Consider the following 115,343-nt stretch of genomic DNA (forward strand, 5'->3'; position numbering starts at 1 on the left):
GTACAGTTTAGCGGATGGCCACAAGTTGCCATAGGAACTTTTGAGGGTGAGGTACTATTTATTTCTCCCCAAAATAACGCTACGGGTCAGTTTAAAGTATTTATAAAGCAAAGCGGTAAAAGAGATTGGCCAACATCCGATGTTTTACGTCTAGGAACTAAAGTTCATGGTTGGGTGCTACTTAATGATGTAAGCTTAGGTTTCGAAATGTGGCGCAGATATAATGGCTTCCCTATCAACCTGAACAGCAGTCAACTACATATTGGTATGAACAAAAATAAATCTGTAGTGAAACCAAAAACGTCTGCTACACTTGGTGAACAAATACAAAGTCAACCATCTAATATAAAATAGTCTTATATAGCTTTTTTTATTATCTTTTCTACTTTATAATTTCCTTCGTATTTATTTCTAAAATATTTAGGTGTCAAATGGATAAAAAACTAGTAGAGCATATTGCTAAGCTTTCAAGCTTTGAGCTTACAGAAAGTCAATTAGAGCAATACACAAACGACCTTACAAATATCTGTGAAATTTTAGATACTGTAAAAGATTACGATGCAAATGGTGTTGAGCCGATGATATCTCCAATCACTACAGAATTTAAGTTCAGAGAAGATGTAGCAAGTAAGCAAGACAATCGTGCGGATTTTGATAAATTTGCCTGTGAAGTCACAGATGATTATTTTATGGTACCGCAAGTGGTTAAGTAGGAAAGTATGTCATATATAAAAAAATTAAGACAAAGGTTAGATAATAAAGAAATCACAGCTGTTGAGCTGATGAATGATTATCTTGCAAAAATTCAAAAATATGATGGTGAGATAAATTCAGTTATCACACTAGCAAAAGGTGAAGCTTTAAAAGAAGCACAAAATGCAGACAAAATCATTGCCGAAGGTAAGCAAACAACACTTACAGGTATACCTATTTTGCATAAAGATTTATTTTGCACTAAGGGTATAAAAACTACAGCAGCTTCAAAGATGCTAGATAATTTCATTGCACCCTATGACTCTACTGTTACAAAAAAGTGCAAAGAGCAAGGTATGATTACATTAGGTAAGCTCAATATGGATGAGTTTGCAATGGGCTCTACTAATGAATACAGCTATTATGGGGCTGTAAGCAATCCTTGGGATAATTCACGCGTACCAGGTGGCTCATCTGGTGGCTCGGCTGCTGCTGTTGCGGCAGGATTATCTCCAGTAAGTACTGGTTCAGATACAGGCGGTTCAGTAAGACAACCAGCTAGTTTTTGTGGTCTTACTGCAATGAAGCCAACTTATGGTAGTACTTCAAGATTTGGTATGGTAGCGTTTGCATCATCATTTGACCAAGCTGGTATCTTTGGGCACTATGCAGAAGATGTGGCTATTATGCTTGATACTATTTCAGGGGATTGTGAGTTTGATTCTACTTGTGTGGGTGTGGCAGATAAGCATTTCACAAAAGATTTAGATAAAGACATTGCAGGAAAGGTTGTAGGTGTTGATGAAAGTCTAATGAAAGATTTGCCTGAGCAAATGCAAGAGGCTATTCAAAACACTTTAGATAACCTAAAAAATCAAGGTGTGGTTATCAAACCTATCAAAGTGCCTGACTTAAAAGAAGCTTTATCAACTTACTATATAATCACTCCAGCAGAAGCTGCAGCTAACTTAGCAAGATATGACGGTGTGAGATATGGCTACCGTAATGAGCAAGCAAAAGATTTAGAAGAGCTTTATAGATTCTCTCGTACTGATGGTTTCGGTGAAGAGGTTAAGCGTAGAATTATGATTGGTAACTATGTTTTAGCATCTAGCCAATATGATTCATATTACAACAAAGCTCAACAACTACGCCAAGTTATGACAAGTCAAATAAATGAAATATTTGAAACAGTTGATGCTATATTTATGCCAGCAGCACCAAGTGAAGCTTTCAAAAAAGGTGAAAAACTAGATCCTGTGTCGGCGTATCTTTCAGATGTATACACTATCCCTGCAAATATCTCTGGACTACCAGCGATTTCATTCCCTATTGGTTTTGTGAATGATTTACCTGTAGGCGGTCAATTTATGGCAAAAGCGTTTAACGATAGTGTATTGACACAGTTAGTTACACAATATCAAAGAAAACACTCTGTAGAAGAGTTTATTTTAGAGCAAGCGAGGATTTAGTATGAACTGGGAAATGGTTATCGGACTTGAAGTCCACATTCAGCTTAGTACAAACTCTAAGCTTTTTTCAAATTCTGCAACAAAGTATGGTCAGCATCAAAATACACAAGCTGCATTTTTAGACTTAGGTTTACCAGGGACTTTACCTGTTGTGAACAAGGAAGTTATTCGTAAAGCTACGATGTTTGGTTTAGCTGTTGATGCGACAATTTCAAAAAATAGTTTTTTTGCTAGAAAAAATTATTTTTACCCAGATTTGCCAAAAGGATATCAGATCAGTCAATCTACAAACCCTATAGTACAAGATGGTAAGCTAGATATCACTACTTCAAAGGGTGATAAATCTATCCGTATAGAAAGAGCCCATCTTGAAGAGGATGCTGGTAAGTCTGTACACGGTTATGTAGCTGGAGAAACAGGTCTTGACTATAACCGTGCAGGTACTCCACTTTTAGAGATTGTTACTCATCCTGATTTTAGATCTGCTGAAGAAGTTATAGTTTATCTTAAAAAACTTCATCAACTAGTTAAGCAATTAGGTATTTGCGATGGTAATATGCAAGAAGGCTCATTTAGATGTGATGTAAACTTGTCTATTCGCCCATTTGGTCAAGAAGAGTTTGGTACAAGAGCAGAGCTTAAAAACATCAACTCATTTAAATTTATTGATAAAGCTATAGATTATGAATACAACCGCCAAATTTCGGTATTAGAAAATGGTGGTGAGGTTGTACAAGAGACGCGTCTTTATGATGCTGATGCAAATGAAACTCGCTCTATGCGTGCAAAAGAGGACGCTTTTGATTATAGATACTTCCCTGACCCTGATTTATTACCACTGATTATTACAGATGATTATATTGAGTCGGTTAAAGCAGATATGCCTTTAAGTCCAGAAGATCGAGAAGCATTGTACCGTAACCATTTGGCTGATCAAGAAGTAGAGTTTTTACTATCAAACTTAGAGATTGCTAACTACTATGATAAATTAATCACTAAGCTTGACTATAAAATTGCATATAACTGGGTTACTGTTGACCTAATTGCAACACTTAATAAACTAGGTAAAGAGTTTTCTGCTGAAATAGTGCCTAGCGAAATACTTTTAGATATTGTTATAAGTGTTCAAAAAGATGTTATATCACAAGCTAACGGTAAAAAAGTAATTGCAGGGTATATTGAAGCCCCTGACAGTGTTAACATTATTATTGAAAGATTAGGGCTTAAGCAAGTTTCTGATGAAGGCGCTATCCGCGAGCTAGTGCAAGGTATCATCACAGCAAACCCTGGACAAGCTGCAGATTTTAAAGCAGGTAAAACTAAACTAATGGGTTTCTTTGTTGGCCAAGCTATGAAAGCAAGTAAAGGCAAAGCAAACCCTAAACAAGTTAACCAAATAGTTATTGATGAATTAAATAAATAATCTTAAAAGAATAGAGGTCTCTATGAATAACAAATACTACTATGATTTAATGAAATTGAACGTATTAAGCAGTAACTATGTCGAAGAAGCTTATAAAATAGCATGGGAAGGAGATGTTTACCCTTTTTTCCACGATAGTGTTTACGAGTTCCATCTAGAAGTAGCAAAGCAATTTAATAGAGCTGATGAAAAAAACATGAATAAACTATGCGAACTTTTAGATAATTTCATTGATGAAACTTCAGACTTTACAAACTTCGAAGTAAATATTGAAAAAATCGCAGGTAAAGGCAATGTTTCTTATGTACTACACTATATATTTGCTTCAGGTCAATATAAGCAATTATTAGAAAACCTTAAGCCTAACCATATTCACTTCTCACAGCACTTTATTGATCGTTTTAAAGCAAAAGGATACTGGTAGATAAATACCTTTTCCACGCTGTAAACTTACTTCTATAGATTCAAAAGCACCAACAAACAACAGCATAACCTTTACTTATATATTTAATAAAACTTATATATTTAACTTTCCTAAGTTTTAATGAGATACTAGCCTCAGAAAATAAAACACAATAAAGGTTCTAAAATGAAAAAACTTATCTCTATCTCAATTATTCTTATAACAACTCTATCTGCTACTAGTGCTTTTAGCTACAATGTAAACCAAGTAAGTACATATAATTCAAATATTTCATATGCAGCACCTGTTATGGATTTTAGCTAACCCAGGAGGCTTAACATACCACCTACGAATAAATTTCTATTAGCGAAGTTAAGATTTTTTTCTGCACAAACCTCTAAAGATAACCCTAACACTAAACGATACAATCTCTTATTTTCACAAGAAGAATTTTATACCAGTCCCAATACAAAATGAGATATTTATTACAAATAACCTATTCAAAAAATGAGTGAAAATCAAAAACCCCACTCATAAGTTTTTCTTATATTCATTATAAATATAATGTATTTTTATTTATATAAAAAAGGTGAGATACTAACCTCAGAAAATAAGAAATAATAAAAGATATTAAAAAAGGAAATTTATTATGAAAAAATTAACTTCTATCTCAATACTACTAATCGCAACTCTATTCACTACTAGTGCTTTTAGCTATAATGTAAACCAAGTAAGCACTTACAATCAAAACATCTCTCTTGCTGCCCCCACTATGGACTTTAGCTAATCTATTTCACTAACTATACCATCTACGAATAACCTCAACCACCCCTGGTGACATAAACTCTTTATCATCAAGATCAAACCACTTAATTTCTGAAATTTCAGCACAAGGCTTTATTTCTTGAGTGATCTCTGATGCAAAACACTGAATTGAAACTGTATCTGTTCTATCGTGATTATCAGTAACTGTCTCACCGAGATAACTTATATCTGGAGCTTGTAAAGTAACGCCCAGCTCTTCTTTAACCTCTCGTAAGACTGCCTCACCAGCAGACTCTCCTGAGTCAATTTTACCACCGGCGAAATACCAAATAGTATTATCTCTAACTCGTACAAGAAGGATTTTGTTGTCTTTTACACACACTAATGCTGCTGTTTTTATCATAGTTGTATTTAAGTCTTTTGCTATAGGTATCTAATTATAGTAGATTTTACATTAATCAATACTAGTGAGCTACCCACAGAGTTTAAAGCGACTAAAATAAAATTTTTAACAAACACCTACGATAAGAGCTAACTCGATAATAATCTACTCTCTATCAAGGTTGATGTGTATAATTATAGTAATCCTAAATTTCACAAAAAAATAACATGAACCTTTCTAAATGCGTAAAAACTCGCTATACAACAAAAGCTTATAACTCATCAAAAAAATTAACAGCTGAGCAAATCCAACAAATAAAAGATATTCTTAGATTTACACCATCAAGTGTAAACTCTCAACCATGGCATTTTATATTAGCCACTTCTGAAGAGGCAAAAGCTAAGATTGCTAAGTCTGCCGAAAACATTCACCCTAAAAATGTAACAAATATAAAAGATTGTGCTTTAGCTATCGTACTTTGCTATAAGACAGATATTGATAATAACTACCTAGAAGAGCTTATTGCTCAAGAGAAAAAAGATGGTCGCTTCCCTACTGCTGAATTTGAAAATATGCAAAGAGGTGTGCGTGAGAAATTTGCATTAGCATACTCAGATAGACCACAGGAACTACAAAATTGGGCAGAAAAACAGGTTTATATAAGCCTTGGTAATCTTTTACTTGGTTTAGCAGGGTTAGAGTTAAATGCTACACCGATGGAAGGTATTGAACCACAAATAATAGATAAAGAGTTTAACCTAGAAGAAAAAGGCTTAAAAACTTCAGTCATTGTAACAGTTGGCTATAGCTCAGAAGAAGATTTTAATGCAAAGTTACCTAAATCAAGACTTCCTGAAGAAAAAGTTTTCACTGAAGTTTAACTACTAAAGTTACGCAATAGGAAATATCTATGCAAAACAATCTACAAAAAATCACATCTCTTGATGATATGCGTAAAGTTTATCACCGTAAAGTCCCTAAGATGTTTGTTGACTACTGCGAGTCAGGCTCATGGAAACAACAAACGCTGAAGTACAATCAGCAAGATTTTGACAAATACCTCTTTAAGCAAAAAGTTCTTACAGATATACAACATCGCTCTCTAGAAACTAAAATCCTAGGACAAAAGTATAAAATGCCTCTAGCATTTGCTCCGATAGGCTTACTAGGAATGCAACATGCTGATGCCGAGATTCATGCTGCCCGTGCTGCTGAAAAATTTGGTATTCCATTTACTCTATCAACAATGTCTATCTGCTCTACTGAAGAAGTTGCAAAACACACAACCAAGCCTTTTTGGTTCCAACTATATATGATGAAAGATAGAAAATTTATGGCAAATCTCATAGCAAGTGCAAAGCATGCTGGTTGTAGTGCATTGGTACTAACTGCTGATTTGCAAATGCTTGGTAATCGTTATGCTGATATAAAAAATGGCTTAACTGTACCACCAAAGCCAACCCTTAAAAACCTAATCAATCTAAGTACTAAAATGCCTTGGTGCTTAAATATGCTCAAAACTAAAAATAGAACTTTTGGTAACATTGCAAACCATGCTGAAAACAAAGATGGTTTTGCATCTTTAGGTAAATGGACAAGTGAGCAGTTTGATTTAAGTCTGAATTGGCATGATGTTGAATGGGTACAAAAGCAATGGGATGGTCCGATGATTATCAAAGGTATCATGTGTACTGAAGATGCTATTATGGCTCAAAATACAGGTGCTGATGCAATAGTTGTATCTAACCATGGTGGTCGCCAACTTGATGGGTCTCCATCTAGTATCTCGGTCCTAGAAGAAATCATTGGTGCTGTAGACACTAAACTTGAAGTTATGATTGATAGCGGGGTTCGTACAGGTCAAGACCTACTCAAAGCAAAAGCCCTAGGTGCAACGGCTGGGATGATTGGTAGACCTATGGTTTATGGTCTTGGTGCTTATGGTGAAAAAGGCGCTCAAAGAGTTTTAGAAATATTCTATGAAGAAATCGATAAAACTATGGCATTTTGTGGGCATACAGATATTAATGAGGTTGATAGGTCTATATTGATAGATGTCGATCAAAGTTTTTTAAGATAACTTATGCTTTACTAGATTCTTTTCGTTATAAGAGAATGCTTAAGCAACCCACCTTTTTGCAGCCATTGAACGCTAAACCTTGGGTTTTTCTTGCTTCTATATGCTTCATATATATCGTATAATCCTTTTGCTTCAAGAAGAGATATATTTATATCTGGATCCAGTTCAGCATGCTCAATAAAATCATCTGTAAAATCAGGTGCTATAACTAAAACCTGTGTCACATTTTTTCCATGTTGTTCACATAACTTCACATATGACTTTGTCTGTCTTGCTACCGATGAGTAACTACTATACCCTCTGCCTTTATATGTTTTCATTTCTCCAACTATCACATCATCATCACTTGTTGAAATTATTAAATCCGCTTTATCTTTAACTGTATTAATTTCTGACCTTAACTCTTCGTCAACGTTAAGTCCCAACTGCTCAAGCATGCTTCTAGTTGCTTCTTCAAATTTAATCCCTATTTCAGCCTCACTCAGATTCAATCCCTTAGCATTTAATGAATTAACATCTCTGCTTGCAAGCAAGCTATAATTTTCTATTAGTTTATCCGTAGCATCATTAAAACTATTAATAATGCTCTCTCTAACATTCCCTCTATTACTTAAATCGAAGGACTTAGCAATAGCTTTAATATCATCATTATCAACAATATAAAGAATATCATATGGTGTGATTGATAATTGTCTTAGTCTAGTTGAATCAATTTTTTCAACTGACTCTATTTCAAACTGTTCTCTTATCAAATCATAAAAAAAGTCTTTCGATTTTTCTTTATTGAAATATTCATTTAACTTTTCAAGACATTCATCATACCCTGCTGAGCTAAGAACATTTGACTCAATCTTTGAAATATTTTTCAAACTATCTATTATGATATCTATTCTAGATTCAACTGTAGAGCCTATTGTTTTAGTCTCAATATTTAAATCATCGATTAGTAGTTTCAATCGTTCTTTTCTTTCATTTTGGGTAGCACCATCGTTAAACATGTATGCAGAGAGGATTTTTCTAATATCTAAGCCTAAGTGGACTATATTATTAATTTTATTTACTCTCTCAACGCCTCTCATTTTTTGATTCTGACTTTTTAAAACATTTGATAGCTCAGCATCAGATAGCGTTCTTAAGATTCTAATTAAATATTTATCAGATATAGCTTTGCCTTTAATATCATTGAGTATTTCAACTATTTCATCCGCAATATAAACAGTTTGCTCTTTATTTTTTACAAAAAGGAGACCTAAGCACCTCAACTCATTTAAATAATCAGAAATAGTGTTTTGTTTGCAGCATGGTCTTACCATATATTCAATAACCACTTTATCATCATGATTTATATCAAGCTTATCAGACAGTACATTGAGAATACTTCTTTCATCATTGTTTATTTTAGGCTCTTGATTATTCCTAATATCATTATTATAAGCTTCTTTTAGACATGAAAAATATACATTCATTCTACCTTTGTAAGTTAAAAGGTCAGTTTCTGTATTTTGTATTGTAGATAATTCTTTTACTTTAACCTCAAGCCTTTCAATATCTTTATGATATAAGGCTTCTATCCATGAGACTCGAGCCACAGAGTTTCCATCTCTGCTTAATATATCAGTCAATATACTTATACTAGGGTTTATATAAGATAATTTCTCGAGGAGATATTCTTCAAAGTAAGGTTTTGCTTGTTTAAATAATGCAACAATTTCTTTATTTGTTGCTTGCTTAATCTGATCATATTTTTTTGAAATATTATTCTCTTGAATAAGATTATCAATAACGTTGATAAATTTATTTTTCTCAACTTGATTCAAATTTGACAATACACTTTCTAACTTCATAAAGAACTCCTTAAGAGTTTAAAACTACTAAACCAACTCCTCTTTCTTCTCAAGAGTCTTCGCATACAAATCTTTATACTTAGTAAGCTTGTCTTTCTCTGCAGCAACCACACTTTGCGGAGCTGATGATACAAATCTCTCATTAGAAAGCTTTTTCTCTACTCGCTCAACTTCTTTAGTTAGCTTATCAAGCTCTTTATCAAGTCTTGCTAGCTCTGCTTCTATATCGACTAATCCCTCTAATGGAATGTTTAGCTCAATCCCCTCAACAATTTGTGACAATGAAGTCGGAGGTGTAGAGTTTATAGTTATTGCATTAATTCTAGCTAACGCCTTTATAAACATTTGTGTAGAGTTTAAAAGCTCTTCACTCCTACTATCAAGCTCTTTGATAATTAACTCAACTCCTAATGATGGTTTAACACCTACTTCACTACGCATATTTCTAAGTGTTGAGATAATATTTTGTGACCAAACTACCGAACTAGTAGATTTATCATCTTTAAGAGACTCATCAAACTGTGGGTATGCAACATCCATAATTGAAGTTTGAGCATTATCAAGATGAGTTTTTAACTGCTGGTAAATACTCTCTGTAATAAACGGTATAAGCGGATGAGCTAAAGCTAAAATATTCTCTAATACTTTTGCAAGCGTGAACTTAACGCCATTTTTTTGAGCATCAGAAAGGCTGGCATCTTTTAGCGATACTTTTGCAAACTCTACATACCAGTCACAGTAGTTATTCCACACAAAATCATAAATAGTATTTGCCACTAAATCAAAACGATAGTTCGCAATATGCTTGTGTACTTCAGCTACAGCATTATTTAAAGCACTCCAAATCCATTTATCTGCAACATTTAGCTCATAGTTATCACAAACCTTATAACCATCAAGATTCATCATTACAAATCTTGAAGCATTCCAAAGCTTGTTACAGAAATTACGATAGCCCTCTACTCTAGGAGTATCAAAACTAATATCACGAGAAGTAGATGCTAATGCAGCAAATGTAAATCTTACAGCATCCGAACCATAAGCATTTATACCATTTGGAAACTCTTTACGCGTAGCTTTCTCAATCTTTGCTTTCATTTGTGGTTGCATAAGACCTGTAGTTCTTTTTGCAACTAAGTCTTCTAGTGAGATACCATCTATCAAATCAACAGGATCAAGTACATTACCCTTAGATTTAGACATTTTTTGACCTTCGCTATCACGAATAAGCCCTGTAATGTAGATATCTTTAAACGGTATATCATTCATAAAATACATACCAAACATCATCATTCTAGCAACCCAGAAAAATATAATATCAAACCCTGTCACAAGTACACTTGTAGGGTAGTATTTAGCTAGCTCAGGAGTTTGCTCAGGCCAACCTAGCGTACTAAATGGCCACAATGCAGATGAAAACCAAGTATCAAATACATCGTTATCTTGACTAAGCTCTACGCTATCTGCTAGATTGTGCTTTTTACGAATTTGTTCTTCAGATTCTCCAACAAATACATTACCATCATTATCAAACCAAGCAGGGATTCTATGACCCCACCAAAGTTGACGCGACACGCACCAATCTTGTAAGTCACGCATCCATGAGTAGTAAGTGTTTTTCCAATTATCCGGCACAAATCTAACTTTACCAGACTCTACCGCTTCTAATGCAGGTTTTGCAAGTACATCAGCTTTTACAAACCATTGCTTTGTAAGGTATGGTTCTAATACTTCGCCTGTTCTATCGCCTGTAGGCACTTTAAGATCATGTGGCTCTATCTTATCTAAAAGACCAAGAGCATCCATATCAGCAACAATCTTTTTACGCGCAACAAATCTGTCTAAGCCTTGGTATTGACTTGGTACTTTATCGTTTAAGTTTGCATCATCAGTTAAGATATTTAAAAGCTCAAGATCGTGGCGTTTACCCATCTCATAATCATTGAAATCATGAGCAGGCGTTATTTTCACACAACCTGTACCAAAATCTTTTTCAACATAATCATCAGCAATAATTGGAATTTGTCTATCTGTAAGTGGTAGATTTATCATCTTACCAACTAAATGTGTATATCGCTCATCTTCTGGGTGTACAGCTACTGCCATATCTCCAAGCATTGTCTCTGGGCGTGTTGTAGCTATTACCATTTTTTCATCACTATCAGCTATAGGGTATACAAAATGCCAAAGCGAACCTTTTTTGTCTATCTGAGCAACTTCTAAATCGGATACTGCTGTTTTAAGCTTAGGATCCCAGTTTACAAGTCTCTCACCACGATAAGCAAGTCCATCCTCATATAATTTCACAAATGACTTAGTTACAGCTTTTGATAAGCCCTCATCCATCGTAAATCTCTCACGCTCCCAATCTGGAGATGCTCCGATTCTACGCATTTGAGATGTAATAGTTCCACCTGAAAGCTCTTTCCATTCCCAAACTTTATCCAAGAAACTCTCACGACCTAAATCATGACGAGATATTCCATCAGCATTTAGCTGTCTTTCTACAACCATTTGAGTTGCAATACCTGCATGGTCTGTCCCTGGTTGCCACAAAGTGTCTTTTCCACACATACGGTTATAACGAGTCAGAATGTCCATCAACGACATCTGAAAACCATGCCCCATGTGTAGCGTACCTGTCACATTTGGAGGTGGTAACATTACTGAAAATTTTTCAGCGGAATTGGTATTTCCACATGCAAATTTACCGCTTTCTTCCCAGTTTTTATAGTTGGTCTGTTCGATTTCTTTTGGGTTATAATTTTTGTTTATTTCTTGAGTCATGTATACAACCGTAAATATGTAGATTATTAGAAAATTTATGATGGTAATTTTAGCAAGGTTCAGTTGAAAAATATAGACATATGGTTATACATAAAAATTAAAGTAAGTCTTTTTATAAGACTATTTTTTAAGAGTGTAGCAACACCCTTTCAGCTACTAGTGCTTATACCCTCTTTTATTACACAAGAGTAGTAATTTACAAAACTTCCATTATTAAGAAACCATAAACATACACAAATACTAAAAATATAGATCAAAGTTATTTAGTATATAGTCTTGATTTAATGTTTTAGGCTTCAATAACATCTAGTTTCTCAACAAGCTCCCAAAAAATATTTTTGACGGGAGAAATTAAAGCTTCCTTTCTCATTACGACACCTACAGATATTTCCGGTAGATCTACTGTTTTTATTATATTTACAGACTTAGATAGGTGGCTATGTTTCAGTATCACTTCTGGTAATATAGAACTGCCTATACCCGAAGATACTAATGACAAAATGGCCTCATTTCCATCAATATCACCATATATTTCTGGTTTTAGATTTTGTTTAGCAAACCATTCATCTAAATTACTACCTCCAATATAGTGGGATGGCCTTATAAAAGGTATATCTCTAATAACTTGTCTTAAATTTTTGATTTTCTTTATAGCAGGTGCAATCATAACCATTTTCGTAGTTAATACTTCTTTTACACAAAAACCTTTAGGGATATCTTTTGAAAGGATCCCTATTATTACATCGGTAGAATCTTCTTCTAATTGGCTAGTACAGTTTTTTATTGACCCTGTGGTTAACTGTATTTTAATGCCAGGATAGTTAAGATGTAACTTTTTAACAACCTCAGGTAAAACTGCATATGATGCTGTAACTGTACACGATAGTCTAATATCTCCTGCTATTTGTCCTTTTTTAGGGTGTAGAATACAATTAAGATCTTCATATTTTTGTAACATTTCTTTAGTGAACTGATAATACACTTTTCCTGCATCTGTTAACCTAATATTTCTACTATCTCTTTCAAAAAGAATTAGTCCAACCTCTTGTTCAGTTTTCTGTATAAGCCTAGTTAAAGCTGAAGGAGTTAGGAAACATTTCTCACTTGCTTTCCCAAAATGTAAAGTCTCTGCTAACACCTTAAATGCATTCAATTCTTTTTTATCAATCATTTTTATTTTTCATTGCGATTTATGCAATAAATGATTGCAAATTTTTCACTTTATTTCAAGTAACACTTTGTGTAGATTGTATAATTAGATTTACAACAATAGAGTTAAAATACTGGAGAATGGTTATGAAAATTCAAAGCAATATTTTTGAAGTTAAAGAGTACAGCTTAGGTGGAAATAATGAAACTATCGTTGCTGGTGGTCGTCACTTATTTGAGAAACTACCTCAAGCATTTGAAGGAATCAAGCAAATCGGTGTAATCGGCTGGGGATCTCAAGGTCCAGCACAGGCACAAAATTTGCGTGACTCTCTAGAAGGTACTAGCATTAAAGTTAAAGTTGGCTTGCGTGCAGGATCTAGCTCAGAAAAAGAAGCAAATGCTGCTGGATTTACTAAAGAAAATGGTACTCTAGGTGAAATGTTTGATGTTATAAAAGAATCAGACATGGCTATTATTTTAATATCTGACGCAGCTCAAGCGAAACTTTACGACAAAATCATATCAGCAGTTAAGCCTGGTGCTACTTTAGGCTTCTCTCATGGTTTCTTAATTGGTTTTATTGAAAGTATTAATCACAAAGTTAGAGACGATATAAATATTGTTGCTATGTGTCCGAAAGGCATGGGACCTTCAGTTCGTCGTTTATACGAGCAAGGCAAAACAGTAAATGGTGCTGGTATCAATAGTAGTATTGGTGTTTATCAAGATATTAACGGTAAAGCAACTGAACAAGCTCTAGGTTGGGCTATAGCTTGTGGCGCACCATTTGTATTCCCAACAACTATGGAAATGGAATATCGTTCTGATATCTTTGGTGAAAGAGGTGTTTTACTTGGTGGTGTACATGGAATTATTGAAGTACTTTATCGTTACTTCACTGATAATGGTATGGACAAAGAAGAAGCTTTCCGCCGTACTGCTGAAGCAATTACTGGACCTATATCTAAAATCATCTCAACACAAGGAATGAAAAAAGTATACGAAAGTCTAGAAACTGCTGAAGACAAGCAAAAATTTGAAAATGCTTACAATGCTGCTTACACTCCATTACTAGATATCTTAATTGAGTGCTACGAAGATGTTGAAAGCGGTAATGAAATTCGTTCAGTCGTAATGGCTGGTGCACGTCACGATCGTTTACCAATGGGTAAAATCGATAAGACTGAACTATGGAAAGTGGGTGAAAAAGTAAGAGCTGAGCGTGATCAGCACACAACTTTGATTGATCCAATTACAGCAGGTGTTTATATCGCTTGTATTATGGCTCAATCTGATGTTCTAGCTCAAAAAGGACATTCTTACTCTGAGATTGTTAATGAATCTATTATTGAAGCAGTTGATTCACTAAACCCATATATGCACTTTAAAGGTGTCTCTCACATGGTTGATAACTGCTCAACAACTGCTAGACTTGGTTCACGTAAATGGGCACCTAGGTTTGACTATAACTTAATGCAGCAAACTATCCCATACATCAATACTAAAGCAGGCGCAGATGCTCCTTTTGAAAAATTTGCCGATCATCCAGTTCATGAAGCTTTAGTTGTATGTTCGACTTTACGCCCTTCTGTGGACATAAGCGTTGTAGAATAAATAATACAAAAACTAACTCTTAAAAAGAATATATCTAAATCTTATTTTTTTATCTTACTCTTATATGAACCGTTATTACTACGATATGAAAAATTATCTAACGATAATATATTTAGCTGCCTCTTCTGGCGTGATTGTCCCAGCTTTAAGAAGATTCTCTATGCTTTGCTCCATAGTTATCATACCTTTAGCTGTGCCGGTTTGCAAAGCGGTATAAATTTGAGAAAGTTTATTTTCTTTAATCATATTTCTTATACCAGAATTTGAAATCAAAACCTCATATGATGCAACTCGACCACCACCTGCTCTTTTAAGTAGTCGCTGAGATATGACAATTTCCAAAGATTCTGCCAACATATTTCTCACAAGCTCTTGTTCAGCTGGTGGAAACACCGATATTACCCTATCAACTGTCTTGATAGCTGACATAGTATGAAGCGTTCCTAATACCAAGTGACCTGTCTCAGCTGCTTCAAGTGCCAATCTAATAGTTTCTAAATCACGCATCTCACCAACAAGGATACAATCTGGATCTTCCCTAAGTGCTGATTTTAATGCAGCGTTAAAGCTCTTAGTATCTCTTTTAACTTCTCTCTGATTCACCAAAGCTCTTTGACTTACATGAACAAACTCAACAGGATCTTCAATTGTAAGAATATGGGAATCTTCTTTTTGATTAAGTTCATTAACAAGTGCTGCTAGTGTACTACTTTTACCAGAACCTGTTGGCCCTGTTACAAGTATTAAGCCACCTTTTTTAGCTTGAACCGTCTTAAGAATCGCGGGAGCTCCAAACTGATCTAGCGTAGGTATTTTATTCTCAAGCCTACGGAAAACCGCTCCATAACCACGATTATGAAAAAATGCATTCACCCTAAATCTAGCATCATTTTCCGCATCATCTATAGAAAAGTCGCATTCATAAGTTTCAACAAGCTCTTCTTTTTGATCATCTGTCATAATATCAAGTAGCATTTGTGAAATCATCTTATCATTCAAAACAGGCGATGACTCAATATCTATTAAATCACCATCTACTCTATACTTTGCTTTACATCCTGAAGACAAGTGTAAGTCTGATGCTTTTTTCTGCACACAAATAGTTAAGAATTTTCTAATCATATTTATAATATAAAATACTTTAATAATACTGCTTAAACTTTATCATTACTAACATAATAAAGGCAATCTTTTTCTAAATCTTAAAGATAGTAGATTTGTATAAAATTTTAATTAATGAAAAAACCACAAAAAAATACAGCGTTAAAATAGCTATAAATTTAAAGCAAATATAGAAATTTCATTGAGATTATTACAACAAGGTAATTTTTAGATATTTTTATTGATCAATGCTTACTTAAAAACTTTCTTAAAAAAGCCAGCCATTTTAGAAAATGGGCAAGAGCCTCCAGAAGCATTTCCAGCCATCATGTCTTTAAGAACTGTTTGTAAGATACCACCATTTTTTAGGTAATCTACATCCACATCAGCATCTAAACGAGCTAAAGCTTCAAATGTAGTTGTGTGAGCTGTCTTTGGATGAACTGCTTCCACAACGACTGTTTGGCGAGGCTTAATATCTGCAACGTTTTTAATGTTAAACATCTCAGAGCCATCAAAGCCTAAAGTCTTCGCAGACTGCCCATCCATAAACTGTAACGGCAATACACCCATACCAACAAGATTAGAACGGTGAATCCTTTCATAACTTTCAGCAATTACAGCTTTTACACCTAAAAGGAATGTACCTTTAGCTGCCCAGTCACGCGATGAACCAGTACCGTACTCTTTACCTGCCAAGATAACAAGAGGAATACCTTTTTCTTTATACTTCATAGCAGCATCAAATACATACTGCTGTGAACCATCAAAATGATACTTAGTATACCCGCCTTCTACACCGTCAAGAAGTAAGTTACGGATACGAATATTTGCAAATGTACCACGCATCATCACTTCATGGTTACCACGACGAGAGCCATAAGAGTTAAAGTCTTTTTTCTCTACACCGTGAGATTTTAGGTATTGACCAGCTGGATAATCTTCTGGAATAGCTCCTGCTGGAGATATATGGTCTGTTGTTACAGAATCACCTAGCATAAGTAGTGTTCTAGCACCTTTAATATCTAAATCAGCATTACCTCCATCAGCAAACTTCTCAAAGAAGCTAGGACACTGAATATAAGTAGAGTTTTTATCAAACTCATAAAGCTGACCCGTAGGAACTTGAAGCTCCTGCCAATCTTTTGTGCCATCAAGTACAGTTGCATAAGCCTTTTTAAACATTGCAGCATTCACAACTTCAGCTTGAATTGTAGCAATTTCTTCATTACTTGGCCAAATATCTGCAAGCATTACATCATTGCCTTCAGCATCAACACCTATAGCATCTTCTACTGGATCAAAATCAACTGTCCCAGCTAATGCATAAGCAACCACATGAATAGGAGATGCAAGATAGTTAGCTTTTACATGAGGGTTAATACGACCTTCAAAGTTACGGTTACCCGAACTTACAGATGCAACAACTAAATCAGCTTCGTTTACAGCATCAAGTACAGGTTGATCTAATGGTCCTGAGTTACCAATACAAGTAGTACAACCATAACCAACAAGGTTAAAACCTAAGTTCTCTAATTCTGGAAGTAATTCAGCTTTTTCTAAATACTGAGTTACAACCTGTGAACCAGGCGCTAAAGAAGTTTTAACAAAAGGCTTAACTTTAAGACCCTTTTCATTAGCTTTTTTAGCTAATAATCCAGCACCCAATAAAAGCGATGGGTTTGAAGTATTTGTACATGAAGTAATTGCAGCAATAGCTAATGAACCATGAGTAATTTGCTCACCTGTACCTGCTACTTCTGCAGATTTTGCTAACTCTTCTTGAGTTAAACCAAAACCATGTAAACCTTGCTCATGAACTAGAGCTTCAGCAAACGCTGTCTTCATATTATGAAAAGCTACTCTATCTTGAGGTCTTTTAGGTCCAGCTAAGTTAGATTCAACATCAGACATATCAATTTCAACTATGCTTGAGTATTCTGGCTCTTCAGCAGGGTTTTCTCTAAATAGTAATTGCTCTTTGTACATTTCACGACAAGCATCTACTAACTCGCCACGGTTTGTATTGTTAAAGAAATCTAAAGTCACTTCATCAACAGGGAAGAAACCAATTGTAGCACCATACTCTGGAGCCATGTTTGCTATAGTTGCTCTATCTGGAAGAGTTAGGTTGTCCATGCCCTCACCATAGTACTCAACAAACTTACCTACCACACCATGCTTTCTAAGAGTTTCTGTTATCTTTAAAACTAAATCTGTAGCAGTTACACCTGTACGCAATTTACCAGTAAGTTTAACACCTACTACATCTGGAAGTACCATGTAGTATGGCTGACCAAGCATTACAGCTTCAGCTTCAATACCACCAACACCCCAACCTACTACACCAACACCATTGATCATAGTAGTATGTGAATCTGTACCAACAAGAGTATCAGGATAGATTACATCTTCACCATTTATATTTTTAACTAATGCACCTTTGGCTAAGTACTCTAAGTTAATTTGGTGAATAATACCCATACCTGGTGGTACAACTGTGAAATCATCAAATGATGTTTGAGCCCATTTTAATAAGCTATATCTTTCACCATTTCTCTCAAACTCCTTTGATACATTTTGTGCTAAAGCAGTTTTTGTACCATAATAATCAACTTGGACTGAGTGGTCAATAACCATAGCAGTATCTACTAGCGGATTGATTTTATCAGCATTTCCACCAGCATCTTTGATAGCTTTTCTCATAGCAGCTAAATCAACCACTGCTGGTACACCTGTGAAATCTTGCATCACAACACGCGCAGGCATATGTGGAATTTCAGGACGAGAAGTAGATTTTGCATCCCAGTCTAAGACCTTGTGCATATCTTCATCTTTTACTTTATAGCCATCTATATTTCTAAGTTGGTTTTCTAATAACACTCTTATAGAATATGGTAAGCGACTTACATCTTTGCCAAGTTGCTCCGATAACTTTTTTAAACTATAAAGTGAATACTTATTCCCTTTGTCTTCGATTTGAAGTTTCGTGATATTTTTAATATCAGACATGCTTTATGACCTCCACGGATATTAAAGTTTGAAAAATACCTATATATTTTAACTTTTTAGATTTGATTTGTATATAAAATAAAATTATTCAAAATCGCTATATTTTTAATAAGCTAAGATCCAATTTTCCTTTCTTAAACGGTGGACACCACAAATAACTTGTTTCAATAATTTTAGAAAACTTAAACACCCCATCAACTATACCGTCACTACCACCAAGCATATTATTCATTTGTAAATTGAATGATCTAAATGATGTCGCAAACCCTGAAAACATAAACCCACCATTAAGATTATCATCTGCCCATGGCATAGATTTACGCAAGATCTCAGCCTCTGGCGTGAAGTTTTCTTTTGCAGAACGACTTACATGAGCAAAATCCTTTAAGTTTTCAAGCTGATGTGAATCATCAAGAGAGCGACCTATACACTCTTCTTTTTCAACTTGAGATACATTGTTTAACCATTCAAAATTATGTTGCCATTGCTGAAGCACCCAAAAGCTTGAACCTTCCATATTCCCATCACTAATTATCGCAGCAGGCATTACAGCATCATCTTTAGGATTTTCAATACCATCTTCAAAACCAGATAAATCATATTTATCATGATAAGTAAAACTAGTTACACATTTTTTAAGCTCGAAAAAATCTTGTAGTGCTTTTCTAACATTTAATGCCTGGTGAAAAAGCTCGCCTTTATCATTCCCTCTAAGCCATAACACTAAATCATAGCTATCAGAATCTGACATTCTTTCAGAATTAAACTTCGTTCTTTCAAAGTTTTCTCCTTTAGGTATATTAAACATACTTAAAAGTTCACCACCAAACCCAGCAACCACATTTTTTCCATCTACAAATTTTTGTAGAATTTTTAGCCCAAACTGTAGCATTTCTTTATCTTTTATATCAAATGATAAAAATAATGCTGATCGAGTTACTTTCTCTGTGATTCCCAATTGATGCTTTGTTATTTCAGTAATTTCCATTAATTATCCTTATAAAACGTATCCTATTAGCTATAATATAAATAACTCAATAAAATCTCTACCATCAATGATTAAAAAACAGATCTTTTATTTTCTAATAATCGGAGTATTAGCATCAATTACAAACTTTATAATAGTCTTAGCTCTTGTAGAGTTTGCTTCACTTAAGCCATTAGTGGCTAATTTCTTTGCTTTCCTAATAGCTTTTAATGTTAGCTATTTCGGTCATAGGTTCCTAACATTTTCAACAACTCAAGAGTCACATAAAAAAGCCGCAACTCAGTTTTTTATAAATGTAATGATAGGTTTAGCACTTAATGAAGCAATATACTATATATTCTTACACCTACTACATATCCAATACTTAGTAGCTTTATTCCTAACGATGGGAATAGTTGCTGTATACACATTTGTTGTTAGTAAGTTTTTAATCTTTAAGGCTTAAAATGTTTGATGTTTCAAAAACTGTAGGAATCTACATCCACTTCCCATGGTGTGTCAAAAAATGCCCTTATTGTGACTTCAACTCTCATGCTATTAAAGATGAAGAGTATCTGTCTGAAAACTACTATAAAAAACTTATTGAAGATTTTGACTTTCATACAACTGACTTACAAGATCGAGAAGTTATAAGCATTTTTATTGGCGGCGGTACACCATCTTTATTTAAGCCTGAATATCTTGGTAAAGTTCTCGATCATATTAAAGCTAACAGTAACTTTAGTAAAGACTGCGAAATCACTTTAGAGATGAATCCTGGCACTGTTGAACGAGGCTCTATTGCTAGCTATAGTGATATTGGTATTAATCGCATCTCTCTTGGAGTACAAAGCTTCCAAGATGAAAAGTTGGAGATTTTAGGTCGCGTCCACAACTCTCAAAATGTCTATACAACTATAGAAGAAATTCATCAGTCAAAGATTGATAACTTCAATATTGATATTATGCATGGCTTACCAAATCAAACTGTAGAAGATGCTGTTTTTGATATTTCTCAAGCTATCGCAATGAAACCAACACATATATCATGGTATCAGCTAACTATTGAACCTAACACTTTGTTTGCAGTTAAAACACCAACTCTACCTGATGAAAATACATTAGAGAGTATTGAGACGCTTGGCAAAGATTTATTAGCTAAAGCAGACTTTGATCAATATGAAGTTTCTGCTTATGCAAAAAATAAAAAACGATCCATACATAACTCAAATTACTGGAGTTTTGGTGACTATATTGGTATTGGTGCTGGTGCTCACAGTAAAATAACAAACCTTAAAACAAAAAAAATTCATCGTTCGTGGAAGCAAAAGCATCCTAAAATATATCTAGCTGCTCAAAACCCTACGAAGGGTCAATCAACTCTATGCCAGAATGATCTAAAATATGAGTTTATGCTTAATACACTAAGGCTTAAAAAAGGTTTTAACTTAGAGCTTTTTAATCAACAAACTTTTGCTGAATATAACCTTATCGAATCTAGTGTTCAAAATGGTGTCCAAAAAGGTTTACTAGAAATAAACAAAGGCTCTATCAAACCAACTGAGAAAGGTTATTTGTTTTTAAACGATTCTGTGAATTTATTTTTATAAGCTAATGTTGAAATATTAATTTTTTTGGGTTTTAAAAAATTTATTTCGACAACTCAAAAAAGGTTTTTTACCACACATTATAAACAAAAAAGCCTCATAACTTTTCAGCTATGAGGCTTAAATTTGGCATCCCGTAGGGGATTTGAACCCCTGTTGCCGCCGTGAAAGGGCGGTGTCCTAGGCCTCTAGACGAACGGGACATAAGACTAATCGCTATCTCTAACGATATGTTGACTATTATACTGCCTTTTATTTTCTAGTCAAGCAATTTAAAAGTATTTTTATCATTTTATCTTACGACCAACTAACATAATGAGCAATTAGTATAAAAAACCAAGATACAAGGTACATAAAAATAATAAATGGGAGGATTGCTTTTAGCCATTTCACATATGAAACTTTAGCTAAAGCTAACATCGCCAGAGTTCCTCCTGCTGTTGGGGATATCATATATGTAAAACCGTCACCAACTTGAAACGCTAATATCATAAGTTGTCTTTTCATCTCTACCATATCTGCAACAGGAATTAAAATAGGCATAGTAGCTAATGCTTGACCTGACCCACCAGGTATAAAGAAGTTTATAACACTTTGGACTAGTGTCATTAAAATCGCAGAAACAGAAGCTGGAATATAGCTAAGTAAATCACCCAAATAATAAACAATTGAATCTATTATTTGACCCTCTTTAAGAATTACCTGAATTGCTGCAGCCAAACCTATAACTAAAGCCCCTGGAGTAACCTTTGCAGCTCCTTCCATCATAAGCTTCACATACTGATTAGGACTATACTTGCAAATAACAGCAACAAGCATAGATATAATCAAAAATACCGCAGCAATCTGATTAATATACCAAGGTATACCTAACATTGGTTGCCCGTCAGGTTTTGTTATTCCAGAAAGAATTGAACAAACAGCTATAACAAGTATTCCTAGGGTGAAAACTAAGATAATCAGTATATCTCTCAAGCTCATATGATAGTCTTCTATATCCTTAGATAAAAGTGCCTTTCCTTCTTGACACTCCTCTTTGTGAGCTATAAATTTCGCTATATAAAAACCTAAGATAGTCAATGCTACAATAACCATAATAGCCCTTAACCCTGCTCCTGAAAATAGCGGTAAACCAGCTATTTTCTGAGCAACCCCAACAGTATATGGGTTTATAGGAGACAAGGCAAATCCCATGCCTATACCACCAATAGCTATGCACACACCAACAACCCTTGAAAGACCAAGGGCTGACGATATTATCAAAGCAACAGGTACCAAAGCTATGTTATTCTCATAGCCAACAGTTATTCCAAAAATACCATAAATATAAGTAGCTGAAAATATTAATAGTGTCTTTCTCTTAAAACCTATATGCTTAACTGCAGTACCTATAGCATGTTCTAATGCCTTAGAACTATCAAGAAGATGAAATAAACCTCCAGCAATAAACACTATAAATAAATACTCTGATGCTGATTCCAACCCTTTTGGTATTGCCTCAAATACACCAAATAAGCTAATGCCGTGATTAGGCAAATGATGAAAAAATTTAGTACCAACTGCAGCTGCTCCATTAGTTACATCCTTTGAAAACTCACCTGCTGGAACAATATATGTCAAAACCGAAGCCAAAATTATAACAATAAATATTATAACCATCGGATCACTAATTTTGTGATACCACCTTGACTCAAGCCTAACCTTATCACTCATAACCTTGCTTCCTATGAGTAATCAAACTTTTGTAAAAAATTTTGCATAACTCTCGCAGCTACCATAGCATCATCATAGTCAATTTCTTCTTCAAAATGATGGCTTAAACCATCTTTACAGCGTAAAAATAGCATTGAAATTGGTGTAAGATTAATCATGGCTAAACCATCATGACCTGCTCCACTAAATAATGAGAAAGGAACTTCACCTTCTTCTTTTATAGCATCAAGGAGTTGATTTTGCATCTTCTTATCGCAGAATGGCCCTTCCATCTCATAGTTTTTACTATACGAAATTTTCACATTATACTCTTGTTCAACACTCTTAAAAAAGTTAGCAATTTTTTCCATTGCTTCCTTTCTCAGATGACTATGTGGAGAGCGTATTTCAATCGTCATATCGACATGATCAGGAATCACATTAACAGCATTAGGAGATACATTTAATTCACCAACAACACCAACTAAATCCTCAGTTGATTTAAATAACTTATCAGCAAAACGAATAATCTCTGCACCAACTACTAAAGCATCTTGTCTCATATTCATAGGTGTTGTCCCAGCATGGTTTGCCTTGCCCTGAATATTTACAGCGCATCTTTGTATCCCAGTAATAGCTGTTACCACGCCCACAGGAAGCCCTTTTTGTTCCAGAACTGGGCCTTGCTCAATATGAGCTTCAAAAAAACCAAGAACATCTTCTTTATCTCTCTTACACTTCTCAATCTCATCCGGATTAGCTCCGATTGATTTAAGAGCATCATAAATTGATATACCATCTTTATCAGTAGCCTTTGTTAGAGCATCTAATGACACATCTCCATTTAAAGCTTTACTACCCAATAGTGTCTCTGGGAAACGAATCCCTTCTTCATCACCAAAAGCTATAAGTTCAATACTATAATCAAGCTCAATACCTGCATCATGCATTTTCTTGAGCACATATAAAGGTAAAAGTACGCCTAATATTCCATCATATTTTCCACCCTCAATAACACTATCTTGATGTGAGCCTATGATTAAAGTTTTAGAAGTTTTTTTACCTTGTTTTCTGCCAACAACATTCCCTAAAGCATCTAGATGCGTTTCTAAACCTGCTTCTTGCATCCAACTATCGATAATAGGAATGATTTGCTTGTGCTCTTTGCTACAAAACAGGCGAGTAACCCCCCTTTCTGATGAGCTAAAAGTCGCAGCTGTATCAAAGTACTTTTTTAGATCCGTAGCATTATAATTTACTTTCATTTTTTCCTCTCTTTAAGTTTTTTATTTAAAAATGTTATTTATCCCGCTTTATACGGATTACTGATAGTTGGTATAGATCTTACAAATTCTTGATAACTATTTGCCATATAGTACGAATATAACTTTCGAATATCTGCTATAACGCTAACTTCAGAATAATCAACTCTTAGATCACAAGGAGGTAAATCTTCACTAACGACTCTTAGAGCAATTGAAACAGCTCCTTGCTTATCTCCACCAGCTAATAATCCAGCTTCTAGAGAGCCTATAATTTGCTCGACAAAATCACTGTTCTTAGAGTTTTCATATGCAGAAATCATACTTTCTAAGACTTGCTTATTAACAAGACGATTTCCTGCAACAGCTAAATTCTTTTTAAGAATATGTCCACAGAATGAATCATTAGATCTACCTGTCCACCCAGCTGTATTGCCTTGTTTATCCATCAGAATAAACTGACGATTGTCGGAATTGAGATCCTTTTCAATGATGTTGTTGAGAGTCTGTGTTGCATTTTGATCTTTTAATAAATCTTCTGCCCAGTAGCTATATAGGTGATTGGTATAGAAACCTTGTGTAGCTGAAACTATCCGATTTGGTAAAGCATGATGAACAAAACCTCCTACAGCAACAGATGCGGTAATAGTTCCCACCCCATATTGCCTACCTTTTTTAGCAATAATTGAATAAGTCAAAACCCAAGCTTAAATATTTTTAAAAATTAACATTAAATATAAAGGTTTTGTATATAAATATCTAGGTCTAAACTTCTGTTTATAAGATTTTTAGACCTGATCAAGAGTTTTTTAACATTTATTTTATAAACCACATAAATGCTTAATAGCTTTATGAATCCTAGCTATTGTTTTTTGTTTACCTAAAAGTCTAAGTGTAGCACCAATATCTGGAGACTGCCCTGAGCCTGTTACCGCGATTCTAAGAGGCATTCCAACCTTACCCATACCAACTTCACACTGCTCAGCTGTAGTACTAACAATATTATGCAAAACTTCATCATCATTCCAGTTTACCGTAGGCAACTCTTGAATATTTTCTAAAAGCTTAACAAATATTGCCCCTGTTGCTGCTTTGATGTGCTTCTTCACCGCTTTTTCATCATACTCAACATCTTCACTATAAAAATAATGTGACTTATCAACTAGCTCAACCACTGTTTCAGCTTTTTCTGCCATTATAGGCATCAAATCTTCAAGCTTTGGACCGTTTGCTATATCTAAACCTTTCTTAGCAAAATGATACTCTAACTCCCCTGCGATATCTTCAACTTTTGAATCAACTAAATAGTGTTTATTAATCCATTTAAGTTTCTCAAAATCAAAACGAGATGGTGAACCACTTATATGCTCAAGATCAAAATCTTTTATCATTTCTTCAAGTGAAAAAATTTCTTTATCTCCATGAGACCACCCCAACCTAACAAGATAATTAAGCATTGCTTGAGGTAAATAACCATCTTCACGGTATTGCATAATGTTTACCGCACCATGTCTTTTGGATAATTTAGCTCCATCAGGGCCTAGTATCATTGGTACATGAGCAAATACAGGAACTGTTGCCCCTAATGCTTCATAAATATTTATTTGCTTAGGAGTATTATTTACATGATCATCACCACGGATAACATGAGATATTTTCATATCCATATCATCAACAACTACACAAAAGTTATATGTTGGTGAACCGTCTGCTCTTTGAATAATCATATCATCAAGCTCTTGGTTTGCTATTGTAATTCTACCCTTTACGGCATCATCCCAGCTTACCATACCGTCGATAGGATTTTTGAATCTTACAACAAAACTCTCACCTTCTTTAGGTACAAAGTCAGAGTTTCTGCACTTGCCATCATAACCAGTTTTAAGGTTGCTCGCCTGTTGTTTTTCACGCAACTCATCAAGGCGTTCTTTTGAACAATCACAGTAGTAAGCTTTACCCTCTTCAAGAAGTTGGTCAATTACTTCCTTATATCTATCAAAGCGTTTAGTTTGATAATATATTTGATCATCATTTTTTAACCCAAGCCAAACCATACCGTCTAAAATCGCATCAACAGCTTCTTGAGTTGAGCGCTCTAAATCAGTATCTTCAATTCTTAAAATAAATTTGCCATTATTCTTCTTTGCATAAAGAAAGCTAAATAAAGCTGTACGTACACCACCAACATGTAAAAAACCTGTAGGACTAGGTGCAAATCTTGTTGTTATCATAACAATATACCTCTTGAGAAATTATTTATAAAATATAGGTTGGGTAACTAGATTTATTACCCAGTAAATAGAAATTATTCTTTATCTGCTTTTTTTATAGCTACGCCAAGCTCATTTAACTGCTCTAAAGAAACATTGGAAGGCGCTTCTGTCATTAAGCAGCTAGCTGTTTGAGTTTTAGGAAATGCTATCACATCACGGATGTTTGTTGTACCTGTAAGCAGCATAATAAGCCTATCTACACCAAATGCTATACCGCCATGAATTGGCGTACCATAAGATAAAGCATCTAGCATAAAGCCAAACTTCTCTTGTGCTTCTTCATCAGATATACCTAAAAGGTTAAATACTTTAGCTTGAACATCTTGTTGATGAATACGAATAGATCCACCACCAACTTCATAACCATTTATAACCATATCATAAGCTCTTGAGCCTAAGTTTTTAGGATCTTTATCAAGATCTGCAACTGTATCTATTTTAGGAGCTGTAAATGGATGATGCATTGCATATAATCTGCCATCAGCTTCTTCAAACATTGGGAAATCAACAACCCAAAGTGGAGCCCATTTTTTATCAAAAATCTCCAAGTCTTCGCCAATCTTAGCACGCAATGCACCCATAGAGTCATTAACAATCTTAGTTTTTGCTGCACCAAAGAATAATAAATCACCCTCTTTAGCACCAGTCTTCTCAATCACTTTGAAAAGTGTTTCTTCTGAAATGTTTTTCACGATTGGTGACTGTAAACCTTCTTTACCTTGCGATAGAGAATTAATCTTGATGTATGCTAAGCCTCTAGCACCATAAATACCAACAAATTTAGTATACTCATCTATTTTCTTACGGCTAAGCTTTTCATTGCCATTTGGTATTCTCATTGCAATTACACGAGAATCATCATCGTTTGCTGGTCCAGAGAACACCTTGAACTCTTCACTCTTCATATCTTCTTTGATATTTACAAATTCAAGCGGTATTCTAAGGTCTGGCTTATCTGAACCATATTTATCCATCACATCAGCAAAACTCATAACTTGGAATGGCGTGTTAAATTCTACACCTATAGTTTCTTTGAAAAGCCCTGCAACCATAGTCTCCATTGTAGACATGATGTATTTTTCATCAATAAATGAAGCTTCGATATCTATTTGTGTAAATTCTGGCTGTCTATCAGCTCTTAAATCTTCATCACGGAAACATTTTACAACTTGATAATATCTATCAAAGCCTGAAACCATTAGTAATTGTTTAAAAAGCTGTGGCGATTGTGGTAACGCATAAAACTTACCATTGAAGTTACGACTTGGTACTAAGTAATCTCTAGCACCTTCAGGCGTAGCTTTTGTAAGAAATGGAGTCTCGATATCTAAAAAACCATTATCATCTAGGAAATTACGCACATATCTGATTGCTTTTGAACGGGTAATAAGTTTTTTTTGCATATCTGGGCGACGCAAGTCTATATAACGATACTTAAGCTTCACATCTTCACCAGTAGCTTGGAAATCATCCAACTGGAACGGGATAGTTTTTGATTTATTGATAACTTGTATAGTGTCACCAATTATCTCAACTTTACCACTTGCAAGATTATTGTTTTCTTGACCTGCTGGGCGTAAATTCACTAAACCCTCTGCCTGAATTACAAACTCTGATCTTACGCCATCTGCGATTGCAAAGTTTGCATTATCTGGATTAAAAACTAACTGAACCAAGCCAGTTCTATCTCTTATATCTAAAAAGATAACTCCACCATGATCACGACGACGATGCACCCAACCACAAACCGTTACTTTTTGATTTTCTAATTTTTCATTAATATCTGAACTGTAATATGTTCTCATTCAAAATAACCCTTTAAATATTTTACAAAGTAAATAGACAAAATTTAATCACAATATTATAACAGGAAATAGGGTAAAGAGTAAGGTCTTGATTCCACTATCTACTTATCAAAATATAGACTCTAGTAATAAAAAACTCTCTCGTGCTATAATTTATACTAATGAAAATGTCTATTTAAAATAAAGTATGCAAAACATAGAAAATATTAGTTTAGATTACTTAAGCATGGATGATTATCAAGAATTAAAGGCCGCAATGATTGAGGTCTATAACATCGAAGACCCTTATTGGGAGAGAAGTGAGATAAGTTCATTAATTAAAAAATTTCCTGAAGGACAGGCTGTAATTAAGGTTAATGACCAAATTGCTGGTTGTGCTTTTTCAATCATAGTAGATTATAAAAAGTTTGGTGACAAACATACTTATAAAAAGATAACTGGTAACAACACTTTTAAAACTCACACAGAGGATGGTGATGTCCTATATGGCATCGACTTATTTATCAAACCAGAATTTAGAGGTATGCGTTTAGGACGTAGATTGTACGATTACAGAAAAGACCTCTGTGAGAGGCTTAATCTTAAAAGCATCATATTTGGTGGACGAATACCAAACTATCATAATCATGCAGATGAAATGAGCCCAAAAGAATACATAAGCAGACTAAAAAGGCAGGAAATACATGATCCTGTTTTGCGTTTTCAGCTAAGTAATGACTTTCAGCCAATTAAAATAATTAAATCTTATTTAGAGGATGATAGTGAATCTAATGATTACGCAGTACTTCTAAAGTGGACAAATATTTACTATGAAGAAGAGCATACTGAAATTCCAACTATCATCAAGAAAGACATCCGCTTAGGCTTAATTCAATGGCAAATGCGCCCCTATAAAAGTTTAGATGAATTAATGCATCATGCTGAATATTTTGTAAAAGCAGTATCAAACTACAGATCTGATTTTGCATTATTCCCAGAATTTTTCAATGCTCCCTTAATGGCAGAGAATAACCATCTATCTGAACCTGATGCGATAAGAGAACTAGCAAAACACACTCAAACAATTACAGATAAATTCTCTGAGCTTGCTATTACCTACAACATAAACATCATAACAGGAAGCATGCCAGAAATAAAAGATGAGCGCCTTTATAATGTTGGTTACTTATGTCGCAGAGACGGCACGACTGAAAAATATGAAAAACTACATGTAACTCCTGATGAAGCTATGGTCTGGGGTCTTCAAGGAGGCAGTAAACTAGAGGTCTTTGATACTGACTGTGGTAAGATTGGCATCCTAATTTGTTATGATTCAGAATTTCCTGAACTTAGTAGAATACTTGCTGAAGATGGTATGGATATTCTTTTTGTACCATTTTTAACAGATACTCAAAACGGCTTCTCAAGAGTTAGAAATTGCGCTCAAGCAAGAGCTATAGAGAATGAATGCTATGTAGCCATTGCAGGTAGTGTTGGCAACCTTCCGAATGTGCACAACATGGATATTCAATATGCTCAATCGATGGTATTTACACCATGTGACTTTGCCTTCCCCGCTACAGGAATAAAAGCTGAAACAACCCCAAATACTGAAATGATTCTAATTGCTGATGTAGATATTCATTTATTACGCGAACTTAACCAGTTTGGTAGTGTGAAGAACCTACGCGATAGGCGTAAAGATTTATACGATCTTAAAAGGAAAAATTAAACTACTAAAAGTTTCACATTTATATATCTTTCTATGTGTTATTCTCAAGCTTATCAGAATCATCTCTAAGATCATTAACCCTAATATCCATTTTTGTATACTGTATTTGTATACTATTATCTTTAAGAGCTTGTAATATCCTAATACGCAAGTCACTTAATATATAGAATCGATCAACTCTGCGACAATACCCACGAATTGAAATTGTCATTGCAGAATCACCCAACTCTAGCAGTATAAATTCAGGAGGTGGTGTGAAAAATATTCTTCGATCATTTATAATTACATTCCTACAAACATCTATAACATCTTGAGGATTATGCTTATATGAAACATTAATATCAAGAACAAGTCTTGAGGTTGCATCCAAAGTTTCATTTGACACAACATTTGTAATCATTACATTGTTAGGGATAATTAAAGAGTTATTATTAAAAGTTAAAACCTCTGTAGCTCGTATACTAATCCTCTTAACGACACCTATTTCATTTTCAACATTAACCCAATCACCAATCTTTACAGGTCTTTCAATAAGCATAACAAGTCCTGCAAAAAAGTTTTTCACCAAATCTTGCATTGCAAAACCAAGTCCAACAGATAAGCCAGAAGCGATAAACGCTATAGTAGTATTACTTATACCTAATGATTTAATAAATAAGAATATTCCTGTAATTACAAAAATATATTTAATAATAGATGTTGTTGCTTCTTTTGTTCCCAGATCCCAGTTTGTATATGGATACACTCTTTTTTGTGCAAATAACATAACTATTTTTGCAGAGACAAATGTAATTACTAAAACAGATAATGATTTTAAGAATGATTGTAATGGTAAAATATCGACACCAAGGAAAGTCTCGCCCTCATAGAAGAAAATCTCCCAAATATCATATAGTTTTTGAGGCAGTACATTAAAAGAAAGTAGAGTAAACACTATAAGTAAAATGGTTGTTATTATAATTGCAAAACTCTTAACCCAATATCTAAAGCCTGTTCTTTTAATATCTCCTATAATATTTTCAGCTGTTCTACGGAAAATAGCCATCTTTGTTTTTTTACAAAAAACAAGATCCAATAAAACTATCACAACTTTATAAAACACATAAATATGCGCAGCCCAGAAAAAAGTCTGATATAAATCAAATGATACAGACATTCCTAGATTAGGGTAACCTCCTAATATCATCGTAATAATACAAGAACCTAAAGATACTATAATAAAATACCTAACAACATAGGTAATTACCTTATTAGGCTTATAACCACTTATATATTGTTCTTTACCTAGACGATAAAAAAACATACCTGCTGGAATAAGCATAAATAGCATCATCACAAAACCAGGTACTAATGAATCACCTACAAACTGCGTTAACTCGACTGATGCTGGAGAGAAATCTACTAAGTTTGAAAGGAAAAAATGCATTGAAACACCAAAAAGTATACAGTAAGTTAGTAAGTAAACTTTTGTCTTAGAGCTGACAGTGACTCTAGCGTAAACTGAAAGTATATAAATGAAAAAGCAGTATAGAGCTATAATTTGTAAAGAAACCGACACACTATAAAAAGCATCTTGATTGATTAAATCGAAATACATAGAAATGCTTGCTAAAAGCATAATGGTTAAAGGATAAATAATAATCCCTAAAATCAAATCATATAATTTTCCACACTTAAAGGCTGTCCAATAAAGATTTTTTTTATCTCTTAACTTTTTATTTTTTAAAAGAATCCCGTCTATAGAGCAGATTTTTCTAAAAAACACAAAAAGTAAGGCTGTAACCATAATAATGATTATACCTAAAGCTAAACTTACAAAGTTATTAGAAATAGTTTTATAGGCATGAACCCAACTTTTCGACTCCCATAAAACTGTGCTTTGAGCAAACTTAAACTCATTTCTCAAATAAGATCTGAGTGTAGATATTTCATCTAATGCATACTCAATATTAATATCAGTATCTTTAGCCAAAATAAGATCATTTAATATAACGACTCTAAGCTTTGTGTAATCTTTTAATCTCGTATTAAACTTTTCATTTGTCTTAACACTATCATTAATAAATTCAGAATATTTGTTGTTTTGATAACGCTGATCTACAAACTCTAACAACCTATCCAGCTTATTAAGACTTAGCTCTAAACGGTATATTTCATCACTAATATAGCTCTTATAATCTAAGAGTCTATCTCGCTCATAATCTAAAGATTGTTCACTTTTAGCATCATCTAAGTGTACATAATCAATAAAACTATTAATCTGTTTCACTTTTTGTTGGAAAGGATCATTTAAACTATCTATAGCAAAACTATTAGCAATACTAATCAAAAAAATAAAAAAAACTATAAAAAAATTTTTCTGTAATAACATACTGCGATATATAAATTATATTACCATAAGAATAAGTATACTTAAAAGTACACTAAAAAGGATACTAAATTATACCTTCTATATTCATTTTAGCTCTAGAATGATATTAGATGTTTATTGCTTCAGAACCCATTTTTTTGTGATAGAACATCTAATATATCCAATTATCACGTAATCGTTATAAACATTTCAGGCTTTTAGCTCAATATATTATTAAATATTTACATAAAGATTGCAGAGTACTCTAACTCTCTCTTTCCAAGTAATATTTTTTATTTTTTTTAATTTTTTTCTCTTCTGCAATAGCTACAAAAAACATCAAAACAAAACAAATAATAGCTGCCACGTAAAGAGCTGTAAATGTACCACTCCACCCAGTAGCACCAAAGATACTAATCTTTTCATCTGCTAGCATACCAAGTCCAAGTTTAGCAAAACTATCTCCCAGCAAATAAGCAAATGTCCCTTTTATACCATCTGCTACTGCTACTCCTTGCTTTGGAACAAACCCAACAGCAGCGACACCTATTAGTAATTGTGGGCCAAACACACAAAACCCTAATAAAAATAAAACGACCATATATACTAATTCACTAGTAGCTGATTGGTACATATATAAAAGAATGATTGTTGCCACTAGTGATACAATAGCAGTGGCACCTCTTCTGCCATTAACTAAATCCGACAGCAAACCCCACATCAAAGTACCTGTTAATGCTCCTGCTTCAAATAAGGCATAACTCCATGCTGATGTTTCGGTAGAGAACCCTAGAACTTCATGAGCATATACAGGTGACCACTGATCTACACCTATTCTCACCACATATAAAAACACATTAGCAAAACATAAGATCCAAATCACCTTATTAAAGATAATGTATTTTTTAAAAATTTCCCATTTAGATATTTTTTCTCTTTTGACAAAAGCATCTTCTTCACTTTCAGGCTCTTCAAAAAGTTCTTCAGCGGTTCCTAAACCATAAGCTTCTGGTGAATCACTCCCTATAGTTAACCCTACAAAACCAATAATCAAACAAAGAACAGATGGAAAAATAAACATTCCAACTACATTACCATTAAAAACTATTTGAGCTCCAAAAATTGCCACACCTGCGGCTAAAGCCCCACCAATATTATGTGACATATTCCACAGACCCAAGAAAAAGCCTCTTTTCTTTCTCGGTGTCCATTTAGTGATAGTTGAGTAGCTACAAGAACCTCCTGAACTTTGAAAAAAACCACTAAGAGCATAAAAACTAATCATCAAAAATAAGCTATATGTCCCACTACCAAGACTTAGACCAAAACCAATCATACATATTGCAGATAATATAAGCATAAATGGTATAACTTGCTTAGTATTTTTACCATCAAAATAATATGTAGTTATTGTTTTACCCAAACCATAAGTAATTGAAAAACCTAAACCAATTAACCCCAAGTCTGTATAAGAAAGACCATAATCATGAATCATATCATTCTGAGCAATATTAAAATTCTTTCGAATCATATACATACTGAGATAGCCTATAAACACCACTAGATATGATTTAATAAATTTATTAAGCCAAATCTTTTTTCTTTCTTCTACAGATAGTTCCATAGTAGGAATTCTTTTCTGATCAAATATTTTCAATAGAGACAATTTACAAGACATATAAAATAAACATCAAAAGATTATAATAGAAAATTGCTGGATAATATATTTATTAATAAGCATTAATAAGCATTAATAACCAAGACAACCAATCCTCTAAGCGAACGATCTTAATAGGTATATTTTAAGACAAAAAAAAAGCCCCGATAGGATCACTACCGGGGCTTTTAATATGTGCTCATTGTTGTTGAGTCTTTTATTATAGAATAAAATGGCGACTACCTACTTTCACCTAGCGAATGCTAAACTATCATCGGCGTGTTATAGTTTCACTTCTGAGTTCGGAATGGGATCAGGTGGTACCTACAAGCTATCATCGCCAAAACTTTAATCTCTAATGTTTTGGTTTTGTATTTTACTGTTTAATTGCATATCAATAAAGATATTTAACAATTCAGCATAGAAATAGACTTAAGTCTCTCGGATCATTAGTACTGGTAAGCTTCATACATTGCTGTACTTCCACACCCAGCCTATCAACGTCGTAGTCTCCAACGTTCCTTACAGGTCTAAGACCTGGGATATCTAATCTTGAAGGAGGCTTCCCGCTTAGATGCTTTCAGCGGTTATCCCTTCCGAACGTAGCTACCCGGCAATGCTTCTGGCGAAACAACCGGAACACCAGTGGTTCGTTCACTCCGGTCCTCTCGTACTAGGAGCAACTCTTCTCAAATATCCAACGCCCACGGCAGATAGGGACCGAACTGTCTCACGACGTTCTGAACCCAGCTCGCGTACCACTTTAAATGGCGAACAGCCATACCCTTGGGACCTGCTTCAGCCCCAGGATGTGATGAGCCGACATCGAGGTGCCAAACTCCTCCGTCGATATGAACTCTTGGGAGGAATCAGCCTGTTATCCCCGGAGTACCTTTTATCCGTTGAGCGATGGCCTTTCCATACAGGACCACCGGATCACTAAGACCTACTTTCGTACCTGCTCGAGCCGTCACTCTCGCAGTCAAGCGCACTTTTGCCTTTATACTCTTGGCATGATTTCCGACCATGCCGAGTGCACCTTCGTACTCCTCCGTTACTCTTTGGGAGGAGACCGCCCCAGTCAAACTACCCACCATACACTGTCCTCGAATTTCTCCTGAGTTAGAACTTCAAATAGTCAAGGGTGGTATTTCAAGGTCGACTCCAACAAATCTAGCGACTTGTCTTCATAGTCTCCCACCTATCCTACACATAAATATTCAAAGTCCAGTGCAAAGCTGTAGTAAAGGTTCACGGGGTCTTTCCGTCTAACCGCGGGTACACAGCATCTTCACTGCGATTTCAATTTCACTGAGTCTCTGGTGGAGACAGTGTGGCCATCGTTACGCCATTCGTGCAGGTCGGAACTTACCCGACAAGGAATTTCGCTACCTTAGGACCGTTATAGTTACGGCCGCCGTTTACTGGGGCTTCGATCCACAGCTTCGCTTGCGCTAACCACTTCAATTAACCTTCCAGCACCGGGCAGGCGTCACACCCTATACTTCATCTTACGATTTCGCAGAGTGCTGTGTTTTTGATAAACAGTCGCAGCCACCTGATAATTGCAACCCATCTCTGCTCCAGGAGCAAGTCCCTTCACATAACATGGGCACACCTTCTTCCAAAGTTACGGTGTTATTTTGCCTAGTTCCTTCACCAGAGTTGTCTCATAGCCTTAGTATTCTCTACCTACCCACCAGTGTCGGTTTACAGTACGGTTACCTATACAATATACTTAGAAGATTTTCCTGGAAGCATGGCATCAATAGCTTCGTCAAACAAGTTTGACTTCGTCTCGTATCTCAGATCAACAATACACCGGATTTACCTAGCGTATCTACCTACTTACTTTCACCCGGACAACCATTCGCCGGGCCTACCTAGCCTTCTCCGTCCCTCCATCATTCATATAAGCAGCACAGGAATATTAACCTGTTTTCCATCGACTTCACTCTTCAGCTACGCCTTAGGTGCCGGCTTACCCTACGTTGATTAACATTGCGTAGGAATCCTTGGGTATTCGGCCAATAAGAATCTCACTTATTTTACGTTACTCATGTCAGCATTCGCACTTCTGATACCTCCAGCATGCTTCTCAACACACCTTCATCGGCTTACAGAACGCTCCCCTACCATATATTATCTATATCCGCAACTTCGGTGCATAGCTTAGCCCCGTTAAATCTTCCGTGCGGGCCGACTCGACCAGTGAGCTATTACGCTTTCTTTAAAGGATGGCTGCTTCTAAGCCAACCTCCTGGCTGTCTGGGCCTTCCCACTTCGTTTCCCACTTAGCTATGACTTGGGGACCTTAGTTGGCGGTCTGGGCTGTTTCCCTCTCCACTACGGACCTTAGCACCCGCAGTGTGTCTCCCGTGATTGAACTTGATCGTATTCTGAGTTTGCATCGAGTCGGTAAGGTCGTAAAACCCCCCTAGTCGAAACAGTGCTTTACCCCAATCAGTTATACACGAGGCACTACCTAAATAGTTTTCGGGGAGAACCAGCTATCTCCGTGCTTGATTAGCCTTTCACTCCGATCCACAACTCATCCCGTAATTTTGCAACATTAGTGGGTTCGGTCCTCCAGTTGGTATTACCCAACCTTCAACCTGGTCATGGATAGATCGCGCCGGTTTCGGGTCTACTCCTAGCAACTATACGCCCTATTAAGACTCGCTTTCGCTACGGATCCCTTATTCAGTTATCCTTGCTACTAAAAGTAACTCGCTGACCCATTATACAAAAGGTACGCAGTCACATAACTAAATTATGCTCCTACTGCTTGTATGCAAGTGGTTTCAGATTCTATTTCACTCCCTTTATAAGGGTTCTTTTCACCTTTCCCTCACGGTACTAGTTCACTATCGGTCATTCAGTAGTATTTAGCCTTGGAGGATGGTCCCCCCATATTCAGACAAGGTTTCTCGTGCCCCGTCCTACTTGCTCGTATGTCTAGTTCCACTAAGATTATTTCGTATACGGGACTATCACCCTCTATCGTCAAGCTTCCCAACTTGTTCTACTATAATTCTAGCTATATCATACCAGGCTCTTCCCACTTCGCTCGCCACTACTACGGGAATCTCAATTGATTTCTCTTCCTAAGGGTACTTAGATGTTTCAGTTCCCCTCGTTCGCTCCTAACTCTATATCGAGTAGGTAACCAGACTGCTCTGGTTGGGTTCCCCCATTCGGAAATCTCCGGATCATAGGTCATTTACCACCTAACCGAAGCTTATCGCAGATTAACACGTCCTTCATCGCCTCTGAATGCCAAGGCATCCGCCACTTGCACTTATTTTCTTAAGTCTATCTCTATACTAAATTGTTAAATATCTCTATCTTCATGCAAATAAATATTGGTGGAGCCTAGCGGGATCGAACCGCTGACCCCCTGCGTGCAAAGCAGGTGCTCTCCCAGCTGAGCTAAGGCCCCAATATGTTTTATACTCCCAGCATCTTACGATGTCTAGAAAATGGTGGGTCTGAGTAGACTTGAACTACCGACCTCACCCTTATCAGGGGTGCGCTCTAACCAGCTGAGCTACAGACCCGTATTTATTTACACTAAAATATATTATCTACAAACACTAAGTTAAATCACTTGAGAAACAACAGTTAAAGTTTATTTCTATTTTTCGTATTTCCTTTAAGGAGGTGATCCAGCCGCAGGTTCCCCTACGGCTACCTTGTTACGACTTCACCCCAGTCATGAATCACTCCGTGGTAAACGCCCATTCGTTAAGCTATCTACTTCTGGAGCAACCCACTCCCATGGTGTGACGGGCGGTGTGTACAAGACCCGGGAACGTATTCACCGCAGTATTCTGACCTGCGATTACTAGCGATTCCTGCTTCATGCAGTCGAGTTGCAGACTGCAATCCGGACTAAGAATACCTTTCTGAGTTTCGCTCCACCTCGCGGTATCGCAGCCCTCTGTAATATCCATTGTAGCACGTGTGTAGCCCTGGTCGTAAGGGCCATGATGACTTGACGTCGTCCCCACCTTCCTCCGCCTTGTCAGCGGCAGTCTCAATAGAGTACCCAACTTAATGATGGTAACTATCAATAGGGGTTGCGCTCGTTGCGGGACTTAACCCAACATTTCACAACACGAGCTGACGACAGCCGTGCAGCACCTGTCACTGAGTTCCCGAAGGCACCAATCTATCTCTAGAAAGTTCTCAGGATGTCAAGACCAGGTAAGGTTCTTCGCGTTGCATCGAATTAAACCACATGCTCCACCGCTTGTGCGGGTCCCCGTCAATTCCTTTGAGTTTTAGCCTTGCGGCCGTAGTCCCCAGGCGGAGTACTTAACGCGTTAGCTGCGCCACTAGATCCTTTACACCGAACCCAACAGCTAGTACTCATCGTTTACAGCGTGGACTACCAGGGTATCTAATCCTGTTTGATCCCCACGCTTTCGTCCCTCAGTGTCAGTATTAGTCCAGAATGTTGCCTTCGCCATTGGTGTTCCTTCTGATCTCTACGCATTTCACCGCTACACCAGAAATTCCCCATTCCTCTACTATACTCTAGTTTAGCAGTATCAAATGCAGTTCCAAGGTTGAGCCCTGGGCTTTCACATCTGACTTACTATACCACCTACAGACCCTTTACGCCCAGTAATTCCGATTAACGCTTGCACCCCCCGTATTACCGCGGCTGCTGGCACGGAGTTAGCCGGTGCTTATTCTTCAGGTAACGTCAATTCATTCAGCTATTAACCAAATAAACTTCCTCCCTGACTAAAGTGCTTTACAACCCTAGAGCCTTCTTCACACACATGGTATTGCTGGATCAGGCTTCCGCCCATTGTCCAATATTCCCCACTGCTGCCTCCCGTAGGAGTTTGGACCGTGTCTCAGTTCCAATGTGGCTGATCATCCTCTCAAATCAGCTATAGATCGCAGCCTTGGTAGGCCTTTACCCCACCAACAAGCTAATCTAACGCAGGCTCATCTATCCGCAGCAGCACAAGTGCCACTTTTAATCCGAAGATATTATGCGGTATTAACGTTCGTTTCCAAACGGTATCCCCCACAGATAGGTAGATTCCTACGCGTTACTCACCCGTCCGCCACTCGTCAGCAAGGAGCAAGCTCCTTCTGTTACCGTTCGACTTGCATGTGTTAAGCATACCACCAGCGTTCAATCTGAGCCAGGATCAAACTCTTCAGTTTAATCTATTTCTGACTCCAACTACTGTTCACTCAAATTCATTAACAAAGTGTTTGTATATAATATATCTATTAAATATCTCGATGACCGCAAACCTAATCGCTGCCTCGCTTCCCGTTGCATCACTCCCAACCGGTGAAGACATATAATACACATCACATTTACAAAACGCAACTACTTTTTACATCTTTTTCAAGGTTTTTTAAAGTTTAGGCTTTTTGCCCAAAATCTTAATCCTAACATAAGCTTTATTGACTTTATATTCGAAACAAATACCCCCCAAATCTTTTAGTATTAGACATATAAAATTAGAGTAAATTATCAATGTTTCTTAATTTTTATTATTTTTATTATTTTTAGTCTAAGAGAGTAAGTTAAAATAACACTATAACCTAGCAACCTCTTTTTATTATGCCATCGATAAACTTCAACTCTCTTGATAAAAAATTATATGAACGACCTCAGTTTAAGCAAGCTTCTGATAAAGATTTATTTTATTGGGGCAAAGATGTTCTTAGTAGGGATCAATACATTCACAAAAATGCTTTTAAGCCTCTTAAGCAAATGATAGCTGATGCACAGTCTGAAGGTGTAATATTAGAAGTGCTATCTATATATAGATCCTATGAATATCAAGAGGCTTTAATCAGCCGTCACCTTGATACAGGTAAAACCCTGGAGCAAATTGTGAAAAAAGTAGCGATTCCTGGTTATAGCGAGCATCATACAGGCTTAGCTATAGACTTTACCACTCCAGATGAGGATGGCTTAGTTACTGAGGCCTTTGAACAAACTTCAGCTTTTGTTTGGTTACATAAAAACGCTAATGACTATGGTTTTTATATGAGCTATCCAAGAGATAATCTTCAGGGAATGATATATGAGCCTTGGCACTGGTGTTTAAAATAATATATTTAATAATATAATTGATGAAACTCAAAAGCTTCATACATACAAATGTATTAACATATAACTATTGATTATTTGTTTATAGATGAGAATAATATACCTACAAATAAATATTTAGAGAAAATATGGGAAATACAAAAAAACCTAGTTTATTCACAGCTATAGCATTAAGTGTAGGTACTATGGTAGGTAGTGGTTGGCTATATGCATCATACTATGCCTCCCAAGCAGCTGGAGCTGCATCGATACTTTCATGGATTATAGGAGCATTTATAGTTCTTGTGATGGCGTTTTTACTGGCAGAGCTTGCTGTTAAATATCAAACAAATGGATTATTTACACAATTAATAACTCTATCACATAATCAACACTTTGGTTTTGTAACAGGATTATCAAATTGGATGTTAGGGCTTATTATCGTACCATCGGAAGCTATGGCCACGACACAATACATTTCTTCTATATACAAGCCAATGACTCCATACGTGTTTAGCGCAGGAGAACTTACTTTTTTAGGAGTGGTTGTCGTTGTTTTATTTATGTTGTTATATACATTAATAAACTACTGGGGAATAAAGTCATTATCAAAAATCAATAATTCATTAACTTCTTTAAAAATCATAATTCCTATAGTTACCTCTTTAATAATAATGTTTGCAGCATTTCATTCTAATAATTTTAGCGGTGATAATGTTAGTTTTATGCCTAAAGGTGTAAGTGGTGTTTTTAATGCTATTGTTACTTGTGGTATTTTTTATTCTTTCTTTGGGTTTCAGATGGCTGCTAGTTTTTCAGCCGAATTAGAAAATCCCAAAAAGAATATACCAATTGCTTTAGTTAGTAGCGTATTGATAGTTTTATTCATATATCTCTTACTGCAAATATCTTTTATAGGTGCTGTACCTGAGAAAATGCTAGGAAATGGCTGGGAAGGTTTGAATTTTAGTTCTCCCTTAGCTCAACTAGCAGGAATATTAGGCATAAACGCTCTTGCTATAGTTTTATATGCAGATGCTTTAATTAGTCCATCAGGTACAGGTATTGTATACCTAGGTGGTAGTGCTCGTATGCTTAATGAAATGTCTAAAGCAAAACAGATGCCTGAATATTTTGCCCGCGTTACACAAGGGGTTAATATTTCAAGAACTTCACTTATATTTACATTTATATGCTCTATAGTTCTAATATTCTTCTTTAGAAACTGGCAGATGATAGCATCTTTGACAACTACATTCATCTTAGTTTCCTGTATTGCTCTACCTATTTCTTATGCAAAAATAAAAGGCAATAAAGATGATCCATTGCCTGTAAACTATGTGCCTTTTCCTAGGGTTGTAGCTTTCATTGTATATATGATATTGACATATTTATTAATGATAGCAGGAGCGCTTAATTTAGCAGTAGCTTTGATACTTCATGTGTTGTTTTTCTTGATATATGCTTATATGGACAATAAAGGAAGTATTTCAAATATCTTAAAAGCCTTTGCATCATCATGGGCTATTTTTGCATATTTAGTCGCTGAGTTAATTTTTGGGTTTATATATGAAGATATTGTGTCTTATGATTTATTTATAATAACATTTATTGTTGTATCAGCGGTGTTATACCCATTATTAGTAAACCAAAAAGATTATCATTCCAAATAAGTGTTTACTATATACTTTTAACAAAAAACTCTTTCCTCTATAGAAAAAAACTTTTTAATAAAAGAATCTTTATTAAAAACTCGTTTTATAGCTTAATTAATAGTCAACCTACTAATCACTCGGAGAGACTTTTATGAAGTATGATTCATTTTCAAGAATGCTACATTGGATTACAGTTTTTTTAATCTTATCAATGCTAACTTTAGGATTTATTTGGTATCTAGGTAAAACAGGAAATCCTATAAACCAGTTTTATTATAATATAATATGGTATCACAAGTCACTGGGTATAACTCTTCTGATCGTGATGTCCGTTCGTGTAACATGGTTTTTTACAGGTATGAAAAAACCTCCATACAAATTTGATATTCTTATACATGAAAAGCTTTTAGCCAAATTAGTGCATTTTATGTTGTATGCTAGTATATTTACCATGATATTTTCTGGATGGCTACTAAGTTCTTTCTTGCATAAGCCTGTGCCTTTCTGGATATTTGATGTAGCTTTACCGCTACCTTTAATGGAAAGTATCGCTCCTATCTTTGATAACATTCATATATTTACAGTCTGGGTTTTAATAATTAGTATATGTTTACACATAACAGGTGTAATTAAACATATTGCAAAAAAAGAACCCATCCTAGAGAGAATGTTATAGAACTCTAGTAGTTAAACTTATTACAAAACTCTTTCAACTCATCAATAAAGGTTTTTATCGCATTAGATTTCTTCAACCTTTCTGAATATAAAGCATAAAGGAATTTGCTCTCAAGTTGAAAGTCAGGCAATACTTTTATTAAAAGCTGACTATCAAGCTCTTTTTTTACGATAAATTCTGGACCCAACATTACTCCCTGGCTATTGATTGCAGAACTTTTAAGAATTTCACCACTGTTACTAAGAAGATTTCCATCTACAGTCACATTTAGCTTTTTATCTGACTTCAAAAAAGTCCAAGAATTATAACTTTTATTATTTTTATATAATAGACAGTTTATCTTAGACAAATCCTCAAGGTTTGCTAGCTTATTTTCTTTACAAAAGCTTGGACTTGCTACCGCAACTCTTTTAATCTCAAAAATTTGTTTAGCTATAAGTCCAGTATCTGGTAAATCGTCACTAATTCTTAATATAATGTCATTTTGATTTCTAGAAAAATCAATAAAGCTATCGTTTAGATCTATTTGGAGATTGATTTCTGGATATTTATTATGAAAATATGGTACAAATGCACGTAAGTAGATCAATCCAAAAGCTAAAGGAGCACTAATAGTAATAATCCCTGTTAACGAATTATTTTGCATACTAAAAATATGCTCAAAATTATCTAGCTTATCTAATACTTCACAACAATGCTCAAAATACTCTGCACCATTTGCTGTAGGTGAAATACTTCTTGTAGTTCTATTAAATAATTCAACATTTAGCATACTCTCAAGATACTTAATCCTTTTACTCACTAAACCAATGGATATATCTTGGTTCTCAGCTGCTCTTGTAAAACTCTTAGACTTAAAAACACTAACAAATGTTCTCATGCATGTTAATTTATCCATACTCTTCCTAAGTGTAAGAATAACTTTAATAAACACTCTAACACAACTAGATATTTAGAACAGCACTTTTAAAATAAAGAATGTATTTTAATATATAGTTAGATAAAGACTCTAAAATATCCCATTATTATTTTTAGCCTCTTTAGGAACAGGTTCCATAAGCTCCCAATGTTCAATGATCTTTCCATCTTTTACTCTAAATGTATTAATTGCTGCTGTTCCTAAATCATTTTTTGATGAGTAAAAAATATTTTCTAAAATTACATAGTCATTACAAGCGAATATTTTTCCAGTCTCAACCCTTGTATACACTTTTTTATCACCAAGTCCTTTAAGATAAGTAATTAGACCCTCTGGTCCATCTTCTGCCGAAGGATAATGCTGTATGTATGTTTTTCCTAAATATTTAGAAACTTCATCCACATCACCTTTGTTAAATATTACATTTAATACTGCATTCTCAAAATCGACCACAGTATTAACATTTTTTTCGTTATACTCACACTTAACAACATTGGACTTAGATATTATTTCTGGTACAGCATTATCTTTATCATTTGCTAATAATATTACAGGTATAAAACTAGCTAAAATTCCCAACAGTTTATATTTTTTCATACAATTCTCCACATTTATTAAAGGATTAAATCTTTTATTTGCTGCTCAACTTGCTTTAAAGATTTTTCTCGTACTTCCTCATTTAAATCAACTCCTTCAGCGCAGATCACGGTTATGTCATTTACACCAATAAAGTTAAGAACTGTTCGTAAATAGTTTTCTTGAAAATCTAAAGGTTTTGCTGGACCTTCACTATAGATATTTCCTTTACTAAGAACTAGGATCGCTTTTTTATTTTTTACTAAACCTTCAGGTCCATTAGATGTATATAAGAAAGTTTTTCTTGCAATCATTATATTATCAATCCAAGATTTTAGTGTTGATGGAATACTAAAATTATACATTGGCGACTCAATAACAATAATATCATTATCAAAAAGTTCTTCTACTAGCATGTTAGAAGTAACCAGTTTATCTTGGTTATTAGTTGCCATGGCATTAATAAAGTCTGGATTTATATGTTTTACAGAATCATCTACAAGATCTCTCTCTGAAATTTTTACACTATCAGTGATTTTAAAATGGTTAATTAAATCATCCCCGACTTTTCTTGAAACTGAATTTTCTTGTTTTATACTTGATCTAATATGTAATATTTTTTTCATTCGTACTATTAGCCTCACTTCCCTATTCACTCTCTAGTAATAATTATATACCTATTTCATGATACCTACAAAAAAGTGTAATTTTTATACATGACTAAAACAGAACATCTTTCTGATTCTTATCTAAACGACTAAATAATTCATTTGTTGCGATTCCCCTTATTTGACAAATTTTATTTATAACTTTAAATAACAGTTCTGGCATATCATTATTAGATTCTTTTCCTAAAAGCCACGAATATGATGATGGATTATCAGTTTCCACCAAAATTCTATCAAGAGGTACTTTTTTTGCTATTCCCTGTATATGTTTACTGAACATAATCTCCACACCTATAGAAAAATATCCACCTAAAGCCAAGTACCTTTCCATAAGTTCTAAGCTTCCAGCATACCAATGCACAACAAACTTTCTATGATTGTATTTTTCTAAAACATCTAACACCTCTGATTCTGCCCCACTTGTATGTAGGTTTAAAAACTTACCTTTAACAGCCTTATGAGAAACAATATATTCAAATATTTTTTGTTGGTCTTTATAGGGAGCTGCATATTTCAAAAACCTTTTATCTAACCCTATTTCACCAATATAATTTGCCTCATTTAAATATTTATCTAAGCTACCTAACTCATTAACATATTTATCTGCTTTCCATGGGTGAATCCCAAAAGAAGGTATAACAAAACTATATTTTTCAGCAAGAGTTTGTATCTTTTTATACGAAGGAATACACATTGACACTGATAAAAGCATAATATCATTTGCTTGACATTGTTTTGCCAGACTAGCATATAAGCTCTCATCATACTTATCTGTATGTACATGAGCATCTAAGAGCATAGTTTTTGCTCCTCATAACATTTTCTCCAATGCTTATAACCATAAATAGCTATTATTAGATATACGAAAGTTGTTATTGCCGCAAAAGGTATATCTTTGTATATATATAAAAAAACATATACCGAATCAACTACAATCCAAATAAACCAATTCTCAATATACTTTTTAGCTGCCAATAAAACACAAACCAATGATGAAACACTTGTAAAACTATCAAGATACGGTGTAGTTGAATCTGTAAATGTAATTAAAGCTTGAGCCACCAAAAATGAAAAACAAATAATAGTGACGATAATCAAGGGCCAAAACAGTAATGATTTAAAAACTTTAGGTTTTAAACTCTTATTTGATCTCTCTAGAGACCAATCAAACCAACCATAAAAAAAGAAACATAAGAGTATTATTTGTAGGTACATATCAGCATATAATCCAGCTAAACCAAATAGCACAGAGCTCATTATTAAACCTAAAATACCTACTGGCCAACCTATTGTAAGAAAGCTAGCAAGTAAAAAAGTACAAAGTAAATTGATAATCATAGTACAAAAGTCTAAAAGGTGCATATTAATCCCTAGTTTTTATCTGTAAAAAGAAAAAGCACGAGAGAGCAGCAAGAACAGCAAAGATGTGAAATTGATCAAACTCCCTACGCTAACTCTAATTAGTTCAGGTTATAAGGGTTCGATTTTAATCATCTCAGCTTTTTAAAGCACCCCTGTTTCAGAAGGATAATAACACAAATGTACTATCACTATAAACTTTATATGATTATATAATATAACTTTATATTTAAAATGGATCCGGGTACTTGCTGTATATTTTTTCTATCTCTCTTAAAACTTCTTCAGATAACTCTAAATCAATGGCTGCTATATTACCTTTTAATTGACTTAAAGATGAGGCTCCTATTATTGAACAACTTAAATACTCTCTTCTAAGCGTGAAAGCTATTGCCATCTGATAAAAATCTAAGTTATATTTTTTTGCAACAGCATGATACTCTTCGATTGCTTGATTACAAGTTGGGGTTATTCTCCATGAAAGTTCATGCTCTATGCCATCTCTAATAGCTACAGCCAACCTTGATTTTGATGGGATCTTACCACCAAAATATTGTCCTGAAAGAACACCTTGACTAAGAGGAGACCAACCTAAATACGATAACTCTTCTAAAGCACATGACTCTAAAACATTTAACTCATCTCTTCTTCTTGTTAGGTTATATTCATTTTGGACGCTTTGAATTCGTGGTAGATTATATTTTTCAGCTAAATGACAAAACTGACTAATACCCCAAGAAGAATCATTTGATAATCCGATGTGCTTTATTTTTCCAGCTTTTACTAAACTATCAAAAGTTTCTAAAGTTTCATGTATATTCGCTAAAATATGCTCTTTCTTCTGATTACCAATAGCAGGGATAAAATCTCGACCATTAGCATGATGATGGTATGGTCTATTGGTCGGCCAATGTAATTGATATAAATCTATATAATCTGTGTTAAGGCGTTTTAAGCTATTATCTACGGCTGTTAAGATAGTTTGTTTATTTATCTTTGGTTGCTCTTCACCTCTGGCCCATGTTAATGGAGAGATTTTTGTTGCCAATACAATATCTTCTCTTTTAGCTCTTGAAGCGATCCAGCTACCGATTATTTCTTCTGTCTTGCCATATTTTTCAGCTATTTTTGGCACAGGATACATCTCTGCTGTATCCCAAAAGTTCACACCTTCCGCTAAAGCATAATCCATCTGCTCAAAAGCCTCATTTTGGGTGTTTTGTTGTCCCCAGGTCATTGTACCCAAACAAATACGGCTTATATCTATATTTGTTTTCCCTAGCTTTGTATATTTCATTATATATCCCAAGTATTATTTTTAATTCGGCGTATATTATTTTACCATTTTATACGGATCAACCACCCTTTCAAATTCATCTTTAGATAGATAATTTAAATCCCTATTAGCTTCAGCTAAAGATATATTATTTTTATCAGCATAATGGGCTAATTTGGAAGCCTTGTCATAACCTATTTCTGGACTTAAAGCTGTTACTAACATTAAAGAATTTCTCAAAAAAGAATCTATTTTTTCTTTGTTAGGCTCCATTCCTTTTAGTAGAAATTTTGTAAAACTGTTACAGCCATCTGACAAAATATTTATAGATTTAATAATATTATAGATGATCAGTGGCTTATAAACATTCATTTCCAGATAACCTGAAGCTCCTCCCATAGCAACAGCCACATCATAACCGATGACTTGTACTGCTACCATGGTTAAAGCTTCGCATTGTGTTGGGTTTACTTTGCCCGGCATAATAGATGAACCCGGCTCATTTTCTGGTAACAATAATTCATGGAAACCTGCACGCGGCCCACAGCTGAGTAATCTAATATCGTTTGCTATTTTGAATAATGAATTTGCTAAGATTTTTAGATTAGCCATAACAGCAACTAAAGCATCATGAGAGCCTTGTACTTCAAACTTATTGGCAGCTGAAACAAAAGAAAAGCCCGTAATTTCTGCTATATGGGACGCTACCTTATCACAAAAGTTTTTAGGTGCATTAATACCAGTACCAACAGCTGTTCCACCTAGTGCTAATTGGTAAACTTCTTCAAGCGAGTCCTTTAACCTAGTAATATTTTTATTTAATAGTGCTGCATAACCTGAAAACTCTTGTCCTAAAGTTAAAGGCACTGCATCTTGCATATGTGTTCTACCGATTTTTACGATATCATCCCATTGTTGTGCCTTTTTATCTAACTCCTCATGCATACTTTCAAGTGCAGGCTGAAGTTTTTGTGTGATACCATATGCTGTAGCGACATACATAGCGGTAGGAAAAGTATCGTTAGATGATTGCGACATATTAACATCATCATTTGGATGAATCGGGGTTTTACTACCCTTTTCTCCGCCTAAAATTTCTATTGCTCGGTTAGATATAACTTCATTAACATTCATATTACTTTGTGTGCCACTACCTGTCATCCAAACATGTAAAGGGAAATGTTCATCTAATTTACCTGAAGTTATTTCATCTGCTACTTTAACTATTACATCTTTTTTTGATTTAGACAAATACCCTAATTCATTGTTTGCTAAAGCTGATGCTTTTTTTACTATAGCTAAAGCTTTTATTACCTCTAAAGGCATTATGTCAGAACCAATATCAAAATATTTTAGCGATCTTTGTGTTTGAGCTCCCCAGTACTTATCATCAGGAACATTTATTTTGCCCATACTATCTGTTTCTATGCGCATATCATCTCCAGCTTTTAACCTTATAACTGATATTGTAACAAAGAACTAACTATAAAAGAGCCGTGATCTAATAAGAGATTTGCTATGTGGTATGATCGTAAATTATGAAATAAGGGTCAGATAAGCTATGAGGTTTTCGTATTCCTCTTGAAAAGCTAGCGTTTTTCAATAATATCTCTTCTTAATACATAATAATCAAATAGAGCAGCAAAAGCATGGATCGCAATAACCCATAGTCCAAAATACGCTAAAGTGTTATGTACATCTTTAATAGCAACTACATTTGCATGAGGCATTACATCTAAAATACTTGGTAACCCAAAAGGTATAATATAAGTTCCTTTTGCACTTATAATACACCAACCTAATATCGGCATAAAAATAAGCCAAGCATACAAAAATAGATGTATTAATTGAGAGATGAGCTTTTTTATCTTACTCTTTTTATGTCGGCTATAACTCATTCCTCCGTAAATTTGACGGAGAAAAAGCCTAACGATAGTTAAAAACAATACTATAAAACCTATATATAAATGTGATGATTTCATAACATCATGAAAAAGATTATGCTTGCCAAAAGAGCTTCTAAACTCAATAGAAATGAAAGCACAGACTATAAGTATAGCTGTAAGCCAGTGAATTAAGATCATTAGTCTTTTCATAAATATCTTTAGGATAAAAAAAGTTTATTATATCTTGATAAAACCAGAAGTGAACTTTTTTATAGCTATTTTCGTTAAAAAGCCCCAAATGCTGAATATAGAGCTATATAGATAACAGATGTAACAGCCATACACGCTGGTATTGTCAGAAACCATGCTGTTGCCATTTTACGCACTACTTTCCAATTCACACCTGAATCAGCAAAACCCGCCCCCATTATCGACCCAGATGCAACCTGTGTTGTACTTACAGGTAGGCCAATATGAGAAGCACCCATCACTAATATACCCGAACTTAGCTCAGCAGATACTGCATTTACTGGCTCTAACTTTGATAGTTTAGAGCTTAAAGTTTTAATTATTTTTTTACCACCTGACAATGTACCAAGGCCCATTGCTGTACCACACAATAGTATAACCCAATCCGGAACATCTGTAGTCTGTACTAATCCAGCACTTAAAAGAGCCAAAGTAATTATCGACATGGTTTTTTGAGCATCATTTGAGCCGTGCGAGAAAGATAGTAGGCTTGTTGAAAGTATTTGAAACTCTCTAATATATCTATTTGTTGGCCGGATATTGTTTACTCTAATAAATATATTTATAAGAATAATACAAATAACCAAAGCTAAGAAAAATGCCATAACAGGAGAACTCACCATTGGTATAAGCACTTTATCAACGACTGTTACATAGTTTACATCTTGATAACTAGACCCAATAATCACAGCTCCTACCAATGAGCCTATTAACGCATGAGATGAACTTGAGGGAATACCAAAACTCCAAGTAAAGAAGTTCCAACTAATAGCCCCAAGTAAAGCAGATATAAGTACAATATCCGTTACAACCTGAGTATCAACAAGACCTTTACTAATGGTTGCAGCAACTGCTGTGCCAAAAAAAGCTCCTAAAAAGTTAAAAAAAGCTGCTAAACCTATCGCTTGATAAGGTGTAAGAGCTTTTGTCGCTATTGGTGTTGCAACAACATTTGCTGCATCATGAAAACCATTTGTGAACTCGAAAAATAATGCTACACAGATTATTACAATTAAAACCGTTGTTACCATAATAAGTAAATACCCTTACTAAACTTCTTTTACATGTATTCTTATTATTGACTCAGCTACTGAAGTACAAGTTGAAATAGCACTTTCTATAGCCTTATAAATATCCTTAACTTTCATAATAAACATCACATCACCATCTTCAAAGTATGAAAACTTCTTCAAAGCATGCCCTAGATCTTCTAAAACATTCTCGTCAAGAGCTGTTAACTTCATATTTAATGTTTTAAGTTCCTTATATTTACCTGCACAAAATGCTTTCATCATATCATCTAGAACTTTAGTCATTTTTCTAAGAGTCTCAACACAGTTTGATAAATACTTATTTACATCACCACGCTCTTCTTCTAGCAAAATCTGTATATATCTGTGAATTTTCACTATTCTCTTATTAAGTTTTAATAGAAGAGTGATGATATTGTGTAGCTCTACTCTATCTATAGGAGTTACAAAATATCTAGCTAACTCATGATCCATTTTATTAGCTGCCTCTACAGTAACAGCTCTAGTTAGCCTTAGCTCTTCTATAAGCTCTGCTGAGGTTAATGTATCTGTTTCTTTTAATAACTGATCCAATATTCTTGCTGAATCTTCTACACTTTCTGTAGCTTCAATCATCAGTTCAAAAAATATTTTTTCATTACTAGGAATCAAAGACTTGACTAACTTTCGCAACATTTAGGATATCTCCAAATTAAGTTTTCTTTTTCACTAGAGTTTATAACAAGTAAAATAATTAAAAACAACCTAAATTTGACAAAAAAAATCATCTATAAAAAAGTATTGTTTTCATCAGAAAAAGGTATATCATTACTGCTCCAAAAAATCTATTGAGCTAAATAATTTTCGGTATTTATTATTTATTTCTATAGCTTCATTAAAATCAATGAGCTTAAATCTAAAACTCTCACCCATAGCAAGCTGGGCCAACTTATTCATATCAGTTTCTACTACATTTAAAACCCTTGGATAACCGCCAACAGTCTGGCGATGTCTCATAAGTACTATAGGTCCGTTTGGAGAAAGCTGTACCGTACCATCAGTTACTGGCTGAGATATCATTTCAATCTTTTTGACATCTAACTTACTTCCTTCCAGTACTAAACCCATTTGACTTGAGTTTTGAGATATTTTCCAACTTTGATCAAAAAGACTCTCATCATTGAAGACATAATACTCTGGACCTTTAACAACTCTAATTTTTCTCTCTGAATATAAGTCAGTTATAAAACTTGTGATCAATGAAGATCTTTTTTTAGCAATATATTTACTTGTTTTAGCATTACTTTCCACAGCAAATATAATTGTTCTAAAACCACTTTTCTGTCCACCAAATGATATAGTTTGTCCTTCATTTAAGCTATAAACTTTATCCTTTAATATAGGCTTATTCTCATCTATAAGTATTTGTTGATACCCTGCTCCACATATTATGAAAAGCATTGGTTTATTAGCGACTATTTTAGTTGGGTAAATCATTTCAATAGCTTGAAAACTCTCAGGGCTATCAAAAATATCAAAAGCAATATTAAAACTTAACTGATCTTGTGCTCCATTTGGAGATATTCCCTTATCTTGCTTTCCAAAATCTCGCTCAGCAACATCAAAATGTAACCCACCTGATACTGAAAACAATTTTTCTAACATAATTACCCTCTATAAGAATCTAAAGCTTGAGCTAACTCTAAAGCAATCGCACTATCTGAGTGTATGCAAACGGTTTCAGAGTCAAATTCTTTTTTTTGCCCACCTATATTTATATATCCATTTTTTAACTGATTGTATTGTTCAACAGCTTCTGACACAGTCTCAATTTCATCATTAGGCATGCCTCGGGGAATTAATACCGGATTAGAATTTTCATCAAGCATATAGCCTCTTTCAACAAAACTTTCCTTTACTATTTTTATTCCTTTTGACCTTGCATATTTAGCCACAATACCAAAGGGGCTAGCTAGGAGTTCTTCTACATTGTTTTTCACGCACCAAGTAACAAAGAGTTCTGATAATTTAGAATTTTTATTAAGTTCATTATTTAAGGCTCCATGTGGTTTAATCGCTTTTATATCTGTAAATAAAGCAAACTGATCATCAAATGATTTTAAAAGTTTATCATCATCTATGCTAATAACCTTTCTACCAAAATTTTCCTTATCAGGATATGATATATGTGCTGTAACTTTGACACTATTTAACTTACATAACTCCACATAATAATCTACACTTTGTTGATCACCAGCATGACCACCACAAGCTATATTAGCGATATCTATATATTTTATAAGCTGATCATCTATAGGATGTGCAACCCCTCTTTCACCAAGATCACAATTTACTAAAAGCATCACTTTCTCCTAAATCTAATTTTATCTCCAGCATTAAAGCTAGTAAAGTCATCAAAATCTGTATTACCTAAAATATTCCAACCGCTAGGGGTTTGTTCTGGGAAAATTGTAGTCTGTAAACCACCAATTCCTACAGAACCTTTTGCTATTCTGTTACGAGGTGTTGCTAAGCGTTGTACACCAATACTTTCATCCAGTCCAAGAAGGTACGGTAAATATGGTTTAAACCCAAGCATTGCTATGGTATATACTGGTTTTGTATGGCGTGTAATAACCTCATTTACACTCAGATTTAAAGTCTGTGCTACTGACTCCAAGTCTTCACCGTTATAATCCACCAAGATATCATGTGTTGTAGATACACTTCCAGCACTATAATCAACTTGTGAAATTTTATTAATTATAGCTTTTTCAAATATAGATAGGTCTAAGAAGTCTGTATGAAATGCAATACTATTATATGTTGGTACAATATCTAAGATATTATATTGACGACAAAAACTCTTATCAGCTAGAAATTGTCTGTATATTTTAATTATCTTGGAATTGTCCTCAAAATCAAGCTTATCACTAATAGTGTAAATAAAGCATCGTTCACTTAAAAAGTAAGTCTTCATTTTATAGCTCTCACTTATAAAAACTTAAAGAAATAATAACCTGTATATGCTAGATTATAAAGTTTTATTTTTTTGGGGGTCAAGGAAGTATAAGGCGAATAATCCAACTAAAGCACTTACAGATATTACACCTACTGCAAAATAGTCAGAAAACTCATTTGCCAGATAGAAACACACAAACGGCAATAATCCACCAAATATTCCGAAACCAATATTATAAGCTAAAGCAAATGCTGTATAGCGAATCTCTTTTGGTAAGCATTCTGTGAAAAGAACCATGATATTACCATAGAATATACCAAAAATAGCTCCCATAACTACGAAGAACAAAATTAGCAATTCACTATTCATTTTATATAATTGATACATTGGTAGAGATAGTACGAGCATTAATACTAAACCAAAAGCTGTTATACCTTTAATGCTGAAATACTTTGTTAATCTCGCAGCAACATTACAAGTTATAATGAAAACGATTATGCTTATAGTTGTTAGGATTGCGACATTTACATGTGTCTGCCCTAGAACTTGTTTAATGATGTTTGGCAAAATCGTAATTTGGAAATATGCAACAACTGCTCCAGGAAAACATAGCAGTAGCATATAAACAATACTTTTATAGTTTTTCAAAACCATAGATCTAAGCTTTATATCACTTGTCGCTGGCTTTTCTTCTTCATCTTTACCATGCTTGATAAAGAAAGACAATATTACAAGAATGATAGCTATTGCAAAAAGTATTCTCCATCCGCCATTAGCCATTGATTCATCAGGAATAAAATACCTTATAAGCTGAAAACTAACGATCGCAAGCAATATACCACCAAATGCACTGGTAACAACACTTACGCCAGCCCTAGCTTTACCAAACATTGTATTTTCACCTTCAACAAGTATCACAACTGAACCACTATACTGACCACCTATAGCGATACCTTGCAGTATTCTAAAGGCAACTAAAATCAGTGGTGCAAATATACCAATTGTTGCATAAGATGGTAAAAGTGCCATACCTACGGTAGGAACCCCCATAAAGAATGCGGCTAAAGCTAGAGCAGTTGTTCTACTTTTTTTATCACCTATATAGCCAAAGATTATCCCACCAATTGGACGTGCTAAAAATCCTGCTGCAAATGCACCAAACGCTGCTAAAAAGCTAGCAAAAGGGCTACTCAACTCGGGAAAAAATGTAGCTCCAATATATACCGCACAAAACGAGTAAACTGTGAACTCATACCACTCAGCTGAGCTTGCTAGTAAAACTAAAAATTTTTTCATAAGAACTCATTTATCAAATACTGTTTATACTATTTATAGTATAAAGTGATAAATAAATATAGTTATTTTTTAATTTTAGGGGGATTTTTTTTAGAAAATCTTGAACTTAATTGTTCAATTAATATGGTTAAGATTAGCTATTAAGCCTACATGAACGAAGAGATCATGCGACTTTATTTGCTTGCCAGGTTTCATTTTTCCGACTCGGCTTCTACTTGTCTCGCGTTTATGCCGCTTTTTTTAAGCTAGTTTTTACCGCATGAGCAGTTTTACTGTTTACAGTACCTGTCATTGGTATAGTGCTAGTGATATTAATATCAATAACTTCTATCACATTTGCTAGTTTTTTAACAATCTTATCAATTTTATCTTGTGTTCCATGCACAACAAGATTAAAGTGTGAAATACCCTTATTAGCAGTCTCAAAAACCGTTAATTGTTCTATATTAATACGATTACGAGATAAAACTGATGCAATTCTTTGTAGAACACATAGTGTATTCTCGGTATTAATAGTTATGAAATATATATTTTCTTGCATAGTTTTACTCCTCTATTCCAAGTTTAGTATTACTGATTGATTCACCCGCCGGCACCATCGGAAATACATTCTCTTGCTGCTCAACTTTTACCTCAAGTAAATATGAGTTTTTTGCAGCAAGAAGTTCATCAATTGCCTTGCCTAAATTTTCTCTTTTACTAACTTGCTGGGCATTAATATCATAAGCTTCGGCAAGTTTTATAAAATCAGGCGATGAAATTTCTGTGTGAGAATACCTACTTTCGAAGAAAAGTTGTTGCCATTGACGCACCATACCTAAGAAACTATTATTTAGTATAATAATCTTTAGATTCAAATTTTCTTGTCTTAAAACAGCTAACTCTTGTAAATTCATTTGAAAGCCACCATCACCAATTACAGCAATGACCTCTTTCTTATCTCCAACTCCAACTTTAGCTCCGATTGCTGCAGGCAAAGCAAAACCCATCGTACCAAGTCCACCTGAGCTAATATGTGCATTCTTTGACATAAACTTATAATAGCGTGCGGCTATCATTTGGTGTTGACCAACATCCGATACAATAGTAGCTTCGCCGTTAGTTTTTTCAGAAACTAAACTTATAACTTCAGCCATCTTAATATCACCAGATATAGGATTTGTTTCATCATCAATTACAGCTGCAACTTCCTTGCTATGTTCATCAGCAAACTCTTTGTGCCATGTTTCGTGATTTTGCTCAGCTATATATGGAATTAATGCATCTATTGCTTCTTTTGCATCAGAGTTTATACCCACATCAGCCTTAACATTTTTATCAATTTCAGAAGGATCTATTTCAATATGAATGATTTTAGCATTATTAAGGTACTCATCAAGCTTACCAGTAACTCTGTCATCAAATCTCATACCAACAGCTAAAACTACGTCTGCTTCATTACATAGTACATTAGCAGCATAATTTCCGTGCATTCCCAACATACCTTTATATAAGTCATGCTTATAAGGAAAAGAAGATAAGCCTAGTAAAGTACACACAACTGGAAGATTAGCTTTTTCAGCAAGTTTCAGTAATGAATCTTCAGCGCCAGAAAGCATAACTCCATGCCCGGCAAGAACAATTGGTCTTTTTGCGTTATTTATAAGCTCTGAAGCTCTAAGAATCTCATCCATATCAATCATAGGTTTGTGTAGCCACTTACCATTAATATTTCCTTGAGCTTGCTTATACTCCATAAGAGCTGTTTGAGCATCTTTAGTAATATCAATTAAAACTGGACCCGGTCTTCCACTTTTAGCTATTTCAAAAGCCTTTTTAAAAACCTCAGGTATTTCATTTGGATCTGTTATTTGATAATTCCATTTAGTCGCAGCAACTGACATACCAATTATATCAGCCTCTTGAAAAGCATCTGTCCCTAAAAGAGATGAAAATACTTGCCCTGTTATACATACAACTGGGATAGAATCAATTTGTGCATCCGCAATCCCTGTTAGAAGGTTTGTCGCCCCAGGGCCAGAAGTTGCTATTGCAACACCAACTTTTTGTGTAGCTCGTGCATAGCCAACAGCTCCATGGATGGCTGCTTGTTCATGTCTAACCAGAATATGATGAAGATTGTGACGCTCTTCATGTAAGGCGTCGTATGTGGGCATAATAGCACCACCTGGATAACCAAAAATGCAATCAACACCTTCAGTTTTAAGAGCTTTTACAATAGCTTGAGAGCCTGTTATTTTCATGCTTATAGTATGTCCCCCCTACTAAATCACTTTACTTCTCGAATCTTATATTAAATCATAATAAGTGAGTGTATCAAAGTAAAACTTGAACTTATATTTTTTAAAGCAGATTTATGAAACTTTTTTAAAGAACTAATTGAAGCGATTATTGAGAGTAATTTCGATAATAGTTATACCTATCTCTAGTACAAATTACCGCATCTATCTCAAAAGAGTTTAAGCTTTTATATGCGATCAAATACTATGTATACGTTAAAGCATCTTTATAAGCTTCACCTTGCTTTATTTTTTCGAACACTTCTCTTATCTCTTGCGTTATTCCAAGATTATTCTGTGCTTTAATACTGTTATCATCAATTGTAGCCACAGGAGTTACTTCTGCAGCAGTCCCACAAAAGAAAACTTCATCAGCATTGATTAACTCTTCAACCTTGAAAAGACTCTCATTTACTTTATAGCCCAAATCTTTAGCTATGGTTATTATAAGTTTTCTAGTTATACCATTTAGTATAGTGCCTAAAGGGGGTGTAGTAATTTCTTTATTTTTTACGAAAAAGACATTCATAGCAGCACCTTCAGCTACATTGCCATCTACATCAAGTAATAATGATTCATGATAGTGCGTATCTATAGTCTCTCGTGAAGCTAAAATACTATTCACATAATGACCGCCAATCTTAGCATCACAAACTGTTGATCTTGGGTGAATACGAATATACTTACTTACTTTAATATCTACAGAATCAGCGTCCATATATTTGCCCATAGGCAAACAATAAATAGCAATATCAACCGGATGATCTTCTTTTGGTAAAACAGATACCGGACCCTCAGCATAATAAGCTAGTGGTCTTATATAACAAGCTTGATTACCACTTATTTTCACTATATCTAAAACAGCTTGGCACAACTCTTCGAGAGAAAACTTTACCGGCATGCCTAAAGCATTCATTGAATACATAAATCTTTGCATATGTTCTTTTAATTTAAGTACTCCAACTCCGTTAGGAGTACTATAAGCTCTAATACCTTCAAACACAGAAGAGCCATAATGCAAAGAATGTGTATTGATACCTACTTTAGCATCTTCATATGAAACTATCTTTCCATTTTTCCAAATTTTATCTATCACTTTTTAGTACCTTTTCACTTTAATCTAAATCTGTAACGCAACCTGTTGATGCTGAAGAAACTGTTTTAATATATTTTTTTAGTGTGCCTCGAGTAGCTTTTTGCGCTGGAGCAACCCATTTAGATTTTCTTTTAAAGATTTCTTCTTCACTCAAATCAACACTTATAATGTTTTTAATAGCATCAATAGTTATGTCATCACCATTTTGCAGCAAAGCGATCATTCCACCAACTTGTGCTTCCGGAGCTATATGACCTACGATAAAACCATGTGAACCACCAGAGAATCTACCATCAGTAATTAAAGCTACATCTTGACCAAGCCCTGCTCCCATTATTAGAGAGGTCGGTTTAAGCATTTCTGGCATTCCAGGCCCACCTTTAGGACCTTCATAGCGAATAACAATAACATCACCCTTAGCTATTTTTCCAGCTTCAGTCGCAGCTATCATCTCTTCTTCAGAATCAAAAACATTTGCTTTGCCTTTAAATATTTCACCTTCTTTACCAGTGATCTTAGCTACAGAACCTTCCGGTGCTACATTGCCTTTAAGAATCTGTAAATGACCTGTTTTTTTAATTGGATTATCAAAGCTTTGTATAATTTCATTATTTTCCGGTAATCCTGGTAACTCAGCTAAATTTTCAGCAAGTGTTTTCCCTGTTACTGTTAGGCATTCACCATGCAGCATACCCTCTTCAAGAAGCATTTTCATAACCGCAGGAGTACCGCCTATAGCGTGTAAATCTGCCATAACAAACTTACCACTTGGTTTGAAGTCAGCTAGAACTGGAGTTTTATTAGCAATCTCTTGGAAGTCATCTATCTTTAAGTCAACATCTAGAGAACTTGCTATAGCTAAAAGGTGTAGTACAGCATTAGTTGATCCGCCCATTACAGTTATCAAAACCATAGCATTTTCAAACGCTTTGCGTGTCATGATATCTTTAGGCTTAAGATCTAATTCAAGCAGGTTCTTAATAACCTCGCCAGCCTTATCACATTCTTGAACTTTTTCTTTTGATGTAGCTGGAGTAGAAGAGCTATATGGCAAACTCATTCCTAACGCTTCAATAGCACACGCCATAGTGTTTGCAGTATACATACCACCACAAGCTCCTGCTCCTGGACATGCTTTTTTAATAGTTTCTTGACGCTCTTCTTCTGTGATACTACCAGATAAGCATGCTCCATAGCTTTGGAAAGCAGTAACGATATCTATTGGTTTACCACGCATTATTCCAGCTTGAATTGTACCGCCATATATAACAAATCCAGGTCTATTTAATCGCCCTAAAGCCATCATACAACCAGGCATATTTTTATCACAACCAGGTATTGAAACTAAACCATCATACCAATGGGCAGACATCACTGTTTCAATTGAATCTGCTATTAGATCTCTAGATTGAAGCGAATAACTCATGCCTGAAGTACCCATTGAAATACCATCACTAACACCGATAGTATTAAATCTCATGCCTTTTAAATCCGCTTTCTCAACGCTATTTTTCACAAATTGAGCAATTTGATTTAAGTGCATGTTACATGTGTTTCCTTCATACCAAACACTTGCGATACCTACTTGAGGTTTATCCATATCTCGTTCAGTCATCCCTGTACCATAAAGCATTGCCTGAGAAGCACCTTGAGATTTTTCTTTAGTAAGTCTTTTACTGTATTTATTTAAACTTTTATCTTCCATATTTCCTCTTATAATTTAGCTTTATACATAAGCGATATTGTATGCATCTATAAAGGCCTCTACCGATGCTTGTATAATATCTGGGGATACTGATTTACCAATACTTTTCACGCCACCTTTCTCAAGGCTCATTTCAACATAAACTACAGCATCAGCACCCTGACCTCGTATTTTCACTTTATAGTCGGTTAAGCTATAGACTATATCACTAGGGCAAGCTTTACATAATGCTTTTAAAACAGCATCTACAGGACCTACACCAGTACTTGACGCAAAATACAACTGATCTCTCACATTAACGGTAACTTCCGCCTTCGATTTCTGGTTATGCTCAACATTAACCTTGAAAGACTGGACATCTAATATATCTTGGCTAACAGCATCAGTCATTTCTGTAGCATCTTGGATAATATCTTGAATATCTGCTACATAAATAGATTTACCTTTAGCTAAAAACTTCTCAATAAGACTCTTCACTTTAGTAGTAAAGGTTTCATCGTAGTTTGCCCCAAACATAGTTTCTAAAGCTTTTCTAACCTCTTCTATAGTAGGATAGGTTTCAAAAACAAGTTGGTTTTGATCAATGAATAACATCATTTTATTATCAAAGAAACGACTGTCATATAATTTATCAAAATCATTCTCTGTAGGATAAATAATAGGTGGCTGAATCGCGGACTTTAGAACTACACTAGGATCCTTTAGACCTTCTCCTGAAAGCACACATACAACTTTTGATCCTTTCTGAAGCTTACCTTCGCTATGTTTTTTTAGTAAGTGAGCCACTGTAGATGCTGAAGCTAACTCAACAAAAAGTCCTTCTTTTGTAGATAGCATATATTGTGCTTCAAGCATTTTAATATCACTGATTGCACTCGCTTCACCACCAGTATTATAGATCGCTTCAATAGCCTTATCTCCATCTATAGGATAAGGTACAGCAATTGCTGTAGCTATAGTATTTGCAGATTTTAGCCCTTCTATTCTATTTTGATTTTTCTGATATGCTCTTGCTAAAGTATCAGCTCCTGTTGATTGTACTCCAGTCAATTTAGGTATAGTATCAATAAAACCTAAATCTTTATACTCACTAAAACCTTTATAGTAAGCTGTCATATTTGTACCACATCCTATCGGAACTATAACTTCATCAGGTGTTTGGAACAATAGTTGATCAATTACTTCAAAAGCTGCTGTTTTTTGACCCTCAACTCTAAAAGCATAGTCACCTGCAAGGAAGAAATTTTTAGATTTAGCTATATCAAAAGCTAATTGAGCAGCATCATTATAAGTGCCTTTTACTTGAACTATCTTACCTCCATATGACATAACTTGAGCTAGTTTTGACATCGAGACACCTTCAGGGACGATTATAAAACAAGGCATTTTAGCTGCAGCTGCATAACAAGCACAAGAAGCTGCCATATTACCTGTTGAGGCTAAGACGATACCTTTAGCCCCTAACTCTCTAGCTATAGTTATATCAATCGCAGAACCTCTATCTTTAAACGATCCTGTTGGATTTTTGCCTTCAACCTTGAAATAAAGATCAATACCGAGTTCTTTGCTTAAAGTCTTACTTTTAATAAGAGGAGTCGCCGTTTCTCTCAAAGACACGAAATCTGAAGGGTTTTTGATTGGCATAAAAGGAAGGTATTTAGACAAACAAGGTGATGCTTGAGTAAAGTAATCCTTATTGATTTTGTTTCGAACCATTTCCATATTCATTTGAATTTCCCAAGGACGATCTTCCCCAGCAAAAACAAAACTATCCGTAAAGACTTCTTCTTTAGTGTAAAAATCTATTATTTTATACATTATACCCCTATTCATGAAAGTAAAATTAATATAGCTTTTTTAAATATAATGTAGATATTAATCACATAGTCGTACTATATATTATCCACTCAAATGCTATGTGTAAACTACATGCAAAGACATTTGCACACCCTTTTAAGTAAATAACTTTTAACTAATCGCAAAAATCTGCGCACTTAGGTAAACATTATTAGCTCATATACACTTTTATTTTAAAGCTTTACGCATCTTTTAACAAGTACTTATGTGCTAGATATAGTAGTGTAAATAATAGTTTTTTTGAATATTTAAGGAGTATTTTTAGATATTATTAGTAGGTGGTGTAACTTATTTTAGTCTAACGACTAAAACATCCATGCTTGCTTCATGAAGTAAACTATTTGCTGTTGAGCCTAAGAAAAACCTTCCTAAAGCACTTCTTCTATGACTACCAACAACAACTAAATCGTTTTTATTTTCCTCAGCTTTTTCTAAAACACTTGTTGCTATACTACCAATAAGTACGGACTTATCACCATTAATACCATTCGCATCTGCAAACTTTTTAAGTGATTCTTCTACCTTATCAGTCTCGTATGTCATAAGAGAAATACTGTCATTAGGAATTACAAATGCTGTATCAAGTGTTGCATCATAAAGCTTTGCAATATCCACAGCTTTTGAAACAACATAACAAGAGTCATTTTCAAGATCTGTTGGTGCTAAAAGTTTCTGATAATTATGAGCTCGACTACCAGCACTTTCATCATCACTAACTCGCACAGTAAGTACATCGCATTTTGCCCTATGAAGTACAGCATTTGCTACTGAACCTAGAAGTAAATTTATACCATGAGTTGCATGAGAACCTAGCACAATTACATCACATGCGCTTTCTTCTGCATACGCTACAACCTCTGCAGCAGGATTACCAACAAGGACCTCATGTTCTACTTTAATGCCTTTAATCTTATCAACAACTTTATCAAGTGCATCTTTGGCTTCTTTCTCAATTGAATGCTGAAAGTCTACAATTGATGGTGCAAATGGGGCAACACAATCAATTACTGTTACTACCTTTAAAACCTTTGCATTATTTTTTAGTGCGAAAGCAACAGCTGAATTTACTACTACATTAGTTTTTTCATATACATTTATAGCTAATAGTACTTTTTTATACGCCATCTCTAGACTCCTTTTTAGTTTTCCTACACTTTTCATTATATATAAACACTAAGAAAAAAACAGTTATTTAAAGAACTTTTAGTTAACTTTTATTTTGACTAACCATATCAAAATATTTAGATACTTCTATTGGTAATGACTTATTAAGCTTAAAAGTGAATTTCACCATTTTTATTGGAGAATTAATCTCTTTGACCTTGATACATTTATCAACTATACCTAAGAACATATAGTTATCATTTTTATCGACTCTTGCAAACACAAAGGTTACAAAATCAACCTTACTCAAACCATATTCTATACTATCATTTAAAGACTTATTTTTCTTTGAAAAAAATGTAAATGTGTCTGCAGAAATAAACTTATTATCAAACTGTGTAAATTTTTTACTCTCATCAAATGTCATATAAAGTAAAGCTTTATTATCAAATGCTCGATAACCCGCTAAATTGACTCCACCATTTGTATAGTCTTGATTAAGAAGATGGGCAATATCCTTTTTTGAATACTTTTGATATAGTGCGATATTCTTTACTTTGTTTTGAGAATATTTCTTCTTACAGATAATTTTGTTGTACTCTAGCAAGTCTTTTATTTGAGCTAATAAAAACTCATTTGCATGGATAGTTTTAGCAACTGTAAGTGTTACGCTAGTGTCATCAAACTTGATTAATGACTGATACTCTACTCTACCGGCATTAACTGTAAATGTCCGTAATGACAGGTGGTGCAATGCATTTACAAAACTTTTTTGATTATAGTCTGTAATCTCGTTTTTAATATAACTTTGTAAATCACTCATAGATATAAATGGGTTTGAAAGAAGCTTTTCTAATATTAGAGTCTCATACAGCCTTTTTGCTGGGGTAAATTCTTTAGAGATAAATTTTAATATTTGGTACTCATTATTTATTAATGTAGCTATCGGCTCTTTAAATGCTTGTAGAATATCTACATAAGTATCTTTTGCTTTGAGTATAACCTCTGGAGCTATAAAATTGTATTTCTCAAAATCAACTAATCGCGGAACTTTACCAAGCTCTTTTTTAAGCTGAATATAATCTTTTTTGATATTCTTTAACTGAGAAAAGTTTGTCTTTTGAATATTTCTATAGATTAGTTCTTTCGCGATATTTGTAAATGTAATTGTGCTTTTACCACTAATATAGTTATTAGGGGTAACTACAAATTTCTTTAGTTGATCTTTGTCATAACTATTATCACCACTTAGAGCTACAGGTATTAGGAAATTGTTTTCATAGTTGGCTATAAAGTCTAAAATCACGACAAACTTTTTATCACGATATTTTCTAAGCCCTCGACCAAGTTGCTGAATATAAACAATTGCACTTTGAGTTGGTCGTAGAAGTATAATTTGATTTAGACAAGGTATATCAACTCCTTCATTAAAAATATCAACCGTAACAATAACTTCTAAGCGTTTTGCTTCTAGCTCTTGGATAGCTAGCTCCCTTATATGCTCTGGGTCTTGGCTAGTTAGAGCTTGTGCCTTTACACCCTTTTGACTTAGTAGGTTAGCAAGCTCTTTTGCTTCATTTACATTACTCACGAACATTAGGCTTGAGCGTTTTTCACCACTGAAGCCATAGAATTCCATTTTCTCGACGATATGATCAACTCTTTCATCGCTAATTAGTCTACTAAAACCTTTTACTGGACGTTCTGAACTTGGTGGTGGAGTAAGACTCTGAAACAAGCTTAGGGATTCGGTATTATCTTTATTAGGTTGCTTACTCTCAAAATAAAAATCCTCTAGCGCAAAATAATGAAAAGGACAAAGTAAATCTTCTTCTAAAGCTTGGTGTAGACGAATTTCATAAGCGATATTATAATCAAATAATTTAAAAATATCGGCACTATCACTTCGTTCTGGTGTAGCTGTCATACCTAGTAAAAACTTGGGCTTAAAATACTCTAAAACTCTTTTATAGCTGTCAGCTTCAGCATGATGAACTTCATCTATAATTATATAATCAAATTCATCTTGCTGAAACTTTACTAATACATCTGGATTTTTAAGAGTTTGTATAGTTGCAAATAGATAGTCTGCATTAGATTTATCACTACCTATACAAAGACCGATTGATTTGTCTTTGATAACCTTTGCAAAGGTTTCACTCGCTTTAATTGCGATATTTGTTCTGTGTACAATAAAAAGACATCTTTTCGGTGCAACCTTCGCTACATCAAATGCACTTAAAAAAGTCTTACCTGTGCCTGTTGCACTAACTATAAGAGCTTTGTTCTTGCCATCATTTCGCAAAATTTCAAGATTTTCTAGTGCTTGCTGCTGTATAGTATTTGGTGTGATGTTTTTCGCTTGTTGATACAACTCAAGATTTGTTGTATTTCTTATACTGTGGTAGTTTAAGCGATATTGCTCAAGAATATTTTTACAATCAATAGCTCCATCAAAAAGTCGATTAAACTCTGTAAGAATTTCTTGGTGGACTTGTTCACTCTCTTGAGTATGAAATAAAATATTCCATTCGCTATTTACAGTGAGTGCTGACTGAGTAAGGTTTGAACTACCTATCATCATCTGCCAATTATCTGCCCTACGAAAGAAAAAACCTTTTGCATGGAAATTTTCACTTGTAAGAACTTTTAGCTCGATATTTTCAAACTCAAGCAATTTGCCTAATGCTTTTGGCTCTGTAAAGTTCAGATAGCAACCCGTAAGGATTCGCCCCTTCACACCTCTTAGATTAAGCTGGTGCAATGCTTCTAATATACAAACCACACCACTAAGTGTTATAAAAGCTACACTTATGATAAACTCATCACACCCTTCAAGCTGTGAGTTTATCTCTGTAACTATCTTTTTGTTTTTAGTGTTTATGAGAAATTTATTTTGATGCTCGCTCATTTTTAGATTTGAACAGGAACACTAGAGTCTAAGTTTGCTGTACTTGTTTTACCTTTTGTTCCTTTGCCCCAACAATATATATCACTATCAGGTTTAGACACGCCACAAACATAAGTTTTTGCCATACTTAATCTTGAGAACAATACATCTGTTTTAACTTTTTGAGGAGTATCAAACTTTCCTTTTTTACCATTACCAACTTCGCCATTACTACCATCTCCCCAGCAGTAAGCATGTCCATCTAAATCAATTCCGCAAGTATAATGCGCTTTCGTATAAATTTTACTAAACTTAACATCTGAAGCAACTTTAAGAGGCTTTTTAACATTCTTAGATTTAGTTTCGCTACCTAGTTGACCACGTCTGTTACTACCCCAACAGTAAGCTTCATTAGCATTATCCAGTGCACAGTTAAAATCATCTCCGCTAGATACATCTTTCATCTGCTTTAAGCCATTGTAATTTTTAAGTATTTTTTCGCTTACACCTCTGTTAGTATCTTCAGCCTGACGAATCTTATATTTCCAACATCTTACTTGTCCTGCTACAGTATACTCACAGTTATAATCACTACCCTTACTTATATCGAACTTATCTCCATACATTTCTACCTTAGCATCTTTACGAAATGAGCTATTTTTGTAAGCAAAGTTACTATCTGTAGATTGATTATAATCATCAAAAACGCTTTCGGCATGTGTGTAGTTTGCATAGATGTTAAAAGCAGATAGTATAAGAGCAAATATTAATATTATTTTTTTCATATCTAATATTGAGTTAAATTACTATCTTAATGGTAAGCAATATCACTTTAAAAAGCTAGTTAAATAAGGTTGTTTCTTCCTGTATTTAATGAAAAAATGATACTAGAAAGGAAAATTTAACCAAATTGTATAAATAAGTAGAGGTATTTTATGAGCAGTAATATAGACCTTAATTTAAAAGAGTTTGAAAATATCGACTCATCAAGGCAATACGAAACCTTTATAGCAGCGTTAAAGCAGTTTAATGATATAGCTGAAATTCAAGATTTAAAACAAATAGCAAGAGATAAAATCTCTAAAGATTCTAAAAAAGTATTAGATGCTGGCTGTGGCCCTGGCTTAGAAACAATCTTAATTGCTAAAAACTTTAAAAATACTGAATGTACAGGCATTGATCTTAGCAAAGACTTTATAACTACAGCCTTAAAACAAGCAAAAGAGTTTGGTATCAAAAACTGTACTTTTAAAGATATGAATATTGAAAACTTATCTTTTGATGATAATTCTTTTGACTTCTCTCGTGCTGAAAGAGTGCTACTTTATGTGCCTAACCCTAAAATAGCCATAAAAGAACTTTTTCGCGTAACAAAGAAAAATAGCTATATGTGTCTTATTGAGCCAGATTGGGAAACAAACACAATAAATGTAAATAATAGAGAGTTAGTAAGAAAAATCATAAATCATGATTGTGATAATAATATTAAGAATGGTTGGGTTGGTAGAGAGCTCCCATCCATATTAAAAGACTTAAACATCAACTACTCTATAGATTCTCGAGTTGCTAGGTTACCCCAACAATTAGCTTTGAACTTCTACTTAGGGGTAGCTAAATCTGCTTTTGAAAATAATGCTATTTCAAATAAAGAACATTTAACATGGATAAAAGAGATTACCGAATTGTTTGATGCTAAAAGGTTATTTTGCACTGTTTCATATTTTTTATTTATCTGTGAAACATAAGCTTTTCTGAAGTTTAAAGAAAGAACTTCTGCTCCCATTTACGCAAAAAGCTAAAGAACTTTTCACTAGTAGTATAGTTATCATAATCAACAAATGGCTTTGTAATTAGTATAGGGTAGCACCCTGCTATGATGCAGGCTAAGCATCCTGTAAGTAGTCTATCATCAACGAGTACAACATCTTGAGGTTTACAACCTACGGCATCAATAACAGCTTGTAAACCATCTGGATACGGCTTTTTAGCTACTCCTGATATAAATCTAATCTGAGGATAATACTTTTGGAAATACTCTAACCTTATTTGTGTAGGCTTATTTGAAAGTATAAAGACATTCTCTTGACCAAACTCTTTTGCAAAGCTATCTAACCATATTTTGACGCCTGCATCTAGCTCTGGCTTACCATGAGCGGCTAGCACACCATCAAAGTCTAAGGCTACAATCTTGATATTATTTTTTTGTAAAAACTCTACATTTAGTTCTGTAACACTTTGCATGCAATGATCACCTGCAACAGCTGATATTTGCTTTTTGTGTTTAAGCATTTGTTTAGTTGTGTATATAATTCTTTGGAACATTTTTATATTTCCCCGTAAATATTAAGAAAACAGAGACTCCGCTCAGCCATTTTATTATTTTACTTATTATCCCTTATCTCTAACGCTAAGTTATAAATCTCATTCTTTTTGCCTTTAGTAAGCTTTGTAACAAGCTTTACTGCTTTCTTAAGTGGTAGGTCTTCGAGCAAATCTTTTAGCAAATCTTTTAAATCAATAGCCATTGATGTTTTGTCATCATCATTACCATTACAATCTATAAGTACTACAAATTCACCACGCACAGTATCTGGATTATCTATAAAAAACTGTGAGACCTCATTTGGTTTACCACTTACAAACTTTTCAAACTGCTTCGTGATCTCTTTTGCTACCACTATGTTATTCACAGGTAAAAGCTCAACTAAATCTGCTAACAAATAACTAACTCTATGCACAGATTCATACACAACCACAGTCGAATTTAGCTTACTAAAAGCTAAAATTTGCTCTTGTCTTTTGGTCTTCTTAGCTGCCAAAAAACCTCTAAAAGTAAAATTATCAGAAGGAAGTCCCGCTACTGATAAAGCTGTAATAACTGCACTTACCCCAGGTATTGGCACTATATTAAAGTCTTCTTTTCGCAAGGCATTTACAATCTTGTAACCTGGGTCTGAGATAAGTGGAGTACCTGCATCACTAACAAGTGCAATGCTTTGAGCATTATCCAAAAGCTCTTTAACCTGCTCTATGCGTTCACTTTCATTAAAATCATGGCACGATATAAGTTTTTGTGTTGTTCGAATATTTAGGTTTGCTAAAAGCTTGCCTGTCTCACGAGTATCTTCGGCTAATATTACATCTACACCTTTGAGAATCTCTAAAGCTCTAAGTGTTATATCTCCTAGATTTCCGATTGGTGTAGCTACTACATATAATGTAGACTTTTCTATTTTAATCATTAAGCATCTCTACTATATTTGTTACATCTCCAGCACCTTGGATTAGCACTACAGTCTCTTCATCTATATTTTGCTCTAGCTGATATATAGCCTCATCAAAACTCTCTACTAAATTACAGTTAGTAAGATTTCTTGCTATGGCTTGGCTTGTTGCACCTTCGATAATCTCTTCTCCTGCTGAATATGTCGGCAATAAAATAAGTTTATCTGCTATAGCTAAAGCTTGCACCCAATCAGGGAATAAGTCCCTATTACGACTATAACGATGTGGTTGAAATATATGTATAATCTTCTTATTAGGGTATTTATCCTTCACAGCACTTAGGCAATTAACAACCTCTACAGGATGATGTCCATAGTCATCAACTACTTGCACCCTATGGTTTAACAGCGTTTTTTTATAAATATCAAACCTTCTAGCTACACCTTCCACATCACGAAGCACACTCTTTATAGGTTGATAGTTAAACCCTAAATCAAGACAGTTTACTATACATGCTGTTATATTTAACACATTGTATTTACCAGGTAGTTTTGTTGTAAATGCAAGTTCTTCAGCATTATAAACTATCGTAAATTCAGTTTGCTTTTCATTTGCGTTATAGTCAATAACCCTTACATCTGCATCTATATCAAAGCCATAAGTAACTACTGTTTTGTTACTTAAATCATTTCTTGATAGCAAATCTTGGCAACCCTCATCATCAAGACAAATATAAGCTTTTTTCACACTTGGCTTACTTAGAAAAGTATAAAAATTCTCAATAAGATTATCATAACAATCCTTATATGTACCCATGTGGTCAAGGTCTATATTTGTAACTATCGCAGTACAAGGATTCAATTGTAAAAATGATGCATCACTTTCATCGGCTTCTATAACTAATCTGCCTGTACCATTTACCTCGATGTTTGAATTAGTATGCTTAACTAAGCCTCCAACAACAAAGCTGCTTAATGGATCAAGCTTTGAAAGTAAAGTTGCTAATACACTTGAAGTAGTAGTCTTACCGTGAGTACCTGTAACAGCAATACTTTGACTAAAATCTCGCATCAAAATAGCTAAAAAAGATGCTCTTTGTAAACATTGAACTTGTAACTGGCGCCCGGTTGATAAGAGTGGATGACTATCAGGTATCGCACTTGAATAAACTATCATACTATAATTAGCTACATCAACTTCACTAGGACTAGAGAAAATATCTATATTTAAAGACTCAAGCTTAGCAGTAAGTTTATTTGGCTTACTATCATACCCTGCAACTATAGCTCCTAGCTTTTTAGCAGCTATTGCAAGTGCAGATACTCCAATACCCCCTACACCTAAAAATAATATCCGCTTGTTCAATATAATCCTAAAAGCTAATTAAGCATAGTGGCTAAGAATACTTATATTTTACCATATTCGTTTGGGGTAGTGAAAATTTGTGATTTATCTACAGATATAAAAAAGCCTATGAAGTAATAGGCTTTTAAAGGTTTTAGAACCTGCTTATCATAATAAGCAGTATTTTAAATTTAGAAGTTAATTACTTAATGTTATTAATATTTTGGTAAATTGTACCTTCTAAAGCAAGTAATACTTTTTGCTTAGTTGCTTCATCTACAGGATTACCACTTTCTTTAGCAATTGTATTAGAGTAATAATTTACCGCGGTCATCATAGCTTGTGCTACCTTAGTTTTACTAGTACTTACAGCATTATAATCACACACTTGGTTACCAACAATTAAGTCTTTAGATTCATTCACTTCTTTGTAGATACTATTATTAGCAATTGCATCAGCAACTGGTTCAGCTATAACATCAGTAATATCAACTATAAAATTGAATTTATCATCTACTCGGAAAGAACCCGTATCACCAACAATTGTAGCTATAACTGTAGCCCCCATCTGACCTATGCTATCTTTTAGGTTTGCAATTACATATTCATTATCTATGCCTATAACATTGAAAACATCTTCAAACACATCTGCTATTTCTTCTTTATCCTGTAGCTTAGCTATAGTTTCAACAGCTTTTTGAACAGCTTCATTGCTAGCTATCTTAGTAGCGTTTATAGCACAGTAAGTATTAAGATTAGTACTTCCATTTACTAGATTAAATATTTGATTTTCGCTATTACCTAAAGTGGTTACTGTATACGCTAATTCATTTGCATTTGAGTATTCTTTAATAGCCTGTGTTACATCTGTATTATTAACTTTAGCTACAGCTTCAATAGTTGCATAATTAGTTAATTCATTAAATGCACCTGTTTCTTTAGATATATCTGCAGTACCATTCCATACAGCAATTCTAGAATCCCAGAATTTATGTATGTTAGTAGTATAGCCTACATAGTTAAATGATTTAGCAGCACTCCAAGCATCCCCTAATACAGCAATAGATGGTTTAAGCAAAGTTTCATTATATTCTTTAGATCCTTTTACTGTATCATTTTTGATTCCATTAGCTAATTCTAATTGAGTTTTATAAAAACCATCATTATCGTATTTATCTAATTCATTAAGAGATTTTTCAGCAGCTTTCACTCTACCTCTTTGCTTTTCAAGCTCAACCTTAGCACTTATTTCTTCTTTAAATGCTTTTACTTTAGACCAACCTTTGGCATCTCTTGCTGCTTGCTTTTTCTCAGCATATTTGTCTTTTTTACGCTCTTTCTTTTCAATAGCAAACTCTTTGTACTTTTCTGCTTTTGTTTTTAAGCCAGCTGTTTTATCTGCAATAAAGCTATTTACTAAATGTCCTTGAACATTTTTGTCATTCATAATGTTATCTACTAAAGTAGAACTTCTATAAACAATTGAATCATCACTAGTTTTAGCATTCTCGATACTGGTTTTTGAGTAATTAGTAATCGCAGTATTTACTTCTGCACCAGTCGTACCAGCAAAAGAAGCTGTTGCAACTAATGAACCTAATAAAGCTATTGTAAGTTGAGTTTTTTTCATTTTATATTTCCTTTTTAATAAATTTAAGTTTTTTTATCTTAAACATTGGCTATAAATATTCCTACTTAAGTATATTGTTAATTAAAAATAAGTCAACAAATTATTGTAATAATTAACATTCATTAGTAATAAATTCAAATAATTCGGAAAAATAATCTCTATTTAAATGTTTTGATGATAAGATGCGTCGTAATGACCTTGATATATAAGTCTAAAAATTAAGGGAGGTATGTGTAGAGTATTTTTATAAGAAATAGACTTTAAATAAAACTAAAATAAATTAATAAGCTATATTTCTCCAGCACTTGAAAACAGCCTTACTTAACTCTTCTAGCATTCCTTTTCCATCAGATGACGTTATATTGTTTTGACCACACCAGTTAGTGAATACTGTACCATCTTGTGCATACATAAGATCATAACCAAAAGCTTGAGAAGTAAAATTATTCGTTGATAATGGTAACATCATGTTAGATATACTCGATGAAGTTGAGTTTATAACTATATCGTAACAACCTTTAATGTTTTCATAATCCTCTACCGTAATATCATATTTACTTTGAAATAATTTTTTAATAGCATCAGCTTTTGCTTTAGTTCTATTTGCTATACTTAATAAACTTGGATTTTCTTTAATAATTGCAGCAACTACAGCTTTTGCGGCCCCACCTGCCCCAACTATAAGCACTTTTTTATTTAAAAATGCTTTTTTATGGTTATTTTTTATATCATTAACAATACCTAAACCATCATAGTTAAGTGCTTTCATTTGTCTATCTTCTGTGAAGATAACATTACTAGCTGCTTTTACATCTTGAGCTATATCATCAGCACTATCAGCTAACTCAAACACTCTTTCTTTATGAGGTACTGTGACACTTAACCCCTTAATTTTAGGATCAGCTTTAAACCCTGCTATTTTGTTCTCTAAATCTTCTGGTGCGATTTCTACTGCTGTAAATAACATGTTCTGATTATGTTCTTTAGCTAATTGCATCTGAATTTTAGGCGAAAGGCTATGCTTTACAGGATAGCCAATTACATGATAAATATCTTTCATCGTTTAGGTTTACTCTTTTTATTAAAAGGTTGTAACTAAGATTATAAAGACTACTAAGTTAATCTAGCAAATCATTTTTTTAGAGAATAGTAGTTGTCTTTAATTACTTCTAAGCAAAGGTTTGATTTTTTTGCATAAATATATGTAATTAGTGAAAGCACCACCAAGCTGGTTAGTATACTTATAAGACCAAAGTTTTCTGGGTATAGTTTATTAAAAAGGGCAATAAAAGTTATACCGCTTAAATGGAAAAAGAACCATAAACTTTTTACAAAGTGAAAATTATGGTTCTTTGCTCTTATTTTCTCAACTATAATGAATATGACACTACAAATAATAGCAAAAGAAGTAATCTCTACAATAGTATCCCAACCGCTGAAAAAAAAGATGATGCTAGAAAAATAGAATGAAAAAAAGCAAATAATATTCGCAAATTTCAAGGTGTATTCTCGGTGTTCATCAGGAATAGATTTTCTAAAATTCATAGTTGCTAATGGCCCAATTAAATAAGTAATAGCCATTAAGGCTGCAATAAATGTAGACACTTGATTCCAATTACTAAAAACAAAAAATATGAATAGAGATACTACAAAACTGATTAGCATATAAATTTTTATACCTTTTCTATTTTTGGTGGCATTTTGTTGCAATATATTTTCTATTACTAAAATATTTAAAGACTCCACAGAAACTCGTAGATACATAACACCACAAATAAAAGGAAATGTTATCGCAGAAAAATATAAGATTGCACTTAAAAATTTTGATCCAATATTTGATGCAACTACACCAAATGCGCCAAAATCACCTGAACTAACATATACGTTATCAAAATTTTTAGCAGAGTAAAAATACGCAATTTGCACCAAAAGGAAAATCACTAAAGAGATTAAAATTACAAAAAATATTGACAATGGGATAGTTCTTTTAGGATTATGAGCTTCTCCAGCAATTTCAATTATGGTTTTAAAACCAATAAATGAAAATGCGATACCACCCATTGTGATAGCTGTAAACACCTCCGACCATCTCCAGGTTATTGTATGTGAAGAGTTTTGACCAATAAAGTGCGTAACTTGTTCAGGCGTAGTTAGACAAAATATTACTATAAATAAAGATACAAATATTGGAATAATGATTTTTAATAAGGTGAAATAATTATTTATACGAGATATCAGGCTTATAGATAAACAGTTTAATAAGCAAGATAATGCTACAAGGATGATACCCGCAATCATATTGTGAGTTTGATTCGCCAAAAGAGTCGGGAAATATACTGCTAAATATTGAATAACTGCATGACTTTCTATCGGCACAAACATCATATATGAAAGCCATGTGAATACAGCAAAAATAAACCCCGTCATTGGCCCGTAGATAATTGTGGGAATCTTTGATGATGCTCCATTCATAGAAAAAAGTGTGCTAAATTCTATAAAAGATAAAGCTATGACAAAAGTGATTATCGCAGCAATAACCCATGAAAGAATAGATGCATAGCCTGCAATTTTTGTACTATATTCAGCTGTAAATAGCCAGCTTGAGCCTATTAACGAAGTAATTCCAACGCCAATTAAACTGATTAAACTAATTTTTTTAGACATATAAAACCTTCTTGTATCTCTATTACGTAACTATGAGAAAAATAAACTACTTCTTTGCATTATGGTTTATTTTATAATGCAAAACATAATTAATTTTTTGAATATGAGCTATTAGAAAAATCAATTTGCTTTACTCCAATCGATAAGTGAATATGTGGTTATAAATTTGATTAACTCGTCTTGTTGAAAATAAGACTAATGAATTAAAAGTGGCAAAAAACATATTGTTTGCTGAAGAGTAAAAATTAAGATTAGAGAGGAAAGTATAATGAAATATCAAGCTAATAATTTTATGAGCGGTCAGCAAACCAAACCTACTGGGACTAGGAGTCTAGATATCGATAATCCTCAAACTGGTGAGATTATAGCTAAAATGACATGCTCTACTAAAGCTGATGTAAATCATGCTGTAGAAATAGCTAAAAAAGCTCAAAAAAATTGGGGTTCAAATACATATAAAGCTCGAGCTCAAGTTTTCTTTAAATATAGACAGTTACTTCAAGAGAATTTTGATGAGCTAGCAGCACTTTGTTCTGAAGAGAATGGTAAGCTTTTAGCCGAAGGGGCAGCTGAAATTGCAAAAGCAATAGAACTATGTGAGCTAGCGGTTTCTATTCCTCAAACATTAAATGATAGAAGGCAAGTTATTAGTAACGGTATTGAGTGTAAAGAGCAAAAAACACCTCTTGGTGTAGTGGCAAGTATTGTACCTTTAAACTTCCCTGTAATGGTTCCTCATTGGAGTATACCTATGGCATTAGTTCTTGGTAATTCCATGATTGTTAAGCCATCTGAAAGAGTTCCTTTATCTTGTATAAGAGTTGCTGAGCTTTTAAAAGAAGCAGGTTTACCTGATGGTGTGTTTAATGTCGTTCAGGGTGATAGAGATGTGGTAGAAGCTATTTGTGATCACGAAGATATTAAAGCCGTCTCTTTTGTAGGATCTACTCCTATAGCAAAAGTTGTGTATGAAAGAACTGCTAAGTCTGGTAAAAGATGTATAGCTCTTGGCGGAGCAAAAAACAACTTATTGCTATTACCGGATGCTGATATAGAAATGGCTGCTGCTGATATTGTTGCTTCATTTACAGGGTGTGCAGGTCAAAGATGTATGGCAGCATCTCTACTTATAGCAGTGGGTGATACACAAGTTATTATAGATAAAGTTGTTGAAGAGTCTAAAAAAATAACAGCAGGTCAAAACTTGGGTGCTATTATTACAAAAGAGTCAAAAGACAGAATTGAAAGCTATATAACTAAAGCTGAAGAAGCTGGTTGTAAAATTTTGCTTGATGGTAGAAATGCTGTAGTCAAAGGTGGTGAGAAAGGTTACTATGTAAACCCAACTATTATTGATGGTGCTGAGTTTGGACAGCCATGGTCTTGTGATGAGATATTTGGCCCTGTAGTTACAATCATTAGAGTAAAAACAGTAGAAGACGCTATTAAAATTCAAAATAACTCTAACTACGGTAATGGTGCTTCTGTCTATACTCAAGATGGTGAAATAGCTACTTATGTTGCAGATAGACTTACAGCTGGTATGTGTGGTATCAATATAGGTGTGCCAGTTCCTAGAGAACCATTTGGTTTTGGTGGATGGAAAGACTCTAAGTTTGGTGTATCTGACATTACAGGCTCTCAACCGATAGACTTCTGGACCCAAACGAAGAAGATTACAACAAAATGGAATGCTAAGCATAAAAAAGATTGGATGAGCTAATAATTTCATTCAGTAAGCTTAAATTCACAATTTAGTTTTTTAATATTTTGGAGTAACCATGCAAATTATAGAAGAAATAAAACAAAATAATATTGATCATAATGTTTTCACTTGGGTGAAGCAAGGTGGTCTGAACCCTGCATGTATAGAAAGAGGTGAAGGTTCATTCATCTATGATTATGATGGTAAAAAAATCTTAGATTTCACAGCAGGTCTTATCAGCGTAAATTTGGGACACGGAAATGAAGCCGTTATAAATGCTGTAACAGAACAAATGAAGCAAATAGCATTCCCTGCACCAGTTCATGCTACTAAAGTCAAAGGCGAGTTAGCTAAGAAGTTAGCTAGTCTTTTGCCAGGTGATTTAAATAAAGCATATTTTACATTATGTGGAGCTAGTGCGAATGAAGCCGCTATAAAAGCCGCTAGAGCATATACAAATAAACATAAAATCTTAACAAGGTATAGATCATTTCATGGTGGCAGCTATGCAACTATGACTCTAGGCGGAGATCCCAGAAAGTTACCGCATGATACTGATGGCATACCTGGTGTTGTACATTTTGAGATACCTTCAACTTATGATGGTATTTATAATGAAAACCCAATAAAACAAACAGAAGAAGCTCTTAAACATTTAGAAAGAGTAATAAACTATGAAGCATCAGAAAATATTGCCGCAATTATGCTTGAAGGTGTGAGTGGTACATCTGGCTGTTATTTATACCCAGAAGGATATATGGAGGGCGTAAAAGCCTTATGTGATAAGTATGATATTTTATTAATCATAGATGAGGTTATGAGTGGTTTCTGTCGTACTGGTAAATGGTTTGGTTTTATGAATTATGATATCGTGCCTGATATCGTAACAATGGCAAAAGGTATTACATCATCATACTTACCACTAGGTTGCTGTATGTTATCTGATAAAATCATGGCTAAATTCCAAGACACAGCATTCGTGCTTGGGGCTACATATAGTGGCCATCCAGTATCTTGTGCAGCAGGCTTAGCTGCTATTAACGAGTATGAAAGACAAAATATCCTAGATAATGTAAACACGATGACAGCCTATTTTGCTACAAAAGTTGCTGAACTAAAAACAAAACATAAATGTATTGGTGACTATAGAGCAAAAGGTCTTTTAGGTTGTTTTGAATTAGTTAAAAATAAAAAAACAAAAGAACCTCTTGTAGCCTATAATGCAAAAGACATGAGCATCACAACTAAAATTGCTAGTAAGTTTAAAGAGCTGGGTTTACATTCATTTGTTAGATGGAATCATGTGTTTGTTGGCCCACCATTAAATATTAACAAAGAAGAGTTAGATATTGCAGTAATTGCTCTTGATAAGGTATTTAGCTTAGCTGACACCTTTTGTGATTAGTAGTTTTGTTTTTGTAACCATTCTCTGAAAAAAATCACTATTTTTGTATGATGTTTATCTTTTTTAAATATAATCCTGTGATTTCTTGTCATTACAATATCTTTTAAATTAAGAGTTTTGAGAGAAGTATTATCTATATCACAAAGACTTATCTCTGGTACTGTTGCTAGAAAATCACTGCTTGCTACATATCTTTTGACAGCTTCAATATTTGGTAAATAAAAATCATCATTATTAACAAACGAGTTGATACTTTCTTTTATCATATCACCATTCTTAGTGAAAACTATATCACCTAAAAAAACATTTTCTTTAATAGAAAAATCACCGGCCCATTTTTTCATGATTTTTGAATTTTTATCAACTTTGTGTAGCAAAATATCCCGAGTAGTAAAAGTGTCGTGATAGTATGCCCATTTATATGCAAAAATATCATCAATACTAACTGAATCATATTTTGCAAGAGGATGGTTTTTACTACAGATTAATTTTAACTCTGATTTTTTGATGACTATCTCTTCTGACTTCATTTCATGTAATGGAACTCTTCCCTCGACAAAACCAATTTCACATATTTCATTTTCAATATTTGCAAAAGTTTTATCTAGATTGCTGCTAATAATATTTATCTTGATATTAGGATATTCTCTGTGAAACTTATACAGTAGCTTTGGCAAAATATAAGTCGCTATAACAGAGTTCGCTGCTACTGAGATGCTACCTTGTAAGTTCTCTGTTGATGTTTTGAAAAGCTCAAATTCATTTGATTTCTCAATAATTTCAATGGCTTTTTTAAATAAAACTTTACCATCATTATTTAAGTTTAAGCCATTTTTATTACGGTCAAAGAGTTTGACTTCAAGAATTTTTTCTAACTGTCCTAAGCTAATACTTGCTGCAGATTGGGATATAAAGCATGCTTTTGCTCCTTCACTTATTGACTCTACCTTTGCAACTTCTACAAAAACTCTTAAATGTTTGAGAGTAATTCGCATAATATTAACTATTTAGACTACTAAAGCACTTGTTTACCAAATTATAGCACAATAAAAACAATTAAGTTATCGGTTGCGGAAAGTACGTATGAACGGTGCTATAATTAGTTATCTATAAATAAAATCACAGTAAGTTTTTAATAAAAAATATTAACTTAAGTAACAGGTAGGTAAGCTATGAAAACTATAAACTTTGAAAACTTGTATAATGATTTTAAAAACTTCTTTGATCTTTGTCGTTATAATGATGAAGCTTTAGAGCAAGAGATTATCAAAAATATAAAAGATGAAAATATTACGGATGGTGTATACCTTTTTAGGTTTAAGCTTGTGATTTTTAAGTTTGAGGTTTGTTTTGGAGAAGTTACATATATTGGTTATGAAAAATAATTTATATAGTTAAAGTTTTGCTACTTCTTTATATAAAGAATTCCAGCAGAAAAATCATAAACCGCATTTACTTCTTTTAACTCTTTATAGCCAACAACACATAACACCCCTAAAAATTTTCTCATCGCTTGGATATTTGCTAATGTTGCATCAAACTTTTTTAACTCAATCCTAGGTTCAAAAAAACTATTTAGAGGATTCAACAGTAGACTTGATATATATGTATCAGAAACCTCTAATGTGCCATCAGTTGCTTTAATAGTTTCTTTTTCACCTTCTTTAAGACCTATACTTTTTGCATAATCTTCTGCTATTGTTAGATTTGATGTTCCGGTATCTAATAAACAATTAACTGCATTGTTACCATTAAAAGAAACCGTTATTATCTCATGACCAGATAAAAGTTTATTTAGTTTAATAGCCTTATACCCTTGAGCTTCAAAATTTTTACCAATTATATAATGATTTTTAGGTGAAATGCTTTGTTTTGTAAAATATACTTTTGATGTTGAAAAATCAAAAAGTGTATTATATTTTTCTAAAAACTTTGTTCCAAAAATAAGAGTAGGTAGCGATAACTTTTTTGGTTGATTAGTTATCTCAGACTTAATATTTTCTAGTGAAATATTTCCTACATCAATGCTCTTTAAAGTCACTGTTTTATCTTTTAAAACTTTTCCTGTCATATTTGCAGAGTAACTCGAAGAATCAGAGCTTTTTAAATCTAGTTCTGCTAAAGAGTTTTTGAATATATTAACTCCTGATGAGCCTGAATCTAGTAAAATGTAGGCTTTTTTTCCATTTACCTTAGCAGTAATATAAGGAGCATTAGATGTTTCCTTACTATCAATAAGCTTAAGAGGTTCATAACCGTATTGATCTAGAAATTTAGATAAGACAATATCTCTAGCAACGCAGATATTCACTAATAATAAAGAAAATAACAATATGATGGATTTTATAAAAATAGACATAATTTACTAAATAATATTTAAGAACTGTACAGTTTATTAAACTATATATTACGTAGATAAAACAAGAATTTTTATGGCGCTATTATGAGCAAACAAATCTAAGACTAAATATTGCTGACTAATTAATGCATAGCTACATTTATCTTTATTTAGCTAATCTGCTATAATTTCCCTACTTAAAATTTTCATAAAATATCAATGGCTGAAAAATATATATACTCAATGCACAGGGTTGGTAAAGTCGTACCTCCTAACAAATACATACTTAAAGATATTTCATTATCATTTTTTGATGGTGCTAAGATTGGTGTGCTAGGTCTTAATGGTTCTGGTAAATCTACACTTCTTAGAATAATGGCTGGCATAGATACTGACATAGTTGGGGATGCTGCTCCTAGAAATGGTGTAAAAATCGGCTACCTACCTCAAGAACCAAAACTTGATGAAACAAAAGATGTCCGAGGTAATGTTGAAGAAGCTCTTGGTCATTTAAAAGAAATGATTACACGCTTTGATGAAATTTCGATGAAATTTTGTGAGCCAATGTCTGATGATGAGATGGCTAAACTTCTTGAAGAACAAGGTGAACTGCAAAACGCTATTGATGCTGCTGGTGCTTGGGAGATAGATCGTAAGCTAGAGGTTGCTGCAGAAGCACTTCGTTTACCTGCTTGGGACGCTGATGTAACTAAACTATCAGGCGGTGAAGCTCGTCGTGTAGCTTTATGTAAACTACTACTTTCTACTCCAGATATACTACTACTAGATGAGCCTACAAACCATTTAGATGCTGAATCTGTAGCATGGCTAGAGAAATTCTTAGCCGAGTACAAAGGTACTGTAGTTGCTATTACCCATGATAGGTATTTCTTAGATAATGTAGCTGAATGGATACTTGAGCTAGATCGTGGAGAAGGCATACCATTTGAAGGTAACTACTCGCAATGGCTTGAGCAAAAACAAAAGCGTTTAGAAATGGAAGAAAAACGCGAATCTTCTCATCAAAAAGCACTTAAAGAAGAACTTGAATGGGTTCGCCAAAATGCAAAAGGTCGTCAAGCTAAATCTAAATCAAGATTAGCTAAGTTTGATGAGTTAAGCTCTCAAGAGTTCCAAAAACGAAATGAAACTCAAGACTTATACATCCCACCTGGTGAAAGACTTGGTAACAATGTCATCAAAGTTAAAGATCTTGTTAAATCATTTGATGAGAAACTACTTATAGATGGCTTAGATATGGATGTATATCCAGGTTCTATCGTTGGTATAATCGGTGCAAACGGTGCTGGTAAATCTACATTCTTTAAAATGCTAACTGGTACAGAACAACCTGAAAAAGGCGATATCTCTATCGGCGAAACTGTAAACCTTGCTTATGTAGACCAATCTCGTGATGCATTAGATGATAACAAAACAGTATGGGAAGAAATTGCTGATGGATTAGATGTAATTACTGTTGGTAAATTTACTATCCCATCTCGTCAATATGTAGGTAGATTTAACTTTAAAGGTGCAGACCAACAAAAGTATATATCTCAATTATCAGGTGGTGAACGAAACCGTGTGCATCTAGCTAAGCTTCTTAGAAGTGGTGGTAATGTAATCCTGCTAGATGAACCTACAAACGACCTTGATGTAGAGACTCTAAGAGCCTTAGAAGAAGCTATCCTTGCATTCCCAGGTTGCATAATGGTTATCTCGCATGATAGATGGTTCTTAAACCGTATAGCTACTCACATGCTTGCCTTTGAAGGTGAAAGTGAAGTAGTATGGTTTGAAGGTAACTACGATGCTTATATCGAAGATAAAAAACGCAGACTTGGTGATAAGTATGATGCTATTACTAAGATTAAATATAAGAGAATTTCTGTAGATTAAAATATAAATCTACAGTATTTTCTACAAACTTACTCCCCCTAAAGAGATGAGGTAACAATGAAAATACTTTTCTACTCAACAAAAAAATACGATAAAGATTACTTTACTGCTCAGAATAATGAACATATATTAGAGTTTAGTGAGTATGGTCTAAATGAGCAAACAGCTGATTTTGCTAAAGATTTTGATGCTGTTTGTATATTTGTAAATGATATTTGTGATGCTAATGTTATAGCTAAACTCCATAGCTTTGGTATCAAAGCCATTCTACTTAGATGTGCTGGTTTTAATAATGTAGCTGTAGAGCATGCTAAGAAATTAGGTATCAAAATTGCTAGAGTACCAGCATATTCGCCTTTTTCAGTAGCGGAGCATACATTGGCGCTTTTATTATGCTTAAACCGTAAAATACACAAAGCTTACAACAGAGTTCGTGAAAGTAATTTTAATATCGAAGGTTTAGAAGGATTTGATATTCATCAAAAGACTATCGGAATTGTTGGTTTTGGTAATATTGGTAAAGCTTTTGCACAAATCATGTCTGGTTTTGGTGGTGAAATTTTAGTTCATGATCCTTTTGCAGACAAAAATGCTAGCTCTAATGTGAAATTTGTGGAACTAGATGAGTTATTTGAAAAAGCAGATATTATTAGTCTACATTGTCCTTTAAACGATGCTACTAAATATATAATCGATGAGAATGCTTTAGATAAAATCAAATCATCAGCTATTATCATAAATACTAGTAGGGGCGCTCTTATTGATTCTAAATATATTATTAAAGCTTTAAAACATAAAGCTATTGCAGGTCTTGCTATAGATGTTTATGAATATGAAAAAGATATATTTTTTAAAGATATGTCTGCTGAAATTATTGATGATGATATATTTGAAAGACTACTTACTTTTCCGAATGTGCTAGTAACAGCTCATCAAGCTTTTTTAACGAAAGAAGCCCTTGATGGTATTGCAAGAACTACCCTTAATAATGCTTCTACAATCGAAACAGGAAGTGTTGGTAGTAATTTACTATAAAAACTAACTCTATATTTATAATTTCTTTTTTATTACAGACTCTTAATATATTCTAATACAACTTCATGATGATCTTTAGTTTTAAACTTATTAAAAACATGGTCGATATTACCTTCTTTGTCTATAAAAAAACTAATTCTATGGATACCGTCATATACTTTACCCATAAACTTCTTTTCACCCCATACTCCAAATAGTTCAGCAACTTTGTGATCTTCGTCACTTAAAAGTTGTACTGTTAAACTATCTCTTTCTTCAAATTTCTTGAGTCGTTTTGGTGCATCTGGGCTAATACCAAGAACTACCGTATCAAGCTCAGCTAGTTTATCACTAATACTACTTAAACCGATAGATTGAGTTGTACAGCCTGGAGTCATCGCTTTTGGGTAAAAGTATATTAAAACATTCTTCTTACCTTTAAAGTCACTTAGCGATATTTCTTCATTATTTTGATTTTCTAGCTTAAATTCTGGAGCTAATTGTCCTTGTTCTAGTGTTTTCATTAGTTAACCTCTTTTATAACTATTGATTATATCTTGATACTATATAGTAGCTCTTTCTAAGAGTAATTTAAATGTAGATGTTTATTTAATGTCTCGATATATAATTCAAACTAATTGCTGATAAGATAATTATCAAAGATATCCATACTGTAATGCTTGATGGGTCATTATTAATAAGTATCCCTAAAATCACCCCAAATAATGGTACTAAATAATTAGTAAAAGATGTAAACACAGGCCCTGCTAGTTTGATTAACGAGGAGTATAGATAATAAACGATACCTGCACAAGCTACTCCTAAGTATATTAATGAAGCAATTGATGCCCCTGTTGGCGTTATATTATCATAAGGTGCAAATACTAAAGCTACCACACTTAATTGTATACTAGATGCTATCAAGATGTTTCTTGAAACTATAATTGGATTTTCATGTGAACATGATTTACTTAATAACAAAATTGCCATAGCGAAACATATAGTTGCTAATAATATAGCAGCTATGCCGTAAAAATTTACAGTTTGTTCATTGTTTACTAAATCTGGATAAAAAAGTATCAGCAACCCAATAAAGCCAACAGTTATACTAAGCATATTAGGTATAGTTATCCTTGATCTGATGATTAGAGGGCCAAATATTACTACAAAAAATGGTACTGTACCTGTCAAAACAGCTGTGATCGATGTACTGGTAAATTGTTGTCCCCAAGGTATAAGCATGAATGGAATAGTAGCTTCTAATAGTGCTATTATCGAATACATTAATATATTTCTTCGATTAGAAATAGATTTTATCTTCATAAAATAACAGACACCACAAAGTAAAATACACCCAATAAACGATCGAGAAATAGCTATTAATATAGCAGGGAAATGTTCTATTGCTTCTTTTTGAAATACAAATTGAGAGCCCCAAATCATGCCTATAGCGAGTAGAAAAGAATATTTTTTAATCATTTTTATTTTTTAGAAATTTAAAGTCTAAATATTGTATAGTATTGGTTGCTATATTTCTTTATTTTAAAGAGTTATATTTTTTAATACTGAAAGGTATAAGATAAGATATTTTGAGATACTAAAGTAATATTGATTTTAGACTTAGATTTTCATTGGCATAATGATAAATAAACTATTATCTTTTTCATCTTTTACCAATGCACTCATATTTGGATTATCAAGGTATATGCTCATTGTGTCTTCATTTAAAACACTTATAATATCTAATAAATATCTATAGTTGAAACAGATTTCCATTGAATCTTCGTTATACTGGACTTCAACACTTTCCTCGGCTTTTTCATTTTCAGGGTTATTTGCTGAAAGTAATACTTGTCCTGGAGAGATGTTTAAACGCACACCTTTGTACTTATCATTAGCTAAGATTGATGTTCTTAAAAGTGAATCTTTAAGTACTTTTTTATCTACCGCTAATAATTTAGTATTATTTTTTGGAATAACTTTTTGATAATCGGGATAACGACCATCTATTAGTTTTGATATAAAAATAAACTCACCAAATTCAGCTTTAAGATAAGTTTTTCCAAGACATATTTTTATTGTGTCTTCTGTTTTTGCTACAATTTTTTTAAGCTCTGTAATTGCTTTTTTAGGGATTATTGACTGACAAGTAGTATCAATAACTTTACTGTTAATGATAGCTTCTGTAATAGACATTCTATGTCCATCTGTAGATACCGCTCTTAAAAGATTGCCATTCACTTCCCAAAACATTCCGTTAAGGAAATATCTTGTATCATCATTTGCCATTGAAAAATCAATTTTTGAAATAATATGATGAAAATCTTGTTGAGATAGATCAAAACCTGACTCTTCTTGAATGTTACCATCTGCTAGAGGAAAATTGTCAGCATTCAGTGACATCAAGTTAAATTTACTATTATTTGAAGAGATTGTAACCTTATTATCATTGATATTAAAATCAATCATTGAATTATCATTCAAGCTTCTAACAATATTGTAAATTTTGTCAGCATTTAGAGCCAACTTCATATTTGCATCACAGTTAATAGCTATACTACATGTTATTTCAGTGTCTAAATCAGATGCTGTTATTTTTAACTTATTATCTTGTATGTCAAATAAAATACATGACAGTAATGGCATAGTACTTTTGCTATTTGCTATAGATAACATTGATTGCAAAGGCTTAAGCAAGTCATCTCTATTTAGTACAAAATTCATTTTCAAAACCCCTTTTATAATATTTTAATTATATTTCCTAATTCTATTTAACGAGAAATCTTATCTAAAAGCAACTCATAATCGTCAGATATTGATGTATTACTTTGTCTTAGTTTAGTAATAGACTTCACAGCATGCATAACTGTTGTGTGATCCCTGCCACCAAAAGCATTACCTATTTCTGGTAAACTATGTGATGTTAACTCTCTTGCTAAACTCATAGCTATTTGCCTTGGCCTAGCTATATTTCTACTTCTTTGACTAGATGTAAGATCTTTTACTCTAATCCTAAAAAAGTCAGCTACAACTTTTTGAATATTATCTATTTTTACTTTCTTTTCTTGGATTTTTATTACATCACGTAAACATTGCTGAGCCACTTCTACAGTAGGATCTTTATGATTAAAGCGTGATGTTGTAAGCACTCTATTTAAAGCACCTTCTAATTCTCTTACATTTGTTCTAACATTTTCTGCTATAAAAGTAGCTGTATCATTTGGTAATTTTTGACCAAGATCATGAGCTTTTTTAAGTAATATCGCTATACGGGTCTCTAAATCTGGCATATCAACAGAAACTGTCAAACCATAACCAAAACGAGAAACCAATCTTTCTTCTAGACCTTCTATTTCATTTGGGTATTTATCACTTGTAAGAATAATCTGTTTACCACTTTCATATAGCGCATTAAAAGTGTTAAAAAACTCCTGTGAAGTACCCTCTTTACCTGCTATAAATTGAATATCATCTATAAGTAGAATATCAGCAGACCTATATACTCTTTGAAATTCATCCTGATCTTGTAACCTAAGAGATGTAACATACTCTTTTACATACTGCTCTGAGTTTGTATAAATGATTCTAGCATTAGGGTTTACTTCTCGAGCATGATTACCTATTGCTTGCATTAAATGCGTTTTACCTAAACCACTACCACCATATATAAATAAAGGATTATGCAATTTTCCTGGATTTATAGATACTTGCATTGCTGCGGCTCTAGCTATTTTATTAGCATCTCCTACAACAAAACTATCAAAAATATATTTATCTTTTAAAGGTAAACCGAATGAATACTCTTCACCTTCTTTAGCAGTGATAAGCATAGCTTCATCAAAACCAAATAATTCTTGTGAAGAATTTTTCTCTTTTTTAGTATTTTTTCTAACTTCTTTTTCTTTAAACTCTTTTTCTTTAGGCTCTTCACTATCATCTTTTATTTCAACATTAGAAGTACTAAAAAAATTTGTTTGTGGACCAACAGAAGTAGATATTTTTCCAGAAGTTTCATTATTTACATATTTTTTACTTGAATATTCAATAACTAAATCATCACCATGACACTCCTGAATTGTTACTAAAAAAAGAGCTCCATATTTAGATTTTATATGTTTTTTAAAATATTCATTATTACAGTAAACTGTGAATATATTAGCATTTTGATCTACGAAAATTGGTTTAATCCATGTTTTATACTCAAAGGTAGATATACTCTTTTTGATTTTTTTTAAACATTTATTCCAAGTAGTCATAGCTTATCAATAGATTGTAAAACCTTATTTTATGAGATTTGCCTCACAAAAGTCAGATTAAATTATTAAGTTGAATGAATTTTAAAAGAATAAAAAAGAATAAGCAAACGTCTTTACTACAACCTGTGGATAATTCTGTTAGTTAATATGTTTATTTTTTGTTAGATCACTTGTTTATAAACATATCCACAAATCTGTTAATAAATATGTTGATAAATATGGTGGCTTTTTATTCACATTTTTATTAAGGTTTTTTTTACCTCTTTTTTACACCCTTATACTTCTTTTGTTAAACACCTAAAACCCTTTATTTAAAATGTTCTCATTAAAGAATCCACAACTAATATGCTCAGTAACAAATAATAATATAAAAAGAAAAGAAATACTTTATATAAATAAAAAAAGTGTTTTATAAAAGCTTTTTAGAGAAAAAAATATTTTTCTATATAATAAATGTTAACAAATTTAAAAAGGTTTTCAAAAATGTCTTTTAATACAGAAATATTTTTAAATATAAACTCTTATGAAAATAGAATAGCTATAAAAGAAAATAATAATCTTAAAGAAATTTTTATAGAAAGAGATAATCAAAAGCGAGTTGTAGGTAATATTTATAAAGGTAAAATAATAAAAGTACTTCCTGGAATGCAAGCAGCTTTTGTAGATATAGGTTTAGAAAAAGCAGGTTTTTTACATTTATCTGAAGTTTTACCTTTAGAACGAGATGATGAAGATAATGATTTTAGATTAAATAAATTAAACAAAGAAGACATTAATAAATGGCTTAGAGCTGGGCAAGAAGTATTAGTACAAATTGTTAAAGAAAGTATTGGAAATAAAGGAGTTAAATTAACTTGTCATTTATCTGTATCTTCAAGATTCTTAGTATTTTTACCAGATTTAGATCATATTGGTATATCTTTAAGAATTTCAAAAGATGATGAAAAAAATAGGTTACAAGAAATAATAAAAAAAATAACTGTTACAGAAAAACCTAGAGGATACATATTAAGAACTGCTGCAGAAGGTGCTACTTTTGAAGAAATTGAAACAGATATCAAATTTTTAAATAATCTTTGGCAAGATATTTTAGATACATCAAGTACTATTGTAAAACCAGGAATAGTATATGAAGATTTAAATTTAATTGTAAAAACTATAAATATTTATGCTAATGATAATCCAAGTAAAATATTAGTTGATAATTTAGATTCTTATAAAGAAATTTGTCAATTTGCAGATAAATATATACCTGGTTTAAGAGATAAAGTAGAACATTATCAAAAATCTAATATTTTTGAACAATATGATATAGAAAAAGAAATAAACAAAGCACTAGAAAAAAATGTTTATTTAAAATCTGGTGGTTATCTAATTATAGAACAAACAGAAGCTATGATAACGATAGACATAAACACTGGAGGTTTTACAGGAACTAAAAATCTTGAAGAAACTATTTTTAAAACAAATTTAGAAGCCACAAAAGAAATAGCTAAACAACTGAGATTACGTAATTTAGGTGGAATCATTATAATTGATTTTATAGATATGATGGATGAGAATAATAAAGCACAAGTTTTAACAGCTTTAAAGAAGGAATTAGAGCTCGACAAGGCAAAAACTACGGTCAGTGATATATCTGAGCTAGGTTTAGTAGAAATGACGCGTAAGAGAGTTTATGAGAGTTTATCGAGGACTTTATGTCAACCATGCAAAAGTTGTAATGGAAAAGGCACTATAAAAACACTTCAAACTATTTGTTATGATCTTTTTAGAGAAATACAGTCTGAAGCTAGAAACTATCCAAATTATAATAATTTTTTACTAATTTCTTCTGAAGATGTTATCAAATATATAGAAAAAGAAGAATCAGTATGGCTTGCAGAATTAGAATTAGAATTGGAAAAAAATATTCATTTGAAGATAGAAAAAGCACATTTATACAATCAATACGACATTATCCCACTAAATTAATATTTTTTACTAATTAATTATTGACAGTTATCTAAATATGACTATAATACATCCATGTAGTGCCGACTTAGCTCATTTGGTAGAGCAACTGACTTGTAATCAGTAGGTGACCAGTTCGATTCCGGTAGTCGGCACCATACAACGGAGTGGTAGTTCAGTTTGGTTAGAATACCTGCCTGTCACGCAGGGGGTCGCGGGTTCGAGTCCCGTCCATTCCGCCATATTCTTTTAAGGTTTAGTTATTACTTTCAGTTTTCCCTTTTTTATCTCTGATATAATGCCTCTAAACCTTAATTTAATTCTTTTTTAAATCCCAAGTTTTATATTTTATAAAAGTTATGATCAATATATTATATTGATATCTTATTTGTACTTGTGTAACATTACAATAATAAAAAATATACTTATACCAATATGTCTAGATCTAATAATGGTTGGCAAGAACTAATAAAAATATTATCAAAAAATAAAAATCCTGAAGATATAGATATTATTTGTGATTTTTTACTAACTAAAGAAGAAAAAGAGCAATTAAATAAAAGAGTTTTATTAACAAAAGAACTTATTAGAAAAAATAAAACACAAAGAGAAATTTCTAAAGAGCTAGGAATTAGTATATGTACAGTTACAAGGTGTTCTAATGCTTTAAAAGACTGTTCATTTAGAATAAAAGAAATATTTGGTGAAAAAAATGGGTGAAAAAATGTTTGATCAAAAAGAAAGTTTTTTAGCTTCGTATATACATAAAATAGACTATCAAGAAGATTTAAATAAATGTTTTGCTAATTTATGTAATGATAAAAAAAATACAATCCTTTTAGAATCAGCTGAGATAAATACAAAAGATAAACTTAAAAGTATTCTTGTGTTATCAAGTGCTGTTAGAATATCTTGTATAGCTAATAAAATATACATTAAAGCATTATCTATCAATGGATTAAGTGCTATTAGATCAATATCAGAAAACTTTAAAAAATACGACTTATATAAAGAATCAGATAATCAAATTGTTTTAACAATTAAAAATAAAACAGATTCAGATTCAAGTGAGTTTCAAAACCTAAAGAAAGAATCAATTTTTGATGTATTAAGAATATTTAGAGATGGTTTTGAAGTAACTAATAGTTTTAGTGTATTTTTAGCTGGATTATTTGCATATGATGTCGTTGGCAGCTTTGAAGATATAGGGAAAGTTGAACGTAAAAATAACTGTCCTGATTATGTATTTTATTTGGCTGAAAATATTCTTATTAGTGATCATCAACAACAAAAAAGTTATATTCAAACTAACTGTTTTAATGAATCTTTAGTAGATGAATTAAATAAAGATATTCTATTTAATATAAAAAATATAAATAAAAATATTAAAACAGATATCAGGAAATTTAAAGATCTTGAGCCTACAGTTTCAATAGATGATAAAGAATACTGTAATGTAGTAGATTACATGAAATCACACATTATTGATGGAGATGTTTTTCAAGTTGTTCCATCAAGGAGCTTTTATTTGCCATGTCAAAATTCTTTAGCAGTTTATAAGGAACTTAAAAGGACAAACCCAAGCCCATATATGTTTTACATGCAAGATGAGGATTTTATATTATTTGGAGCTTCACCAGAAAGTGCATTAAAATATGAAAAAGAAACTAATCAAGTTGAAATATATCCAATTGCAGGTACACGCAAACGAGGTAAAAATCTTGACAATACTATCGATCATGATTTAGATAGTCGTATTGAACTAGAGTTAAGATTAGACACAAAAGAAAATGCTGAACATATGATGCTTGTAGATTTAGCAAGAAATGATGTTGCTAGAATTTCTAAACCAGGGACAAGATATTTAGCTGATTTATTGAAAGTAGACAGATATAGTCATGTGATGCATTTAGTTTCAAGAGTTGTGGGTCAACTTGAAGAAGGTTTAGATGCTTTACATGCTTATCAAGCTTCGATGAATATGGGAACACTTACAGGAGCCCCTAAAATAAAAGCTATGCAACTTATTTCCAAAGTTGAAAAACAGACTCGAGGTGGTTATGGAGGAGCAGTAGGCTATTTAAACGGATTGGGAGATCTTGATAGTTGTATAGTTATTCGCTCAGCATATGTAGAAAATGAAGTAGCAGAGGTTCAAGCAGGAGCTGGAGTAGTTTTAGACTCTATACCAATAGCAGAAGCTGATGAAACAAGAACTAAAGCTCAAGCAGTAATAACAGCTATAAAAAATGTGCATGGAGAGTGATATAAATGGCTAATATAATTTTTATAGATAATTTTGACTCTTTTTCTTATAACCTTGTAGATGAATTTAAAACGCAAGGTCATACTGTAGAAGTTTATCGTAATACAATTAATTTAGATATCTTAATAAAAAAAATATTTAATAAAGATAATCCTATAGTTGTAATATCGCCTGGACCTGGAAACCCATCACAAGCAGGCTGTATAGTAGAATTGGTTTCTCAATTAAAAGGGAAGGTACCAATATTAGGAATATGTTTGGGTCATCAAGCTATAGTGGAATCTTATGGAGGGATAATATCTCACTCTAATGAAATTGTTCATGGTAAAATTGCTTATATAAAATATATTAAGCATGATATATTTAAAAACTTATCATCTCCTTTGGCTGTTGCAAGATACCATTCTTTAATAGCTATAAAAGTTCCTGATGAGCTAGAAGTTATAGCGGAAGTAAATGATCTTGTTATGGCAGTAGTAGATGATAAAAACAAGATATGTGGATTACAGTTTCATCCAGAATCTATTATGACTATAGAAGGATCAAAACTTTTAAGTAATATTATAGAATGGGTTTACAAATGATAGATATTCAAAAAATAGCTCATAAACTCTATGATCAAAAAAACTTAGATTATGATGAAGGTTATAAACTATTTGAAGAATTTATAAATGGAAATATACCTTTAGAACTTCAAACAAGTATCTTAATAGCATTAAAAATAAAAAAAGAAACACCTACAGAAATAGCAGCAGCAGCAAAAGCTCTACTATCAAATTCAAAAGCTTTTCCTCAAAGAAGTTACGATATAGTAGATATTGTTGGTACAGGAGGAGATGGTTCAAACACTTTTAATATATCAACTACAGCAGCAATAGTAACAGCAGCATTAGGGTACAAGGTAGCTAAACATGGAAGTAGAAGTGTATCCAGTAAATCAGGATCTTTTGATTTGTTAGAATCTTTTGGTGTAAATATTGAAGCATCTCCAGAAGAAACAAGTTGTTCTATAAACACTTATAATATAGGGTTTTTATATGCACCCTTCTATAATGATGGTTTTAAATATGTTAAGAAAGCTCGTTCAATATTAAAAACTAGAACTATATTTAATATATTAGGACCTCTAATAAATCCATCTCGCCCAAATAAAGCACTTATTGGAGTATATTCGGAAGAATTAATTTTGCCAATGGCAAAAACCTTAATTCAGTTGGGTATGAAAAGAGCAATAGTTGTTTATGGGAGCGGTCTTGATGAAGTGGCTATTCATGATAAGACTTTTGTTGCTGAAATTGAAAACGGAAATATAACAGAATATATACTAGAACCTGAAGATTTTGGAATTAGTAGATATTCACTAGATAGTTTGAAAGGAGGCACTCCTTCTGAAAATAAAATAATAATAGAGAATATATTAAAAGGAAATGCGCCAGATCCTCATAACTATGCTGTTGCCATAAACATAGCATTAATGATGAAGTTATATAACAGTCCAAACTTAAAAGATAATACGAAAATAGTAATTAAAAAAATAAAAAGTGGTGATTGTTATAGCTTCTTTAATAAACTATTAGAGGATAATTTATGAAAAAAAAAGCATTAGTAACTTTTGGTTTTTTAACTACAGTTAGTCTAAGTTTTGCTTGTAGCGTATTTATAAAAAATAATTCACAACAAAATTATGTTTTTGCAAAGAGTCGAGATGTCACTTTTCATCGATATGACCCATCATTTTTATCAATCACACAAGAAAATGTAACATTCAATGCTCCCAAAGATGGTTATAAATATATAGCATTGGAGTATAGTCAATCTCAACCAACGCCAAATATATTTTCAACAGGTACAAATAATAAAGATATAACAATGAGTTATAATTATGATAGTAGCCAGCTTGCTGATACAGGTGATAATTTATCTCGCTTTACTCCTTCTATTATTAATATGGCTAATACATTTAATACTTATCTTATAAGCAATATAGCTACTCTTGATGATGCTAATAGAATAATTAAAAAAGCTGTAAATAATTTTAATAATGGAGAGGTCAATGAGGTGCCTATGGCAGTACCTATGCTTTTATCTTTTGCTCAACATATGGATGATAGTGAAGATTTATTTGAAATAGTAGAAATAGTTATAGCCAACCCTAAATCAATTAATAATACATATTTAAAGTCTTTAAAAATTAGTGGCTATCAAGATTTCCAAGAAAACAAAAAAACTATAAATATATTAAACAATATATATGGTAAAGATTTTGATCAAGATATAGTAGATGTATTTAACAATGTTTATACAGCAAATAACTATATATCTTCATATATTGGTAGAACAGCTTTTAAAAATAATATTTCTAATACTGTAGGTTTTTATTTTGCATCACAAGCAGCTAAGCTAGTTGCATACTATAATTTAAAATTAGATTTTAATATTAAAACTTCCGATGATTATGTTGTTGAAACAAACTCAATATCTTCTTTAAGCCTACAGAAACACTCTTATTTTATTCCGCCAGAATCTATATCTAGATACAAGTCTTTAGATAATTTGCTTAAAAATTCTGAAAAGCTTGCAAAATTTGCCAATGACAAAAAAGGATACTCAAGAGAGCAAGCTATAATGTTTTTAAATAACACATATAACCCTAGTAAATATGATTCAACAGGTTATGAAATGTCTGAAAATATGGCGGTATCTCGTGAAAATAGTAGGTCTAAATATGTGGTTAGTTTTATAAAAGATGATAAAACAAATAAAGAAGTACCTTATGTGTTTACTGAATTTACATCACCAGCTCAACCATATAATCGTGCAACTATTAAGTTAAATAAAAAGTTTTGGAATTCTCATAAAGATGGAGATGTTATAGTAGATCAAAAGATTCCTTACTACAGGTACCATTCTACTTATCAAAACACTTAAGTATATTAATCAAAGGGATTAAAATATGAAAAAAACTATATTTATAAGTTCATTATTATTGTCTATTTCAGCCTACTCAAAAGATAGTAATTTACATTATGAAAAAGCTGTATTTGCAGGAGGATGTTTCTGGTGCTTAGAATCAGATTTTCAGTATATGCAAAATCATACAAACCTTAGCCATGGAGGTATTAAACAAGTAGTTTCTGGATACGATGGAGGCACTAAAAAAAATCCTAACTATAAAACTGTATCGGCAGGAGTTACAGACTATAAAGAGTCTGTAGAAGTTATATATAATCCCGACAAAATAAGCTATAAAGAGCTTGTAGAATATTTCTATCGTCGTATTGACCCTACTGATAAGAAAGGACAATTTTGTGATAAAGGAAAGCAATATCAGTCAGCTATTTATTATACTAATGAATCACAACATAAAATTGCTGAAGAAGTTACTAGGAAGCTGAAAGAAGTGTTTAAAAAAGTTGATAAACCAGTCTACACTCAAATACTAGCTTCTACAAAATTTTACGATGCTGAAAAGTACCATCAAAACTACCATCATAAAAACCCTAAACGCTACTGCTATTATCGTACAGGATGTGGTAGAGATGTTAAAATAAACAAAGTCTGGCAAGATATAGACTGGCAATACAGTAAAGTAGTTCCATTTAACATACCAAGTAGTTATGCTGCTTGTTTAACGAGGTAGAAAGAAAAATGACAGATTTACAAAAAAGCATAGCTTTTATACAAGAAATAGATAAGTTAAAAAGTGTTTATAGAAGAGCACTTATAAAAAGTGATGATAATAGAAGAGAAAATACCGCAGAACACAGTTGGCATGTTGCAATGATGGCATTAACTCTTAAAGATTATTCTATAAAAAAATTAGATATGTTAAAAGTAATAAAAATGCTATTAATTCATGATATTGTTGAGATTTATGCTGGAGATACATTTGCTTTTGGAAGTGATAAAAGCCTATCAGAACAATATGATAAAGAATTAAAAGCATTAGATAAAATTTTCTCATTCTTACCAGAAAAAGATAACCAAGAACTAAAAAAAATATGGATTGAGTTTGAAGAAGCAGTTTCTGCAGAAGCTATATACTCAAAGGCAATAGAAAAATCAGCACCAGTTTTTCAAAATATGCAAAATGATGGTGGAAGTTGGTCACAGAATAAGGTTGCTAAAGAAAAAGTTTTAAAAAGAAATGAAATGTTAAAAACAATAGCTCCCAAACTATGGGACTATGTAGAAGAACAAATAAATATAGCGTATTCAAAAGGCTGGTTAGTTTAAAAAATATAATAAAATTATAAGGATAAGTATGAAAGTAGTTGGAGTATCTACAAAAGTTTCTAATGATAGAGAAGATCTTTTAGAACAAGCATGGGATTTATTTTCTAATAGTGAGGTTTTAGAATATTTACAGGGTAAAAACCTATCACAAGATATTATATCTGTATATTATGAGTATGAAGGTGACTGTGATGATCCTTATACTTTACTTATAGGCTATGAAGTAGATGAATCATTTGAAACACCTCTAGGACTAAATTCCGTTGTTATAAATTTGAATCATGAAATTTATAAACTATCTGAAAATGTTCCTGATGCTATTTTTGATAAGTGGGAAGATATTTGGGATGATACTTCTAGAGAGAGAGCCTATATCGCAGATTTTGATAGATATAACCCTAAACAAGATTATGCTGAAATAGGTGTTGAATATAAATAAGAGTTTTAACTAAAATCCATTATAGGAGCAGCTGTAGATATATTTGTGTTATATGTGCTTATTTGATTAACATTATAACCAAAAGCAGTTGTAGTAAATAATACAGTAGTTATTAGTGTAATTGTAGATATAATTTTTTTCATTTTAATTGCCTTTAGACGGTTTTATATTTATTGTTTTTTTTTGTGATTGTAGTATCTCATGGAACCTTTAAAATGTTAAATAGATAGTTTTTATAGTCTATATAAGAAAAAGTTATATATAGATGTAAAAAAACCTTAAAGCATTAAAGAAAATAATAGTTTATGATAAAAATAGTATTTTTTTGGTAAAATTTAAAAACAATAATATTTAGTCTTTTTCATATTTAAAACATCTTGGGAAAATAGTAACAGACAATTATGATTATACTTGTATAGTATCAGTAGAGTGTATTACAACTCAAATAAAACAAAAAAATAACACTAAATAGAATAAAATAGTTTGGCATAAATGATAGGAAATACATGGCTTTAGCGACTATAAAAGCAATAAAACTTTGAGTTTGAAAAATGTTAAAATAACTAGATATAGTACTTAAGGAAAATATGTAATGAATCAAACTCAATTAGAAATACTTAATTTCTTAAAAAGTGATGAATACATAAGCGGTGCAGAAATTGGTGAGAAACTTAACATAAGTAGAGCAGCAATATCTAAAAATATTAAGTTACTAAATGATAAGTATCAGCTAGAGATATTATCTTCAACTAAAAAAGGTTATTTGTTGCAAGAAAAATTAGATTTATTAGATATTGATAATATTATTGAAAAATACAAAAATGTTATTTATTTTCATAGTATAGACTCAACATCTAACTATGCTATAAAGCATCAAAATAGTTTTTTAGGAAATACTATAATTTTAGCTGAGCATCAGACTAAAGGTTATGGAAGGTTTAATAGAGAATGGGTATCGCCATTTGGCAAAAATCTATACTGTACTATTGTAGAGTATATATCTTTTGATATATCAAAGTTTTCAGGTCTATCTCTTATTATAGCAATTAGTATTGCTAAAGTTTTACAAGACTTAGATTTTGATGTAAAACTGAAGTGGCCAAATGATATTTATATAAATGATAAAAAAGTTGCCGGAGTCATTATAAATATTAGTGGAGAAATCAATAATGAATCTATTTTACATATTGCTTTTGGGTTAAATGTTAATATGCAAAAAAATGATAATATCAAACGCGAATGGACTTCATTAAAACGAGAATCTTCAAAGCATATAGATAGAACAGTATTATTAATTAAACTCATAGAAACAATAAAAAAAGATATAGGTTTGTTTTATAAAAAAGGTTTTATCTTTTTTAAAGATGAGTATGAAAAATTAAACTATATAAAAGATAAAAAGTTTACCATAATGGTTGGAAACCAAAAGTTAGAAAATTGTAAATATGTTGGTTTATCAGATATAGGAGAAATAATAGTAGAAAAAAATAATCAGCAATTTTTATTTTCTTCTGGAGAAATTAGTTTTTTAGAAAGCTCTATAAAATCTAAATAATTAGCATCTTTTTTAATTTTAGTTAAACAATTCATATTTGAAAATTTTTCAATCGTAGTTATTTGTTCGTTTGTATATTTAGTTTGTTTATATTCATTTGCTATCCAGCCTATACATTTTATATTGTGTTTTTTTAACTCATTAATAGTTAAAAGAGTATGATTAATACATCCAACTTGAATATTAGATACTAATAAAACAGGGATATTTAGTTTCTTTATTAGATCAAGTTGAGTTATTTTATTAGAGTATGGAGTTAGTAAACCACCAGCACCTTCAATCATTAATATATCGTAGTTTTTTGAATAGTTTTCTACTACAAATTTCTCTAATTGATTTAAATCTATTTGTTTATTGTTTAAATTTGCTGCTATATGAGGAGCAATAGCCTGATCAAAAGAATATAAGTTTAGATCTTTGGGTAAGTATTCATTATTATGCGCAATAATAATATCTTCAACATCCTCACATAAAATAGAATTATCTTTTTTACCTGAGGCTACAGGTTTCAAACACTTTGAATTAATATGGAGATAGTTAAAAGCTTTAATTAAATTTACGGAAACAAATGTTTTACCAACTTCTGTATCAGTCCCTATTATAAATAGTTTGTTCATTTAAACTCCTTATTTTTATAACATATAAATATACCTACATGGTAAGTTAAACTATATATAGACTTATTTTTAATTAGATTACGAACACTAAAGGCCTTAGAGCTAGAGTTTTTTCCTGTATATGTTGTGATTCCTGTAGACTTAAAATGATTTCTAAGATCACTAAAACAATTAAAATCTAATTTGTAAAAATAACTTTCTTCATGCAGACATATTAGACCGTTGTTTTTCATTAAATTTAGGATGCTCTCTTTTGTTAGCATTTTATTAATGCGGAATATACCTGATAATTCATGAAAATTCTTTTCAAGAAGAGTGCTAAAGGCAAACATAGATTGTTCATTTAACCTCTGGTTTAGGGTTTCTAGTAGTTTATTTAAATCTTTACTCCATTGAAGAGACATATTTGAAAATATAAGATCGTATTTTTGAGTTAGTTTATTTAAATCTTTATCAAAATTTAACTCATGAAAAGTAATATTTTTGTTTTTAGTTTGCTCAGAGATATTTTCGAGAGTTAAATCTATAACATCTATTTTTTTTGCTAAAAATCTACTTTGTAATTCTATAGGCTCGCTTATATCTCTAACACCTATGTTTAAAACATTTTCTATATTTCTTTTTTTCAGGTTGTTTAGGCATTTAGTAATAAGCTTTTCTCTCACATTTGTTTGTACTATAGCATTTTTAGTATATGAATCTGTATTTGAAAAATTATCTTTAATCTTTTTGTATTTATTCATTTTTTTTCTTAAAATTTAGTTATGATATTTATAGCTTTTTCGATTTCACTAAAAGTATTATTAGCATGAATTGATAAACGTAACATTGTTAGATTTTGAGGCACGGTAGGATATCTAAAACAAGATACTTTTAAACTATTATTTTCAAGTTCTTGTTTTATTTGTAGAGCTAAATCATTTTCTTTGATGATTATGCTTCTAATAGGAGAAATATCTGTTGAAGCTAGTAGCAAGTTTCTTTCATTGGATAGTTTATTAAAATATAGGATATTATTCCGTAGATTTTCTCTTTGCTGATTAGCTTCTGCTAAATTATCTAACTGAGCTATAGAGGCCTCTAAAATCAATGGAGGGATAGCTGTAGTATAAATATAACTTCTAGCAAATTGCTGTAAATAATTAGCTATTTCTAATGTAGTGCAGACTACAGCGCCAACTCCTCCAAAAGCTTTACCTAATGGATAAATAGCAATAGGACAGTTATTCGAATTCAAATTATAATGATTTATTAATCCTCGCCCATTATTACCTAACACGCCTAAACTGTGAGCCTCATCAACTATTATTTTATTATCAGAGATTTCAAAAATCTTTTTTAGGTTAGTTATAGTTCCAGTAGTGCTAAAAACACCTTCTGTAACAATGTAACTATTTTGATCGTATATTTTAAGTAAATGATTATAGTTTTGATGTCTGTATCTTTTGAGTTTTACTTTTGATAGGTTTATACCATCAATAGTAGAAGCATGTATAAATTTGTCTGCAAAAAGGGTATTTTTTTCATTAAATAATGTAGCATAAATTGCTAAATTGGCCATATAACCTGAATTAAAAAAGATAGCTTTAGGGTAACCAACAAAGTTAGCAAATTTTTCTTCAAAGTGTTTTGTACTATCGTTATATCCACATACAGCTGCAGAACCTTTGCTACCAAAACCATATTTCTCAAAACCACTTAAAATGCTTTTTTTTAGGTTTTTAGATGAAGCTATATTTAAATAATCACTACTAGTAAAATCGATGTTTGATTTACAGTTATTAGAGATATTTTGATTTCTAATTAAATTTTTTTCTAAATAGTACTTATATTTTTCTTCTAAAAAATCCATTTTATTTATGCCATAGGACTTATCGATAAGCCAAGCCTTTGAATCAAATAATCATCAGAGTTTATAGATGCATTATTTTCAGTTAATAATTTATTACCATAAAAAATAGAGTTAATACCAGCAGTAAAACAAAGCGTCTGAGTTTCAATAGACATATCTTCTCTTCCTGCAGATAGACGAAGTCGAGCTTTGGGAAATAAGATTCTTGTTAAAGCTATAAATCTTACTAAATCAATATTATCAATTTGTGCTTTAGTATACCTATCTCCTAGAGGCGTACCTTTAACAGGTATTAGTGTATTTATTGGTATACTTTGAGGAATGGACGGCAGGTTTAATAATTCTATTAATAAATTTAACCTATCATCAATAGATTCCCCCATTCCTAAAATACCTCCACAACAGACATTTATATTGGCATTAGCTACATTTCTTATTGTTTCTATTCTCTCATCGAATTTACGAGTTGAGATTATCTTAGGATAGAATTCTCTAGAGGTATCTAGGTTATGATTATAGTAATCTAAACCAGCATTTTTTAATTCTACAGCATCTTCTTGGTTGAGTGACCCAAGAGTAACGCATGTTTCAAGCCCTAGATTTTTAACACTAGTTATTATCTCAGATATTTTAGGTAAATCTTTTTTAGGGATATTTTTCCATGCAGCTCCCATACAGAATCTTCTAGAGCCACTTGCTTTAACTTTTCTAGCTTCCTCAAGGATTTCTTCTTTATCGAGTAATCTATGCTTTTCTATACTTGAATTGTAATGTCCACTTTGAGGACAGTATTTACAGTCTTCAGGACAAGCACCTGTTTTGATGCTTTTTAATGAGCATAACTCAATATCATTATCGAAATTCTGTTTATGAATTGTTTGGGCTTGATGTATTAAATCTAAGAGAGGCTTATTGTATATGTTTTTTAACTGCTGGATATTCATTTTTGAAATGTGGTTTATTATGTTGCATATAATCATATCTTTTGGTTACAATGTATGTCAACCATAATCTATACAAAAGGTTTACATTAATGTATAGCACTAATATTTGGCATCCATGTACTCAAATGAAAGATTTTGAGCAATGCCTTCCAATAGATATTTCAAAAACAGAAGGCGGATATATTTATACGAATGACAATAAAAAAATATTTGATGCAATTTCAAGCTGGTGGTGTAAGTCGTTAGGGCATAGACACCCTTATATAGTTAATAAGCTCAAAAATCAGTTAGATAAATATGAGCATACAATTTTTGCTAATACAAAAAACAGCGAGATTGATAGATTTAGCCAAAGAATTTGCAAATTTACTAATATGGATAAGACTTTATATGCAAGCGATGGATCATGTGCTGTTGAGATAGCATTGAAAATGACTATACACCTTAGAAGCTTCCAAGGTCAAAAAAATAAGACAAAATTTGTTTGCTTAAGAAATTCATACCATGGAGAAACACTAGCAACAATGAGTGTAAGCGATTGTGGCTTGTATTCAAAACCATACTCTCAGTTTTTATTTGAAAGTATTATCTTAGAAGATATCCCATACATTACGGGTAAAAATGACCCTTTATGGAATAATGCCGATGCATATTGGCTAAAATCTAAGCGTATTTTAGAAGAGAATAAAGAAAGTATAAATGCCCTTATTGTTGAGCCTATATGTCAGGGTGCTGGAGGAATGATGATGTATAGCAAAGATTACTTAAGTAAATTATGTCAATGGTGTAATCAAAATGATATATATGTCATTTTTGATGAAATAATGACAGGTTTTGGTAGATTAGGTAAACTTTTTGCTTATGAGTATTTGGATGGTTTTGAATTAGATTTTCTATGCATTTCCAAAGGATTAACTTCTGGAGTAATTCCTTTTAGTGTGACTTTAACTAAGAATAAGTATTATGATCAATTTTATGATGACAGCATATCAAAAGCATTTCTTCATTCTCATACTCATAGTGGTAATGTTTTAGGGGCTGTTGTTGCTAATGCTGTATTAGACATATATAGAGATGAAAAAATATTAGATAATATTAGTAAATTAGAACAACAATTTTCACAAAGTTTTGAACGTATTAAAAAAGAGACTGGCTTTATAAAAAACATTAGAAATATGGGTGGTATAATAGCCGCTGACTTAGGTACTGATATAGATAGGTTTGGGTTTAAAGTATATCAAGAAGCATTGAAGCTAGGGGGATTGTTAAGACCTCTTGGAAATACTGTTTATTGGCTCCCACCTCTTAATTCAACTATAGATGAAATACTTACATTAGAACAAATAACTAAAAAAGCTATAATTAATGCAATGAAAAGTATTTGAGTTATAAAAAAGTATGATTTACCATCCATTTAGTAAGCATTATATCTGCTGCTCTTTTAAACTATTTAAGGTCAAAAAACATATATTATATCTTTGATAGATATAACCCTAAACAAGGTTGTGCTGAAATAAGAGTTGAATATAAATAGTGGGTTTAACTAAAATCCATTATAGGAGCAGCTGTAGATATATTTGAATTATATGTGCTTACTTGATTAACATTATAACCAAAAGCAGTTGTTGTAAGAATAGTTGTTAAAAGCATTGTTATAATAGTAAGTTTTTTCATTGTTAAGTCCCTTTTAAAATCTATTTAATATTTATAGTATGTAATTATAGTAACATTATATTTAATAAAATTAAATATATATTTTAAATATTTATATAAAATTATTTTTTTAATCTTAAAAATCATAGTTTATTACTAAAAATAATAAGAAATTTAATTATAAAGATAAGGCTTACAGCTAAAAAAGTTAAGTAATTAAAGCTTTGTAGGATTTTTTGTAAAAAGAATTAGATAGTTGGAATAAGCTATATATTTTACAGATGTTTAATTAATTTTTAATGTAAGAAAGTTGTAATATTTTATTTCTATTAAATAGAGTGCTTTTTTATTAAAAATAAAAAGTATATGTAAATAAGTATAGTCTCAAATAACAGTAGCAAGTAATAAAACTCAATACTTAAGTAAAATAAAAAATTGAAAAAAATAGTAAGTTATATATCAAAAAAAAGATATGTAAGCTAAAATTTCTAGTATCTAACTCTTATTAAGATATAAAGAAAACATATGAAATATTTTAATAAACTTTTATTAGTTTTATTTATTTTAACATCAACAAGCTTAATAGCAGAAGAAGTTAAAAAAGTTGATGAAATTAAAACTGAAAAAACCAATTCGATGCCAGATCGTATTTTAGGTGGTTTTTTAGATATAAGAACCCCAGGATCAGCTACAAGAGTAAATATCGAAAAAGTAAAAAAAGATGGTTACAATTTGATTATAGCTGGTTTTGGAGAGGTTTATGGGACAGATATAGGTTTTAATTTATCAGGTAATAACTCTAATCTAAGCATGCAAACGGCTATTGGAAAGATACGTCAAGCAAAGAGTTTAGGTTTAAAAGTATTTTTAGGTGTTGGAGGTAGTCCAAACACTTTTCATCCAGGTGTTAAAATTAATGATCCAGATCCGAAAATATTAGGAAAATCAATAACAACAAAGCAAATAAATACTTTAGCTGCAAATATAGTAAAATTTCTTAAAAAATATAATCTTGATGGTATTGAGTTTAGTATAAGAAGATATACCTCAGCATCTTTTATTAACGATTTGACAGGTAAAATTAAAGAAATTGATCCTAATCTAATAATAGCAGCAGAACCAGAAATTAATGACTATAAGCTTGTAACTACTGGTAGAAGTAATGATTATGATATGGCTATTCAATCAGGAAATATTAGTTATTTATTTTTACAAGAATATAATATTTACCCTCAATATGATCCAAACTATATTGCTGAAAGTTATAGTAAAATAATTAAAAACTCTAAAATTCCACTAGAAACAAGAATATTGATAGAAGAACCTACAAATGCGACAGCTGGTGGTATAAACACTATATATCATCCAGGTGGAGATGGATCTAAATCTTTATCAACAGAGGCTGCAGTGTCATTAATGTTACCCCAATTAGAGTTACTTAAACATAAGCCAAGATTTACAGGTATTGTGGGGTGGTCCTTAAATACGGATTATGCATCTGACTTATATGGAGATAAAAAACATAAGGCAGGAGCATTTGCTGAATCTTTAGAGGATTGTATTTATAACAATATTTGTACTCCTAAGTCTCAAAACTTAATTGGTCCAGTTATTGCTGGTTATTTATCATTATGGGGGAGAAATAGCTCATATAATGTTTCAGGACAACAAATAAATAGCACACCAATAGATATTAAAATGCCAAAGGATCAAGAATACTGTGATAAATATCCTGATGTGTGTAAGTACAACACAATAATAGCTGCTTATTTGACATATACTAATAGTTCAGGGTTTAGATTAACTTTTGATGGAGAAAATGGAAACTCTAAAAAAGAGTATACACCAGAAGAAGTTAAAGAGTTTACCAAGTATATGGGCTCTAAAGGAAAGCATGTAGTAATATCTGTAGGAGGTAAATTTTCACATATAAATTGGAAAACTATAGATTTAGATAGCATAGAAAAAGTAATACAAGAGTATGGTTTTGATGGTATAAATTTTGATTTAGGATATTCAGATATTCCTAAAACAGATGAATTGGTTAATATAGCTACAAAAAAAATAAAGAAAGTAGTAGCAAATATTTCTAAAAATAGGAAAGATACAGATAAGTTTTGGCTAACATTTTCTCCTAATTGGCAGTATGTTATAGCATCTATAAATAAAGACTTAAAAGAAAATACTTTTGAAAACCATAAGTATGTAGAGTTGCTAAACCAAATAGGTATGAACAGTATAGATTATATTTTTCTAAAAACTTATTCAGAAGAAGTTAAAGAAGGGATTCTTGGCCCATATAAAAACCAAAATAAAGAATATCAAAAAATAACACCAAGAGATCAGTATAGTAAGTTTTTAACATCATTAGTTTGGGCGATAACAACACAAGAAGGGTATGATGCAAATCTGACCAAGTATAAGCAAACAGCACTTATAATATCTCCTAAGAAGCTTGTTCTTTTGATACCAGCAACTGAAGGTGCTACAGCTAAAGGTAAGGTTTATATGCTTAACCCAGAAGATATAGATAATGTTGTTAAGGATGCAGAAAAATATAACGCTTCTTTTGGAGGGTTTGCATTATGGAATATGGACTTTGATGCAACTAATATAAAAGAGGGAGATCTAACAGAGAATTATTCTCATCAACCTTGGTCTATGACTAAAATTATAGCTAGTATAATTTTGCCAGAAGTTAAAGGGCAAGTTACGAGCATGCCTAAACCCAAAAAAGTTGTAACAGAAAATAGTTATGAAAGAACTATAGATACGGGAATTATTAACTATCCATATAAACTAGGGACTTATACTGCAAATACAATAATCGAGTTTCAAGGTAAAAAATACAAGTGTTTATCGGCAGATTTAATAGATTTATGTAACAATAATTCATACATTCCAAATGGTTTACATGGATACCTTGCATGGCAAGAGCTTAATAAAAATAATACGGCTAAAAAAGTAGAGTATAAAAAAATCATATTAGATGATGAGACACCAACATATCCAGAGGGAATAGGTGACTATAAACCAAATAGGGTAGTAAAAGCTGGTGATAATAGAACTTTTGAGTGCATAGATGGTAAAGAAACTTTATGTAATAATATTATATACTCACCTACAGGAGATAAAGGCTACCAGGCTTGGAGTGATATAACGTCAGATATCTCTCACCTCGAAGAAACTAACACGGGTCAAAACCAATATAAACCTCAAGGAGCAGAATATATTTATCCTAATGGACATGAAAACTATGTGGGTGGAACAACTGTAGCTATAGGAAATGTGGTTTATAGATGTAAGATTGGGCCTGAATCTAGTCTTTGCCCATTAGAAGCATACTCACCAGATGGTAAATATAGTAGTGATGCGTGGAGTAAAGTATAAAACTACGTTTGAGCTATTAATTACTTTTTTTAGTTATGTTTGCATATTCCTCCGTGATAATAGATGTATTATCAATCCATTTTTTAACCACAGGTCTTATTGCATTAACAAGTTCTTTTAAGAACCTAGAGTTTTTATTTATAAGTATCAACTGAGGCTCTATGTAAAAATAGGCTTCGACATTATCTATAGCAGATATATTCTTTTCTGATAAGGATAATGATTTAGCATGGGAGTAGGGCATAAAACCTATGCCAAGTCCTTTTTGTATTAGCTTTGCTTTATGCAGTTGATTATCAACGGCATATTTCACATTATCAAAAGCAAAGTCATATTTTTCATCATTATGAATATAGTTTAGTATTCTATATGTGAAATCATAATTATTGAATATTAAGGGCATATTTTGTAAATTATTTATGTCTGTGTTTAAAGAATTTTTTTCAATAAAGTCATTAGATGCATAAATTTTTGCTTTTATATTGGCTGAATCAAGAGTAGAGCATACTATCCAGTCATCAGAAGAGATATAGTCAAGGTGTTTTGTATATAATTGAATCACATCATACTTATCAAGTTGATATTCAAAACCAGATAGACTATCAAGCAAATAATCATTTAGAATGTAGTTACAGTTTTGTACACCCAGTTCTTCTAAAGAAGGTATCACATCGTCGATCATATTTTGAATAAATATCGGTGAACCTAAAAGTTTTAAAGAAGGTTTTTCTTTAAAACCATTGTGTTTTATGCCACTTATAGTGTTTTCAAATTCTTTTAGAAGTTGACTACAAGAATGATAGTATTTAATACCGTTAGTTGTTGCAGAAATTTTATTTTGAATATTTTGTATAAGTTTTATGTTAAGGTATTTTTCTAATATTTCAATCTTTGCTTTTATAGTGTTAAGTTCAACCATATAGTAGCTTTTAACAGCAGAATATGATCCTTGTTCGACAAGTCTAACAAAGTACCTTGTGCCTTCTATAATATCTTTACTAATTTGCGATTGAGACATAACTTATCCTTAAAAAAATGTAACAATATTATCTAAATTTTCCCTAGTAGTTCTATAATTATTTACAGGAGCATCTTTATTTTCATAACCAATGGCAATACCACATAGTAAAGTGTAGTCATCATAGCCACCAAGTTCTTTTTTTACTATATCTGGATAGTGACCAAGAGAAGCTTGAGGACAAGTAGCTAAGCCAAGCTCACAAGCAGCAAGCATTATTGATTGGATAAGCATGCCACAGTCCATGTATCCACTTATTCCAGTATTAGGGTATGCAAATATAAATATAGCTGTTGGAGAGTTAAAAGAAAGATAATTTTTTTTCCATTGTTCTATGCGTTTTATTTTGTCTTCTCTTTTTATGTCAAGAGCACCATATAGAGCTTCACCACATTTTACGGCTCTTATTCTTCGTTCACCTTCCAGAGTCGGACCATCGTAGTCGTATTCCATACGAGGAGGTTCTCTGTTATCACAAGCTTGAAGAATTTTTTCCATAAGTTCAACTTTTCGTTGACCACTAACTACAGCTATTTTCCATGGTTGTGTATTTTTACTAGAAGGTGTCCATTTAGCAGCATCAAGTAGCTTAGTTAAAGTATCTTGAGAGATTTTTTTAGGTGTAAACTCTCTTACACATTTACGTTTTTTTAAGTTTTCTATAGAGCTCATAGATATATCTTTCTTACTTATAGCTTGTTATTTATTGTAGCCCCACACTGTATGAAAAGATAGGATAATTAAAAAGAAAAACTATATAATGGTTCTTAAAATAAATATTAAAATTTAGAAAATGTTCACAAAAAGATTAGCTTTTACATATTTTATAACTGTTATATTGATATTTAACTCAGGTTGGGTTGATAGTGTTGTTTTATATAATTCATTTGGTGCCAGTGTTGCAGTAATGTCAGGTAACTTAAGAATTTTAGGGCATAGTATAGCTGATGCGGATTTACTTTTTGCATATAAAGTAGCAGTATTGGTTTGTGGTTTTATTATAGGTTCAGCTATCAATGGTGCGATAATAAAAACACCTGCTTATGTAGTCTCAGAAAACCATACAAAATCACTTGTGCTACAAAGTGCTATTATGCTTACAGGAACGATTTTAATAGATGTTTTTAGCAACACTAGAGTTATTGATGATCTATTCTTAGCTATGGCAATGGGAATGCAAAATAGTTTTACTACACTTTTTTTTGGGGGTTTTGCACGTACAACTCATATGACAGGGACTACTACGGACTTTGGTATCGAGATAGGTAAGGTTTTAAAAGGAGATAAAAGTAATATCTGGAAAATACCTTTTTATTTTACATGTATGACAGTATTTATTTTAGGTAATGCTGTTGGCGTACTATGGGTTAAAATTTCTGGAAATAACTACACGTTAATGCTCTTTCCATCAGTATTATTGCCAATATTTGTAGGAATTATAATACTGATGGTATATAGATTTAAAATAAAACAAAACCATCTTTCTTAAGATTAGAGGTTATAAAGTATAATATTATTGGCTTTTAGCACAAGGTACTAAATTCATCTTTTGTAAAGATTTCCAAGAGTCTTTAGCACATTTATCAAGTTTTTTATCTGGCATACAGTAACCTTCCCAACCACGATACTCTTGTACACTTAAGCAGTTTTTGAAACCTTTAATCTCCAAATATTTTGGTGTCCAGGTTGCTGAATTTGATCCAACCAATTGTTCTGGTTGTTTTGGCTGATCAATTGGTTGCACATCATTTTTATCAAAGTTTTTATTTATTGGCATAGCATCCATTGTTTTTGGAGCTTTTTTGGTAGTAACTTGTTGTGTGTTGACACTTGATGCGCTTGTTGGCATATCTATCGATATATCTTGTTGAGTTTCAGCAGCGAAGCAGATAGAGGTTGTTGCTAGTATTGTACATAAAAGTAGTTTTTTCATATTATTGTCCTTGTTAGAAGTCATCTATGTTTTGATTATATGTTATGTATTTTTATCTTTTTATTCAAGTTTTGATACTGTTTTATAAACGGTATATTTCAGAAAATTTATTTTCAAGATAGTTTATATAATAGTCTGAATTTAATTGTTCACCACACATGTTTTTGACAAGTTCATCAGCTTTTTTTAGACAGCCATACTGATGAATATGTTTTGTAAGATAAGTAAGAATTGGTTGTAAATTATCATCTTCTATAGATTTGTTTACATCAAATTCTTTATTCATATAATAGAAAAATTGTGAAGCATAAGCACTACCTAAAGCATAAGTTGGAAAATAGCCAAAAAGTCCAGCAGCCCAATGCACATCTTGAAGTATGCCGTTAGTATTATTATCAGGCGTTATACCTAGGTACTTTTCGTACTTTTCATTCCATAGTTTTGGTAGTTCAGCTACAGGAATATCTTTTTCAAAAATTTCTTTTTCAATTTCATAACGTACAAGTATATGCAAAGAGTAAGTTAGCTCATCAGCTTCTACGCGTATTAAGCTAGGAGCTACAAAATTTGCAGCTTTATAAAACTCTTCAACATTTGTGTTTGCTAAATTTTCTGGGAATATAGTTTGTAACTCATTATAATTTTTTAGCCAAAAAGCTTTGTTTTTACCTATTAGGTTTTCATAGAAGCGGGATTGTGATTCATGTATACCAAGACTCACACCAGTTCCTAATACCGTATTATAGATATCATCTCCGATATTTTGTTCATAAAGGGCATGGCCTGTTTCGTGAATTGTACTAAATAGTGATGAGCTAAATAAATCCTCAATGTAACGGGTAGTCATACGCACATCATATTTGTTAAAGTTTAGTGTAAAAGGGTGAGCGCTTTCTTTAAGTAAACCACTATCAAAGTTAAAACCTAATTGTTTAGCTATTTTTTTAGAATAGCTCTTTTGGCCCTCTATATCGTAACTTTTAGTTAGGCATGATATATCGACCTGCTGAGATTTTTTGATTTTTTCTAATAATGGCACAATCTTGGCTTTCAATTCTTTAAAGAAAAGTTCAAGTTTTTCTACAGTCATATTCTCCTCATAATCATCAAGTACAACATTATACGAGTGATTTGGGTCTCCGATTAAAAGAGCATAATTCTTTTTATATACGATGATTTTTTCTAAGTATGGAGCAAATTTTTCAAAGTCATTTTCCTGGCGAGCTTCAGCCCAAATGTTTTGAGCCTTTGAAATAAGTTGATTGTACTCGACATACGTATCTTTTGGAATTTTGCATAATTTATTTTGCTCTTTACTTGCCAGATATACTATTCTTTTATCTACATCATTAAGCTTGGAAGAGTTTGCATTTAAAATGTTTAAGCTTTTGATAAAATCTTTGTTATTAGTCAATTCATAAATTTTTTCACTAAAAAAACCAATAACTTCAGATGTGGTATTTACAGAGTTTTTAGGAGCTTCTGTTTCAAGATCCCAGTGCATTAATGAAATTACATGATTATATTTTTTCTTCGCCGAGAGAGTCTTCTTTAGGTTCTGTAGATGCTTTTGAATTTCGCTCATTTTTTTCTTTCACCTGTTGTTTTCTTTCGTTAGAAATAGTTCTTCTTAGAAGAGTATCATAGATAGGTTTTTGATGATGAATATATGTCAGCATGGATGCACTAAAACAAGTTATCATTAAAGGAAGCAGCAATTGGTAGTTCCAAGTCATTTCAACCACAAGTATTATACCTGTTAAAGGAGCACCTACTGTAGCTGTAAATAGGGCACTCATACCGGCAACTGCAAATACACCTGCTTCTACATTATATTGAGGAAATAGCTCGTTTACACCCATTCCATAAGCTAGTCCAAAAACAGTACCTAGAGCAATCATTGGTGCAAAAATACCACCGGTTACGCCAGTACCATAAGAAAATATCACACCAATAAATCTCAGCACAAACAAAGCAACTAGCATTTTTATAGGGACATTATCATCAAGAGAGTTTGCTATAACGATATAACCACCACCTACAGAGTTTGGTGATAGTACAACGCCGATACCAAAAATTATACAAACAATAGCTACTAAAACCCAATATCTTTTGCGAGACCCTTCAGAAAAAAAGTTTGCGACTTTTATTATAAGTTTGTTAAAAATCAAACCAAAATACCCAAAAAGTATACCTAGAACCATAAACAACCAAAGAGTGTTTTGAGGAACCGCTGAGAAAGTTTCTATGCGTATAGCAGGAGGGTTGCCTATAATTGCTCTAGAAACAATAGTACTTGCAATACAGGCAATAATCACACATTTAATAGCTGTTACGCTAAACCTGAACTTTCTATTCATTTCTTCTATAACAAAAAGAATACCTGAAATCGGGGTATTAAATGCTGCAGCTAAACCAGCGCCAGCACCTGCTGAAATAAGGGCATTAGCGTACTTTTTAGTTAGTTTAAATTTATCAACAAAGAGTTGAGCTACAGCAGCAGCAATATGGATAGATGGACCTTCTTTACCAAGGCTTAGACCTGACCCTAAAGAAAAAAGGCCACTAACAAACTTTACAGGAGCAACGCGAGCTCTAAGTTTACGGCAGCCTTTTAAGGTACCCTCGACTTCCTGTATACCGCTACCACCAGCCTCTTTAGCAAATTTTCTTACAATGTATAGAGATATAAATACCATACTCATAGTTATGGTAATAGAAACAATAATTTGTAAATAAATATTATCGCCACATAGAGAAAATAAGAACTCTTTACTATCGCCTATAGCTGTTAACAATAATTGGAAAGATGTGCCAACAAGGCCAACAATAACGCCTAAAAGAGCACCACAAAACACAAGCACCCATATGTGTCGGTTGTTTTTATAATATGTATCGAAAACTTTGTTACTCATAGGATGCTACTATAAGGTTTGTATGCAGAGATTATACATTCAAAGCTTAAATATAAAAACAGTAAACCAGATATATATATAAATATTATAAGTTATGTAATATTTTTAGTAATTAAGTTTGCTAACTTAGCAGATTTGTCTTCATCTCCTAGAGTACCTACCCTAATTTTTATCTCTGTTGATTTACCATCAAGATCTGACAGAGTTATATATACCTTTTCAGAACCAAGGTTCGCAACGACATAAGCTTTTTTAGAAGAGTATGTTTGACTGTCTAACTTATAGTCATTATTTGTTTGTATTGCTTTAATAGTAGCATTATATACTGTACGAATATCTTTAGGTACTTCTATTATGTAGTAACCGTTTATATAATAAACAGCCCCACCAGCTACGATAGCAGTGCCTATTAGTAATGCTGTTACTACACAGCTGTTTAGCATAGTAGTTACAAATAGTGCTAGACAGAGAAATTTAAGTTTCTTCATTATAGTTTATGTTGGGAATATTGCGGTTTAAAGTTTCTTGGATTTTATCCATCAACGTTGAAGATTTTGCTTGATCACCAAACTCACCAAATTTAATAGTCATCAAGAAGGTATCTTTTGATGTTGGTTCGATTTTTATATAAAAGTCAGTAGGGTCTGTTTTAGTTATTCCTTCAATAAGAGCATTTTCACCGCTATTGGTAGAACCTACTAATTTATAGTTGTTTTTATTGCCAAGAGTTTCTATAGAAGCGTTATATATATCTTTATAACTACCTTGCATCTCCATAATGTAAACACCATCAATGTAGTTTGTAGTCTGGTCACCGATAGATACTGCAGCAAGAAAACAGCTGTTTAGAGGTAAAACAAACAATGGGATAAGTAAGAATAAGTAAGCTTTTTTAACAAGTTTCATTTTGTTTGTTTAGCTAGCATTTTTTTGAATCTGATTCATTAACTCTGTAGACATAGCTTGATCACCAAAAGTACCAAATTTTATAGTCACTTTTGAAGCTTTGTCAGTTAAGTAAGATATTTTAATAGTAAAACTAGTACTATCAATCTTTGTTGCACCATCTATGTCAGCACTACTTTGAGAACCATCCGTACTTAGACTTTTAGATACAAGAACATAGTCATTATTATCATTTACAGCTTTTAGAGCAGCCTTATAGATGTCTTTATAATTACCTTCCATATTCATAGAGTATTCGCCATCAATATACGCTACAGAACCACCACCAACAACTAAAGCAGCAACAATACAGCTATTTAAGCCTAGTGTTGAGAAACATAAAATTAAAATAGACAATAATTTTTTAGAGTGTTTCATATCTGGTTAACCTCACTTTAATTATGATAAGTTTTTTTGGATTTGATTCATAAGAGCTTCAGAGGCAGCACGATCACCAAAAGTACCAAATTTAATAGTGACTTTAGAAGCTTTATCTGTAAGCTTTTCAATGTTTATACTAAAGTCAGTAGGGTCAACTTTAGTGCTACCATTAACAGAAGCAGTAGTCGGGGTAATAGTTTTTTTGCTTATAACATAGTTGTCATTACTTTGAGCAGCTTCAATTGCAGCATTATATAAATCTTTAATGCTTCCATTTAGATTCATGGAGTACTTACCTTGAACATAAGCAACAGTACCAGCACCAGCAGCACCAGCGACTATTAACCAACAGCTATTTAGTGATAAAACAGACACCGCCAAAACACCAGCAAACACAATTCTTTTCATCTTCATAAGTATTAAATTCCTAGACTATATATTTTGTTTAAATTCACTAGAGATATTATATCGACTTTTTAGAATAGTCAATATTTTAAGTAGTTTGCATTAGGGTATTTTTATTTGCTATTTCATTCTAGATAAAATCCCATCTTTTAAGATAAGTTGATGATAAAGAGCGGCTAAGATATGAAGTACGACTAATAAACCTAAGGCTGTTGCAAAAACACTGTGATAACTAAATATTTCCCAACCAAGACTTTGGTTTGTAGGTAGAAAATTTGGAAATGGTATCACAAAAAATATTTTCCATGGATACCCCATTAGTATTGATCCTATAAGACCTGATAAGCACATACCCATGATACAAATGTAAAGACCAAGGTGAGTGATTTTTGCAACCATATATTGCCATAATGGTAATGCAGGTGAATATGGTGGTTTATCACTAACAATCTTTGCGATAATTGTCAGAATAACGATAAAGAAAATACAGAGGCCAAAAGATTTATGTAAAGTAATAATTTGTTTAGATTCGAAAAGTCCCCATTCAAAGCCAAACCCCACCAAAAGTTGTAAAACTATAAAAATTGCTAATATTTTGTGTAATATCCGTAATGAGAAACTGTACATAATCTCTTAAATTGAAGTTTGATAACAATAATTTTACAACAGTTAAGTTAATTACTAAATTTCTTAATGTGTTTTTTTTATATATAATGATTTATATAGCTGATATTTAAGTTTATCAAATGTTTGAGAGTTCTAGTAAAAATACTTTTTCACTTATGAGCTGGAATGCTTTTAAGGTTGATCATAAAAGACCAGAAGTTTTTACTGATTTTATCGAGAGCATTTACTTCAAGCATGCTATAGATATTTTTTGTTTTCAAGAGGTCGTCAATCATGATAAATCTAGTTTTCCAATAGATTCTTTTGATGTTAATTTCGCGTCAAATATAGTTTTAAAAAATAAAAATTACGGGGTAGCTACAGTCTCTAAGTTTTCTACAATTAAAAGTGTTAAAGTTTTAACAACTCATAAAGAGTCAGTTATAAACACACACAAAGCATCATTAATCAGTCATTTAGATGTAAATGGTCAGAAAGTAATTGTAGTAAATATTCATGCAATAAATTTTAAAAGTAATAAGATTTATGAGTATGAGTTTGAAAAGATAAAAGAGCTAATTGGTCTTAAACAAAAAAGTCTTCCTATCATAATAGCTGGAGACTTTAATACTTGGAATCGAGTTAGGGTTAAACTTATTAAAGATTTTTGTCGTGAGTTTGGTTTTAAAATAGCTTTTCTAGATGAACCTGAGCTTGTGAAATCTTTTCAAAAAAACCATTTGGATTTTGTTTTATATAGAGATTTGTGTTTAGAAAAAGCAAAGGTTTTAAATTGCCAGAAAATATCTGATCATAACCCTATAATCGTTGATTTTAGGCTGGGTTAACTATCCACCATAAGCTTTAGTTTTTTCTGTAATAAGGTCATAGCAAAGATCTGTAAGCTCAGCAACACTATAATCTTTAGGATCAATAGCTTTACCAAAAGACATTCTAGCAATACCTGGTTTGACGAAGTCGCCTTTTTTGCGACCAAAATAAACGCCAAAATTATGTGCAACTGGAATTACAGGAACATTGGTAACTGTAGCTAGTTTCATTGCAGAACGGTGAAACTTAGGATACTCGCCAACAGGTACTCTAGTACCTTCAGGGAAAACAATAATACTAAGTTTCTTATTGTTTACTCTATCTTGACCTTCTTCT

The 115,343-nt window shown here is 32.7% G+C and carries 101 protein-coding genes, 5 tRNA genes, 3 rRNA genes, 1 pseudogene and 1 riboswitch (2 of these 111 running past the window's edge); of the genes and pseudogenes, 38 read left to right on the top strand and 72 right to left on the bottom strand.

Annotated elements, in window-relative coordinates:
• From FLM55_RS05620 to FLM55_RS05650, 7 genes are all read left to right on the top strand, one after another.
• Nucleotides 1-354, top strand: the end of a protein-coding gene (locus tag FLM55_RS05620; protein ID WP_178948400.1) for an HlyD family secretion protein. Its footprint begins 726 nt before the window's first position; the window shows 354 of its 1,080 coding nt (coding positions 727-1,080); its start codon lies off the left edge, out of view; it ends in the stop codon at nucleotides 352-354.
• 77 nt (nucleotides 355-431) lie between these two features.
• A complete protein-coding gene (gene gatC, locus FLM55_RS05625; RefSeq protein ID WP_178948401.1) occupies nucleotides 432-713 on the top strand; it encodes an Asp-tRNA(Asn)/Glu-tRNA(Gln) amidotransferase subunit GatC in 282 nt (93 codons plus the stop codon).
• 6 nt (nucleotides 714-719) lie between these two features.
• Entirely contained in the window at nucleotides 720-2,165 is a 1,446-nt protein-coding gene (gatA, locus tag FLM55_RS05630) for an Asp-tRNA(Asn)/Glu-tRNA(Gln) amidotransferase subunit GatA (RefSeq protein ID WP_178948402.1), read from the top strand.
• 1 nt (nucleotide 2,166) lies between these two features.
• Nucleotides 2,167-3,588 carry an Asp-tRNA(Asn)/Glu-tRNA(Gln) amidotransferase subunit GatB gene (gene gatB, locus FLM55_RS05635; RefSeq protein ID WP_178948403.1) on the top strand — a complete coding sequence of 474 codons (1,422 nt, stop codon included), beginning with the start codon at nucleotides 2,167-2,169 and terminating at the stop codon, nucleotides 3,586-3,588.
• A gap of 22 nt (nucleotides 3,589-3,610) precedes the next feature.
• Nucleotides 3,611-4,012, top strand: a complete 402-nt coding sequence (locus tag FLM55_RS05640) for a hypothetical protein (RefSeq protein ID WP_178948404.1) — start codon at nucleotides 3,611-3,613, stop codon at nucleotides 4,010-4,012.
• 165 nt (nucleotides 4,013-4,177) lie between these two features.
• A complete protein-coding gene (locus FLM55_RS05645) occupies nucleotides 4,178-4,315 on the top strand; it encodes a hypothetical protein (RefSeq protein ID WP_178948405.1) in 138 nt (45 codons plus the stop codon).
• 325 nt (nucleotides 4,316-4,640) lie between these two features.
• Nucleotides 4,641-4,778, top strand: a complete 138-nt coding sequence (locus tag FLM55_RS05650) for a hypothetical protein (protein WP_162699167.1) — start codon at nucleotides 4,641-4,643, stop codon at nucleotides 4,776-4,778.
• A 9-nt stretch (nucleotides 4,779-4,787) separates the two neighbouring features.
• Here FLM55_RS05650 and FLM55_RS05655 read toward each other — a convergent pair whose 3' ends face one another.
• A complete protein-coding gene (locus tag FLM55_RS05655; RefSeq protein ID WP_178948406.1) occupies nucleotides 4,788-5,159 on the bottom strand; it encodes an NUDIX domain-containing protein in 372 nt (123 codons plus the stop codon).
• A gap of 206 nt (nucleotides 5,160-5,365) precedes the next feature.
• Here FLM55_RS05655 and nfsB point away from each other — a divergent pair, with 206 nt between their 5' ends.
• Both nfsB and FLM55_RS05665 read left to right on the top strand, forming a co-directional pair.
• A complete protein-coding gene (gene nfsB, locus FLM55_RS05660; protein ID WP_178948407.1) occupies nucleotides 5,366-6,019 on the top strand; it encodes an oxygen-insensitive NAD(P)H nitroreductase in 654 nt (217 codons plus the stop codon).
• Between the two features lie 29 nt (nucleotides 6,020-6,048).
• On the top strand, nucleotides 6,049-7,218 hold the full coding sequence (locus FLM55_RS05665; RefSeq protein ID WP_178948408.1) for an alpha-hydroxy acid oxidase: 1,170 nt from the start codon (nucleotides 6,049-6,051) through the stop codon (nucleotides 7,216-7,218).
• An 11-nt stretch (nucleotides 7,219-7,229) separates the two neighbouring features.
• Here FLM55_RS05665 and FLM55_RS09425 read toward each other — a convergent pair whose 3' ends face one another.
• From FLM55_RS09425 to FLM55_RS05680, 3 genes are all read right to left on the bottom strand, one after another.
• Nucleotides 7,230-9,062, bottom strand: a complete 1,833-nt coding sequence (locus tag FLM55_RS09425) for a hypothetical protein (RefSeq protein ID WP_218644476.1) — start codon at nucleotides 9,060-9,062, stop codon at nucleotides 7,230-7,232.
• Between the two features lie 27 nt (nucleotides 9,063-9,089).
• Nucleotides 9,090-11,849 carry a valine--tRNA ligase gene (locus FLM55_RS05675; RefSeq protein ID WP_178948409.1) on the bottom strand — a complete coding sequence of 920 codons (2,760 nt, stop codon included), beginning with the start codon at nucleotides 11,847-11,849 and terminating at the stop codon, nucleotides 9,090-9,092.
• A 289-nt stretch (nucleotides 11,850-12,138) separates the two neighbouring features.
• Nucleotides 12,139-13,020: a LysR substrate-binding domain-containing protein gene (locus tag FLM55_RS05680; protein ID WP_178948410.1), complete on the bottom strand. Its 882-nt coding sequence runs from the start codon at nucleotides 13,018-13,020 to the stop codon at nucleotides 12,139-12,141.
• Nucleotides 13,021-13,145: 125 nt separating this feature from the next.
• Between FLM55_RS05680 and FLM55_RS05685 the strand changes: the two genes are divergently transcribed.
• The gene (locus FLM55_RS05685) at nucleotides 13,146-14,615 is read left to right on the top strand and encodes a ketol-acid reductoisomerase (RefSeq protein WP_178948411.1); all 1,470 of its coding nucleotides are present in this window, start codon (nucleotides 13,146-13,148) and stop codon (nucleotides 14,613-14,615) included.
• Between the two features lie 93 nt (nucleotides 14,616-14,708).
• Here FLM55_RS05685 and FLM55_RS05690 read toward each other — a convergent pair whose 3' ends face one another.
• The 3 genes from FLM55_RS05690 to FLM55_RS05700 all read right to left on the bottom strand — a co-directional run bounded on the left by FLM55_RS05690 (nucleotide 14,709) and on the right by FLM55_RS05700 (nucleotide 19,716).
• Nucleotides 14,709-15,737, bottom strand: coding sequence for a type IV pilus twitching motility protein PilT (locus tag FLM55_RS05690; protein WP_112869125.1), 1,029 nt, complete (start codon nucleotides 15,735-15,737; stop codon nucleotides 14,709-14,711).
• 231 nt (nucleotides 15,738-15,968) lie between these two features.
• Nucleotides 15,969-18,728 (bottom strand): aconitate hydratase AcnA, encoded by a 2,760-nt coding sequence (acnA, locus tag FLM55_RS05695; RefSeq protein ID WP_178948412.1) that lies wholly within the window; start codon nucleotides 18,726-18,728, stop codon nucleotides 15,969-15,971.
• Between the two features lie 97 nt (nucleotides 18,729-18,825).
• Nucleotides 18,826-19,716, bottom strand: coding sequence for a Dyp-type peroxidase (locus tag FLM55_RS05700; protein WP_178948413.1), 891 nt, complete (start codon nucleotides 19,714-19,716; stop codon nucleotides 18,826-18,828).
• A 67-nt stretch (nucleotides 19,717-19,783) separates the two neighbouring features.
• Here FLM55_RS05700 and FLM55_RS05705 point away from each other — a divergent pair, with 67 nt between their 5' ends.
• Nucleotides 19,784-20,161 carry a GtrA family protein gene (locus tag FLM55_RS05705; RefSeq protein WP_178948414.1) on the top strand — a complete coding sequence of 126 codons (378 nt, stop codon included), beginning with the start codon at nucleotides 19,784-19,786 and terminating at the stop codon, nucleotides 20,159-20,161.
• Nucleotide 20,162: 1 nt separating this feature from the next.
• A complete protein-coding gene (gene hemW, locus FLM55_RS05710; protein WP_178948415.1) occupies nucleotides 20,163-21,305 on the top strand; it encodes a radical SAM family heme chaperone HemW in 1,143 nt (380 codons plus the stop codon).
• Between the two features lie 124 nt (nucleotides 21,306-21,429).
• On the opposite strand, the gene FLM55_RS05715 is transcribed toward hemW, so the two are convergent.
• The 6 genes from FLM55_RS05715 to aspS all read right to left on the bottom strand — a co-directional run bounded on the left by FLM55_RS05715 (nucleotide 21,430) and on the right by aspS (nucleotide 28,334).
• Nucleotides 21,430-21,505, bottom strand: a tRNA-Glu gene (locus tag FLM55_RS05715).
• Between the two features lie 94 nt (nucleotides 21,506-21,599).
• Nucleotides 21,600-23,015, bottom strand: a complete 1,416-nt coding sequence (locus FLM55_RS05720; protein ID WP_178948416.1) for a YfcC family protein — start codon at nucleotides 23,013-23,015, stop codon at nucleotides 21,600-21,602.
• Between the two features lie 11 nt (nucleotides 23,016-23,026).
• Nucleotides 23,027-24,259, bottom strand: a complete 1,233-nt coding sequence (locus FLM55_RS05725) for a M20 family metallo-hydrolase (RefSeq protein WP_178948417.1) — start codon at nucleotides 24,257-24,259, stop codon at nucleotides 23,027-23,029.
• A gap of 38 nt (nucleotides 24,260-24,297) precedes the next feature.
• Nucleotides 24,298-24,954 carry a DUF1028 domain-containing protein gene (locus tag FLM55_RS05730; protein WP_178948418.1) on the bottom strand — a complete coding sequence of 219 codons (657 nt, stop codon included), beginning with the start codon at nucleotides 24,952-24,954 and terminating at the stop codon, nucleotides 24,298-24,300.
• 123 nt (nucleotides 24,955-25,077) lie between these two features.
• Entirely contained in the window at nucleotides 25,078-26,487 is a 1,410-nt protein-coding gene (gene gltX / locus FLM55_RS05735) for a glutamate--tRNA ligase (RefSeq protein ID WP_178948419.1), read from the bottom strand.
• Between the two features lie 74 nt (nucleotides 26,488-26,561).
• On the bottom strand, nucleotides 26,562-28,334 hold the full coding sequence (gene aspS / locus FLM55_RS05740; RefSeq protein ID WP_178948420.1) for an aspartate--tRNA ligase: 1,773 nt from the start codon (nucleotides 28,332-28,334) through the stop codon (nucleotides 26,562-26,564).
• Between the two features lie 187 nt (nucleotides 28,335-28,521).
• On the opposite strand from aspS, the gene FLM55_RS05745 reads away from it, so the two are divergent.
• Nucleotides 28,522-30,045 (top strand): bifunctional GNAT family N-acetyltransferase/carbon-nitrogen hydrolase family protein, encoded by a 1,524-nt coding sequence (locus FLM55_RS05745; protein WP_178948421.1) that lies wholly within the window; start codon nucleotides 28,522-28,524, stop codon nucleotides 30,043-30,045.
• A 31-nt stretch (nucleotides 30,046-30,076) separates the two neighbouring features.
• Here FLM55_RS05745 and FLM55_RS05750 read toward each other — a convergent pair whose 3' ends face one another.
• From FLM55_RS05750 to FLM55_RS05780, 7 genes are all read right to left on the bottom strand, one after another.
• Nucleotides 30,077-32,416 carry a mechanosensitive ion channel family protein gene (locus tag FLM55_RS05750; RefSeq protein WP_178948422.1) on the bottom strand — a complete coding sequence of 780 codons (2,340 nt, stop codon included), beginning with the start codon at nucleotides 32,414-32,416 and terminating at the stop codon, nucleotides 30,077-30,079.
• A 244-nt stretch (nucleotides 32,417-32,660) separates the two neighbouring features.
• Nucleotides 32,661-34,073 (bottom strand): hexose-6-phosphate:phosphate antiporter, encoded by a 1,413-nt coding sequence (gene uhpT, locus FLM55_RS05755; protein ID WP_178948423.1) that lies wholly within the window; start codon nucleotides 34,071-34,073, stop codon nucleotides 32,661-32,663.
• Between the two features lie 209 nt (nucleotides 34,074-34,282).
• Nucleotides 34,283-34,397 (bottom strand): 5S ribosomal RNA (gene rrf / locus FLM55_RS05760).
• 83 nt (nucleotides 34,398-34,480) lie between these two features.
• A 23S ribosomal RNA gene (locus FLM55_RS05765) occupies nucleotides 34,481-37,367 on the bottom strand.
• Between the two features lie 51 nt (nucleotides 37,368-37,418).
• Nucleotides 37,419-37,494: transfer RNA gene (locus FLM55_RS05770), tRNA-Ala, on the bottom strand.
• A gap of 41 nt (nucleotides 37,495-37,535) precedes the next feature.
• Nucleotides 37,536-37,612 (bottom strand) — tRNA-Ile (locus tag FLM55_RS05775).
• A gap of 96 nt (nucleotides 37,613-37,708) precedes the next feature.
• A 16S ribosomal RNA gene (locus FLM55_RS05780) occupies nucleotides 37,709-39,242 on the bottom strand.
• Together the 16S, 23S and 5S rRNA genes with 2 tRNA genes alongside form the textbook arrangement of a ribosomal RNA operon.
• A 409-nt stretch (nucleotides 39,243-39,651) precedes the next feature.
• Between FLM55_RS05780 and FLM55_RS05785 the strand changes: the two genes are divergently transcribed.
• From FLM55_RS05785 to FLM55_RS05795, 3 genes are all read left to right on the top strand, one after another.
• A complete protein-coding gene (locus FLM55_RS05785; protein WP_178948424.1) occupies nucleotides 39,652-40,149 on the top strand; it encodes a D-alanyl-D-alanine carboxypeptidase family protein in 498 nt (165 codons plus the stop codon).
• A gap of 125 nt (nucleotides 40,150-40,274) precedes the next feature.
• Nucleotides 40,275-41,798 (top strand): APC family permease, encoded by a 1,524-nt coding sequence (locus FLM55_RS05790; RefSeq protein ID WP_178948425.1) that lies wholly within the window; start codon nucleotides 40,275-40,277, stop codon nucleotides 41,796-41,798.
• Nucleotides 41,799-41,931: 133 nt separating this feature from the next.
• A complete protein-coding gene (locus FLM55_RS05795) occupies nucleotides 41,932-42,456 on the top strand; it encodes a cytochrome b (protein WP_178948426.1) in 525 nt (174 codons plus the stop codon).
• A gap of 4 nt (nucleotides 42,457-42,460) precedes the next feature.
• Here FLM55_RS05795 and FLM55_RS05800 read toward each other — a convergent pair whose 3' ends face one another.
• The 23 genes and pseudogenes from FLM55_RS05800 to FLM55_RS05905 form a co-directional block, all read right to left on the bottom strand.
• On the bottom strand, nucleotides 42,461-43,354 hold the full coding sequence (locus FLM55_RS05800; protein ID WP_178948427.1) for a LysR family transcriptional regulator: 894 nt from the start codon (nucleotides 43,352-43,354) through the stop codon (nucleotides 42,461-42,463).
• A gap of 111 nt (nucleotides 43,355-43,465) precedes the next feature.
• A complete protein-coding gene (locus FLM55_RS05805) occupies nucleotides 43,466-43,972 on the bottom strand; it encodes a nuclear transport factor 2 family protein (RefSeq protein WP_178948428.1) in 507 nt (168 codons plus the stop codon).
• Nucleotides 43,973-43,989: 17 nt separating this feature from the next.
• A complete protein-coding gene (locus FLM55_RS05810) occupies nucleotides 43,990-44,577 on the bottom strand; it encodes an FMN-dependent NADH-azoreductase (protein ID WP_178948429.1) in 588 nt (195 codons plus the stop codon).
• Between the two features lie 94 nt (nucleotides 44,578-44,671).
• On the bottom strand, nucleotides 44,672-45,418 hold the full coding sequence (locus FLM55_RS05815) for a TatD family hydrolase (protein WP_178948430.1): 747 nt from the start codon (nucleotides 45,416-45,418) through the stop codon (nucleotides 44,672-44,674).
• Nucleotides 45,409-45,987, bottom strand: a complete 579-nt coding sequence (gene pnuC / locus FLM55_RS05820) for a nicotinamide riboside transporter PnuC (RefSeq protein WP_373193974.1) — start codon at nucleotides 45,985-45,987, stop codon at nucleotides 45,409-45,411. Before pnuC ends, FLM55_RS05815 begins: the two co-directional genes overlap by 10 nt.
• A gap of 57 nt (nucleotides 45,988-46,044) precedes the next feature.
• Nucleotides 46,045-46,145, bottom strand: a riboswitch (TPP riboswitch).
• A 62-nt stretch (nucleotides 46,146-46,207) separates the two neighbouring features.
• Entirely contained in the window at nucleotides 46,208-47,275 is a 1,068-nt protein-coding gene (locus FLM55_RS05825) for an aldo/keto reductase (RefSeq protein WP_178948432.1), read from the bottom strand.
• Nucleotides 47,276-47,311: 36 nt separating this feature from the next.
• On the bottom strand, nucleotides 47,312-48,688 hold the full coding sequence (fumC, locus tag FLM55_RS05830) for a class II fumarate hydratase (RefSeq protein ID WP_178948433.1): 1,377 nt from the start codon (nucleotides 48,686-48,688) through the stop codon (nucleotides 47,312-47,314).
• 155 nt (nucleotides 48,689-48,843) lie between these two features.
• Entirely contained in the window at nucleotides 48,844-49,350 is a 507-nt protein-coding gene (locus tag FLM55_RS05835) for a cytochrome b (protein ID WP_256868852.1), read from the bottom strand.
• Between the two features lie 74 nt (nucleotides 49,351-49,424).
• The gene (locus tag FLM55_RS05840) at nucleotides 49,425-50,420 is read right to left on the bottom strand and encodes an inorganic phosphate transporter (RefSeq protein WP_178948434.1); all 996 of its coding nucleotides are present in this window, start codon (nucleotides 50,418-50,420) and stop codon (nucleotides 49,425-49,427) included.
• Nucleotides 50,421-50,438: 18 nt separating this feature from the next.
• Nucleotides 50,439-51,095: a PhoU family transcriptional regulator gene (locus FLM55_RS05845; RefSeq protein ID WP_112869104.1), complete on the bottom strand. Its 657-nt coding sequence runs from the start codon at nucleotides 51,093-51,095 to the stop codon at nucleotides 50,439-50,441.
• A 132-nt stretch (nucleotides 51,096-51,227) separates the two neighbouring features.
• On the bottom strand, nucleotides 51,228-52,064 hold the full coding sequence (locus FLM55_RS05850) for a hydrolase (protein WP_178948435.1): 837 nt from the start codon (nucleotides 52,062-52,064) through the stop codon (nucleotides 51,228-51,230).
• 2 nt (nucleotides 52,065-52,066) lie between these two features.
• Complete coding sequence (locus tag FLM55_RS05855; protein ID WP_178948436.1) at nucleotides 52,067-52,762, bottom strand: 5-oxoprolinase subunit PxpA; 696 nt, start codon at nucleotides 52,760-52,762, stop codon at nucleotides 52,067-52,069.
• A complete protein-coding gene (locus FLM55_RS05860; protein ID WP_178948437.1) occupies nucleotides 52,762-53,379 on the bottom strand; it encodes an allophanate hydrolase subunit 1 in 618 nt (205 codons plus the stop codon). The genes FLM55_RS05855 and FLM55_RS05860 overlap by 1 nt, the downstream gene beginning before the upstream one ends.
• 54 nt (nucleotides 53,380-53,433) lie before the next feature.
• A complete protein-coding gene (locus FLM55_RS05865; RefSeq protein WP_178948438.1) occupies nucleotides 53,434-54,657 on the bottom strand; it encodes an MFS transporter in 1,224 nt (407 codons plus the stop codon).
• A 226-nt stretch (nucleotides 54,658-54,883) separates the two neighbouring features.
• Complete coding sequence (locus FLM55_RS05870) at nucleotides 54,884-55,198, bottom strand: acetolactate synthase small subunit (protein WP_178948439.1); 315 nt, start codon at nucleotides 55,196-55,198, stop codon at nucleotides 54,884-54,886.
• Between the two features lie 4 nt (nucleotides 55,199-55,202).
• Nucleotides 55,203-56,900 (bottom strand): biosynthetic-type acetolactate synthase large subunit, encoded by a 1,698-nt coding sequence (gene ilvB / locus FLM55_RS05875; protein WP_178948440.1) that lies wholly within the window; start codon nucleotides 56,898-56,900, stop codon nucleotides 55,203-55,205.
• Nucleotides 56,901-57,141: 241 nt separating this feature from the next.
• Nucleotides 57,142-58,032 (bottom strand): branched-chain amino acid transaminase, encoded by an 891-nt coding sequence (locus FLM55_RS05880; protein ID WP_178948441.1) that lies wholly within the window; start codon nucleotides 58,030-58,032, stop codon nucleotides 57,142-57,144.
• Nucleotides 58,033-58,051: 19 nt separating this feature from the next.
• Complete coding sequence (ilvD, locus tag FLM55_RS05885; protein WP_178948442.1) at nucleotides 58,052-59,737, bottom strand: dihydroxy-acid dehydratase; 1,686 nt, start codon at nucleotides 59,735-59,737, stop codon at nucleotides 58,052-58,054.
• Nucleotides 59,738-59,758: 21 nt separating this feature from the next.
• The gene (locus tag FLM55_RS09535; protein ID WP_306293447.1) at nucleotides 59,759-60,334 is read right to left on the bottom strand and encodes an alpha-isopropylmalate synthase regulatory domain-containing protein; all 576 of its coding nucleotides are present in this window, start codon (nucleotides 60,332-60,334) and stop codon (nucleotides 59,759-59,761) included.
• A 156-nt stretch (nucleotides 60,335-60,490) separates the two neighbouring features.
• Nucleotides 60,491-61,570, bottom strand: a pseudogene (thrC, locus tag FLM55_RS09540) (threonine synthase); the annotation flags it as partial.
• A gap of 312 nt (nucleotides 61,571-61,882) precedes the next feature.
• The gene (locus FLM55_RS05895; protein ID WP_112869094.1) at nucleotides 61,883-62,719 is read right to left on the bottom strand and encodes a universal stress protein; all 837 of its coding nucleotides are present in this window, start codon (nucleotides 62,717-62,719) and stop codon (nucleotides 61,883-61,885) included.
• A gap of 82 nt (nucleotides 62,720-62,801) precedes the next feature.
• On the bottom strand, nucleotides 62,802-65,609 hold the full coding sequence (locus FLM55_RS05900; protein WP_178948444.1) for a DUF3427 domain-containing protein: 2,808 nt from the start codon (nucleotides 65,607-65,609) through the stop codon (nucleotides 62,802-62,804).
• Between the two features lie 2 nt (nucleotides 65,610-65,611).
• On the bottom strand, nucleotides 65,612-66,373 hold the full coding sequence (locus FLM55_RS05905; RefSeq protein WP_178948445.1) for a regulator: 762 nt from the start codon (nucleotides 66,371-66,373) through the stop codon (nucleotides 65,612-65,614).
• Between the two features lie 150 nt (nucleotides 66,374-66,523).
• On the opposite strand from FLM55_RS05905, the gene FLM55_RS05910 reads away from it, so the two are divergent.
• Nucleotides 66,524-67,333: a methyltransferase domain-containing protein gene (locus FLM55_RS05910; RefSeq protein ID WP_178948446.1), complete on the top strand. Its 810-nt coding sequence runs from the start codon at nucleotides 66,524-66,526 to the stop codon at nucleotides 67,331-67,333.
• Nucleotides 67,334-67,346: 13 nt separating this feature from the next.
• Here FLM55_RS05910 and FLM55_RS05915 read toward each other — a convergent pair whose 3' ends face one another.
• The 6 genes from FLM55_RS05915 to FLM55_RS05940 form a co-directional block, all read right to left on the bottom strand.
• A complete protein-coding gene (locus tag FLM55_RS05915) occupies nucleotides 67,347-67,910 on the bottom strand; it encodes a YqeG family HAD IIIA-type phosphatase (protein ID WP_178948447.1) in 564 nt (187 codons plus the stop codon).
• A gap of 59 nt (nucleotides 67,911-67,969) precedes the next feature.
• The gene (gene rsmI / locus FLM55_RS05920; RefSeq protein WP_178948448.1) at nucleotides 67,970-68,830 is read right to left on the bottom strand and encodes a 16S rRNA (cytidine(1402)-2'-O)-methyltransferase; all 861 of its coding nucleotides are present in this window, start codon (nucleotides 68,828-68,830) and stop codon (nucleotides 67,970-67,972) included.
• Entirely contained in the window at nucleotides 68,823-70,178 is a 1,356-nt protein-coding gene (murC, locus tag FLM55_RS05925; RefSeq protein ID WP_178948449.1) for a UDP-N-acetylmuramate--L-alanine ligase, read from the bottom strand. The genes rsmI and murC overlap by 8 nt, the downstream gene beginning before the upstream one ends.
• Nucleotides 70,179-70,359: 181 nt before the next feature.
• Entirely contained in the window at nucleotides 70,360-71,787 is a 1,428-nt protein-coding gene (locus FLM55_RS05930) for a hypothetical protein (RefSeq protein WP_112869087.1), read from the bottom strand.
• A 280-nt stretch (nucleotides 71,788-72,067) separates the two neighbouring features.
• Nucleotides 72,068-72,847: a shikimate dehydrogenase gene (locus tag FLM55_RS05935; RefSeq protein WP_178948450.1), complete on the bottom strand. Its 780-nt coding sequence runs from the start codon at nucleotides 72,845-72,847 to the stop codon at nucleotides 72,068-72,070.
• Nucleotides 72,848-72,918: 71 nt separating this feature from the next.
• Complete coding sequence (locus FLM55_RS05940) at nucleotides 72,919-74,451, bottom strand: APC family permease (RefSeq protein ID WP_178948451.1); 1,533 nt, start codon at nucleotides 74,449-74,451, stop codon at nucleotides 72,919-72,921.
• A gap of 268 nt (nucleotides 74,452-74,719) precedes the next feature.
• Between FLM55_RS05940 and FLM55_RS05945 the strand changes: the two genes are divergently transcribed.
• Together FLM55_RS05945 and FLM55_RS05950 are read left to right on the top strand one after the other, a co-directional pair.
• Nucleotides 74,720-76,174 (top strand): CoA-acylating methylmalonate-semialdehyde dehydrogenase, encoded by a 1,455-nt coding sequence (locus FLM55_RS05945; RefSeq protein ID WP_178948452.1) that lies wholly within the window; start codon nucleotides 74,720-74,722, stop codon nucleotides 76,172-76,174.
• Between the two features lie 58 nt (nucleotides 76,175-76,232).
• On the top strand, nucleotides 76,233-77,561 hold the full coding sequence (locus tag FLM55_RS05950; RefSeq protein ID WP_178948453.1) for an aminotransferase class III-fold pyridoxal phosphate-dependent enzyme: 1,329 nt from the start codon (nucleotides 76,233-76,235) through the stop codon (nucleotides 77,559-77,561).
• Here FLM55_RS05950 and FLM55_RS05955 read toward each other — a convergent pair.
• Nucleotides 77,558-78,556, bottom strand: coding sequence for a LysR family transcriptional regulator (locus FLM55_RS05955; RefSeq protein ID WP_178948454.1), 999 nt, complete (start codon nucleotides 78,554-78,556; stop codon nucleotides 77,558-77,560). The two genes, FLM55_RS05950 and FLM55_RS05955, sit on opposite strands and share 4 nt — an antisense overlap.
• Nucleotides 78,557-78,733: 177 nt before the next feature.
• On the opposite strand from FLM55_RS05955, the gene FLM55_RS05960 reads away from it, so the two are divergent.
• Nucleotides 78,734-78,946 (top strand): hypothetical protein, encoded by a 213-nt coding sequence (locus FLM55_RS05960; RefSeq protein ID WP_112869082.1) that lies wholly within the window; start codon nucleotides 78,734-78,736, stop codon nucleotides 78,944-78,946.
• Nucleotides 78,947-78,966: 20 nt separating this feature from the next.
• On the opposite strand, the gene FLM55_RS05965 is transcribed toward FLM55_RS05960, so the two are convergent.
• Complete coding sequence (locus FLM55_RS05965; RefSeq protein WP_178948455.1) at nucleotides 78,967-79,920, bottom strand: retroviral-like aspartic protease family protein; 954 nt, start codon at nucleotides 79,918-79,920, stop codon at nucleotides 78,967-78,969.
• 198 nt (nucleotides 79,921-80,118) lie between these two features.
• On the opposite strand from FLM55_RS05965, the gene ettA reads away from it, so the two are divergent.
• On the top strand, nucleotides 80,119-81,798 hold the full coding sequence (gene ettA / locus FLM55_RS05970; RefSeq protein WP_178948456.1) for an energy-dependent translational throttle protein EttA: 1,680 nt from the start codon (nucleotides 80,119-80,121) through the stop codon (nucleotides 81,796-81,798).
• Between the two features lie 57 nt (nucleotides 81,799-81,855).
• Entirely contained in the window at nucleotides 81,856-82,833 is a 978-nt protein-coding gene (locus FLM55_RS05975) for a 2-hydroxyacid dehydrogenase (protein ID WP_178948457.1), read from the top strand.
• 32 nt (nucleotides 82,834-82,865) lie between these two features.
• On the opposite strand, the gene bcp is transcribed toward FLM55_RS05975, so the two are convergent.
• The 4 genes from bcp to dnaA all read right to left on the bottom strand — a co-directional run bounded on the left by bcp (nucleotide 82,866) and on the right by dnaA (nucleotide 87,068).
• The gene (gene bcp / locus FLM55_RS05980) at nucleotides 82,866-83,336 is read right to left on the bottom strand and encodes a thioredoxin-dependent thiol peroxidase (protein ID WP_178948458.1); all 471 of its coding nucleotides are present in this window, start codon (nucleotides 83,334-83,336) and stop codon (nucleotides 82,866-82,868) included.
• Between the two features lie 85 nt (nucleotides 83,337-83,421).
• Entirely contained in the window at nucleotides 83,422-84,291 is an 870-nt protein-coding gene (locus FLM55_RS05985) for a DMT family transporter (protein WP_178948459.1), read from the bottom strand.
• 141 nt (nucleotides 84,292-84,432) lie between these two features.
• Complete coding sequence (gene dnaN / locus FLM55_RS05990; protein WP_178948460.1) at nucleotides 84,433-85,536, bottom strand: DNA polymerase III subunit beta; 1,104 nt, start codon at nucleotides 85,534-85,536, stop codon at nucleotides 84,433-84,435.
• Nucleotides 85,537-85,583: 47 nt separating this feature from the next.
• A complete protein-coding gene (dnaA, locus tag FLM55_RS05995; RefSeq protein WP_178948461.1) occupies nucleotides 85,584-87,068 on the bottom strand; it encodes a chromosomal replication initiator protein DnaA in 1,485 nt (494 codons plus the stop codon).
• 483 nt (nucleotides 87,069-87,551) lie between these two features.
• Here dnaA and FLM55_RS06000 point away from each other — a divergent pair, with 483 nt between their 5' ends.
• The 11 genes from FLM55_RS06000 (at nucleotide 87,552) to FLM55_RS06050 (ending at nucleotide 95,962) form a co-directional block, all read left to right on the top strand.
• Nucleotides 87,552-89,042 carry an Rne/Rng family ribonuclease gene (locus tag FLM55_RS06000; RefSeq protein WP_178948462.1) on the top strand — a complete coding sequence of 497 codons (1,491 nt, stop codon included), beginning with the start codon at nucleotides 87,552-87,554 and terminating at the stop codon, nucleotides 89,040-89,042.
• A gap of 61 nt (nucleotides 89,043-89,103) precedes the next feature.
• Nucleotides 89,104-89,179 (top strand) — tRNA-Thr (locus FLM55_RS06005).
• Nucleotides 89,180-89,185: 6 nt separating this feature from the next.
• Nucleotides 89,186-89,263 (top strand) — tRNA-Asp (locus FLM55_RS06010).
• 193 nt (nucleotides 89,264-89,456) lie between these two features.
• Nucleotides 89,457-89,741, top strand: coding sequence for a trp operon repressor (trpR, locus tag FLM55_RS06015; RefSeq protein WP_178948463.1), 285 nt, complete (start codon nucleotides 89,457-89,459; stop codon nucleotides 89,739-89,741).
• The gene (locus FLM55_RS06020; protein ID WP_256868853.1) at nucleotides 89,734-91,287 is read left to right on the top strand and encodes an anthranilate synthase component 1; all 1,554 of its coding nucleotides are present in this window, start codon (nucleotides 89,734-89,736) and stop codon (nucleotides 91,285-91,287) included. The genes trpR and FLM55_RS06020 overlap by 8 nt, the downstream gene beginning before the upstream one ends.
• Before the next feature lie 5 nt (nucleotides 91,288-91,292).
• Entirely contained in the window at nucleotides 91,293-91,871 is a 579-nt protein-coding gene (locus FLM55_RS06025; protein ID WP_178948464.1) for an aminodeoxychorismate/anthranilate synthase component II, read from the top strand.
• Nucleotides 91,868-92,878: an anthranilate phosphoribosyltransferase gene (gene trpD, locus FLM55_RS06030; protein WP_178948465.1), complete on the top strand. Its 1,011-nt coding sequence runs from the start codon at nucleotides 91,868-91,870 to the stop codon at nucleotides 92,876-92,878. Before FLM55_RS06025 ends, trpD begins: the two co-directional genes overlap by 4 nt.
• Complete coding sequence (locus FLM55_RS06035) at nucleotides 92,875-94,215, top strand: hypothetical protein (protein WP_256868854.1); 1,341 nt, start codon at nucleotides 92,875-92,877, stop codon at nucleotides 94,213-94,215. The genes trpD and FLM55_RS06035 overlap by 4 nt, the downstream gene beginning before the upstream one ends.
• A 25-nt stretch (nucleotides 94,216-94,240) precedes the next feature.
• Entirely contained in the window at nucleotides 94,241-94,927 is a 687-nt protein-coding gene (gene msrA, locus FLM55_RS06040; RefSeq protein WP_178948466.1) for a peptide-methionine (S)-S-oxide reductase MsrA, read from the top strand.
• A gap of 8 nt (nucleotides 94,928-94,935) precedes the next feature.
• Nucleotides 94,936-95,523, top strand: coding sequence for an HD family hydrolase (locus FLM55_RS06045; RefSeq protein ID WP_178948467.1), 588 nt, complete (start codon nucleotides 94,936-94,938; stop codon nucleotides 95,521-95,523).
• A gap of 28 nt (nucleotides 95,524-95,551) precedes the next feature.
• Nucleotides 95,552-95,962 (top strand): GyrI-like domain-containing protein, encoded by a 411-nt coding sequence (locus FLM55_RS06050; RefSeq protein WP_178948468.1) that lies wholly within the window; start codon nucleotides 95,552-95,554, stop codon nucleotides 95,960-95,962.
• A gap of 5 nt (nucleotides 95,963-95,967) precedes the next feature.
• Here the strand turns inward: FLM55_RS06050 and FLM55_RS06055 are convergent, their stop codons facing one another.
• On the bottom strand, nucleotides 95,968-96,105 hold the full coding sequence (locus tag FLM55_RS06055) for a hypothetical protein (RefSeq protein ID WP_178948469.1): 138 nt from the start codon (nucleotides 96,103-96,105) through the stop codon (nucleotides 95,968-95,970).
• Between the two features lie 449 nt (nucleotides 96,106-96,554).
• Here FLM55_RS06055 and FLM55_RS06060 point away from each other — a divergent pair, with 449 nt between their 5' ends.
• Entirely contained in the window at nucleotides 96,555-97,517 is a 963-nt protein-coding gene (locus tag FLM55_RS06060) for a biotin--[acetyl-CoA-carboxylase] ligase (RefSeq protein ID WP_178948470.1), read from the top strand.
• Here the strand turns inward: FLM55_RS06060 and bioD are convergent.
• The 4 genes from bioD to bioB are packed head-to-tail and all read right to left on the bottom strand — an operon-like array spanning nucleotide 97,454 to nucleotide 100,930.
• On the bottom strand, nucleotides 97,454-98,134 hold the full coding sequence (gene bioD / locus FLM55_RS06065) for a dethiobiotin synthase (protein WP_178948471.1): 681 nt from the start codon (nucleotides 98,132-98,134) through the stop codon (nucleotides 97,454-97,456). The genes FLM55_RS06060 and bioD overlap by 64 nt on opposite strands.
• Nucleotides 98,131-98,877: a methyltransferase domain-containing protein gene (locus FLM55_RS06070; RefSeq protein ID WP_178948472.1), complete on the bottom strand. Its 747-nt coding sequence runs from the start codon at nucleotides 98,875-98,877 to the stop codon at nucleotides 98,131-98,133. The genes bioD and FLM55_RS06070 overlap by 4 nt, the downstream gene beginning before the upstream one ends.
• A gap of 8 nt (nucleotides 98,878-98,885) precedes the next feature.
• Nucleotides 98,886-99,986 (bottom strand): pyridoxal phosphate-dependent aminotransferase family protein, encoded by a 1,101-nt coding sequence (locus FLM55_RS06075; protein WP_178948473.1) that lies wholly within the window; start codon nucleotides 99,984-99,986, stop codon nucleotides 98,886-98,888.
• Between the two features lie 5 nt (nucleotides 99,987-99,991).
• Nucleotides 99,992-100,930: a biotin synthase BioB gene (gene bioB, locus FLM55_RS06080; protein ID WP_178949080.1), complete on the bottom strand. Its 939-nt coding sequence runs from the start codon at nucleotides 100,928-100,930 to the stop codon at nucleotides 99,992-99,994.
• 89 nt (nucleotides 100,931-101,019) lie between these two features.
• On the opposite strand from bioB, the gene bioA reads away from it, so the two are divergent.
• Nucleotides 101,020-102,315 carry an adenosylmethionine--8-amino-7-oxononanoate transaminase gene (bioA, locus tag FLM55_RS06085; protein ID WP_178948474.1) on the top strand — a complete coding sequence of 432 codons (1,296 nt, stop codon included), beginning with the start codon at nucleotides 101,020-101,022 and terminating at the stop codon, nucleotides 102,313-102,315.
• Between the two features lie 154 nt (nucleotides 102,316-102,469).
• Here the strand turns inward: bioA and FLM55_RS09500 are convergent, their stop codons facing one another.
• Nucleotides 102,470-102,604: a hypothetical protein gene (locus FLM55_RS09500; protein WP_256868855.1), complete on the bottom strand. Its 135-nt coding sequence runs from the start codon at nucleotides 102,602-102,604 to the stop codon at nucleotides 102,470-102,472.
• A 504-nt stretch (nucleotides 102,605-103,108) separates the two neighbouring features.
• Between FLM55_RS09500 and FLM55_RS06090 the strand changes: the two genes are divergently transcribed.
• A complete protein-coding gene (locus FLM55_RS06090; RefSeq protein WP_178948475.1) occupies nucleotides 103,109-105,973 on the top strand; it encodes a glycosyl hydrolase family 18 protein in 2,865 nt (954 codons plus the stop codon).
• A gap of 16 nt (nucleotides 105,974-105,989) precedes the next feature.
• On the opposite strand, the gene FLM55_RS06095 is transcribed toward FLM55_RS06090, so the two are convergent.
• Nucleotides 105,990-106,991, bottom strand: a complete 1,002-nt coding sequence (locus FLM55_RS06095) for a LysR family transcriptional regulator (protein ID WP_178948476.1) — start codon at nucleotides 106,989-106,991, stop codon at nucleotides 105,990-105,992.
• 9 nt (nucleotides 106,992-107,000) lie between these two features.
• Nucleotides 107,001-107,663, bottom strand: coding sequence for a nitroreductase (locus tag FLM55_RS06100; protein ID WP_178948477.1), 663 nt, complete (start codon nucleotides 107,661-107,663; stop codon nucleotides 107,001-107,003).
• Between the two features lie 121 nt (nucleotides 107,664-107,784).
• Between FLM55_RS06100 and FLM55_RS06105 the strand changes: the two genes are divergently transcribed.
• Complete coding sequence (locus FLM55_RS06105) at nucleotides 107,785-108,480, top strand: YoaK family protein (protein WP_178948478.1); 696 nt, start codon at nucleotides 107,785-107,787, stop codon at nucleotides 108,478-108,480.
• A 24-nt stretch (nucleotides 108,481-108,504) separates the two neighbouring features.
• Here FLM55_RS06105 and FLM55_RS06110 read toward each other — a convergent pair whose 3' ends face one another.
• From FLM55_RS06110 to FLM55_RS06145, 8 genes are all read right to left on the bottom strand, one after another.
• Nucleotides 108,505-108,924, bottom strand: coding sequence for a hypothetical protein (locus tag FLM55_RS06110; RefSeq protein ID WP_178948479.1), 420 nt, complete (start codon nucleotides 108,922-108,924; stop codon nucleotides 108,505-108,507).
• An 82-nt stretch (nucleotides 108,925-109,006) separates the two neighbouring features.
• A complete protein-coding gene (locus tag FLM55_RS06115; RefSeq protein WP_178948480.1) occupies nucleotides 109,007-110,509 on the bottom strand; it encodes a carboxypeptidase M32 in 1,503 nt (500 codons plus the stop codon).
• Entirely contained in the window at nucleotides 110,445-111,839 is a 1,395-nt protein-coding gene (gene clcA / locus FLM55_RS06120; protein WP_178948481.1) for a H(+)/Cl(-) exchange transporter ClcA, read from the bottom strand. Before clcA ends, FLM55_RS06115 begins: the two co-directional genes overlap by 65 nt.
• Before the next feature lie 92 nt (nucleotides 111,840-111,931).
• The gene (locus FLM55_RS06125) at nucleotides 111,932-112,330 is read right to left on the bottom strand and encodes a DUF3568 family protein (RefSeq protein WP_373193976.1); all 399 of its coding nucleotides are present in this window, start codon (nucleotides 112,328-112,330) and stop codon (nucleotides 111,932-111,934) included.
• Nucleotides 112,314-112,745, bottom strand: a complete 432-nt coding sequence (locus FLM55_RS06130) for a DUF3568 family protein (protein WP_178948483.1) — start codon at nucleotides 112,743-112,745, stop codon at nucleotides 112,314-112,316. Before FLM55_RS06130 ends, FLM55_RS06125 begins: the two co-directional genes overlap by 17 nt.
• 9 nt (nucleotides 112,746-112,754) lie before the next feature.
• Nucleotides 112,755-113,162, bottom strand: a complete 408-nt coding sequence (locus tag FLM55_RS06135) for a DUF3568 domain-containing protein (RefSeq protein ID WP_178948484.1) — start codon at nucleotides 113,160-113,162, stop codon at nucleotides 112,755-112,757.
• Nucleotides 113,163-113,183: 21 nt separating this feature from the next.
• Nucleotides 113,184-113,579 carry a DUF3568 family protein gene (locus FLM55_RS06140; RefSeq protein WP_178948485.1) on the bottom strand — a complete coding sequence of 132 codons (396 nt, stop codon included), beginning with the start codon at nucleotides 113,577-113,579 and terminating at the stop codon, nucleotides 113,184-113,186.
• Between the two features lie 111 nt (nucleotides 113,580-113,690).
• Nucleotides 113,691-114,197 carry a cytochrome b gene (locus tag FLM55_RS06145; protein WP_178948486.1) on the bottom strand — a complete coding sequence of 169 codons (507 nt, stop codon included), beginning with the start codon at nucleotides 114,195-114,197 and terminating at the stop codon, nucleotides 113,691-113,693.
• Nucleotides 114,198-114,316: 119 nt separating this feature from the next.
• On the opposite strand from FLM55_RS06145, the gene FLM55_RS06150 reads away from it, so the two are divergent.
• Nucleotides 114,317-115,024, top strand: coding sequence for an endonuclease/exonuclease/phosphatase family protein (locus tag FLM55_RS06150; RefSeq protein WP_178948487.1), 708 nt, complete (start codon nucleotides 114,317-114,319; stop codon nucleotides 115,022-115,024).
• Here the strand turns inward: FLM55_RS06150 and FLM55_RS06155 are convergent, their stop codons facing one another.
• On the bottom strand, nucleotides 115,025-115,343 hold the end of the coding sequence (locus FLM55_RS06155) for a 1-acyl-sn-glycerol-3-phosphate acyltransferase (RefSeq protein WP_178948488.1). Its footprint extends 425 nt past the window's final position; only the last 319 of its 744 coding nucleotides appear in the window; the start codon falls outside the window, past its right edge; its stop codon occupies nucleotides 115,025-115,027. It abuts the gene before it with no gap.

Source organism: Francisella sp. Scap27 (assembly GCF_013394105.1).
Taxonomy (GTDB): domain Bacteria; phylum Pseudomonadota; class Gammaproteobacteria; order Francisellales; family Francisellaceae; genus Francisella; species Francisella adeliensis.

What these genes read in the sequence shown, in the direction of transcription:
- gatC (WP_178948401.1), top strand. Translation starts at nt 432, where the DNA reads ATGGATAAAAAACTAGTAGAGCATATTGCTAAGCTTTCAAGCTTTGAG.
- gatA (WP_178948402.1), top strand. Translation starts at nt 720, where the DNA reads ATGTCATATATAAAAAAATTAAGACAAAGGTTAGATAATAAAGAAATC.
- gatB (WP_178948403.1), top strand. Translation starts at nt 2,167, where the DNA reads ATGAACTGGGAAATGGTTATCGGACTTGAAGTCCACATTCAGCTTAGT.
- FLM55_RS05640 (WP_178948404.1), top strand. Translation starts at nt 3,611, where the DNA reads ATGAATAACAAATACTACTATGATTTAATGAAATTGAACGTATTAAGC.
- FLM55_RS05645 (WP_178948405.1), top strand. Translation starts at nt 4,178, where the DNA reads ATGAAAAAACTTATCTCTATCTCAATTATTCTTATAACAACTCTATCT.
- FLM55_RS05650 (WP_162699167.1), top strand. Translation starts at nt 4,641, where the DNA reads ATGAAAAAATTAACTTCTATCTCAATACTACTAATCGCAACTCTATTC.
- FLM55_RS05655 (WP_178948406.1), bottom strand. Translation starts at nt 5,159, where the DNA reads ATGATAAAAACAGCAGCATTAGTGTGTGTAAAAGACAACAAAATCCTT.
- nfsB (WP_178948407.1), top strand. Translation starts at nt 5,366, where the DNA reads ATGAACCTTTCTAAATGCGTAAAAACTCGCTATACAACAAAAGCTTAT.
- FLM55_RS05665 (WP_178948408.1), top strand. Translation starts at nt 6,049, where the DNA reads ATGCAAAACAATCTACAAAAAATCACATCTCTTGATGATATGCGTAAA.
- FLM55_RS09425 (WP_218644476.1), bottom strand. Translation starts at nt 9,062, where the DNA reads ATGAAGTTAGAAAGTGTATTGTCAAATTTGAATCAAGTTGAGAAAAAT.
- FLM55_RS05675 (WP_178948409.1), bottom strand. Translation starts at nt 11,849, where the DNA reads ATGACTCAAGAAATAAACAAAAATTATAACCCAAAAGAAATCGAACAG.
- FLM55_RS05680 (WP_178948410.1), bottom strand. Translation starts at nt 13,020, where the DNA reads ATGATTGATAAAAAAGAATTGAATGCATTTAAGGTGTTAGCAGAGACT.
- FLM55_RS05685 (WP_178948411.1), top strand. Translation starts at nt 13,146, where the DNA reads ATGAAAATTCAAAGCAATATTTTTGAAGTTAAAGAGTACAGCTTAGGT.
- FLM55_RS05690 (WP_112869125.1), bottom strand. Translation starts at nt 15,737, where the DNA reads ATGATTAGAAAATTCTTAACTATTTGTGTGCAGAAAAAAGCATCAGAC.
- acnA (WP_178948412.1), bottom strand. Translation starts at nt 18,728, where the DNA reads ATGTCTGATATTAAAAATATCACGAAACTTCAAATCGAAGACAAAGGG.
- FLM55_RS05700 (WP_178948413.1), bottom strand. Translation starts at nt 19,716, where the DNA reads ATGGAAATTACTGAAATAACAAAGCATCAATTGGGAATCACAGAGAAA.
- FLM55_RS05705 (WP_178948414.1), top strand. Translation starts at nt 19,784, where the DNA reads ATGATTAAAAAACAGATCTTTTATTTTCTAATAATCGGAGTATTAGCA.
- hemW (WP_178948415.1), top strand. Translation starts at nt 20,163, where the DNA reads ATGTTTGATGTTTCAAAAACTGTAGGAATCTACATCCACTTCCCATGG.
- FLM55_RS05720 (WP_178948416.1), bottom strand. Translation starts at nt 23,015, where the DNA reads ATGAGTGATAAGGTTAGGCTTGAGTCAAGGTGGTATCACAAAATTAGT.
- FLM55_RS05725 (WP_178948417.1), bottom strand. Translation starts at nt 24,259, where the DNA reads ATGAAAGTAAATTATAATGCTACGGATCTAAAAAAGTACTTTGATACA.
- gltX (WP_178948419.1), bottom strand. Translation starts at nt 26,487, where the DNA reads ATGATAACAACAAGATTTGCACCTAGTCCTACAGGTTTTTTACATGTT.
- aspS (WP_178948420.1), bottom strand. Translation starts at nt 28,334, where the DNA reads ATGAGAACATATTACAGTTCAGATATTAATGAAAAATTAGAAAATCAA.
- FLM55_RS05745 (WP_178948421.1), top strand. Translation starts at nt 28,522, where the DNA reads ATGCAAAACATAGAAAATATTAGTTTAGATTACTTAAGCATGGATGAT.
- FLM55_RS05750 (WP_178948422.1), bottom strand. Translation starts at nt 32,416, where the DNA reads ATGTTATTACAGAAAAATTTTTTTATAGTTTTTTTTATTTTTTTGATT.
- uhpT (WP_178948423.1), bottom strand. Translation starts at nt 34,073, where the DNA reads ATGTCTTGTAAATTGTCTCTATTGAAAATATTTGATCAGAAAAGAATT.
- FLM55_RS05785 (WP_178948424.1), top strand. Translation starts at nt 39,652, where the DNA reads ATGCCATCGATAAACTTCAACTCTCTTGATAAAAAATTATATGAACGA.
- FLM55_RS05790 (WP_178948425.1), top strand. Translation starts at nt 40,275, where the DNA reads ATGGGAAATACAAAAAAACCTAGTTTATTCACAGCTATAGCATTAAGT.
- FLM55_RS05795 (WP_178948426.1), top strand. Translation starts at nt 41,932, where the DNA reads ATGAAGTATGATTCATTTTCAAGAATGCTACATTGGATTACAGTTTTT.
- FLM55_RS05800 (WP_178948427.1), bottom strand. Translation starts at nt 43,354, where the DNA reads ATGGATAAATTAACATGCATGAGAACATTTGTTAGTGTTTTTAAGTCT.
- FLM55_RS05805 (WP_178948428.1), bottom strand. Translation starts at nt 43,972, where the DNA reads ATGAAAAAATATAAACTGTTGGGAATTTTAGCTAGTTTTATACCTGTA.
- FLM55_RS05810 (WP_178948429.1), bottom strand. Translation starts at nt 44,577, where the DNA reads ATGAAAAAAATATTACATATTAGATCAAGTATAAAACAAGAAAATTCA.
- FLM55_RS05815 (WP_178948430.1), bottom strand. Translation starts at nt 45,418, where the DNA reads ATGCTCTTAGATGCTCATGTACATACAGATAAGTATGATGAGAGCTTA.
- FLM55_RS05825 (WP_178948432.1), bottom strand. Translation starts at nt 47,275, where the DNA reads ATGAAATATACAAAGCTAGGGAAAACAAATATAGATATAAGCCGTATT.
- fumC (WP_178948433.1), bottom strand. Translation starts at nt 48,688, where the DNA reads ATGCGCATAGAAACAGATAGTATGGGCAAAATAAATGTTCCTGATGAT.
- FLM55_RS05835 (WP_256868852.1), bottom strand. Translation starts at nt 49,350, where the DNA reads ATGAAAAGACTAATGATCTTAATTCACTGGCTTACAGCTATACTTATA.
- FLM55_RS05840 (WP_178948434.1), bottom strand. Translation starts at nt 50,420, where the DNA reads ATGGTAACAACGGTTTTAATTGTAATAATCTGTGTAGCATTATTTTTC.
- FLM55_RS05845 (WP_112869104.1), bottom strand. Translation starts at nt 51,095, where the DNA reads ATGTTGCGAAAGTTAGTCAAGTCTTTGATTCCTAGTAATGAAAAAATA.
- FLM55_RS05850 (WP_178948435.1), bottom strand. Translation starts at nt 52,064, where the DNA reads ATGTTAGAAAAATTGTTTTCAGTATCAGGTGGGTTACATTTTGATGTT.
- FLM55_RS05855 (WP_178948436.1), bottom strand. Translation starts at nt 52,762, where the DNA reads ATGCTTTTAGTAAATTGTGATCTTGGTGAAAGAGGGGTTGCACATCCT.
- FLM55_RS05860 (WP_178948437.1), bottom strand. Translation starts at nt 53,379, where the DNA reads ATGAAGACTTACTTTTTAAGTGAACGATGCTTTATTTACACTATTAGT.
- FLM55_RS05865 (WP_178948438.1), bottom strand. Translation starts at nt 54,657, where the DNA reads ATGAAAAAATTTTTAGTTTTACTAGCAAGCTCAGCTGAGTGGTATGAG.
- FLM55_RS05870 (WP_178948439.1), bottom strand. Translation starts at nt 55,198, where the DNA reads ATGCAAGAAAATATATATTTCATAACTATTAATACCGAGAATACACTA.
- ilvB (WP_178948440.1), bottom strand. Translation starts at nt 56,900, where the DNA reads ATGAAAATAACAGGCTCTCAAGCTATTGTAAAAGCTCTTAAAACTGAA.
- ilvD (WP_178948442.1), bottom strand. Translation starts at nt 59,737, where the DNA reads ATGGAAGATAAAAGTTTAAATAAATACAGTAAAAGACTTACTAAAGAA.
- FLM55_RS09535 (WP_306293447.1), bottom strand. Translation starts at nt 60,334, where the DNA reads ATGATGTTATTCATTGATCAAAACCAACTTGTTTTTGAAACCTATCCT.
- FLM55_RS05895 (WP_112869094.1), bottom strand. Translation starts at nt 62,719, where the DNA reads ATGGCGTATAAAAAAGTACTATTAGCTATAAATGTATATGAAAAAACT.
- FLM55_RS05900 (WP_178948444.1), bottom strand. Translation starts at nt 65,609, where the DNA reads ATGAGCGAGCATCAAAATAAATTTCTCATAAACACTAAAAACAAAAAG.
- FLM55_RS05905 (WP_178948445.1), bottom strand. Translation starts at nt 66,373, where the DNA reads ATGAAAAAAATAATATTAATATTTGCTCTTATACTATCTGCTTTTAAC.
- FLM55_RS05910 (WP_178948446.1), top strand. Translation starts at nt 66,524, where the DNA reads ATGAGCAGTAATATAGACCTTAATTTAAAAGAGTTTGAAAATATCGAC.
- FLM55_RS05915 (WP_178948447.1), bottom strand. Translation starts at nt 67,910, where the DNA reads ATGTTCCAAAGAATTATATACACAACTAAACAAATGCTTAAACACAAA.
- rsmI (WP_178948448.1), bottom strand. Translation starts at nt 68,830, where the DNA reads ATGATTAAAATAGAAAAGTCTACATTATATGTAGTAGCTACACCAATC.
- FLM55_RS05930 (WP_112869087.1), bottom strand. Translation starts at nt 71,787, where the DNA reads ATGAAAAAAACTCAACTTACAATAGCTTTATTAGGTTCATTAGTTGCA.
- FLM55_RS05935 (WP_178948450.1), bottom strand. Translation starts at nt 72,847, where the DNA reads ATGAAAGATATTTATCATGTAATTGGCTATCCTGTAAAGCATAGCCTT.
- FLM55_RS05940 (WP_178948451.1), bottom strand. Translation starts at nt 74,451, where the DNA reads ATGTCTAAAAAAATTAGTTTAATCAGTTTAATTGGCGTTGGAATTACT.
- FLM55_RS05945 (WP_178948452.1), top strand. Translation starts at nt 74,720, where the DNA reads ATGAAATATCAAGCTAATAATTTTATGAGCGGTCAGCAAACCAAACCT.
- FLM55_RS05950 (WP_178948453.1), top strand. Translation starts at nt 76,233, where the DNA reads ATGCAAATTATAGAAGAAATAAAACAAAATAATATTGATCATAATGTT.
- FLM55_RS05955 (WP_178948454.1), bottom strand. Translation starts at nt 78,556, where the DNA reads ATGCGAATTACTCTCAAACATTTAAGAGTTTTTGTAGAAGTTGCAAAG.
- FLM55_RS05960 (WP_112869082.1), top strand. Translation starts at nt 78,734, where the DNA reads ATGAAAACTATAAACTTTGAAAACTTGTATAATGATTTTAAAAACTTC.
- FLM55_RS05965 (WP_178948455.1), bottom strand. Translation starts at nt 79,920, where the DNA reads ATGTCTATTTTTATAAAATCCATCATATTGTTATTTTCTTTATTATTA.
- ettA (WP_178948456.1), top strand. Translation starts at nt 80,119, where the DNA reads ATGGCTGAAAAATATATATACTCAATGCACAGGGTTGGTAAAGTCGTA.
- FLM55_RS05975 (WP_178948457.1), top strand. Translation starts at nt 81,856, where the DNA reads ATGAAAATACTTTTCTACTCAACAAAAAAATACGATAAAGATTACTTT.
- bcp (WP_178948458.1), bottom strand. Translation starts at nt 83,336, where the DNA reads ATGAAAACACTAGAACAAGGACAATTAGCTCCAGAATTTAAGCTAGAA.
- FLM55_RS05985 (WP_178948459.1), bottom strand. Translation starts at nt 84,291, where the DNA reads ATGATTAAAAAATATTCTTTTCTACTCGCTATAGGCATGATTTGGGGC.
- dnaN (WP_178948460.1), bottom strand. Translation starts at nt 85,536, where the DNA reads ATGAATTTTGTACTAAATAGAGATGACTTGCTTAAGCCTTTGCAATCA.
- dnaA (WP_178948461.1), bottom strand. Translation starts at nt 87,068, where the DNA reads ATGACTACTTGGAATAAATGTTTAAAAAAAATCAAAAAGAGTATATCT.
- FLM55_RS06000 (WP_178948462.1), top strand. Translation starts at nt 87,552, where the DNA reads ATGTCTTTTAATACAGAAATATTTTTAAATATAAACTCTTATGAAAAT.
- trpR (WP_178948463.1), top strand. Translation starts at nt 89,457, where the DNA reads ATGTCTAGATCTAATAATGGTTGGCAAGAACTAATAAAAATATTATCA.
- FLM55_RS06020 (WP_256868853.1), top strand. Translation starts at nt 89,734, where the DNA reads ATGGGTGAAAAAATGTTTGATCAAAAAGAAAGTTTTTTAGCTTCGTAT.
- FLM55_RS06025 (WP_178948464.1), top strand. Translation starts at nt 91,293, where the DNA reads ATGGCTAATATAATTTTTATAGATAATTTTGACTCTTTTTCTTATAAC.
- trpD (WP_178948465.1), top strand. Translation starts at nt 91,868, where the DNA reads ATGATAGATATTCAAAAAATAGCTCATAAACTCTATGATCAAAAAAAC.
- FLM55_RS06035 (WP_256868854.1), top strand. Translation starts at nt 92,875, where the DNA reads ATGAAAAAAAAAGCATTAGTAACTTTTGGTTTTTTAACTACAGTTAGT.
- msrA (WP_178948466.1), top strand. Translation starts at nt 94,241, where the DNA reads ATGAAAAAAACTATATTTATAAGTTCATTATTATTGTCTATTTCAGCC.
- FLM55_RS06045 (WP_178948467.1), top strand. Translation starts at nt 94,936, where the DNA reads ATGACAGATTTACAAAAAAGCATAGCTTTTATACAAGAAATAGATAAG.
- FLM55_RS06050 (WP_178948468.1), top strand. Translation starts at nt 95,552, where the DNA reads ATGAAAGTAGTTGGAGTATCTACAAAAGTTTCTAATGATAGAGAAGAT.
- FLM55_RS06055 (WP_178948469.1), bottom strand. Translation starts at nt 96,105, where the DNA reads ATGAAAAAAATTATATCTACAATTACACTAATAACTACTGTATTATTT.
- FLM55_RS06060 (WP_178948470.1), top strand. Translation starts at nt 96,555, where the DNA reads ATGAATCAAACTCAATTAGAAATACTTAATTTCTTAAAAAGTGATGAA.
- bioD (WP_178948471.1), bottom strand. Translation starts at nt 98,134, where the DNA reads ATGAACAAACTATTTATAATAGGGACTGATACAGAAGTTGGTAAAACA.
- FLM55_RS06070 (WP_178948472.1), bottom strand. Translation starts at nt 98,877, where the DNA reads ATGAATAAATACAAAAAGATTAAAGATAATTTTTCAAATACAGATTCA.
- FLM55_RS06075 (WP_178948473.1), bottom strand. Translation starts at nt 99,986, where the DNA reads ATGGATTTTTTAGAAGAAAAATATAAGTACTATTTAGAAAAAAATTTA.
- bioB (WP_178949080.1), bottom strand. Translation starts at nt 100,930, where the DNA reads ATGAATATCCAGCAGTTAAAAAACATATACAATAAGCCTCTCTTAGAT.
- bioA (WP_178948474.1), top strand. Translation starts at nt 101,020, where the DNA reads ATGTATAGCACTAATATTTGGCATCCATGTACTCAAATGAAAGATTTT.
- FLM55_RS09500 (WP_256868855.1), bottom strand. Translation starts at nt 102,604, where the DNA reads ATGAAAAAACTTACTATTATAACAATGCTTTTAACAACTATTCTTACA.
- FLM55_RS06090 (WP_178948475.1), top strand. Translation starts at nt 103,109, where the DNA reads ATGAAATATTTTAATAAACTTTTATTAGTTTTATTTATTTTAACATCA.
- FLM55_RS06095 (WP_178948476.1), bottom strand. Translation starts at nt 106,991, where the DNA reads ATGTCTCAATCGCAAATTAGTAAAGATATTATAGAAGGCACAAGGTAC.
- FLM55_RS06100 (WP_178948477.1), bottom strand. Translation starts at nt 107,663, where the DNA reads ATGAGCTCTATAGAAAACTTAAAAAAACGTAAATGTGTAAGAGAGTTT.
- FLM55_RS06105 (WP_178948478.1), top strand. Translation starts at nt 107,785, where the DNA reads ATGTTCACAAAAAGATTAGCTTTTACATATTTTATAACTGTTATATTG.
- FLM55_RS06110 (WP_178948479.1), bottom strand. Translation starts at nt 108,924, where the DNA reads ATGAAAAAACTACTTTTATGTACAATACTAGCAACAACCTCTATCTGC.
- FLM55_RS06115 (WP_178948480.1), bottom strand. Translation starts at nt 110,509, where the DNA reads ATGAGCGAAATTCAAAAGCATCTACAGAACCTAAAGAAGACTCTCTCG.
- clcA (WP_178948481.1), bottom strand. Translation starts at nt 111,839, where the DNA reads ATGAGTAACAAAGTTTTCGATACATATTATAAAAACAACCGACACATA.
- FLM55_RS06130 (WP_178948483.1), bottom strand. Translation starts at nt 112,745, where the DNA reads ATGAAACTTGTTAAAAAAGCTTACTTATTCTTACTTATCCCATTGTTT.
- FLM55_RS06135 (WP_178948484.1), bottom strand. Translation starts at nt 113,162, where the DNA reads ATGAAACACTCTAAAAAATTATTGTCTATTTTAATTTTATGTTTCTCA.
- FLM55_RS06140 (WP_178948485.1), bottom strand. Translation starts at nt 113,579, where the DNA reads ATGAAGATGAAAAGAATTGTGTTTGCTGGTGTTTTGGCGGTGTCTGTT.
- FLM55_RS06145 (WP_178948486.1), bottom strand. Translation starts at nt 114,197, where the DNA reads ATGTACAGTTTCTCATTACGGATATTACACAAAATATTAGCAATTTTT.
- FLM55_RS06150 (WP_178948487.1), top strand. Translation starts at nt 114,317, where the DNA reads ATGTTTGAGAGTTCTAGTAAAAATACTTTTTCACTTATGAGCTGGAAT.